The 115,343-nt window shown below is 59.7% G+C and carries 110 protein-coding genes, 2 pseudogenes and 2 CRISPR repeat arrays (2 of these 114 running past the window's edge); of the genes and pseudogenes, 72 read left to right on the top strand and 40 right to left on the bottom strand.

Going from position 1 to position 115,343, the window contains the following annotated elements; all coding sequences use genetic code 11:
* Positions 1-361: the start of a TM1812 family CRISPR-associated protein gene (locus CVV65_RS13530; protein WP_157935530.1), read on the bottom strand. It extends 935 nt beyond the left edge of the window; 361 of the gene's 1,296 nt are visible here — the first part of the coding sequence; it begins with the start codon at positions 359-361; its stop codon lies beyond the left edge, outside the window.
* A 283-nt stretch (positions 362-644) separates the two neighbouring features.
* Here CVV65_RS13530 and cas1 point away from each other — a divergent pair, with 283 nt between their 5' ends.
* From cas1 to CVV65_RS13475, 10 genes are all read left to right on the top strand, one after another.
* Positions 645-1,652: a CRISPR-associated endonuclease Cas1 gene (cas1, locus tag CVV65_RS13525; protein ID WP_100668578.1), complete on the top strand. Its 1,008-nt coding sequence runs from the start codon at positions 645-647 to the stop codon at positions 1,650-1,652.
* 41 nt (positions 1,653-1,693) lie between these two features.
* Complete coding sequence (gene cas2, locus CVV65_RS13520) at positions 1,694-1,999, top strand: CRISPR-associated endonuclease Cas2 (protein ID WP_100668577.1); 306 nt, start codon at positions 1,694-1,696, stop codon at positions 1,997-1,999.
* Positions 1,986-2,642 (top strand): CRISPR-associated protein Cas4, encoded by a 657-nt coding sequence (gene cas4 / locus CVV65_RS13515; RefSeq protein WP_157935529.1) that lies wholly within the window; start codon positions 1,986-1,988, stop codon positions 2,640-2,642. Before cas2 ends, cas4 begins: the two co-directional genes overlap by 14 nt.
* 5 nt (positions 2,643-2,647) lie before the next feature.
* A complete protein-coding gene (gene cas4a / locus CVV65_RS13510) occupies positions 2,648-3,790 on the top strand; it encodes a type I-A CRISPR-associated protein Cas4/Csa1 (RefSeq protein WP_100668575.1) in 1,143 nt (380 codons plus the stop codon).
* 1,459 nt (positions 3,791-5,249) lie between these two features.
* On the top strand, positions 5,250-7,727 hold the full coding sequence (gene cas3, locus CVV65_RS13500) for a CRISPR-associated helicase Cas3' (RefSeq protein WP_100668573.1): 2,478 nt from the start codon (positions 5,250-5,252) through the stop codon (positions 7,725-7,727).
* Between the two features lie 234 nt (positions 7,728-7,961).
* A complete protein-coding gene (locus CVV65_RS13495) occupies positions 7,962-9,641 on the top strand; it encodes a hypothetical protein (protein WP_133121308.1) in 1,680 nt (559 codons plus the stop codon).
* On the top strand, positions 9,638-10,597 hold the full coding sequence (locus CVV65_RS13490) for a DevR family CRISPR-associated autoregulator (RefSeq protein ID WP_100668571.1): 960 nt from the start codon (positions 9,638-9,640) through the stop codon (positions 10,595-10,597). Before CVV65_RS13495 ends, CVV65_RS13490 begins: the two co-directional genes overlap by 4 nt.
* A gap of 13 nt (positions 10,598-10,610) precedes the next feature.
* Positions 10,611-11,345 carry a hypothetical protein gene (locus CVV65_RS13485; protein WP_133121307.1) on the top strand — a complete coding sequence of 245 codons (735 nt, stop codon included), beginning with the start codon at positions 10,611-10,613 and terminating at the stop codon, positions 11,343-11,345.
* 489 nt (positions 11,346-11,834) lie between these two features.
* A CRISPR array of direct repeats spans positions 11,835-12,609; the repeat unit is 37 nt; unit sequence GTTGCAGTCGCAAAGACCCGAGGTAGGGGATTGAAAC.
* Positions 12,610-12,623: 14 nt separating this feature from the next.
* Positions 12,624-13,703 carry a CRISPR system precrRNA processing endoribonuclease RAMP protein Cas6 gene (cas6, locus tag CVV65_RS13480; protein WP_133121306.1) on the top strand — a complete coding sequence of 360 codons (1,080 nt, stop codon included), beginning with the start codon at positions 12,624-12,626 and terminating at the stop codon, positions 13,701-13,703.
* Between the two features lie 149 nt (positions 13,704-13,852).
* A complete protein-coding gene (locus tag CVV65_RS13475; RefSeq protein ID WP_100668569.1) occupies positions 13,853-15,127 on the top strand; it encodes a TIGR02710 family CRISPR-associated CARF protein in 1,275 nt (424 codons plus the stop codon).
* Positions 15,128-15,235: 108 nt separating this feature from the next.
* On the opposite strand, the gene CVV65_RS13470 is transcribed toward CVV65_RS13475, so the two are convergent.
* The 8 genes from CVV65_RS13470 to CVV65_RS13435 are packed head-to-tail and all read right to left on the bottom strand — an operon-like array spanning position 15,236 to position 23,403.
* Positions 15,236-15,823, bottom strand: coding sequence for a hypothetical protein (locus CVV65_RS13470; RefSeq protein ID WP_100668568.1), 588 nt, complete (start codon positions 15,821-15,823; stop codon positions 15,236-15,238).
* Complete coding sequence (locus tag CVV65_RS13465; RefSeq protein WP_100668567.1) at positions 15,811-16,806, bottom strand: RAMP superfamily CRISPR-associated protein; 996 nt, start codon at positions 16,804-16,806, stop codon at positions 15,811-15,813. The genes CVV65_RS13470 and CVV65_RS13465 overlap by 13 nt, the downstream gene beginning before the upstream one ends.
* Positions 16,807-16,811: 5 nt before the next feature.
* Positions 16,812-17,705: a type III CRISPR-associated RAMP protein Csx7 gene (gene csx7 / locus CVV65_RS13460; RefSeq protein WP_100668566.1), complete on the bottom strand. Its 894-nt coding sequence runs from the start codon at positions 17,703-17,705 to the stop codon at positions 16,812-16,814.
* Between the two features lie 5 nt (positions 17,706-17,710).
* The gene (locus tag CVV65_RS13455) at positions 17,711-18,625 is read right to left on the bottom strand and encodes an RAMP superfamily CRISPR-associated protein (protein WP_157935528.1); all 915 of its coding nucleotides are present in this window, start codon (positions 18,623-18,625) and stop codon (positions 17,711-17,713) included.
* Positions 18,622-19,116 carry a hypothetical protein gene (locus CVV65_RS13450; RefSeq protein WP_100668564.1) on the bottom strand — a complete coding sequence of 165 codons (495 nt, stop codon included), beginning with the start codon at positions 19,114-19,116 and terminating at the stop codon, positions 18,622-18,624. Before CVV65_RS13450 ends, CVV65_RS13455 begins: the two co-directional genes overlap by 4 nt.
* Positions 19,117-19,135: 19 nt before the next feature.
* Positions 19,136-20,437 (bottom strand): hypothetical protein, encoded by a 1,302-nt coding sequence (locus CVV65_RS13445; RefSeq protein WP_100668563.1) that lies wholly within the window; start codon positions 20,435-20,437, stop codon positions 19,136-19,138.
* A gap of 24 nt (positions 20,438-20,461) precedes the next feature.
* A complete protein-coding gene (locus CVV65_RS13440; RefSeq protein WP_100668562.1) occupies positions 20,462-21,172 on the bottom strand; it encodes an RAMP superfamily CRISPR-associated protein in 711 nt (236 codons plus the stop codon).
* Positions 21,169-23,403, bottom strand: coding sequence for a Cas10/Cmr2 second palm domain-containing protein (locus CVV65_RS13435; RefSeq protein ID WP_407928407.1), 2,235 nt, complete (start codon positions 23,401-23,403; stop codon positions 21,169-21,171). The genes CVV65_RS13440 and CVV65_RS13435 overlap by 4 nt, the downstream gene beginning before the upstream one ends.
* A 428-nt stretch (positions 23,404-23,831) precedes the next feature.
* Positions 23,832-24,749: direct repeats of the CRISPR family, unit length 37 nt; unit sequence GTAGCATCGACGTAGACCCGTGGTTGGGGATTGAAAC.
* A 186-nt stretch (positions 24,750-24,935) separates the two neighbouring features.
* Between CVV65_RS13435 and CVV65_RS13425 the strand changes: the two genes are divergently transcribed.
* From CVV65_RS13425 to CVV65_RS13415, 3 genes and pseudogenes are all read left to right on the top strand, one after another.
* Positions 24,936-25,754, top strand: coding sequence for a nuclease-related domain-containing protein (locus CVV65_RS13425; RefSeq protein WP_157935527.1), 819 nt, complete (start codon positions 24,936-24,938; stop codon positions 25,752-25,754).
* A 382-nt stretch (positions 25,755-26,136) separates the two neighbouring features.
* Positions 26,137-26,778, top strand: a pseudogene (locus tag CVV65_RS13420) (IS607 family transposase).
* Positions 26,741-28,132 carry an RNA-guided endonuclease InsQ/TnpB family protein gene (locus CVV65_RS13415; protein WP_100668558.1) on the top strand — a complete coding sequence of 464 codons (1,392 nt, stop codon included), beginning with the start codon at positions 26,741-26,743 and terminating at the stop codon, positions 28,130-28,132. Before CVV65_RS13420 ends, CVV65_RS13415 begins: the two are co-directional and overlap by 38 nt.
* Before the next feature lie 126 nt (positions 28,133-28,258).
* Here CVV65_RS13415 and CVV65_RS13410 read toward each other — a convergent pair whose 3' ends face one another.
* Complete coding sequence (locus CVV65_RS13410) at positions 28,259-29,653, bottom strand: transglutaminase-like domain-containing protein (protein ID WP_157935526.1); 1,395 nt, start codon at positions 29,651-29,653, stop codon at positions 28,259-28,261.
* 482 nt (positions 29,654-30,135) lie between these two features.
* On the opposite strand from CVV65_RS13410, the gene CVV65_RS13405 reads away from it, so the two are divergent.
* The 3 genes from CVV65_RS13405 to CVV65_RS13385 all read left to right on the top strand — a co-directional run bounded on the left by CVV65_RS13405 (position 30,136) and on the right by CVV65_RS13385 (position 33,059).
* Complete coding sequence (locus CVV65_RS13405; RefSeq protein WP_232796623.1) at positions 30,136-31,428, top strand: IS256 family transposase; 1,293 nt, start codon at positions 30,136-30,138, stop codon at positions 31,426-31,428.
* A gap of 284 nt (positions 31,429-31,712) precedes the next feature.
* Positions 31,713-31,970 carry a hypothetical protein gene (locus CVV65_RS16975; protein WP_198592212.1) on the top strand — a complete coding sequence of 86 codons (258 nt, stop codon included), beginning with the start codon at positions 31,713-31,715 and terminating at the stop codon, positions 31,968-31,970.
* Positions 31,971-32,642: 672 nt separating this feature from the next.
* Entirely contained in the window at positions 32,643-33,059 is a 417-nt protein-coding gene (locus CVV65_RS13385; protein ID WP_232796622.1) for an HIRAN domain-containing protein, read from the top strand.
* A 424-nt stretch (positions 33,060-33,483) separates the two neighbouring features.
* Here CVV65_RS13385 and CVV65_RS13375 read toward each other — a convergent pair whose 3' ends face one another.
* Together CVV65_RS13375 and CVV65_RS13365 are read right to left on the bottom strand one after the other, a co-directional pair.
* The gene (locus CVV65_RS13375; protein WP_100668553.1) at positions 33,484-33,864 is read right to left on the bottom strand and encodes a VOC family protein; all 381 of its coding nucleotides are present in this window, start codon (positions 33,862-33,864) and stop codon (positions 33,484-33,486) included.
* Between the two features lie 535 nt (positions 33,865-34,399).
* Complete coding sequence (locus CVV65_RS13365) at positions 34,400-34,534, bottom strand: transposase (RefSeq protein ID WP_407928361.1); 135 nt, start codon at positions 34,532-34,534, stop codon at positions 34,400-34,402.
* Positions 34,535-34,556: 22 nt separating this feature from the next.
* On the opposite strand from CVV65_RS13365, the gene CVV65_RS13360 reads away from it, so the two are divergent.
* The gene (locus tag CVV65_RS13360) at positions 34,557-35,756 is read left to right on the top strand and encodes an RNA-guided endonuclease InsQ/TnpB family protein (RefSeq protein WP_100668552.1); all 1,200 of its coding nucleotides are present in this window, start codon (positions 34,557-34,559) and stop codon (positions 35,754-35,756) included.
* On the opposite strand, the gene CVV65_RS13355 is transcribed toward CVV65_RS13360, so the two are convergent.
* Positions 35,715-36,374: an APC family permease gene (locus CVV65_RS13355; protein ID WP_198592031.1), complete on the bottom strand. Its 660-nt coding sequence runs from the start codon at positions 36,372-36,374 to the stop codon at positions 35,715-35,717. The genes CVV65_RS13360 and CVV65_RS13355 overlap by 42 nt on opposite strands.
* A 196-nt stretch (positions 36,375-36,570) precedes the next feature.
* Between CVV65_RS13355 and CVV65_RS13350 the strand changes: the two genes are divergently transcribed.
* Complete coding sequence (locus tag CVV65_RS13350) at positions 36,571-37,710, top strand: SPL family radical SAM protein (protein ID WP_232796621.1); 1,140 nt, start codon at positions 36,571-36,573, stop codon at positions 37,708-37,710.
* 177 nt (positions 37,711-37,887) lie between these two features.
* Positions 37,888-40,356 (top strand): heavy metal translocating P-type ATPase, encoded by a 2,469-nt coding sequence (locus tag CVV65_RS13345; protein ID WP_100668550.1) that lies wholly within the window; start codon positions 37,888-37,890, stop codon positions 40,354-40,356.
* A gap of 226 nt (positions 40,357-40,582) precedes the next feature.
* On the opposite strand, the gene CVV65_RS13340 is transcribed toward CVV65_RS13345, so the two are convergent.
* Positions 40,583-40,936 carry a hypothetical protein gene (locus CVV65_RS13340; protein WP_100668549.1) on the bottom strand — a complete coding sequence of 118 codons (354 nt, stop codon included), beginning with the start codon at positions 40,934-40,936 and terminating at the stop codon, positions 40,583-40,585.
* 157 nt (positions 40,937-41,093) lie between these two features.
* Here CVV65_RS13340 and CVV65_RS13335 point away from each other — a divergent pair, with 157 nt between their 5' ends.
* A complete protein-coding gene (locus tag CVV65_RS13335; RefSeq protein ID WP_157935525.1) occupies positions 41,094-42,101 on the top strand; it encodes a DNA-3-methyladenine glycosylase family protein in 1,008 nt (335 codons plus the stop codon).
* Positions 42,102-42,120: 19 nt separating this feature from the next.
* The gene (locus CVV65_RS16810) at positions 42,121-42,369 is read left to right on the top strand and encodes a YuzB family protein (RefSeq protein WP_157935524.1); all 249 of its coding nucleotides are present in this window, start codon (positions 42,121-42,123) and stop codon (positions 42,367-42,369) included.
* Positions 42,370-42,521: 152 nt separating this feature from the next.
* Here CVV65_RS16810 and CVV65_RS13325 read toward each other — a convergent pair whose 3' ends face one another.
* From CVV65_RS13325 to CVV65_RS13300, 6 genes are all read right to left on the bottom strand, one after another.
* Positions 42,522-42,995 (bottom strand): YbaK/EbsC family protein, encoded by a 474-nt coding sequence (locus tag CVV65_RS13325; RefSeq protein WP_197945624.1) that lies wholly within the window; start codon positions 42,993-42,995, stop codon positions 42,522-42,524.
* A 178-nt stretch (positions 42,996-43,173) separates the two neighbouring features.
* A complete protein-coding gene (locus tag CVV65_RS13320) occupies positions 43,174-44,508 on the bottom strand; it encodes a sensor histidine kinase (RefSeq protein ID WP_100668546.1) in 1,335 nt (444 codons plus the stop codon).
* Positions 44,505-45,203, bottom strand: a complete 699-nt coding sequence (locus CVV65_RS16580; protein WP_170086303.1) for a response regulator transcription factor — start codon at positions 45,201-45,203, stop codon at positions 44,505-44,507. Before CVV65_RS16580 ends, CVV65_RS13320 begins: the two co-directional genes overlap by 4 nt.
* Before the next feature lie 14 nt (positions 45,204-45,217).
* A complete protein-coding gene (locus tag CVV65_RS13310; protein WP_100668545.1) occupies positions 45,218-46,222 on the bottom strand; it encodes an FAD:protein FMN transferase in 1,005 nt (334 codons plus the stop codon).
* Between the two features lie 626 nt (positions 46,223-46,848).
* Positions 46,849-47,358, bottom strand: a complete 510-nt coding sequence (locus CVV65_RS13305; protein WP_100668544.1) for a RodZ family helix-turn-helix domain-containing protein — start codon at positions 47,356-47,358, stop codon at positions 46,849-46,851.
* Positions 47,355-48,029, bottom strand: coding sequence for a ferric reductase-like transmembrane domain-containing protein (locus CVV65_RS13300; RefSeq protein ID WP_100668543.1), 675 nt, complete (start codon positions 48,027-48,029; stop codon positions 47,355-47,357). The genes CVV65_RS13305 and CVV65_RS13300 overlap by 4 nt, the downstream gene beginning before the upstream one ends.
* Positions 48,030-48,167: 138 nt before the next feature.
* Between CVV65_RS13300 and CVV65_RS16575 the strand changes: the two are divergent.
* A pseudogene (locus CVV65_RS16575) lies at positions 48,168-48,254 on the top strand (SPFH domain-containing protein); the annotation flags it as partial.
* A gap of 208 nt (positions 48,255-48,462) precedes the next feature.
* On the opposite strand, the gene CVV65_RS13295 reads toward CVV65_RS16575, so the two are convergent.
* The 10 genes from CVV65_RS13295 to CVV65_RS13250 form a co-directional block, all read right to left on the bottom strand.
* Positions 48,463-49,029, bottom strand: a complete 567-nt coding sequence (locus CVV65_RS13295) for a TlpA family protein disulfide reductase (protein WP_100668542.1) — start codon at positions 49,027-49,029, stop codon at positions 48,463-48,465.
* Entirely contained in the window at positions 49,029-49,172 is a 144-nt protein-coding gene (locus CVV65_RS13290) for a CcmD family protein (protein ID WP_100668541.1), read from the bottom strand. Before CVV65_RS13290 ends, CVV65_RS13295 begins: the two co-directional genes overlap by 1 nt.
* Before the next feature lie 134 nt (positions 49,173-49,306).
* Positions 49,307-50,035: a cytochrome c biogenesis protein CcsA gene (gene ccsA, locus CVV65_RS13285; protein WP_100668540.1), complete on the bottom strand. Its 729-nt coding sequence runs from the start codon at positions 50,033-50,035 to the stop codon at positions 49,307-49,309.
* A 3-nt stretch (positions 50,036-50,038) separates the two neighbouring features.
* Entirely contained in the window at positions 50,039-50,701 is a 663-nt protein-coding gene (locus CVV65_RS13280; protein WP_157935523.1) for a heme exporter protein CcmB, read from the bottom strand.
* 127 nt (positions 50,702-50,828) lie between these two features.
* Entirely contained in the window at positions 50,829-51,488 is a 660-nt protein-coding gene (locus tag CVV65_RS13275; protein ID WP_100668538.1) for an ABC transporter ATP-binding protein, read from the bottom strand.
* Positions 51,481-52,458, bottom strand: coding sequence for a hypothetical protein (locus tag CVV65_RS13270; protein ID WP_133121303.1), 978 nt, complete (start codon positions 52,456-52,458; stop codon positions 51,481-51,483). The genes CVV65_RS13275 and CVV65_RS13270 overlap by 8 nt, the downstream gene beginning before the upstream one ends.
* Positions 52,403-52,828 (bottom strand): hypothetical protein, encoded by a 426-nt coding sequence (locus tag CVV65_RS13265; RefSeq protein ID WP_100668536.1) that lies wholly within the window; start codon positions 52,826-52,828, stop codon positions 52,403-52,405. The genes CVV65_RS13270 and CVV65_RS13265 overlap by 56 nt, the downstream gene beginning before the upstream one ends.
* A 4-nt stretch (positions 52,829-52,832) precedes the next feature.
* Entirely contained in the window at positions 52,833-53,231 is a 399-nt protein-coding gene (locus CVV65_RS13260) for a cytochrome c-type biogenesis protein (RefSeq protein ID WP_232796790.1), read from the bottom strand.
* 2 nt (positions 53,232-53,233) lie between these two features.
* Complete coding sequence (locus CVV65_RS13255) at positions 53,234-55,222, bottom strand: heme lyase CcmF/NrfE family subunit (protein ID WP_100668534.1); 1,989 nt, start codon at positions 55,220-55,222, stop codon at positions 53,234-53,236.
* Between the two features lie 15 nt (positions 55,223-55,237).
* Positions 55,238-55,699, bottom strand: a complete 462-nt coding sequence (locus CVV65_RS13250) for a cytochrome c maturation protein CcmE (protein ID WP_100668533.1) — start codon at positions 55,697-55,699, stop codon at positions 55,238-55,240.
* 213 nt (positions 55,700-55,912) lie between these two features.
* Between CVV65_RS13250 and tkt the strand changes: the two genes are divergently transcribed.
* The gene (gene tkt / locus CVV65_RS13245; RefSeq protein ID WP_100668532.1) at positions 55,913-57,937 is read left to right on the top strand and encodes a transketolase; all 2,025 of its coding nucleotides are present in this window, start codon (positions 55,913-55,915) and stop codon (positions 57,935-57,937) included.
* 135 nt (positions 57,938-58,072) lie between these two features.
* On the opposite strand, the gene CVV65_RS13240 is transcribed toward tkt, so the two are convergent.
* Together CVV65_RS13240 and CVV65_RS13235 are read right to left on the bottom strand one after the other, a co-directional pair.
* The gene (locus CVV65_RS13240) at positions 58,073-58,708 is read right to left on the bottom strand and encodes an RraA family protein (RefSeq protein ID WP_100669526.1); all 636 of its coding nucleotides are present in this window, start codon (positions 58,706-58,708) and stop codon (positions 58,073-58,075) included.
* A 52-nt stretch (positions 58,709-58,760) separates the two neighbouring features.
* The gene (locus CVV65_RS13235) at positions 58,761-59,432 is read right to left on the bottom strand and encodes an HAD family hydrolase (RefSeq protein WP_157935521.1); all 672 of its coding nucleotides are present in this window, start codon (positions 59,430-59,432) and stop codon (positions 58,761-58,763) included.
* A gap of 134 nt (positions 59,433-59,566) precedes the next feature.
* Between CVV65_RS13235 and CVV65_RS13230 the strand changes: the two genes are divergently transcribed.
* Positions 59,567-60,484 (top strand): AEC family transporter, encoded by a 918-nt coding sequence (locus tag CVV65_RS13230; RefSeq protein ID WP_100668530.1) that lies wholly within the window; start codon positions 59,567-59,569, stop codon positions 60,482-60,484.
* A gap of 38 nt (positions 60,485-60,522) precedes the next feature.
* Here CVV65_RS13230 and CVV65_RS13225 read toward each other — a convergent pair whose 3' ends face one another.
* On the bottom strand, positions 60,523-60,960 hold the full coding sequence (locus tag CVV65_RS13225; protein WP_100668529.1) for a globin domain-containing protein: 438 nt from the start codon (positions 60,958-60,960) through the stop codon (positions 60,523-60,525).
* Positions 60,961-61,203: 243 nt separating this feature from the next.
* On the opposite strand from CVV65_RS13225, the gene CVV65_RS13220 reads away from it, so the two are divergent.
* Positions 61,204-62,781 carry an acyl-CoA synthetase gene (locus CVV65_RS13220; protein WP_100668528.1) on the top strand — a complete coding sequence of 526 codons (1,578 nt, stop codon included), beginning with the start codon at positions 61,204-61,206 and terminating at the stop codon, positions 62,779-62,781.
* Positions 62,782-62,800: 19 nt separating this feature from the next.
* Here CVV65_RS13220 and iadA read toward each other — a convergent pair whose 3' ends face one another.
* Positions 62,801-64,090 (bottom strand): beta-aspartyl-peptidase, encoded by a 1,290-nt coding sequence (iadA, locus tag CVV65_RS13215; RefSeq protein ID WP_100668527.1) that lies wholly within the window; start codon positions 64,088-64,090, stop codon positions 62,801-62,803.
* Positions 64,091-64,187: 97 nt separating this feature from the next.
* Complete coding sequence (gene recJ, locus CVV65_RS13210; protein ID WP_100668526.1) at positions 64,188-65,894, bottom strand: single-stranded-DNA-specific exonuclease RecJ; 1,707 nt, start codon at positions 65,892-65,894, stop codon at positions 64,188-64,190.
* A gap of 66 nt (positions 65,895-65,960) precedes the next feature.
* Between recJ and sfsA the strand changes: the two genes are divergently transcribed.
* Positions 65,961-66,677, top strand: coding sequence for a DNA/RNA nuclease SfsA (sfsA, locus tag CVV65_RS13205; RefSeq protein WP_100668525.1), 717 nt, complete (start codon positions 65,961-65,963; stop codon positions 66,675-66,677).
* Positions 66,678-66,743: 66 nt separating this feature from the next.
* Here the strand turns inward: sfsA and CVV65_RS13200 are convergent, their stop codons facing one another.
* Positions 66,744-67,904 (bottom strand): MFS transporter, encoded by a 1,161-nt coding sequence (locus CVV65_RS13200; protein WP_100668524.1) that lies wholly within the window; start codon positions 67,902-67,904, stop codon positions 66,744-66,746.
* A gap of 189 nt (positions 67,905-68,093) precedes the next feature.
* Between CVV65_RS13200 and CVV65_RS13195 the strand changes: the two genes are divergently transcribed.
* Positions 68,094-69,848: a chloride channel protein gene (locus tag CVV65_RS13195; RefSeq protein ID WP_100668523.1), complete on the top strand. Its 1,755-nt coding sequence runs from the start codon at positions 68,094-68,096 to the stop codon at positions 69,846-69,848.
* 42 nt (positions 69,849-69,890) lie between these two features.
* The gene (locus CVV65_RS17300) at positions 69,891-70,025 is read left to right on the top strand and encodes a hypothetical protein (protein ID WP_269148822.1); all 135 of its coding nucleotides are present in this window, start codon (positions 69,891-69,893) and stop codon (positions 70,023-70,025) included.
* Positions 70,026-70,044: 19 nt separating this feature from the next.
* On the opposite strand, the gene CVV65_RS13190 is transcribed toward CVV65_RS17300, so the two are convergent.
* Entirely contained in the window at positions 70,045-70,881 is an 837-nt protein-coding gene (locus CVV65_RS13190; protein ID WP_100668522.1) for an arginase family protein, read from the bottom strand.
* 237 nt (positions 70,882-71,118) lie between these two features.
* On the opposite strand from CVV65_RS13190, the gene CVV65_RS13185 reads away from it, so the two are divergent.
* The 20 genes from CVV65_RS13185 to CVV65_RS13090 all read left to right on the top strand — a co-directional run bounded on the left by CVV65_RS13185 (position 71,119) and on the right by CVV65_RS13090 (position 93,044).
* Positions 71,119-71,565 carry an SRPBCC family protein gene (locus CVV65_RS13185; protein WP_100668521.1) on the top strand — a complete coding sequence of 149 codons (447 nt, stop codon included), beginning with the start codon at positions 71,119-71,121 and terminating at the stop codon, positions 71,563-71,565.
* Positions 71,566-71,594: 29 nt separating this feature from the next.
* Positions 71,595-72,074 carry a (2Fe-2S)-binding protein gene (locus CVV65_RS13180; protein WP_100668520.1) on the top strand — a complete coding sequence of 160 codons (480 nt, stop codon included), beginning with the start codon at positions 71,595-71,597 and terminating at the stop codon, positions 72,072-72,074.
* A gap of 15 nt (positions 72,075-72,089) precedes the next feature.
* Positions 72,090-74,432: a xanthine dehydrogenase family protein molybdopterin-binding subunit gene (locus tag CVV65_RS13175; protein WP_100668519.1), complete on the top strand. Its 2,343-nt coding sequence runs from the start codon at positions 72,090-72,092 to the stop codon at positions 74,430-74,432.
* Positions 74,432-75,286 (top strand): FAD binding domain-containing protein, encoded by an 855-nt coding sequence (locus tag CVV65_RS13170; protein WP_100668518.1) that lies wholly within the window; start codon positions 74,432-74,434, stop codon positions 75,284-75,286. Before CVV65_RS13175 ends, CVV65_RS13170 begins: the two co-directional genes overlap by 1 nt.
* A gap of 173 nt (positions 75,287-75,459) precedes the next feature.
* Complete coding sequence (locus CVV65_RS13165; RefSeq protein ID WP_100668517.1) at positions 75,460-76,386, top strand: AAA family ATPase; 927 nt, start codon at positions 75,460-75,462, stop codon at positions 76,384-76,386.
* Complete coding sequence (locus CVV65_RS13160) at positions 76,383-77,624, top strand: vWA domain-containing protein (protein ID WP_100668516.1); 1,242 nt, start codon at positions 76,383-76,385, stop codon at positions 77,622-77,624. The genes CVV65_RS13165 and CVV65_RS13160 overlap by 4 nt, the downstream gene beginning before the upstream one ends.
* Positions 77,599-78,735 (top strand): XdhC family protein, encoded by a 1,137-nt coding sequence (locus CVV65_RS13155; protein WP_100668515.1) that lies wholly within the window; start codon positions 77,599-77,601, stop codon positions 78,733-78,735. The genes CVV65_RS13160 and CVV65_RS13155 overlap by 26 nt, the downstream gene beginning before the upstream one ends.
* Positions 78,732-79,436 (top strand): nucleotidyltransferase family protein, encoded by a 705-nt coding sequence (locus tag CVV65_RS13150; protein WP_157935520.1) that lies wholly within the window; start codon positions 78,732-78,734, stop codon positions 79,434-79,436. Before CVV65_RS13155 ends, CVV65_RS13150 begins: the two co-directional genes overlap by 4 nt.
* Before the next feature lie 45 nt (positions 79,437-79,481).
* Entirely contained in the window at positions 79,482-80,516 is a 1,035-nt protein-coding gene (moaA, locus tag CVV65_RS13145) for a GTP 3',8-cyclase MoaA (RefSeq protein WP_100668513.1), read from the top strand.
* 150 nt (positions 80,517-80,666) lie between these two features.
* On the top strand, positions 80,667-80,879 hold the full coding sequence (locus tag CVV65_RS13140) for a hypothetical protein (protein ID WP_100668512.1): 213 nt from the start codon (positions 80,667-80,669) through the stop codon (positions 80,877-80,879).
* Positions 80,880-80,922: 43 nt separating this feature from the next.
* The gene (locus CVV65_RS13135; RefSeq protein ID WP_100668511.1) at positions 80,923-82,227 is read left to right on the top strand and encodes an MFS transporter; all 1,305 of its coding nucleotides are present in this window, start codon (positions 80,923-80,925) and stop codon (positions 82,225-82,227) included.
* Positions 82,228-82,382: 155 nt separating this feature from the next.
* Complete coding sequence (locus tag CVV65_RS13130) at positions 82,383-83,795, top strand: FAD-binding oxidoreductase (protein ID WP_198592030.1); 1,413 nt, start codon at positions 82,383-82,385, stop codon at positions 83,793-83,795.
* A 3-nt stretch (positions 83,796-83,798) separates the two neighbouring features.
* Positions 83,799-85,178: a (Fe-S)-binding protein gene (locus CVV65_RS13125; protein WP_232059732.1), complete on the top strand. Its 1,380-nt coding sequence runs from the start codon at positions 83,799-83,801 to the stop codon at positions 85,176-85,178.
* On the top strand, positions 85,175-86,611 hold the full coding sequence (locus tag CVV65_RS13120; RefSeq protein WP_100668509.1) for an FAD-binding oxidoreductase: 1,437 nt from the start codon (positions 85,175-85,177) through the stop codon (positions 86,609-86,611). The genes CVV65_RS13125 and CVV65_RS13120 overlap by 4 nt, the downstream gene beginning before the upstream one ends.
* Positions 86,612-86,720: 109 nt before the next feature.
* Complete coding sequence (locus tag CVV65_RS13115) at positions 86,721-88,370, top strand: L-lactate permease (protein ID WP_100668508.1); 1,650 nt, start codon at positions 86,721-86,723, stop codon at positions 88,368-88,370.
* 54 nt (positions 88,371-88,424) lie between these two features.
* On the top strand, positions 88,425-89,219 hold the full coding sequence (locus CVV65_RS13110) for an IclR family transcriptional regulator (protein WP_100668507.1): 795 nt from the start codon (positions 88,425-88,427) through the stop codon (positions 89,217-89,219).
* Between the two features lie 73 nt (positions 89,220-89,292).
* Positions 89,293-90,825 carry a fumarate hydratase gene (locus CVV65_RS13105; RefSeq protein WP_100668506.1) on the top strand — a complete coding sequence of 511 codons (1,533 nt, stop codon included), beginning with the start codon at positions 89,293-89,295 and terminating at the stop codon, positions 90,823-90,825.
* A gap of 69 nt (positions 90,826-90,894) precedes the next feature.
* Positions 90,895-91,758, top strand: a complete 864-nt coding sequence (gene thiD / locus CVV65_RS13100; RefSeq protein ID WP_100668505.1) for a bifunctional hydroxymethylpyrimidine kinase/phosphomethylpyrimidine kinase — start codon at positions 90,895-90,897, stop codon at positions 91,756-91,758.
* Between the two features lie 89 nt (positions 91,759-91,847).
* Entirely contained in the window at positions 91,848-92,102 is a 255-nt protein-coding gene (locus CVV65_RS13095; RefSeq protein ID WP_100669522.1) for a DUF6154 family protein, read from the top strand.
* 15 nt (positions 92,103-92,117) lie between these two features.
* Positions 92,118-93,044, top strand: coding sequence for a DMT family transporter (locus CVV65_RS13090; protein ID WP_100668504.1), 927 nt, complete (start codon positions 92,118-92,120; stop codon positions 93,042-93,044).
* Positions 93,045-93,046: 2 nt separating this feature from the next.
* Here the strand turns inward: CVV65_RS13090 and CVV65_RS13085 are convergent, their stop codons facing one another.
* Together CVV65_RS13085 and CVV65_RS13080 are read right to left on the bottom strand one after the other, a co-directional pair.
* Positions 93,047-93,274 carry a hypothetical protein gene (locus CVV65_RS13085; protein ID WP_100668503.1) on the bottom strand — a complete coding sequence of 76 codons (228 nt, stop codon included), beginning with the start codon at positions 93,272-93,274 and terminating at the stop codon, positions 93,047-93,049.
* 23 nt (positions 93,275-93,297) lie between these two features.
* Positions 93,298-93,921 (bottom strand): cob(I)yrinic acid a,c-diamide adenosyltransferase, encoded by a 624-nt coding sequence (locus tag CVV65_RS13080; protein ID WP_100668502.1) that lies wholly within the window; start codon positions 93,919-93,921, stop codon positions 93,298-93,300.
* 70 nt (positions 93,922-93,991) lie between these two features.
* On the opposite strand from CVV65_RS13080, the gene mutY reads away from it, so the two are divergent.
* Together mutY and CVV65_RS13070 are read left to right on the top strand one after the other, a co-directional pair.
* Positions 93,992-95,146 carry an A/G-specific adenine glycosylase gene (gene mutY / locus CVV65_RS13075; RefSeq protein WP_100668501.1) on the top strand — a complete coding sequence of 385 codons (1,155 nt, stop codon included), beginning with the start codon at positions 93,992-93,994 and terminating at the stop codon, positions 95,144-95,146.
* Entirely contained in the window at positions 95,140-95,568 is a 429-nt protein-coding gene (locus CVV65_RS13070; protein WP_100668500.1) for a hypothetical protein, read from the top strand. The genes mutY and CVV65_RS13070 overlap by 7 nt, the downstream gene beginning before the upstream one ends.
* Before the next feature lie 13 nt (positions 95,569-95,581).
* On the opposite strand, the gene CVV65_RS13065 is transcribed toward CVV65_RS13070, so the two are convergent.
* On the bottom strand, positions 95,582-96,616 hold the full coding sequence (locus CVV65_RS13065; RefSeq protein WP_157935519.1) for a glycosyltransferase: 1,035 nt from the start codon (positions 96,614-96,616) through the stop codon (positions 95,582-95,584).
* 120 nt (positions 96,617-96,736) lie between these two features.
* Here CVV65_RS13065 and CVV65_RS13060 point away from each other — a divergent pair, with 120 nt between their 5' ends.
* The 22 genes from CVV65_RS13060 to CVV65_RS12950 all read left to right on the top strand — a co-directional run.
* Positions 96,737-96,946 (top strand): DUF5325 family protein, encoded by a 210-nt coding sequence (locus CVV65_RS13060; protein WP_100668498.1) that lies wholly within the window; start codon positions 96,737-96,739, stop codon positions 96,944-96,946.
* Between the two features lie 57 nt (positions 96,947-97,003).
* On the top strand, positions 97,004-98,254 hold the full coding sequence (gene ytvI / locus CVV65_RS13055) for a sporulation integral membrane protein YtvI (RefSeq protein WP_157935518.1): 1,251 nt from the start codon (positions 97,004-97,006) through the stop codon (positions 98,252-98,254).
* Between the two features lie 45 nt (positions 98,255-98,299).
* On the top strand, positions 98,300-98,869 hold the full coding sequence (locus CVV65_RS13050) for a DUF402 domain-containing protein (RefSeq protein WP_100668496.1): 570 nt from the start codon (positions 98,300-98,302) through the stop codon (positions 98,867-98,869).
* 23 nt (positions 98,870-98,892) lie between these two features.
* A complete protein-coding gene (fabL, locus tag CVV65_RS13045; protein WP_100668495.1) occupies positions 98,893-99,657 on the top strand; it encodes an enoyl-[acyl-carrier-protein] reductase FabL in 765 nt (254 codons plus the stop codon).
* A gap of 232 nt (positions 99,658-99,889) precedes the next feature.
* Positions 99,890-100,663 carry a pirin family protein gene (locus tag CVV65_RS13040; protein ID WP_232796620.1) on the top strand — a complete coding sequence of 258 codons (774 nt, stop codon included), beginning with the start codon at positions 99,890-99,892 and terminating at the stop codon, positions 100,661-100,663.
* 692 nt (positions 100,664-101,355) lie between these two features.
* A complete protein-coding gene (eutS, locus tag CVV65_RS13030; RefSeq protein ID WP_100668492.1) occupies positions 101,356-101,697 on the top strand; it encodes an ethanolamine utilization microcompartment protein EutS in 342 nt (113 codons plus the stop codon).
* 9 nt (positions 101,698-101,706) lie between these two features.
* On the top strand, positions 101,707-102,129 hold the full coding sequence (locus CVV65_RS13025; protein WP_100668491.1) for a EutP/PduV family microcompartment system protein: 423 nt from the start codon (positions 101,707-101,709) through the stop codon (positions 102,127-102,129).
* Between the two features lie 154 nt (positions 102,130-102,283).
* Positions 102,284-103,729, top strand: coding sequence for a sensor histidine kinase (locus CVV65_RS13020; RefSeq protein ID WP_232796789.1), 1,446 nt, complete (start codon positions 102,284-102,286; stop codon positions 103,727-103,729).
* The gene (locus CVV65_RS13015; RefSeq protein ID WP_100668489.1) at positions 103,695-104,294 is read left to right on the top strand and encodes an ANTAR domain-containing response regulator; all 600 of its coding nucleotides are present in this window, start codon (positions 103,695-103,697) and stop codon (positions 104,292-104,294) included. The genes CVV65_RS13020 and CVV65_RS13015 overlap by 35 nt, the downstream gene beginning before the upstream one ends.
* 139 nt (positions 104,295-104,433) lie before the next feature.
* A complete protein-coding gene (locus tag CVV65_RS13010) occupies positions 104,434-105,933 on the top strand; it encodes an ethanolamine ammonia-lyase reactivating factor EutA (RefSeq protein ID WP_100668488.1) in 1,500 nt (499 codons plus the stop codon).
* The gene (locus CVV65_RS13005; protein WP_100668487.1) at positions 105,930-107,297 is read left to right on the top strand and encodes an ethanolamine ammonia-lyase subunit EutB; all 1,368 of its coding nucleotides are present in this window, start codon (positions 105,930-105,932) and stop codon (positions 107,295-107,297) included. Before CVV65_RS13010 ends, CVV65_RS13005 begins: the two co-directional genes overlap by 4 nt.
* An 11-nt stretch (positions 107,298-107,308) precedes the next feature.
* A complete protein-coding gene (eutC, locus tag CVV65_RS13000) occupies positions 107,309-108,355 on the top strand; it encodes an ethanolamine ammonia-lyase subunit EutC (protein ID WP_232796619.1) in 1,047 nt (348 codons plus the stop codon).
* 11 nt (positions 108,356-108,366) lie between these two features.
* Entirely contained in the window at positions 108,367-109,023 is a 657-nt protein-coding gene (gene eutL, locus CVV65_RS12995) for an ethanolamine utilization microcompartment protein EutL (protein ID WP_100669518.1), read from the top strand.
* A gap of 10 nt (positions 109,024-109,033) precedes the next feature.
* Complete coding sequence (locus CVV65_RS12990; RefSeq protein ID WP_100668486.1) at positions 109,034-109,546, top strand: BMC domain-containing protein; 513 nt, start codon at positions 109,034-109,036, stop codon at positions 109,544-109,546.
* Between the two features lie 4 nt (positions 109,547-109,550).
* The gene (locus tag CVV65_RS12985) at positions 109,551-111,065 is read left to right on the top strand and encodes an acetaldehyde dehydrogenase (acetylating) (RefSeq protein WP_232796618.1); all 1,515 of its coding nucleotides are present in this window, start codon (positions 109,551-109,553) and stop codon (positions 111,063-111,065) included.
* Positions 111,066-111,128: 63 nt separating this feature from the next.
* Positions 111,129-111,419: an ethanolamine utilization microcompartment protein EutM gene (gene eutM / locus CVV65_RS12980; protein ID WP_100668484.1), complete on the top strand. Its 291-nt coding sequence runs from the start codon at positions 111,129-111,131 to the stop codon at positions 111,417-111,419.
* 15 nt (positions 111,420-111,434) lie between these two features.
* Positions 111,435-112,187, top strand: coding sequence for a hypothetical protein (locus tag CVV65_RS12975; protein ID WP_100668483.1), 753 nt, complete (start codon positions 111,435-111,437; stop codon positions 112,185-112,187).
* On the top strand, positions 112,184-112,450 hold the full coding sequence (locus tag CVV65_RS12970) for a EutN/CcmL family microcompartment protein (protein WP_100668482.1): 267 nt from the start codon (positions 112,184-112,186) through the stop codon (positions 112,448-112,450). The genes CVV65_RS12975 and CVV65_RS12970 overlap by 4 nt, the downstream gene beginning before the upstream one ends.
* Before the next feature lie 7 nt (positions 112,451-112,457).
* Entirely contained in the window at positions 112,458-112,730 is a 273-nt protein-coding gene (locus CVV65_RS12965) for a BMC domain-containing protein (RefSeq protein ID WP_104216448.1), read from the top strand.
* 53 nt (positions 112,731-112,783) lie between these two features.
* Positions 112,784-114,361: an amino acid permease gene (locus CVV65_RS12960; RefSeq protein ID WP_100668481.1), complete on the top strand. Its 1,578-nt coding sequence runs from the start codon at positions 112,784-112,786 to the stop codon at positions 114,359-114,361.
* A gap of 21 nt (positions 114,362-114,382) precedes the next feature.
* Positions 114,383-115,339: a malate dehydrogenase gene (gene mdh / locus CVV65_RS12955; RefSeq protein WP_100668480.1), complete on the top strand. Its 957-nt coding sequence runs from the start codon at positions 114,383-114,385 to the stop codon at positions 115,337-115,339.
* A 2-nt stretch (positions 115,340-115,341) separates the two neighbouring features.
* On the top strand, positions 115,342-115,343 hold a 2-nt sliver of the coding sequence (locus CVV65_RS12950; protein WP_100668479.1) for a histidine kinase N-terminal domain-containing protein. Its footprint extends 973 nt past the window's final position; only 2 of the gene's 975 nt are visible here; only part of the start codon is in view: it crosses the right edge, with 2 bases visible at positions 115,342-115,343; its stop codon lies off the right edge, out of view.

The following is a 115,343-nucleotide window of genomic DNA, read 5'->3' as shown; positions in this document are numbered from 1 at the left end:
CGAAGACGACTCGGTCACCAGGTTGTAAGACGGAGAGCACAGCGTGAAACGACGTCCAAATGGCATCATCGTCCTGTTGGGACGGGATGGGAACCGTGTGAATTTCCAGGGGCTTTGTGCGTCGAAGATCAGAGAGTGCGAAGGAAAGACCTGGATAGCCACGCTTTGGAGTCGCGATCCAGTTGAACTCTTCAGCTTCCGGAGTCAAGAAGATGTACGCTTCGGTTGGCCGGGTTTCCTCCAACAGTTCGAGGATGGCGTGTTGGACAAACCGTGTCAGGGAAGAGCGGCGGGTACCCAGTTCGTAGCGACACTCTTTATAGTCACCCGTTCCAAGAAACGATAGGAATTTGACGGCCATCGTCGGTCCCCTTTCTCCTTGGTCTACATCCCAGCCCATTTTAAAATTTCGACGGCGTAGTGTCTAAGTCCTTCTTCAAGACCATTCAGGTCAAACAAGCGATGTTGATCTAGGATTGGTTGTGGTGAGCGGCGAATCTGTCTTTTTTCTTTTTTGGAATCGAACGGAGATTTGCTGACAGATATATGTCAGCGGTTGTTTGGTATAAAAGATTCAGATTCTGGATATAACGCATGGGGGACTGCTGTCGTTGTTGCAGTTTGCGAAGGGGGGAGGGCCCATCATGCACGTCATTGTTGAGGATTTTGGGGCGTTCATCGGAAAGACCAGTGAGCGATTGGTGATCCGCAGTGGCAAAGCGTCGACCCGGGAAATCCCTCTATTCGACGTAGAGGCAGTGTTGGTCGTGGGGCAAGGGGTGACCTTGTCTGCCGATGCGATTCGGGCATGTATGGAGCGCGGGGCTCCGATTGATTTTATCGATGGGCGGGGAGTGCCGTACGCTAAAATCATGAGTCCGCAACTGCAGGGTGCGGTCCAAACCCGAAGGGCCCAGTTGGAGGCGTACCGGGACGATCGGGCGGTCAGTCTGAGTCGCGCCTTCGTATATGGGAAATTACGCCAACAAGCGAACTTACTGAAATACTGGGCCAAACACCGGCAACGTGAGCAATCTCTCTATGAAAGACTGCGAGCCCGGGCGGCAGAAGTGGATGACTATGCCGCCCGGGTCGTTGAAGTTCCTGGAGAGAACATTGACGAGGTCCGCAGTGCCATCATGGCCGTGGAAGCGTCCGGGGCCAAAGTGTATTGGGACGGGGTCAAAGAGGTGCTTCCGGAGGATTTGATGTTCCCGGGACGCCGGCACCAAGAAGCAGAAGACCCTCTAAACCGGCTTTTGAACTACGGGTACGGCATTCTGCAATCCCATGCGGCTCGTTGTCTGTTGCTGGCGGGGCTGGATCTTCATGCGGGATATTTGCATGCCGATCGGTCGGGGCGACCGTCATTGGTGCTCGATTTTATGGAAGAATTCCGCGTTCCCGTTGTCGATCGGACGGTATTCAGCATGGTGAATAAAGGTTATCGACCGGATGTGCAGGAGGACGGGACGTTTACGTTGGAGGACCGGCGTCGTTTGGCGGGTGAGATCATGGAAAGATTGGCGAGCAAGGATCGGTATGCGGGCAAGAAATTTTCGCTGGGCACAATTATGCAGGAGCAGGCCCGCCATGTGGCAACCTTCGTCCGAGGGGAACGGCCCTACGAACCGTTTGTCTGGAGCTGGTGATCGGCAGTCGGAGTGAGCCACATCGCAGAGGGGGAAGTGGAATGCATGTGCTGGTGATTTATGATGTGGAGGACGACCGGATCCGTCATCGCATCAGTGAAGTGTGCAAAGATTATGGACTTGTGCGAACCCAGTACAGCGCTTTTCGGGGTGTGCTGTCGTCGACGCGGCGAAGTGAACTGGTCCTGCGCCTGCGTTGGACTCTTGGAGACAAGGACGGCAAAATCGAGGTGTATTCTCTTTGTGATCGGGATGTGCGTCTCGTTCAGGAAATCGTCGTCGGACAGGTGGGCCGACCGGATGTACGCCTCTCCCGGGGATGGGGGTATCGCGATGAGGACATGTGACGCCTGGTTCACCGTTGGTGACATCAAACAGTATGCCTACTGCCCCCGAATTCCGTATTTTCGCCATGTGATGAGGGTGCCGTTCCACCTGTCGTATTCGATGCAGGTCGGCAAGCAACGGCACGTTCAAGAAGAGCTTTTGGAGCGGCGAAGGGGCTTTCGGAAGTTTGGGGGTGGCAACGGTCGGAAACATTTTGAGGTGTATCTTCAGAGCGAACGGCTGAGGCTTACGGGAAAACTGGATTTGTTGATTGAACTTCACCACGGTTCCACCATACCCGGGGAAAATGCGAGCCGGCCGTCGACGGGTGTTAAGGCCGGGCGTGATGTTCGAGAGTGGATTCCCGTGGAGATCAAAGTGTCTGATCGGCAAACGTTTGGTAAGAACGCGGCGTATCAGTTGGTTGCGTACGGGTTATTGGTGGAAGAAAGTTATGGGGCGCCGGTACGTGAAGGCTGGTTATACAATGCGGATACCAAACGGATTCAGGTGGTCACGTTCACCGCAGGGGCGCGACAGTATGTCGGCCGCATCTTGTCGCGTCTGCATCAAATTGTGGCTGCAGAGATGTTCTTGCCGCCATGGAGTCGAAAACGGTGTGTTCATTGCGAATTTCGGGGCTATTGTAACGATCTCTCTTGAGGAGGATGGAAGGCGTGTATTTTCTCACCGAGGATGACCGAAAGAAGTTGCTGTACCATTGGCTTCCAGAATCGAGAGCGGCCGATGTCGTGGAGGATTTGCGTGGGTGGAATTGGTACCGCCCGCCTCTTGAGCCTCCGTTTGAGGGGGCGGACCGGGTGTGGCGACTCCGGATGGGGGAGGCTGCCGGAAAGGGGTGCCCAACCGGGAGGGATGTATATGTTCGCCGCATTCTGCAGGTCGAACCGGAAGTTTCGGAGCAGGCGGTGTTGGCCGGTTTTTATCATGAGGTGGTTCACCAGGTGGTGTATCGCGCGAAACGCGGCGTGTACACGTATGACACCGACTGGGGACGGATCATGGCCGAAATGACGGCCGCCGGCGACGAGTGGGAGTCATGGGTCCGCCGGTTGCCCATCGGCGTGCGGGACAAAGCCGCAACAACCGGTCGACGTCTGTGGGATTTTGAAGCGGAGCGCATATTTGTCCGATTGCCGGAGACGGTTTCTTGCCATCCGCACCTGTCCGCAGATGCCATGGTGGCAAGGGCACTCCCTGTCGTGACCGGGCAGCGGATCGACGGTTCGTACCTCGGGTTGAGTCGACATTTAAGGGTGGATGTGGGTACCTGGGCGGAACCCATGGTGGTGAACGTTAAGTTCGGGGTGCCGCGGCCAGAGGACAAGTTGGCAGGGGCGGGTTATGCACTGGCCATGGAAGCGGCCTTGGAGGTGCCGGTGAATCTGGGATGTGTCGTCTATGTTTCGATGGACGACCAGAGGATTGGGATTGAAAGAGAATTCTATTTGATCGACGATGCTCTGCGGCAGATGTTTGTCGAAGCACGCGATGAGCGGATGTATAACTTGATGTACCGGCGGGATCCTGGACAACCCCAAGAATGTCCGGTTTCGTGCGGATTTATTAACGTCTGTCACGGCGCTGCGACACAGAGCGGCTGTTTGCATCCGCCGGACGCCGCCGTGGTTTCGCAATCCACCGTCAATAAACCAAAAACTGTCGACGAGATAGAGTCTTCCGAAGTCTCAGCTACCGACCTCAGGCGCGAGGGTCGCGACGGGAAAGCGGGAGCGAAGAAAAAGGACAAGGCCCCTTCGTCAGTGGATTCTCCTGCCGAGACGGCCTGAGGTCCAACTCGTTACCAGTTGGTGTTCAGTTGAGGCCGCGCAGGTTCAGGGACTTGATCACTTTCCGGCCGGTTGTTTGCTGCGACCTTTCTGATGACTTTCCGGCGGGGTGGCGAAACATTGAGATGCGGCGACCCGAAAGGACGTTGGCAGGTCCGCAGATCTGTGGTATCCTGACGCCAGAACCTTGACATTCGCGAATCCTGCGGCGTCCACCACCACTCGGTGTCGACCGGTTTCGAGGATCGGCGGGGTTTTTGAGCAGACTGTCGATCCTCGAAAATCCGGCACATCCGCTCGACCCGCAAAGCGTGCAACCACGCCGATTTTTCCGCGCTTTCGACAACGGTTGCATCGACCAAGACCCGTGGTTGGGGATTGAAACACACTTTCCATGGGCCCGGTGTGTGGCTCATGCTCTCGTTGCATCGACCAAGACCCGTGGTTGGGGATTGAAACTCGATGGACTGTCCCTCATGTTTCGGCCCGCCTTTTGTTGCATCGACCAAGACCCGTGGTTGGGGATTGAAACCAGCCGTCCGGCGTTGGCGGCCCAGCGGGTCTCCGTGTTGCATCGACCAAGACCCGTGGTTGGGGATTGAAACGCCGCCTCCAGACTACCGATTGCGCGTCATCCCGATGTTGCATCGACCAAGACCCGTGGTTGGGGATTGAAACGTAATTCGGCCTCTGAAGCAGAGCCGGAGATATTTAGTTGCATCGACCAAGACCCGTGGTTGGGGATTGAAACTTGATAGGCTTGCGATGCCAGGCCGGACAGTGCGCGTTGCATCGACCAAGACCCGTGGTTGGGGATTGAAACTGGCCATCGTACAGCACCGCGGTGTCCCCATTGTTGTTCCGTTGCATCGACCAAGACCCGTGGTTGGGGATTGAAACGTGAGGCGTTTTTGATTCTCTTTAGGGGACAAAGATGTTCCACCAACGAAGACCCGTGGTTGGGGATTGAAACCGATGGGCATCCAACTGCTCCAGCCGCCGTTGTCGTTCCACCAACGAAGACCCGTGGTTGGGGATTGAAACCCCGCGACAGGGCCTGGAGCTGGCTCGCGCACCTCGTTCCACCAACGGAGACCCGTGGTTGGGGATTGAAACATCACCTGCATACTCGCCTTCGCCGCCGGTCCAGGCGTTCCATCGACCAAGACCCGTGGTTGGGGTGGGGACGTAAGACTGCTGATCTGTTGGCCGCTTTTGGGTCGGTTTGACCGTCTCCGGGACCATACACTCTAGAGATAGTCAATGGATGGGGAATTTCCGGATACATTCCCGGCACCCGCGATGGTGGGTCGCGTTTTTTTAAGCACTAACATCTGTTTGCTGTCATGTATGTTGTCAGTATGTTTGTGTTAATCTTCGTGTAGAAGTGAGCGGTTCTATCCGTGATGGATCGCTAACAGGATGCTGGGACGGATCGTCCACACAGGGGTGAAAATAGATGTTGGAAGAGGACCTTCTGCGTGAATGGGTCGGGGAACAGGCGGCGCTGTATCCTTATCAGAAAAAAGTGTGCCAGGTGTTGCGAGCCGGCAAACACGCGGTGGTGCATGCGCCTACCGGGGCGGGGAAGACGTGGGCCGTGTTGTTGCCCTTCGTGGCCGCCCATCGGCAGGGGAAGCGTTTCGCCGACCGTGTGCTCTATGCGCTCCCGATGCGGACGCTGGCCTATCAGTTGTGGAAGTCGACTGCGGAAATGTGTGAGAAAGTGGCTCCGGATCTGCGGGTGACGCTGCAAACAGGGGAGCACCGCGAAGACGTCTATTTTGAAGGAGACATTTGCTTCACCACGATTGACCAACTTCTCTCTTCCTATTTAATGATGCCCGTTTCCCTCTCGCCGGCTTTGGACAACATCAACGCGGGCGTTCTGTTGGGCGCTTTGGTCATTTTCGACGAGGTGCACCTGTTTGACCCCGAGCGAGCCTGGAAAACTGTGATTGAAATGACCGGCCGTCTCAAGAACGTTACCCAGTTTGTGCTGATGACCGCCACGCTGACCAAGGAGAGTTTGGAACGGCTCCACCGACACCTGGGCGGTGAGTGGATTGCGGTGTCACAAGAAGAGTTGGCGATGATGCCGAGTCATCGCGACAAGGAGCGCCGCTGGCGCTGGGTGAGTCGGCCGCTGACGGCGGATGACGTGTTGGCTCGGCACCGAGGCGGTCGGAGCCTGGTCATCTGCAATACTGTCACCCGGGCGCAGGAGCTGTACAAAGAGCTGGACTCCCGATTGAGCGAGGAAAAAGTGGGCAGCGGGGGGTATGGGCGTCCCGAATTGTTTCTGTTGCACAGCCGGTTTCTCCGGGAGGATCGCGCAGCGGTGGAGGCAAAGTTGCGGCCGTATTTCGGGCCCGATGCTGTGCAGAGCAATGCGATTCTAATCAGCACCCAGGTGGTGGAGGCCGGAGTGGATATCAGTGCCGATGTGGAACATACCGAGTTGGCGCCGGCCAACGCCCTGATTCAGCGTGGAGGGCGCAGTGCCCGATACAAGCCCCCGCGCCACCGAGGCGATGTATACGTGTACGAGTTGCCCGTGAATGAGCGGGGAGAATCGAAGGCAGGCCCGTACCGCACGAGAACGGAACTGCAATGGCTGGAGAGGACCCGGGCTTATCTGGAAGCCCGATCGGGAGAGATTTTCTCATTCATAGATGAAAATGCCTGGTTACAAGAGGTGCATCGGGAAGAGACGGAGGTTCTTCAGGCCCAGATCGAGCGGATTCTTGGTCTGACAAAGTCCGTTGGAGAGGTGATGACCGACGGAGAACGCAGTGCTTTGGCAAAACTGGTTCGGAATATTCATCATATTCAGGTGGCTATCACCGATCATCCCGAAGAGATCGACTTTGATCAGAGGCCGGAGTTGTTTTCCATTCCAGTGACGGCCCTGTTTGGATTGTTGGGTGATCGCTTCGGGGAAACGACGGGGACAGATTCAGAGCACTCGTACGTATGGGTTCCGCGGGAGGGGAAGGAAGAGGAATCCGGCATTCGTTTGGATTGGCAAAGGAGGCCGCTGACCAAAGAGGTCATCACACAAGCCTGGCTACTGGCATTGCCGCCTCACATGGCGCGGTACGACCGCCGGGTCGGCCTTGAGATCGGGGTTCAAGGCAATGAGATCCCGATCCACTATTTCGGAAAACGCACGGTGCCTCGGAGCTTGTATAAAGCTGAGACGTTCCGGGACCATGTGGATCGGGTGGTGTCCGAAGTGCGTGCTCACACGGCCCGACATCCTGTGGGGAGCCGAAAGCTCGCCGAGGTCATGGAAGCGGATTTAGGCGCGATGCCGTGGAGTGTGGAAGATCTGTGCGTGTGGGCGGCGGTGTTCCACGACGCGGGAAAATTATCGGCGGAATGGCAATCGGCGATGAGGGGGTGGATGGAGCGATTTTTTCCGGATGATCCGGCCCATAGAACAGGTCTTCCTTTGGCGCACGGTCGAACCGTGGAAGACCCGGCGATCATGGCTGAACAGCGCAACCCCTCGTTCAAACGTCCCCCCCACGCCGTCCAAGGGGCGGTTTGGTTCTTGCGATCGGCCGCGGTGTTGGCGGAGCGAGTGAACGCCGTAAGAATGGATGAGGAAGCCCTGAGGGGATTGTTGTTTGCTCTGGCCTCCGTTGTGGCTCGTCATCACCAGGCCCGGGCGGAAAAATGGTACCCGGTGCGGTGGGACCGGAAGGCGCGGGAAGAAATGGACCAGGTGTTACGTCTTCACGGCGTTCCCTTTCCGGCGGACATTGTCGACTACGCCGCGGATGAGGCGGAATACCTGACCGGTCTGTTCATCCGGCCAGACTCGCCGAATTGTACGCCCGGCATGTTGTTTTTGTATTGGTTTGCGGTGCGGGCATTAAGGTTGGCAGATCAGAAGGCGACCCGGGAGTGGGCGACGGAATGCATATAAAGTAACCATATTTATTTTTTTAATTATTAACTATCTCGTTCGGATGTTGCAAAATGAATGTGTATTTGAACATGAAAGGAGGGAGGCACAATAGAACGCCGAGAATGGACCGTGCCAAAGACCACGAATACTTATGCTGATGTTCTATGCGCCGTCGGTCTGGCTGATTTGGTCGCAGATTTCCCGTTGATTTCGGAAGACGGCTCTCCCCGCATCGATCGTCGGCGGACAGTCATGTTAGAGGATCGCGGGGATCATTTTGCCGTCGTGAGTCATCCGCCGCTTTCGGAACAAGAACTCAACGCTTGGCGCCCATCACCGGGTTATCCGTATTTAAAATTAAGGGAAAACGAGGATGTGCCGAGGTCGGTGCAACAGCTTTCACCGTCGCTTTTCGACTACGAGGCCGAACGCCGAAAAGAAGCGGCCTATCGGGAACGGGTGAAGGCTTTGGGGCGTCGGAGACGGACCGTGGAAAACGCGCTGGACGAGATGCCGGATCCGCCGGATTCTCTGCTTCCGCTCATGAAAACGTTCAACAGCATGCGCATGGGATCCAATGCGTACAACAACCTCTTGAAGGCGATTGCCGAAGCTGAGCCGGAGCGGATCCGCCGGATTGTGGCCGCTCGGCTGGGGTTTTCGGAAGCGGGGGAGGATGAAACCGCGTTCGCAAAGGCGGCCAGTACCTTGCAATTCTATAACCCCATTGCGGGTAAAGGAATTCACCGCCCGAAACCGGATAGCACCAGTCCCGCCGGTTATCCGGATGTGTTGACCGACTGGTTTGCCGAATGGATGAAATTCCGCGCTATGACCCTTGTCCTGTTCACCTTTGTGGTCGGCGACGATACGAAGATTCTAGGTCTGGCGCCGAAACAGGCTGAACCAGGAGCGATCCGGATGCTGGCCCGGGAGCTTCGTCGCGAGGAGGTGTGGGGGGGCAATGTCCGTCTGGATTGTTTGATGGCGCTGAAAACCGCCCAGTTGATCATCCGACACTCGGAGTTCGCCAAAAACGTCTCCCCCGATCACCCGGGGAGTCCCGTTTTTTCCCTGCTCCGCAAGCGGCCCTCGGATGTGATTGGGGGATTGTACCAAAGTTATTTCAAAAATCTTGGGACGGCGTCGGCGGTCATGAATGTGTCGTTTCTCTCGCTGCCCGGGTGGTTTCCCGTGGACAGCCGCGAGGATGCTGTGGCATGGAACGAGATTCTGAATGAACACCAGGATCGGCTCCGGGGTTTTCGGGAAGACCGTTCCGATCACATGGCGGTTTTGTTGAAATACCGCGATTTTCTCGTCACCGGGGACTTGCGCGATGCCCTGGAATTCTTCGTGTTGTACGCGGCGGTGTTGATGCAAGATTTGGCCTCGGGGAAGCGGGGGTTGCGGGCATTCAGCGAAGAGAACATGAGGAGGGTGCTCATGAGCTACGACGAGAATGACAAGGAAAAAGAAAAGAAACTGACAAAGGTCATTGATAACCCGGGGTTTCAGGCGGTGGCGCGAGCCATTCGCAACTCGACCATTCTTCCTCAGTACCGCAAGGCGATGAACACACCACTGCCGGTTTCTATTCATTACGGGCTTGCCCAATCTTGGCGGCGGAAGGCGGAATTCAAAGAGGATTTTGTAAAAGAGCTCTGTGATTTCGTCGCGAGTTATAACTACGAGCGAGCGAGGTTGGCGGAGCAGGGTCGGTCGGTTCGCCAAAACAAGGTGGCGACTGAAGATCTGGAGGAAGTGATTCGCCTGATTGATGAGTATGGGTCTTCGTTGGTCGGCATGCTGCTGGTGGCTTTCGGCCATACCACGGGCCGGCGAGATGCTGATGCCGGGACATCCGGAGACGGGAAGGGCGCGGCCGGACAAGAGGAACAAACACGTGATGAGGGGGAAAAGGAACTATGAGAGGTTCTTCCATCGGGATCTCTGGCTTGGTGACGTTGGACTTGCACTCGTTAAACAACGAGGGTGCGGAAGGGAATTATCTTCAGACCCGTTTGGTCCAGATCGTGGGTGAGGACCAACAGCTGTATACTGTGAATGCGGTGAGCGGGGACATGATGAAGCACATTCAGGCAGAACACCTGTATCACATCGCTTTGGAGCAGGAGTTGTCCTTGTGTGGACCGTGCAAAAGATTTGACGCCAATCGCATTGTAGCGGACGATGATTTTGCGGCGTCGTTTGGCGCCAAAGCCCTGGACTCGGAGGTGCTCAGCCGGGCTCTGGAATGGTGTGTGCTGGATGATCTGGAGGGAATTTTGATCACCCGGGAAATCGGCGGGACAAAGCGTTCCATCGGGCGCAAGTCTGCCGTGGAGTTTGGGTGGTTGGTCGGAAAGCCCGATACAACGCGGACCGATGAGTATTTTCATGTCAAATACGCCCCGGAAGGACGGGGAAAGGGATCCGGTGAGAGAACCGGGGCAGAAAATACCGGACAAAATATATTTCACCGGCCGGCGTCTTCCGGACGGTATGCGGCGGTCGTCAACCTCGACCTATTTCGGGTCGGACGCAACGACATCACGTTGGAGTACGTATTGCCGCCCGAGGAAAGGTTGAAACGGCAGAAAGCGTTGTTGGAAAGCGTGTTGTACACGTTTTTAAAGCCGTCTGGAGCGCATCGGAATACCCAGAATCCTCATATCGTAGGTTTCGAAGGATGCCTGTCGGTGTCCACCACGACCCAGCCCGCTCCCCTCACCAGTGCGCTCAACAGTCGTTTTATCGAAGAAATGTCTCGGATCGCGGATGTACTTAATAAGCGCAGACCCGGGAGTGTGCAGGTGATTCCTTTTGGTTCTCTCGGCGAATTCGCCGAACACATGAGTGAACTGATCGATCGGCTTGAGGTGTGACGGGGTGAAGGCGATGACCGGGACGCGTTGGATGGAGGCCCTGTATCGGCCGGTGTCGCTGTTCTCCCTCCGCACCGCCCAAGCCACTTCGAGTGGAGGGAAGACGCTGTTGGTTCCCACGCCTTATGCGGTGGGCATGGCTTTGGTGGACGCCGGCTATCGGATCGGCGGAGAAACCGCGGCGAAGGCGCTGTTCCGCATGGCGGCCACACAGAGGATTCTCCTGCGTCCTCCGGAAGAAGCCGTGGTGACGAATACGTTTGTAAAAATCCTGAAAGAAAGCCGGAAGGACGGTTTGTCTGATGCGCCCGACAAAGGGCCGTACGGATCGTCGATCGCTTTTCGGGAGTTCTGTTTCTTTCGGGGAGAACTCCGGGTGGCTTTGTCTGTTGGCGACCTGGCGCCGAAGGACGTAGCTCTGCTGGAAGATGCCCTGTGGCACGTTCAGTATTTTGGGAAGAGGGGGAGTTTCTTTCAACCGGTGGATGTTCGCGTGGTGGAGGAACTGCCGGAGGGCTACTGTGTCCCGGCCGATGAGTTGAGTGGGGACCCGAGTCTGTTCATGACCGTTCAGGTGTTGGACGAGATCGGGGAAGGGAAGAATCTCGACGATTTGTTCGATCGCCTGAACAGTTATTCGAAGTCCCGGGCGCAATTGGGGAAACATCGCAGGTTTCGGGAATACCGCCTGCCTTATCGGTTGGTGCAGTCGTCTCATCATTACAGCTGGTATCGGCGGCTCGTATAAACTTCGGAGATGCAGGAGACTCGGCACGGAACGGGAGGGTGGTCCCGCTCTGGAAGTCGGGAACCGGGGTGTCACCGGGCGTCGGGTCACCACGTCCGCGGAGGGCAGGAAGTTGGAATGAGAGGTTGTCTTCCGGTACGGTCACGGGTACACTGAGAATAGACCCGTTGCCGTGCCGGATCTGTGGAGAGCTTGGGATCACCCGGGTGGCGAAACCCGGCATCTTGAAGAATGGTGAGACTGGTGAAGAACAACAGGGATAGGGGATTGAAAGTATTTGGTTTTGTAATTGATGCTCACGTGGAGACCCGTTGGTAGGGGATAGGTGCCGTGCCTTGCTGGAGGCGGAAAAGCCGATTGTCGACTACGGCACCGGACTTTCGAGGATTGCCCGGGTTTTTGTGCAAAATGGTGATCCTCGACACAGCGCAAAAAATCTGTGGAGATGGGCCCTTGTCCCACAAAGGTTTTCGTGCTCTTTCGACAACGGTTGCAGTCGCAAAGACCCGAGGTAGGGGATTGAAACCTGTATTGGACGAGCTAGGAAACCCTGAGCCTCCGTTGCAGTCGCAAAGACCCGAGGTAGGGGATTGAAACATCAGATCGCCGACCAGTTCGAGGCGTCCTCCACTCGTTGCAGTCGCAAAGACCCGAGGTAGGGGATTGAAACACCCGTAACAGGATAGGCAGAGAGACATGGCGATAGTAGTTGCAGTCGCAAAGACCCGAGGTAGGGGATTGAAACAGTAGAAAACCTTAATGCCAGTCCTCCGCTGGCCCTTGTTGCAGTCGCAAAGACCCGAGGTAGGGGATTGAAACGGAAAACGAGGTTGCCTGGCACGCCGGACCGACGGCGAAGTTGCAGTCGCAAAGACCCGAGGTAGGGGATTGAAACCATCACACCAGTAGCAAGGGTGATAAGAATCTTGACAGGTTGCAGTCGCAAAGACCCGAGGTAGGGGATTGAAACGAACAAACGGGCGCAAAATAGCAATAGCCTCGTCGTGTTGCAGTCGCAAAGACCCGAGGTAGGGGATTGAAACTTCGTCCTTGGCTGGCCAGACGCTATGATTCCATGCGTCGTTGCAGTCGCAAAGACCCGAGGTAGGGGATTGAAACCCTTCCACGCCATCCGGAGGGCCAGAGCCATCCGAGTTGCAGTCGCAAAGACCCGAGGTAGGGGATTGAAACAGTTGTGCGTCGTTTGCCAGCCTCGCCGCTTCTGGCGTTGCAGTCGCAAAGACCCGAGGTAGGGGATTGAAATGGGAGGACATCGTGGTGAAAGAGATTGGGTTTGATGTGTTAAAGGGTTTGGCGTTTGGGCGGTATCGATTTTGGGTTCGGGCTGGGGAGGGGGGCATGGCTCTGCGGGAGTTTGCCGAAGCCACGCTTCGAGGCGGCTTCGGCACGGTGTTCCGCGAGCAACAATGTGTCGCTTTGGGATTTGGAGAGGGCTTATGCCGCTCCGGGTGCCGTTATTCGGATGCTTGTCCGGTGGCGGCTGTATTCGCACCGGGAGGTGGAGGTGAAGAGCTGGATTGGCAATCCGAGCCGAGTGATGCGGGCGATGACGCCTCGGCAGGCGCCGCGGAGCCGACGCGGCGTTCATCTCGCCATCCCAGGGATTTCGTTGCCCCTTACATTCTGTACATGCCGAAGCGCGGCAGTGTTCATTGGCGGCCGGGTGAACATTTCTCCTTTGATCTCACTTTGGTGGGAAGAGCCATGGGATATTTGCAGCATTTTATCGAAGCGTTTCAGGCGCTGTTTCAGCGGGGGGTCGGTGGCCGTCGCGACGTCGGAGTCTTGGAAAGCGTGGAGGCGTTGGGCACGGCAGGAAATTGGTTGGTGTACTCGAAAAAACAAGAGCGGTTCGGCACCGGTGTCCATCCGTATCACGTGCCGGTCACCGCGGCACATCTCGAAACCGAAACGGTTTTCTCGGGATTGGATCGACCTCCGGGCCGGGTGACCCTCGTTTTCGAAACGCCTTTTCGGACGAAATGGCAGGGCGCCTTGGTCAGCCGTCCGGATTTTCATGTTGTGCTGCGGGCCGCAGTCCGTCGCATATCCCGGCTGATGGAGCAGCACTGCGGAACACATCTCGACATCCCCTATACTTCTCTTTTCGATTTGGCCACCGAAGTTCGGTTGGTGGATTCTGATGTACAATGGAAAGAGTATTGGCGGTTTTCAACCCGACAGGGGCAAAATATGCAGTTCGGTGGGATTGTCGGTGCGGCGACGTACGAAGGGGATTTGGCGCCGTATGTTCCGTTTTTGACGGCGGGGCAATATCTGCACGCAGGAAAACAAGCGGTGTTCGGGTTCGGAAGATATCGGTGTTTATGGGGATGAACAAATTTGTCGGTTGAAGTGTCGGCTCAGAGGATTTTTACCCGGCATGGTTGAATTTCTTTATCGACGGTTGTATCTAAAATTTTAAATAAAAAACCGCGTTTCCGGTGCAGAGACGAGATGAAGGACAAGAGGGGAGGGAAGGGACGATGGTTTTATTGGTGACCGTCGGTGGCAACCATCAGCCGATTGTTCGCGCCATCGAAACGATCAAGCCGGAATTCGTCGTTTTTCTGTGTTCCCACGATCTCGGGACCACCAAGGGGTCCTATGAGCAGGTGGTTGGGAAGGGCAATGTGCTGCGAAGTTCACCCGGCAAGGCCCCGGATCTGCCGAACATTGTCGTGCTCACGGAACTGCCGGAGGGACACTACAAAGTCGTCACGATGCCTCCGGATGATTTTGAGCTCTGTTATGCAGCCATTCGGAAAGAAGTGGCTTTCGTCAAGAAAGAGTACCCAAGAGGGCGGATCTGTGCAGATTATACGGGCGGAACGAAAACGATGTCTGCGGCTCTGGTGACGGTCGCCGTGGATGATCCAGAGATTCAGTTGCTGGTGACGGTGGGGGATCGGCGGGATCTCGAAAAGGTGGCGGATCGAACGGAGCATACCACCGCCGCACCCACAGCCCGGGTTCGGACCCAGCGAATCCTCGACAGTGTGGATCAGCGGCTGACTGTGTACGACTATGACGGCGCGGAGGCCATTTTGCGGGAAGCGGTGGCCGGTTTGCAAACTGACAACGCGCAACGGGTGCGGGGAGCGATTCATTTTTGCCAAGGATTGAAGGAATGGGACAAGTTTCAATACGCACGGGCCTACGACAGTCTGAAGCCTTACGGGCGTTATCTCAAGCAGATCGCCGTCCTCGGATATCTTCAAAGTGAGCAAGGTTCCCGGTCTTATACCGCTGTAGAGGATCTCTTACATAACGCGGAACGCCGGTATTGCCAGGAAAGGTATGACGACGCCGTCGCCAGGGTGTATCGCTCGCTGGAGCTCTTGGTGCAGGTCTGGCTGCAAGAGAGGTACGGAATTCACACCTCGGATGTGGATGTGTCAAAGGTTCCAAGTGAAGCCCGGCCTTTTATGGAATTGCATCGGGAGGCCAGAGAGGACACGGTGAAGCTGGGACTGATGGCGGCGTGGGACTTGTTGCAATTCTTTCCGGACGATGCACTCGGGCGGTGGTATGAGGGGCGGCGCAACGTTTTTCTTGATTTCCTGCAACACAGAAATCTCTCGAAGTTAGCCCACGGCGACAGGCCGGTGGATAAAATGACCTATCTTCGTTCGGCCCGGCCGGTTATTGAGATGTGTCGCGAGGTCCTTGGGAAGATTCCGAGCTGGACCGGCAAAAGAGTCGGCCGATTGGAACAGCTCCCGAATCGGCTGCCTGATGAGTTGAAACAGTTGTGGTAAGCGTTGGTTCGGCTGCCCGGATTGGTGAGCAATAGCGGATTCCTCGATCATCAAGAGTGGGGGCGAGCGGGGCCGGCTCGCCCTCCATCATCTCGGAGCCGCCCGCCGCTACTGACTTCGATCCCGCGGCAACAAGCGGCGCAGCCATCCCAAAAAATACACCGCTTCGGCATGGGTGATCTGATTGGGGCGCCAGTGGCGTTCCACCAGTCGGCTCAGGTTTTCCCAGTTCTGCTTTTTGTCCACGCGGAAGAGAACGTCGAATGCGCTCTCCACTCGTTGTCGAAGTTCCCGGCCTTCGGCGTGGTCGCGGAGGTCGGGGATTTTTCGTACACCGGAGAGGGTGGCCCGGACGACGTAATTCATCCCTTTTTCGGTTTCCGAGGGGGTACGCCGGGATGCCAGGTCTTCCTCCATGACTTTCCACAGCTCCAGGATGCGTTGGACCATCGTCCCGGGGATGTTGACCGGGTTGAGGGCCGCCCCGGGTGCGTCCGGCTTGCCGGCAGAGGAATCCGGGCGGCGCTCCGGTGTCCGGGTGTTCTTCCGGTTTCCGTGGGGGCCGGACGGATTACCGGCCGCCGTCCGGCCCGGCGCCGGGACCGGGCCCGATTCGCCCCCCGGATCGGATGAATGGAACAGTTTGACCAAGAACTTGTCGATAGATTCTTTCTGAGAGCGTGTCAGGGTACCCATCCGTACACCCCATCCTCCAGGTTCCACCCAAGGTATTCATGATTCTGCGGTACGTGGTGTCTGGCTGCCTCAAACTGTTCGATGCGACTCACGTCCTCGATGCGGTGCCGGTTCCAGTCGTCTTGCTGAAGATATTGTTCCGCCCAGTTCCACAAGGTCTCTTTCGTGAAGCGTCGGCCTGAGGACAAGCTCTGGTCGGCGGGTTGGACGTCCGCAATGTCCAGTTGGACGCTGCCGAAGAATGCAGGCTTTGCATAACCAACTTTGAGCTGGAATTTCCAGGTCGGCACGGCTCCCATCGCCAGTACCAACAGGCCGACCTCCTCAGGGGTGCAATTCTCAAAATCGACGAATCCGCTGAATTTGACGCCGGCCGATACCGCCTGGTGCCAGTCGGGCCGGCAATTCTTCCACTTCGGGACGGCCTCCAGAATGTATTTGGGATCGCCGTGGTTGTACACTTTCCGGCAAGGTGTGCCGTTTTCTTCTCGTTTGAGCCGAGGACGGTACAATTGCGGAAGCCGAGCTTCTTCCTCTCTTGCAGCGGTGGTCGGGCGAAAGGAGCCCACTGAGATGAGACTCCTTAAAGCGATCTTATTGCCGATGATGCCGAACAGTTGACAGGCGGGGCAAACCGCTGAACTCGGCGCTCCGCGCCGGAACGTCGTCGAACAGGTCAAATTGGGATGGCTCCGCCCATCCACGAAGAGGATACAGGATTTCGACAGGAGTTCCACGTAACTGCGCAGCACCCCCTTGAGGGTTGAACCGGGGATCACCGGAATCCCGCCTTCCCGGTGAATGGCGCGAACGAAGCGATCGTTCCGGAGCTCGTAGCCCCCGGTGCCCACGATCAATGGTGTCAAAGTTTCCAACACAACATAAAGCCGGCCGTGCACCAAGTTGCGGTCCAGGGTATCCCGGGGTCTTGGCGGCTGACGACGAGGGTGAGGATCGACGGAATAAAAGTGAAATGGGCCCATGACAATCACCGCCTTTCGGAGCCGGCCGATTTTCGGGTGACCGTCTCTGGGGAGGGATCGAGAAGACTTTGGGAGAACTCTTCGACGGCCTCCATGCCTTCCAGCACCGCCCTGGAACGAAGCAGGTCGGCGGTCCACTCCAAGTCGTCCGTTGAGCTGCGGCCGAAGACGTCCCGGAGGGGACGGCGTCCGGGCTTGGGCCCATCGCGGTAGTCCAGGCAATTTAGCTGGAAGTGGTCCTGAACCACGCGCACCCGACCGAGTCCCCTCGAAGTGGACGCTCCCAGCCGGAGGCGGCCCTCATGAAGATCTTGCAACAGGGCAACCACAAGTTTGAGCTGCCAAAGTTCAAAGTTCTGAAGCACGATCCTGCCGGTGAACTCCCCGGACTCGACGACTTCATAGGTATACAGGGCTCTGGGCGCCGGCCCGCCGGTGAGGCGGTCGATCCCCACGCCCTCCCGCAAACCGAGCCGTACCGCTGAAGGATCCCGAGGGACAGCGTCTTCGAAAAAGATTCGGCTGCCCACGGCCAGAGATCCGAACAGTTTGCTGGCCGCACACTGCTGGTCATACAGGTCCCGGCCCCGGTCGTACGGCTGTTGTCCACTGTCCCTTCGCGTCTCGGTCGCCTTGTGGCTGTCATTCTTGTGGTTGAACACGTCGTCCACAGACAACCCGTTGCCTTTCAGAATCTGTTCCCCGCGACTGCGAAACACACCTTTAATCGATGATCCGGGGATCACCGGAACCCATTGCCCGGCTTTCCAGTATTTCACCACTTGGGCGTCCGGGCTGCCGGGATCGACGGGGTTGGCGCCGCCCCTGCGGATTGAAACAGGGGTTTCCGGGGTTATGGTATATTGGATGGTCGCCTCAATGTGTAAGGATCGAAACATGATTCTCACCTCCCGGCTGACATGTAGCGGCCCATGACCTGGTTGACCCACGGTTCATAGTCTTCTTCTTCATCCCGTCCCAGGTAGTGAAGAACGATATCCTCCGGACCGCGCGATTCCATACGGGAAATCCGCCAACTTCCGATTCCGCGCACGCTGCCCAAACCTCGCGATGTCTTTCCCCCAAGAAAAAGCTCTCCATTGCGGAGGGCCTCAAGCCCGAGCAGCAGCCAGGCCTGTTCATCGTCTTCGAGGTTCATGGCGCGGACGGTGAGCGGGAACACCACTCCAGGGTTCACGAGTTCAAAATCGTATTTCACACCATTTCGGGCCGTTCGGGTGTCCCGATCGATGCCCACGCCGTCCCGAACGTCGAACCACTCGGTGGGGTGACCCTGTTCGGGAACCAGATCGGGTATGGAAATCTTCCCCGCAAAGAGTTGGTTGCCGAAGAGTCGGCAGATGGGACACAGCGACCGGTAGATGGCCTCGGCCAGCTCCCGATCGATCTCGGCCTTCTCTTCTTCGGACAAATTGTCCCAGCTTCCCCGCGATCCGTCGTCTGGATCGGGATCTCCATTCGTTGGGATGGCCATTTGACGTCGGCGCCACTTGTCCCGGTCTTCTTTCTTGCGAAATTCCCGTCCGCAGGGGTTTTCGGTGATGATGCATACCGGCGGTCCTTCAGGGGACAGAAGGTTTCGCAAGCTTTCGTTCTGGCCGACCGTTTCCAGGAAGGAGCGCAGGACGCCCTTCAGGGAAGATCCGGGAATCACCGGCCGCCCGTCCGGCCATCTGACAACCTTGGCGTCCATCCCCATCGCCCCCCTTTCGCTGACCCCGATGTGCAAAGGGGACATGAGCTCCAGGGTCCCCCGGATGATCCAGGCGTTTTGAAGGGAATGATGCAACAAACTCATCGGGCGTTCCTCCTTTGTTGAGCCGGGGACGGATGGGTGCCCTCGGGGATTCGATGGACGAGGTACGTGTGTTGCCATTTCCAATACAGCAGGAACCGTTCCACCATTTCATGTTGGAGTTGTTGCCGACTGCGGGGTTCGGACACATCGTGTTCTCCCCGTCTCTGGATCTCGTCGAGAATCGCCAGGAATCGATCGCCGACCCGGGCCCATCCGTTTCGCTTGTCGTCGCGGCCGATCTGGTAACGAACGAAAAGTTTCAGTTCTTCCAGAGATGTGATGTGATTCATCGCCGCGAGCAGATTCTCGATTTGAGATTTGCCGAATTCTCCGGCCGGATCCTTACGGTTGTTCGGTTTATTGTTGGCCTGGCCGCCTTGTTGCGGGTTCGAGGTTTTCCGCAGGGCGTTTACCACATGGGTTCCGAACTCCTCCGCCTGTCGGACCAGCCAGTCCACGTGTTGGCTCAAGATCGCCGTTTCTTTTCTCATGATCCATCCTCCCTTCAGATCACTGCTTATCAGAGCGGTTCTCGGCCGACCACATCCGAACCGGCGTCCAGGTGGTCTCGACCCCGTTTACCACTGATTCCAGGCCTTCCCGACCGCCTTCCCGGATCCCTTCGACCGATACATCTGACCGCACCCCGTTCAGGATGATCGATGTTGCCCACTGGAACAATATCTCCTTCTCCGCCGGGTCCGCGACAGAGAAGACGAACAGACTGCCGCCCAACCAGTACCACAGCGGCTCTGCGGACCTGATCCCCGGCTGTCCGGCGAGAAACGGGTAGCGGGATTCGTATTGAATGGAGGCATACGACACCTTCAAAGAACGGGGAGCGGGGATTGGGGATGGTCTTTGTTTCCACCAGTCGGCATAACGGTTTAAATCTTCCTCGATGCTTGTCGGATGTTTTTGTCCGCTGCCCACCGCATACAGAGCTTCCGTCTGAAGAATCAGCGGTATAGTGGCCGTTTCCCCCGTTTCGGTCTCCCAATCCCGGAGGTCGGTCCATCTTTCCCGATCCCGGGAGTTCTCCGGAACCACTTCTATCCCCATGCGCCCCAAACCCGTTCCCAGATAGGCGCCCACCCGCAGTTCAGTGCCTTGTGGGAGGACAAGATCGACGCCCTCCGGAGCGCGAATCCAGCCTTCGAAGACGAGGGGCCGCACGTCGGCTTCCACCACGGCCGCGGGGATCCCCACGGCGAGGCTGAACAGGTGAGCGTCTCGGTGGGTTTGTCGCCAGTCGTCCAACTCCACCCGGGTGAAAACTCGTTTTTGCACATGAGCGACCGCACCCTTTCGCCCATGGACGGGGGGCAGCCTCCAGCCATCCTTCCAGCGTTCGAAACGGCTTCCACACTCGCAGCACTTGAGCGATCGGTCTTTTATGGCGCCGGGCAAGATTTCCGGGGACGCCATTTCACTTCGACTGCGAAATCGGTGGGGCAGATCATCGATGGGCGGATGGGACTTGTCCTTTTTACAGACCAGCAATGTGCTTGAGGCGCGACTGGCTCCAAAGGGAACGGCATCTGAAAACAGGATGTCGGAAAAGGATTTGACCCAATGGCGCCATTCCGGCCGACAGCGGGAGACGTCCAATTCCGGACCGACCCAGTACCGGACCGCCGAACCGTCTTCCGGCGTCCCGCCGTACGACTCGACGATGGCCCGGGCCACCGCGGCTTTCAGAATCCGGGCGGGGATGTAATCCAAGGTCTCGTAATCGTTATCTGTCATCCGCCTCCCGGCGATCAGGAACGGGGACCGGGGGGTGAGGAGAATCTTCCACCAACGATCCATGAACCTCTCTCCTTTGTGTTGGTGTCACCGCTGGAACCATGTCTGAAAAGTCCATTCCCGCAAGTCGGATAACGAGGTCGCCGGAGTCCACGGATCTCCATCCATAGTGACGGTCAGTCGGCTGGTTCCAGGCCCGTCATCGTTACTTAAATTCCAGGACAGGCGGCCCCTCCCGATGGATCGCCCGCTGCCGAGATGTTCAATCCCGAGTATCGCCAGGGTCAGAAGAGCGACCACATCCTCGCGGGTCGAATACAGGCTCATGCCTCCGACAAAGGACCATTCCGTCCCCACCAAGGCTTCCGACACCAAGAAACCGTCTTTCACCACGCCAAGCCGCCGATGGATGGCCGTGCGGTGGTGTGAGGCGAACTGAAGGTTGGAGGCGTCGACATCGTCGGGCATATAGCTGTCGTCGACGTACAGTCGACCGGGTTGGATGCCGGGAGCGCCGAAACAGTAACGTTCCATGTCACGCCAATCCTTCCGATGACCGGACAGGATGGTGTCAGGTTCCCCAGAGGTGTTTTGAAACGCATGCGCCAACCTGCTAAAGCTGTCTCGAATCTTTCCCCGCATCGTTGAGCCAGGCACATAAGGGCGGCCGCGCCAATCGAGAGCCGGACCGGAAACGGATGCCCCTTCCTGTCCGGGGCCTCGCACCGACCACGGCGTTTCAGGCCGAAGGATCCAGTGCCACTGAACCAGGGATTTTGGGCCACCGTTGCCGATCATTGTGCCACCTCCGTCGCCGTCGAGACCTCCGTTGTCTCCTGGGATGAGGCGGCCCCGAGAACATCCCACAGCTCCAACACATCGTGCCACAGGCTGTAGTGGTGTTCGCCTTCAGACCACCAGAGGATCTTGCCTCGCTGTTTCTTCCCCTGTATGAGATACAGGCTGTTCAATCGCCGGACGACTTCGGCCCGTTGTTCCCGAACCGAATCTCGGAAGGTCAGATATGCCGCGTACAGATCCCCTGCCGATATGCTCATGGTCTCGGCGGCTTGGCACAACTGACGAATCCAGGCCGATGACGTAAAACGCTTGATATCCCGAATGAAATCCAATAGTTTTTGAAAATCCGAGGCTGTGTAAGGACGGGCGTAGAGATGTTTAAAAATGGTTCCCCCTTCCCCCGGTTCTTGTGCGGATCGCTGCCGCAGCCGGTAATCGGTCAGCCGTCCGGCGTACGGTACAGAACTTTTGAGGTGTAGAAAATCCACCGTTCCCCCTTCGAAAGAGCCGTTCTTTTTGGCCGATTTCGCCGATTTCAGGAGTTCATCCGCCGTCATCTGCAGCCGTAAGAAAGCTTGGTCATTCGCCCCCACGGCGACTCCCACCGACAGGCTCATCGTTTCTTCGTGCTGAACGGAGGTCGTGCCGGGCCGGTATCGGCACAGGGCCCGTTCGAATCGTTCGATGATGGTCGGGACGGCGTCGAGCGCATTTCCGGCTGGCGCGACGAAGAACAAATCGTCCCCCGCCATGGCGATCATTTCGAAATTGAGGTCAGGAATCTGTTCGACCAAGGCGGTACAGGCCGCGGTCCGGGTGACATGGTCGACCAAATCCGAAAAATAGCGAAGTTTGGCCGGTGTGTTCATGTTTTGGACGTAATGGCCAAGATTGTTCGCGTCTCCGTAGACCACCGCTATACGATCGCCCAGGTCGACCAAGGACTCTGGAACTTTTGGGTTCGGGGCGCGATCCATCGCCAGCCCCAATAAAGGTGCGGCTTCGTTCCAAATCTGCAACTGGTGTTCCCGTTTGACCCTGGAGGATCCGGCCATCGCCCGGTGGTAGCACGAGCGGCAGGCGGGTTTATCCCCATCTGCCCGGGGGATCCGCCGTACAGCCGGTCGAAAATGACAAAAAGCACAGGACCCGCTTCGGGTTGGACCGCCGAACAGTTGGTACGGGGTCGGGTTGCAGTGATTGAGTGTGTGCGACAGATCGGGAGTATCATCCGGTTCGCCATAAAAAAACGGGGGCCGACTCATCTGGCGCTCGACAATCCGGGTTTCCAGATAACTCATCCATTCCGAGAAGTGCGGATCGGTCCAAGCCTCTGCCGGAGCCTGCTCAGCGATGAAGGCACATTCGGCGGTGATCGTGACCCGTCCGTATAAACTCTCGATGGCGAGCTCCGGAGGTTCACCGTCGATGCCCCGGGCGCCGACGGGAAGCGCCAACAGGGTGCGGCCGCCGCCGCTGTACACGACGCTTTCCGGAATCCAGCCGCGTTCCGGTCCCAGGTTCTCGATCCAGCGCAAGAGCCGGCTGCCATTCAGTTCGTCGAGTAGGCGGGAACCTCCGCGGATGATCTGGATGTCGGCTGTTTCGAGGTAATACTGTTTGATGCGCACCGCCCCACCTTTGACGAACAAAAAGCGACGTCCCCGCAGTTCGGCCGGCGCCTGACCTGTCAGCAACAACGCTTCTACGGCCGAGAGCCGCTCGGAGTCCTCCACGGCCAGAGGGGGATTCAGATCAGACCACAGAAGACGGCGCAGTTCCGGCCAGCGATCGTTGACCTCCGGTTGGAATAGTGCGAAAAACAGAGTCACGCGAAGGTGCAGAAAGTCGCCCAGCCGGGTGCGCAACAGTGGCCCTTGCATGGATGCCCCCGCTTCAGACGCGGCATGGAGCTGGTCAATGGCCTCTTGCGCCGTCATCGGTTGGGGATACGGCAGGGCGATGCCCACAAGAGCCTGAGCATCTCGCAAAATTGCCGGATCCGTAGTGCCGAAAGGAAACCGTCGGCTCAGGAGGAGCCCGGGGTCGTCATGGGTCTGCAACCAGTTCCGGACCGCCTTCAGGTATGTATCGTAAACATGGGATTCAATACCAAAGCAGGTTCCGGTCACAGGGTCCTGCCAGACCAAGTCCTCTGGACGGCACCGTCGAGCATTCGGTCGCTGAAAAGGATTTCTTAGCCACTCCAACCACGGTGTAACGTACACGTCCAATGTCTCGCCCCCCGCCTTTCTTTGACATCCCACTTCTTTCATTCGACTGGAAGGATGGTTTTTCCTTCCCGGTGGTGTCGTTTTTTTGTTGTTTTTGTGGAAGATTGGGTGTGGCGGCTCGGGATGGGCAAGGTGGTCGCGAAGGGCTGCCCCGGATGTTTATCGAAGCGCGTGATGAACGGATCTACAAACGTGGAGACGGAGGAGTCTGAAAAAGGCGTTGGCAGGTCTTCGAATCTGTGGTATTCTGACGCCAGAACGTTGACCGTCGAGAATCCAGGGGGTGGCTCCCATGCTCGTCACCGCCCCGTTTCGAGGATCGGCCAGGTTTTTCAGCAGAATGTCGATCCTCGAAAATCCAGCGTGTCGGCTTGACGGGCAAAGCGCATATCCACGCCGATTTTTCCGTTCATTCGACAACGGTAGCATCGACGTAGACCCGTGGTTGGGGATTGAAACACAACCGAAACCCGATCCCCTCCCGTATCTTTGGAAGGTAGCATCGACGTAGACCCGTGGTTGGGGATTGAAACAGACAGTAAGCGTCCACGGAGCCCATGATGTCGGAAGTAGCATCGACGTAGACCCGTGGTTGGGGATTGAAACATCGGTGCACTTCATCCCGCGCCGGTCCCGGCGGCAGGTAGCATCGACGTAGACCCGTGGTTGGGGATTGAAACAGTCGCCGCAAGATCTCCTCGTCCTCCAACTGTCCAACTGTAGCATCGACGTAGACCCGTGGTTGGGGATTGAAACGGAGTAACCAAGGCTTTCGCGGAACTCACGACTGGAGTAGCATCGACGTAGACCCGTGGTTGGGGATTGAAACTGCGGTTGCGTCGCAGGTGAATGCGTGATGGCACCGTAGCATCGACGTAGACCCGTGGTTGGGGATTGAAACAAACTTTGTCCGTCGCATCTGGTGGCCGGCTAAAAATGTAGCATCGACGAAGACCCGTGGTTGGGGATTGAAACTGTAAATTCCACGATTGCTAAGAAGAAGATAGAGTGTAGCATCGACGTAGACCCGTGGTTGGGGATTGAAACGATGCCGTGGCTTGGCCAGGGGACGGAACGGATCGAGTAGCATCGACGTAGACCCGTGGTTGGGGATTGAAACTGGAGGAATCTGGCAGGCCATGCCGCCGGGACCGGCGTAGCATCGACGTAGACCCGTGGTTGGGGATTGAAACCATGAACTAGCCAGCGTGTTTCTGCCTGTTCGGCAAGTAGCATCGACGTAGACCCGTGGTTGGGGATTGAAACGCGAAATACGCCTCTCGAATGAGTTGTGTCGGTGTTTGTAGCATCGACGTAGACCCGTGGTTGGGGATTGAAACCACAGCGACCAGACGCCCTGGTACATCCACGTGCCAGTTGGAGAACTTGTTGCAGATGCTGCCTTCCTCGCACAAGAAACGGCCGGTCATTGAACGCGAGTTGCGCATGCTGTTAAGCGGCCGGACCGGGGAGAAGAACGTGGCGTACCAACTGGAATTTGGTACAAGGACGCGGCGGACGTCGTCGTGGCGAACGATCTGCGAGTCGAGTACAATGGGCGATCGGTGCAGATTGACCATTTCGTTGCGCTGCCGGCGGGGTTTTTGGTCATCGAGAGCAAGTCATTGCCGGACCATATTTATATTGACGAAGCCGACAATTGGTTTCGGATGGCGCGAGGGAAGCGCGGGGTTGAGGACCGGGAGGGCATGTCGAATCCGATCGAGCAAAATAAACGCCACATTGCCGTCTTGCAGGAACTGTTCGGCTCTGTTGCTCACGGGGGTGTTCCACCCCTTGCCAATGTGATCGTGTTCCCGCATCCGAAAGTGGTGGTCCGGGGTTCAAAACCAGCGGGCGCGTATCTGTTGAGGGTCGACCAGTTGCACACATTTATTGAAAAGCTTCGTGGTTCCAAGCCGGCTCCGGAGACGGCCTCCACCTTTGATCTCATTAAGCTTGCGTTGACGTATCATCGACCGCTGGTGCTCGATCCTTATGAGCGTTATCACATCGACAAGAAGGACGTCTTACCCCTCAGTCGACGGATCGAGTTCGACGTCAAGCAAAAGGCGTACCTCTGCGTTTTCTGCGCGGCCAAGATGGCTCTTCAAAGGGACCGGAACGGACTGTTTTGGGGCTGTCCGAACAATCCGCAGTGCAAAAAACGCGTACCTGCTTCGGTCGCGGTGCAAGTTGGAACGGAAGCCGTTGAACGGAGCGAAAAAGACAAAGATTTTCTCACCTGGCTGTTTACCGACAAGCCGCGGCTGTGCCCCAATTGTGGTGACATTTTACAGCGGAAAAATCGCGCAATAAAGAGTACTGGGCGTGTCCGAATGTGACATTGTGTCGGTATCGGGGATCTTGACGTGCCCCGCGGTCTCGAACACGAAGGAGACGGGGTGGTGAAGACCGACGGCGTACAGCGCACCGGGCCGACTGGCCGAGCAACCGGGCGACGCAGGTCGCCTCGCCAAACCCGAGGGCGGCGACGGTGGTAAGCAGGGCGATCAGGTAGGAATCGACGAGCGGACCCGGGCCGCCGAAAAATGACCGGGTACAATCGTCGAGATCGGGAGTCATAATGATCGTGTTCGACCCGAGGGAATTCATTTTCCTGTTTGGCCATTGCATAGGTTTGCCTTTTCATGCGGGGGCTTGCAACTGCTCGCAAAAATCTCAATAAAGATTGATATTCTTAATCATTTTGTGTAGAATTATCCTATGAAGGTTTCCATTGGTAGAGCCGCCAAAGAGTTGGGAGTTGCCCCGGAGACCCTTCGCCGCTGGGAAGCGGAGGGGAAGATTCAGGTGGAGCGGACGCCCGGAGGTCACCGTCGGTATGACCTGGCCAGCCTTCGCGGGTGATCCAGCAGGGAGCCGGAACCGAAAGAGCGGATCACTCTCGCCTATGCCCGGGTCTCCAGTCACGACCAGAAGGGGGATTTGGAACGGCAAGTGGAGTTGCTGGAGACGTTCTGCGCCGCAAACGGGTGGCGGTTTGAGGTGGTCCGCGACTTGGGTTCCGGGCTCAACTACAACAAACGGGGCCTGCAGGAACTCATTCGCCGGATCTGTTCCGGCGAAGTGGGCCGGTTGGTGGTCACCCACAAGGACCGCCTGCTTCGTTTCGGGTCGGAGTTGGTCTTCTCCTTGTGCGAGCATTTTGGAACGGAGGTGGTCATCATCAATGCCTCGGAAGAGGCGACCTTCGAGGAAGAGCTGGTGCAGGACGTGCTGGAGATCATCACGGTGTTTTCGGCCCGGCTGTACGGGAGCCGGAGTCGGAAGAACCGGGACATCATGAAGCGACTGAAGGAGGCGGCCGATGCAATCTGCCTTGAAAATGCTTCTGGAAGTGGATGAACACACCGCGGCGGTGCTGGACGGCCAGTCGCGGATCGCCAACTGGCTGTACAATCACCTGCTCGAAGAGGCGAACACCTTGCGGGAGAAGTTCCGGAGCACCCAGGACCCGGAAGCGGCCAAGGTGCTGTACACCAAGCGGGGCCTGCGCAACCGGATTCCGATGCTGAAGAAGGAATATCCGTTCCTGCGGACGGTGTATTCGTCGGTGCTGAAAAACGCGGCCCTGCGGCTCAGCAGTGCGATCCAGGAATACCAGAAGGGCCGCCACGGCGGGCGGGCGAAACGGGTCAACTGGCCAAAGTTCCGGTCGTGGAAGCGAAAGTGGTTCTCATTGCAGTATGATGAGCCGTGGAAGGGGTTCCGGTTGGATGGTCGGACCTTGGTCCTGTCCCTGGGGATGGCGATGGACGAAGCGACGGGCAAACGGAAGCAAGTCCATGTGTCCACCCGGCTGGCGGAACCTTTGCCCGATTGGTTCGATTCGGACAAGGTCCGCCAGCTTCGGATCGTGAAAGAAGGGCGGTTGTTCTACGCCGTCTTCACGGTGGAGCGGCCCGTTCCTTCTCGGCGGCCGGTGGGGCGGGTCATCGCCCTCGACCCCAACCACAAAAACCTGGGCTACGGAGTGGGGACCGACGGGGTGGCGACGGAAATCCTGAACCCGTGGTTTCTCAAGATTCTGGACCGCAGGATCGACGAAGTGAAGTCCCTGCGGGACCGGTGTCAGAGGAAGTCGGTGCGTGCGGTGAGGGAAGACGGGACGGAGGCGTGGCTGCCGTCCCGGCGATGGCGGAAGCTGAACGTGCGGTTGGAGGAACTATGGCGGGTGCGCCGAGAGCAGACGAAGGTGTACCTGCGCACGGTGGCCAACCGTCTGTACCGGGAGTATGACGCGGTGTTCGTGGGAGATTACGCGCCGCACGGCGGGGGAATCAGCCGGGGGATGCGCCGGGCGATGAATAACCAGTCGCTCATTGGGCGGTTCAAGGAAACCCTGGCGTGGGTGGCGACCCGATCCGGGAAAGTGTACGGCGAGTGGGACGAAGACGGGTCGACCCGCACCTGCCATGCCTGCCACTACAAAGTGCCAGAGGGGATTCCGCCGGAGGTTCGGGAGTGGACCTGTCCGGAGTGCGGGTCGCGCCATCTCCGGGACGAGAACGCGGCGATGAACGGCCTGGCGCAAGTGCTGAAGAAAGTTGAGGTGCCCTGCTCGGGCCGTCTGGGAGGCCGGGTGGCCGTATGGACCAGGCGGGCTTGGCGGTTCGACGGTCTAGGTATCGCTGAGATGCCGGGGATCGTCGGCGGGCGGGTGGGGGATCACGCCGCCGGCCGCCAGGAAATCAAATGAGGGACATGACAGTCCCGAACCCAAATTCTGCGCAAAGTGAGATTTGTGCAGATTTGGGAGAGCGGTCCACACCATCATGCGGGTGGCCATACGGTCTTATGACGGTGGGAAGCCAGGAGGCGCGGCTCACTGGGCCGCGCCCAAGATTTTTGGAATATGAGTTTCTTTGTACGCCTGGGTTTCGGTGAGATATTCGCTGGAGACGGCAGTCGTGCTTCGATTTCCGAATTGATTCCACGTCGGATCGACAATGACCCAGCTCGAGCCGTCCCAGGCTCTCAGCCATTGGTGTGGACCTGCGTATGGGCCGACGGTTTCGCCGGACACGGTTTCGGCGGCGATACCGACCGAGCGAAGCATGGCTACCGTCAGATCGGCGAATTGTTGACAGACTCCGCTTCCGCTTTTCCAGGCATCGTCGGCACTTTTCCACACCGATCGCCCGGCGGAAAAGCTGTCCCAATCGTACCGCAGTTTGCCGGATACAAAATTGGCGACGGCGGCGATACCGCTGCGAATGGAGGGGGCGTTATCCATCAGGACGGTCGCCGTGGCTGCGAATGCAGGGTTTTGGTTGTAATCCACCCATGCGGACGCGAGGCGCGCCAGATCGGTTTCCGGCAGGGCTTCCGCGTCCGAGTGGACAGCATACCCGACATACTGTTGCAACCGGCCATCATTGGTTTGCAATTGCCGGAAGAAGTCGGGTGTGAGAAACACGACCAAGTCGCCCTGGAAAGGAACTCGCAGCTCGGCTCCGAAAACCCCGTTGGCGGTGATCGGCAGAGTGTAGTTCCAGGATTTTGACCAATCCCGGGCGGCGATGGTGACGGTGACGGATTTCACCCCGCCGGAAGCTTGTCCAATGACCGGGAGCCATCCGTCGACGGGCTGGTAGGGCCAACAGGTCAAATTCTCGGTCTTTCGCGGGATCGCGGGCGGAAGAGGGCCCTTCAACGGCCGGATGCCCGAATGTTCAGCGTCTGGAACCGGTACAGGGCTTTTTGTTTTCAGGTCATGAAGCCCGATGATGAGAACGAGCGGCACACTGTAGGTGTCTCGGGAGCGAGCCTGCACCGTATAGATGCCGGGTTTGGAAGCGGTGAAAGTGGCCCAGGCCGCCTTCCGGTTCTGCACGGTCCACCGGATGTCCCGGGATCCTGGGCGGACGGCGGCGTCAGGACTGTTCACAAACCAGTCGGTATCAGGCTCGACGTCCCGGGTGCTGGAGAATGCCCATAGAAAGAGTGTTTGGCCGGGGGCGGCCGACAGAATGGGCGGTCCCTGCCCGCGAAGTCCCGCGTCGGTGCTGGCGACAAGATACAGATCGTTCCCGGCCCGCAACCAGAACGAGGTATCGTCCGCCGCTGGCGGCACCGGCGGAATGGGCTGGGCAACGTACGGAATGGGCGGGGTCGCCGCGTAGGCCGGTAAAGTGAAGATCCTGGGAACGGCTGCGCCGGTCAACACCAACAACGCCGCGACAACGCGAAACGGAAACCAAAACATTCGCATGTTCATTGAGGAAACGCCCCCTTTCCTGTACAAGACGCGGACGGTGTCGTAGATAAACTGTGGCGAATATATGCACATCAATATTTCGTCCAGTAAGGGGAGGGTTTCCTGCATGCGTAAGCCTCCGGAGCATCGACTGCTGTCGAGCACCGGGCGGGGGTGCCGAGGGGTTGGCGGCCAACCGGGACCGGTACTGCGGATGCCCACCCCTGTTTGAAAGAAGCCCCTGGTCGCAGAGGAGCGGGGGCACTGAGCCATATGGACGAACATCAGGGCGTCATGACAATGTTCGGAGAATCTGATGATAAAGTGCCATAGCTGTTTTGGGCAGAGTGGATCTTCCATGTTCGGTTGTTTGGGTCTAGAGCATCGTATATGTCCAGTTGTTGGGGCGTTGTCCCAGGTTTCGTGGAAATTTGAAGGTGGCGGTCTCCTGAACCCGTTTGGTATAACGGGATTGGGCACAACAAGAAAGGAGAACGCCACCTATGAAATCAAGGGTACATCAAATTGTGAGAAATGACCAGAGCCTGTTTTCGACACTAGATCCTTCTCAGCAGTTCACCCTCCAACTGTCGCTACTGGACGTGATGGAGAGCGCGAAAGAGGGACTCATGGCCTTGGCGGTTCAAACCGGGCTTCGAGTGATTCAACTCATGATGCGAGAGGAAGTCGAAACTTTGGTGGGCCCCAAAGGGAAACACAATCCAAAGCGCAAGGCTGTGCGACACGGAAAGGAAAAGGGCTCCGTGATGCTTGGGGGCCGGAAGGTGGCTGTGGAAAAAGTTCGGGTACGCAGCGTCGACGGTCATGAAATCCCGCTGGAGACCTACCAGGCTTTTCAGGATCCAACGCTGCTGACCCAGGCCGCGTTGGAGCGGATGATTCATGGCTTGTCGACCCGAAACTATGCGTTTGGTCTTGAACCGGTCGGAAACGAGGTGGAAACCTCCGGCACGAGCAAGAGCGCCGTTAGCCGGCGTTTCATTGCCGCCACGAAGAAGCTGCTCGAAAAACTCATGCAGCGGCGCCTGGACGACCGCCGGTACGTGGCGCTAGTTATTGACGGGATCGTCATGGCGGACCACACCGTAGTGGCGGCATTAGGGATTGACGTAGGGGGACAGAAGCAGATCCTGGGCGTCTGGGAGGGAGCGACAGAGAATGCGACAGTGTGTAAAGGACTGCTGACGGACCGGGGACTGAAACCCGATGATGGGATCCTGGTCGTCATCGACGGGAGTAAGGCTTTGCGTGCCGCAGTACGGGACGTGTTTGGAGAGACGGCATTGGTTCAGCGGTGTCAGGTGCACAAGGAGCGCAATGTCCTGGAGCATCTGCCGGAGAAACAGCGAGATTGGGTCAAGAGGCAATTGCGGGAGGCCTGGCGCCAGGAGACCGAAAAAGAGGCACTGGCAGCCCTGCGGCGATTGGCGGCACAACTTGAGAAGGCGTATCCAGGAGCAGCAGCCAGTTTGCGCGAGGGGATGGAAGAGACCGTGACCGTGATCCGGCTGGGAGTTCCGGAACTGCTTCGGGGAACTCTGCGCTCGACGAATGCGATCGAATCAGCCAATGAGAAGGTGCGGATGGTGAGTCGGAACGTCAAGCGCTGGCAGAATGGGGAACAGGTGCTGCGCTGGGCGGCTGCAGGATTTTTGGAGGCGGAGAAAAAGTTCAGGACCGTCAAGGGATTTCGCCAAATCCCTCTGCTCCTTGATGCATTACACAAATGTGTACATCCGCAACCACAGCAGGAAAACAAATCCATCACCGCGTAAATTGAAGAAAAAGGCCGTCAGGAAAATCCACGACGACCGGGACAACCTCGTTGTTGGTCCATTCCCCCCTGTTGTTGAGAAGAATAAAATTCTGAGTCCGATTCCACGAACGTTCCCCAAGGTTCCGAACCTGCACCTTGGTCTGTTCTCCATCCAGGGGAGGGACAGGGCCGACCGCAGCTGTTGCACCGACGAAACCGGATTTGAACTCGACAGGGCCCGATTCTCCATCGACGATGAGCGTGGCTTTTGTGTTGCCAAGATCTCGGGATGAGATTGTCAGCATGTTGCGTGAGAAAGAGAATGTCACGGTGCTGTTGCGGTCCACCTGGGCCGTATGCGTGTCGGATACCGACCCGAACGGACTGTCGACCTTTGCCGTGATTTCTTATGAGCCCGGCAGTACAACATTGACGGACGCGGCCGGTTGGCCATCAATCTGGTATGCGGCGCCGGACGGTCCTTCGATACTGAGTTGTGCTGTCCGTACGGCGATTTTGTACCGTCTGAAGCCAATTGGGCTGTCCATCCGCCGTCGATGACGAGGAGACTGCCCGTCATATAGTTCGACTCCTCGGAAGCCAGATACACCGCGGCCGCCGCCACATCTTCAGGCTTTCCGACGAACCCCGTGGGAACGGGCCCGGCCGTTGCGCCGCCTTCGACCTTCTCCTTTCTCCGGTACAGGGCAAACACGGCCGGGAGCTGATCGGCACCGAGCTTCTCGGCGGGGCCGGATTGCGTCGAAATGTTCGATCAGGGTGCGCGAACCTGGAATGATGCCCAATTGGCGGGGGTATCGATCGTGTGATCATGATCACGCGGAACGGTCCGATCGTCGAGGTTGTGTGAGTCGTGAGGGGGCTCCTATGCGCCGTGTATGCCAGTGGTCTTCCGCTGTTCGAACAGTGAAAAAGGCCCCGGATTCAACCCGGGCCTTTCCTTTTAATGACCCTTGTCGCCGCTACCAGGGCGACCACCAGCTGCGACCGCCGGATCTGCAGCTCCCGCCGGTAGACCTCCCGTAAGACCATGGCACGGGCGAACGACGGGGCGGCGCCAGGGGACAAAGGTGCAGAGCCTTTTGTTCTCATGACCGGCTTCCCGGTGGCGCAGCGGCCCACACCCCGGCTTGTCGACGTGTATCTCTCCCCTTGATGGTGCGAGCCTTGTGCATCATGATAAGGGTACATCGGATACCGGGGGTGACGGATGTGGAAGAAAGGGTGTACATCGCTGTCACGGGCATTCAGCACTATTTCGGGCCGCAAGTTTTTCAACTCAACCAAATCATCGTTTTGACCAAGGAACCGGACAATGCCCACGATGCCGAAGCGATACGGGCGGAGATTCCATCCATCGGCAAGGTGGGGTACGTGGCCAACAGTCCTCACACCGTTCCGCGCGGATGCCGCAGCGCAGGACGGATCTACGATCTGTTTGAACAAAGCATAGCCGGGGTTGTGAGGTTTATTCTTAAGGACACGGTGATTGTGGAATTGTTGCCCGATGTCAAGGAGATCGTCATGATCCAAAAATTGTCAGAAAGCACAAGCAATGTGATCGTCGTGTGGGAACCACACGGATCCATCATGTCGGAAGACGTTGAGACACGGAATGGTCGACCTTGATCCACTGGCAGAGGCCCCCATTGCCCGTCGAAATCGCCGGCCACTTGTCGGCGGTGAGGGCCACCCAACCGGCAAATTCCGCGCCTCCTTCCACGTCGCCGGCGTTCGCGGCTGTCAGATGCCCGCCTCGTTTCCTCTGTATTCGGGGAAACGGGCGGCACCGGCCGCCGCAGCTCGCGAACGGACCCAAAACAGGCTGGTACCGAATCGCCGTCAACGGCAGCCTTCCGGGTCTTCGCCGCATCGAAGATCACCGGATTTGGTTGATCCGCAATTACGCCATGACCCTGGTCGCGATCTTGGCGAGAGCCGCGGTGCCCGTCCGTCTTCTCATCCTGGGTGTGAGAAGGTCAAGTGAAAAAACCGAACGCGAGATTGTTGAAGGTGCAAAACCACAACCCGGTCAAAGACGTTCACCCCCGCATTAATCCAATCGGTGAACCATTTCGTACTTGTTGCCGCACGGATCCTGAAAATAAACGGCGTAGTAAGTCGGGCTGATCGGGAACAGCCGGGGTCCGCTGATGATGGTTCCCCCGTATTGCTTCACAAGCTCCGCAATCCGGTCCACCTCCGCGCGGTCATGGGCCCAAAACCCGATCAAATTTTCGTTCGGTTTATGATCGGGATCTTCCGTGATGGCGAAATAAGGAACGCTCGGAAGATCTCCTTCCGCGGCGAATACTTTCCATTTTTCCGAATGAAAGGTGCGGGTAAACCCCAACGCATGGAGCAGATTCTCATAAAACGGGCGGACCTGCTCCCAAGAGTTTACTGTCAAGTCGATATGGCTGAATTTGTTCATCGCTACGCCTCCACACGATTCCTGATTTGCCTCAGCTTCTGGTCCCAGAAGCGTCTCATCAGTTCCCTGACATAAACGTGGTATCAACAGTTGCCGGAATATGTATCCAAACCTATCCGACGACCGCTGTCGGCCTGACCTTTGTCTCCTTCCTTCCGGAAGGGAGCCGCCCCTGGGGTGGGCGCGCTTCTCGGCGTGTGCTTCCTCCCGCGTCCGGCAAACCGGTCCCCAAAGAGAGAAGCTCAGGACCATCCCGTACCACACGGGCACTCGCGAAAGGCAGGAATCCCTGTCCCGTCCAGGCGGTTAGCCTCCCGCGAGGCCAGAGGGATATTTTTCCTTCAGGCAACCTCTGGCTTTGGGTCATCCCCTTTGCGGGGATACACGAATGTCTTCGTCCATTTCCTGTACAGGTTCATCATCCCCACAAAATCCGCGTCCGCGTTGTACCGGTGGTTCGGGTTCTTGCATGTGAACCGTGAGCCGTTGCGTTCCCCGAGCACCTTGCAGCGGCTGGACACGCCTTTCAGACTGTTCACCAGATCTCGCGCAGGTCTTCCAAAATCTCTTTGGTGAACACTCCGCGCCGATATTTAGTCACAAAGACCAAATGGACATGAAGATTATATACGCAATGTCGACCTGTACGGATCTCGTTTGACTTTGTCATAGACCAAGTATATCCTAAAAACATGAAAATTCTCAAGTCATTTCGATTCCGTTTGGAACCGACAACGGAACAATCCCAGTGCCTCACCCGTTACCGGGGATGTGCGCGGTTGGTCTGGAACAAGGCGCTGGCCTTGCAAAAGGGGCGACTGGAGGCCGGGTACCCTTTACTCTCGTATGAGGAGCTTGCCCGGCTCCTGACACTCTGGAGACACAGCGAGGAATACGGTTTTTTGGCCAACGCCCCTGTGCACCCTTTGCAATGGACGCTCAAGTTCCTGGATCGGGCAATCCGGGCGGCGTTTGACAAGTCCAACCCGGCGCGCTTCCCGACGTTCAAGAAAAAGAACCGGGACGAGGCGGGCCTGCGCTTTCCGGACCCGAAACAGATCAAGCTCGACCTGTCGACCAAGGATGCGGACGGGCGGTGTGTCTTGCCGAAGGTTTTCCTGCCCAAGATCGGGTGGGTGAAGTTCCGCAAGTCCCGGACCATCGACGGGACGATTCGGAATGCCACGGTAACATGGCAGGCCGGGCACTGGTACATCTCTTTCCAGACGGAGATCGACGTGCCGGAGCCGGTTCACCCGTCGGAGTCGGCTGTGGGGATCGACCGGGGAATTGTGCATTTTGCGGCGTTGTCGGACGGCACGTTTGTCGATGCGCCGGGATGGTTCCGTCGGCACGAAACGAAACTGGCTTGGGAAATGCGGAAGCTGTCGCGGAAGAAAAGGTTCTCGCGAAACTGGCAGAAACAGAAGGCCAGGCTTCAGCGTCTTCATGCGCATATTGCGAATGCCCGGCGGGATTTTCTGCACAAGACCTCCACGGCCATCAGCAAAACCCACGCGATGGTGTTTGTGGAGGATTTGCGGATCCAGAACATGAGCCGGTCAGCCAAGGGGACGAGGGAAAATCCGGGGAAGAACGTGCGGGCGAAGAGCGGGCTGAACAAAGCGATCCTGGACCAAGGGTGGTTCATGTTTCAAACGTTCTTGGGCTACAAGCTCCACTGGTTGGGGGGCTGGCTGGGGACCGTCCCGGCCCCGTACACGAGCCAGACTTGTCCGGTTCCGGAATGCGGACATGTGAGCCAAGCGAATCGGCCGAGGCAAACGACATTCCGGTGCGAGAGGTGCGGGTATGAGGGCAATGCCGACACAGTGGGAGCGATGAACATATTAAGGGCTGGACTGGCCCGGATCGCCTGTTCTCCGGTGTAGCGCCGGGGAGTCGGTTGTTCGACCGATCCAAGGGGTGCAACAAGGCCCCTGGTGGCAGGAAGGAATCCTCCGCCAAAAGGGGGAGGAGGTCAAGATTGCGATCAGTCTCACGCCAAGGATGTTGATGATCGTCTGCAGGATGACCATGCCCGCCGTCACCGCCACCAACACCCCGTGGCTGGAGGCGGGCAATCCCAGCAATTGGGCGACATACGGAGCGCCGCCGAAATCCACCGCCGCCACCGTGGCCAACAACGCGACAAGATAGATCCACCCGGCGATCCATCCATAGCCTTCCCCAACCAAATGTTTTCCCCACTGGTAAATCGACCCGGCAATGGGATAGTGGGAGGCCACCTCAGCCATGGCCAGGGCCACCAGCAACTGACCGGTGAACACGATGGGCCAACTCCAAATAAACGCAGGACCCCCGGTGGTCAGGCCATATCCGAAGAGGCTGAAGATGCCGGTGGTGGCCGAGATAAAGGAAAAGGCGATGGCGAAATTGGAGAAAAGAGACAAATTGCGGCTCAGTTCCTGGCGATACCCGAGTTGTTCGAGATCTTTGGCGTCTTCATCCGACAGACTTGACGTCTGCAAACGGGTTTGGTCATTCAATTTTCCGTCACCTCCGCAAAAGGCTGGGGTATTTTTGTCGGTCCCTTTCGCCCGCCACCCAGTGAACTTTAGCAAAAATCATACCGAAACCAGGCGTAGTTTTCGGAATTAAAATAGGCGCGATTTAGGCTCGGTGTTCAGACGTGGCCGGGAAGCGGCATGCATTCGTGCATACCCTCCTTTCTGGATGATTCATATGTGGATTAAAGCCGGGGGATCCGTACGGCACAGTCTTTTAAGACAAATTGTCTTGGATCTGGGCGGACAGCTCTTGCTTTTGAGTGGACATTATGGTAAAGTGAAAACGAACAAATGTTTGAGAGTTGGTGTGGCAATGGGGCGTCGGACCCTGGAGCGAGTTGTGACGAAGCAAACGTTAAACCGGGTGCGGTCGGCGTACATGCCATTTTCGTGGTCGATCAATCCGTATCGGGGATGTTCCCACGGCTGTTCCTATTGTTATGCCCGGGCCACTCATACGTATCTGGGGATGGACGCCGATGATACGTTCCAGAGCCACATTCTTGTGAAGGAGAATGCCGCGGAGGCCTTGGATAGGCAGTTGGCCGAGATGGTGCGGAAGGGCGGGGAGAGGGCGCTTCGCGGATTAGGCCTGGTGACCGTGGGGACGGCCACTGACCCCTATCAGCCCGCCGAGGCCAAGATGAAGATCACCCGGGGCTGCCTGGAGGTTTTGGCGAAGTATGGGGTGCCGTTCACGCTGACCACCCGGTCTCCGCTGATCCTTCGGGATCTCGATGTTTTGGTGAGGGCGAGGGTCCGGGCGATTCACATGAGCATCAACACCCTTGATCCGGTGTTGTGGCGCCGCTTGGAGCCGGAGAGCCCATCTCCCTTGAAGCGCCTGGAGGCGGTGGCAACTCTCGTGGGACAGGGAATCCGTGCGGGCATTTTCCTGGCACCGATCCTGCCGGGGCTCACCGATAGCGATGAAGTGATGGCATCGGTGTTGCGCGCGGCGAAAAAACATGACGCCCAGTTTGCAGTGGCCTCTATGTTGCGTTTGGCTCCAGATGTGAAACAATGGTATATGAGAACGATTCAGGCCCACTACCCGGAACTGGTTCCCTTATATGAGGAACTGTATCGGCGCACAAACCCGCCGGCAGCTTTTGCGGCGAAAACCTTGGCCCGGGCTCACGCCTGGATTCGCCGGATGGGGATCCCGTTTTACCGGGAGGCGGCGGAGAAAGACGGGATGAGATCTTCTCTGGCTGCGGATCAATCGGACGAGCCCGGGGGGTATGGCTCGGAAGGAATAGGAGAGGGCGGCGAAAAAACCACGGAATCGGTGCAACTTCAGCTCCACTTTTGAGAGTGACTCTCGATAGCGGGGCATCTCGGCGAATAGCGGCGGCATTCAGACGTAACCGGTGGGGAGCAGCTTGGCGTCGACAAAACGGGGCGTAGCGCCGGTTGACGGACATGGCCCGTTGGAGTACATATACGGTACGGGGGTACAGTTCTCACGTCGATAAGGAGGCGAGTGGCCGTGGCCACAGAGATAAAGGAACACGCGGCATCGGGCTCTGCGGAGAAGCGCCGGCCCGATCGGACGAAGGTTACTCTGGCCATTCAGGGGATGACCTGTGCGACCTGCGCCAATCGGATTGAAAAGGGGCTGAGTAAACTGCCGGGCATCGAGGAGGCATTTGTCAACCTCGCCCTGGAAAAGGCCACGGTGGAGTTCGATCCGCGGCAGGTGTCGGTGAAAGATATAGAGGACAAAGTCAGAAGCCTCGGTTACAAAGTGGCCAAACAGCGCTTGGAGCTGGATTTGTCCGGCATGACCTGTGCGGCCTGCGCCAATCGCATTGAAAAGGGCCTCAATAAACTGCCCGGTGTGGAGGCGACGGTGAATTTCGCCTTGGAAAGGGCAACGTTGACCTATTACCCGGGGGCCGTCGAAATCGACGATATCATAAAAAAGGTTCGGGACCTTGGTTACGATGCCAAGGTGCACGAGGAACAAGATGCAGCGGCCGACGATCTTCGCCGTAAGGAGGCGGTGGAGAAGCGCAATCGTCTTCTGATCTCCACCTTGCTATCGTTGCCCCTTCTCTACACGATGGTGGGGCATATCCCGGGGCTGCACGGCATTCCTGTGCCCGGGCTGCTCATGAACCCTTGGTTTCAATTTGCTTTGGCAACGCCGGTGCAATTTTTGATCGGATGGGTTTTTTATCGCGGAGCGTACAAGTCGTTGCGCAACGGAAGCGCCAATATGGACGTCCTCGTGGCCCTGGGCACATCGGCGGCATATTTTTACAGCCTGTGGGGGACGTTGCGCTGGGTGGCCGCGGGGGCGACGGGTCATTATCCCGCCCTGTACTATGAAACCAGCGCTATCCTGATCACGCTGATCCTCGTAGGCAAGTGGCTGGAGTCAGCGGCGAAAGGCCGGACATCGGAAGCGATCCGCCATTTGATGGGCATGCAGGCAAAGACGGCGACCCGGGTTCGGGATGGCCAGGAAGAACAGGTGCCGGTCGACGCGGTGGTTCCCGGTGATTGGCTGCGGGTGCGCCCCGGCGAAAAGATCCCGGTGGACGGACGGGTGCTGGAAGGACTGTCCACGGTAGATGAATCGATGCTGACCGGGGAGAGCGTACCGGTGGATAAGAAGCCGGGCGACGCGGTGATCGGGGCGACGGTCAACGGGAACGGCACGTTGTTGATCGAGGCCGTGAAGGTGGGGAAAGAAACCGCCCTCGCCCAGATCGTCCGGGCCGTGGAAGAGGCTCAAGGGACGAAGGCGCCAATCCAGCGGATCGCCGATACGATTTCGGGAGTTTTCGTACCCGTCGTGGTAGGCATTGCCGTGGTTGTCTTTCTTTTATGGTTCGGGCTGATTGATCCGGGCAACTTTACCCGGGCTTTGGAGAACGGGATTGCGGTGTTGGTGATTGCCTGCCCGTGCGCCCTGGGCCTCGCGACGCCCACGTCGATCATGGTCGGGACCGGGAAGGCGGCAGAGTTGGGGATCCTGTTCCGAGGTGGGGAACATTTGGAGCGGGCCCAGAAAATCAACGCTGTGATTCTCGATAAGACGGGGACACTGACCACCGGCAAGCCGGCTCTGACCGATATCGTGGTCAAGAACGGAGACGAAGCGGAGCTGCTGCGATTGGCGGCCTCCGCGGAGGGGCCGTCGGAACATCCCTTGGCCCAGGCGATTGTTCGGGGCGCGATGGAACGCGGCATGACCACTGAGTCGGCGGACTCCTTTGAGGCGATTCCGGGATACGGGGTTCGGGCGGTCGTTGCGGGGCATAAGGTCCTGGTCGGCACCCGGGCGCTTCTCCGCCAGGAAGGGATTGAGATCTCGGCGGTGGAAGGTGCCGCCCAGGAATTGGAGGGGCTTGGAAAAACGGCGATGTTCGTCGGTATCGACGGAAAAGTTGCCGGTGTGCTCGCCGTGGCGGATACTGTCAAGGAAAGGGCGGCCGAAGCGGTTCGCCGACTGAAAGATCTTGGCGTCCAGGTGGTCATGGCTACCGGGGACAACCGGCGGACGGCCGAAGCGGTGGCCCGGCAGGTGGGGATCGACGAAGTCTGGGCGGAAGTCCTCCCCCAAGGTAAAGCGGACCGGGTGAAGGCGCTGCGCAACCAGGGCAAGGTCGTTGCCATGGTGGGGGACGGGATCAATGATGCGCCTGCCCTGGCGGCGGCAGATCTCGGCATTGCCATGGGCACGGGGACCGATGTGGCCATCGAGACGGCGGACATTACCCTGGTAGGCGGCGATGTTACGGGTGTGGCCCGGGCCGTGGAATTGAGCCGGAAAACGATGCGCAACATCCGCCAAAACCTGTTCTGGGCCCTTGCCTACAATACTGTGGGCATCCCGGTAGCGGCGGCCGGACTTCTCGCGCCGTGGGTGGCCGGTGCCGCCATGGCTTTTAGTTCGGTATCCGTGGTGCTGAATGCCCTGAGGCTCAAAAGGGTGAAGGTGGCTTAATGGGGAGAGAAGCTGGTGCGGTAGATCGCGCGTTGCATTGTGAGGCCTAGGGTCAAGGCCAGTGGCGGTCCACGCCATGCGGGACTTGCCCGAGATCCAAAGGGCCTGGTTGTGAAATTCGGGACCGGGAGAGGAGGGCGCAAATGGCGGTTGCCTCTCCCGGTCTTTCATGCGTTCATGTACACTTTACAAATGCGGGGATCCCGAGCCGTGGAGGCCGATGGATTCATCGTGTTTTTGCTTCGGTCTGGGTCGAGCTGTTGCCGGGACTGGTCAACTCCGGGTCCGATCGGTAAAGAATGTTGAGATCGTTGATGCGACTGGCATAATCGGCAATCTCCCAGTACAGTTTACAGACCTGATCCCAGTCGTCCTCTACGGCTGCGCGCTCTTGGAGAGTGGCGATGACTTTCTCGAAACGGGCGATGACATCGGGGATCCCAGCCCGGATTCGCTCCCAGTGGACAATCACGGCCTCTTGCAGGTCGGAAGGGTATTCGTCCCAGTCCCGATCCAGAGATGGGACCTCGACCTCCAGGCGTGAATCATATTGAAAGAAACGCTCGGTGACACAGGTCATTGGACATCCTTCTATCCCATGGAATTTTGCTTGGGTGCGGCACCCGGCACAGTAAGGGTTGGCGCCGCATTGGCACGGCCTTCTTCATCATAGCGCGACAGGGCCCGGAATGCCAGGGGTGACGCGGGAAACGGGAGTGCGAGAGGTGGGTGAGAATGTGGAGAGATCAAGACAGGGGGAAGCGGGGCAGCCGACCTGGGTTCGCACGTCGCCGGAACACCGATTTGAGCTCCAGTTAGCATATTTGTCCACCCACCCCGGGGCCTTTGTGGAGCGGGTGGACGCGGGAGGTTGTGCCACGGCCGTTCGCTGGCGAGATCGCCCAACCTTTGTGGAGGTTCGCGTCGATGGCGAGGGTTCGGTTGGCGACGTTTCTGTGAAGTCTCCGAAGTCGGTAAAGGCCTCGTCGCCAGTAGAGCCGGCACCGCTCTCCGGTATCCGGGAATCGCAATCCCCGACCCGCGGGGTGTGGGTACGCGGCCCGGTGGAAGTGGCCGATCGGATGTTTCAATTGGAAGCGGACATTCGCGGCTTCGATAATGCGGTTGCCGGTTCACCGCTGGAACCTCTTCACCAGTTGTATCGAGGTTTCAAACCTGTATGCATGGCTGACCCATTTCAGGGCATGTGTTGGGTAATCGTTGGGCAACAGGTCAACGTCACCTTTGCCGCGAAGCTCAAACGGACGTTGGTAGAGAAATTTGGCGATACTCTCCAGGTCGGCGAAGCGGTGTACCGGGTGTTCCCCTCTCCGGAGCGAATTGCGGGCTTGGAGCCAGAAGATCTGCGACCTTTTCAATTCAGCAGGCAGAAGGCAAGCTATCTGATTTCTTTGGCCCGGCGGATCGTAAACGGTTGGGACACCTCCGTGTATGAAGGCATGGAGGCCGAAGAGGCCATTGCGCACCTGACTCAAGTAAAAGGAGTGGGGCGGTGGTCGGCGGAATGTTTTCTACTGTTTGTGTTCCGGCATCCCGATGTCTTGCCTGCCGCAGATATTGGGTTGCGGCGGGCACTGGGGAAACTGCTGGGCTTGGGTCGCAATGCCACCGAGGCGGAGTTGCGGGAGTTTGGCAGGATGTTTGCCGGGTGGCGAAGTTATGTGTCTCAGTATCTTTGGCTGGCCCTGCGGGAGGGGCGATGGGAAAAAGAAGCTGTGGACTGAAACAAAAGAGGGATGGGTCATGGTGGTGATCGTGGAGGTCTGTGACATCAATCCTGCGGCGACGTTGGATTGGGAGGAGTTGGAAAGAAAATATCCCGGCACTTCGGTCATTCTCCATTCGTGTCTCAGCCAGTGTGAACTCTGTGCTGAGTATCCCTATGCCTTTGTGGACGGCGACATTCTCGTGGCCGATTCCGCCGAGCAGCTGTACAAGGATGTTCTGGCCCGGGTGGAAGGGGTCTGGAAAGCTTGGCATCAGGCCGATTAAAGAGATGGGGCGATGGGGGTGCCGCGGCGGTGAAGCTCCTGGAAGGGCTGTTGATGCCGGAGTCGGGCGCAGGATGAACTGAACATGGCCCGGGTTGGCGGGCATCACGGTTCGGAGCTGTGGAGCCCCGTGTGCCCGACTCGGCCACGGCATCATGTCTCCTTGACCTTGGCCACCAATCCGTCCGTCCAGTTCACTAAAGATCCGGGATGGCAGGCAAAGATCGCCCGGGGACTACCCGCCGCCGCATAAACAATTTCGTGATGAAACAGGTCCTCGTCGATGATGGTGCGCAGGGGTGAACGGTGCCCCAAGGGTGGTACCCCGCCGATCTCAAACCCAGTGAGATCCAGGACCGTTGCCGGATCCGCCAATTTGACGGGCCGTCCCATGATGGCCGCGAGTTTTTCTGGGTCCACCCGGTGGTCGCCCGCGGCGATGACGAGGATCGGTTCCTCTCCTGCCAAAAAAACGATGCTTTTGGCAATTTGAGCTGTGGTTACGCCAAGGGCTTGGGCCGCATCCGCTGCGGTGCGGGTGCTCGCCTCCATTTCCACCACCCGGATTCCGGGGTCGATAGATTCCATGATTTTCTGAAACCGGGCTACTCCTTCATGCATATTCATCGCCTGCCTCTCGTACCCTTGCCATCCTTGCGCAGAGTCGGGGTGATCCCTCTGGCTCTTCGGCCCGGAATCCCCCGTCCCCACTGTCAAGCCATCAGTTGTGTACGGCATTGATTATACCGAAAATACACGCGGCCGGCACTGACAATGATTCGATGCCGTCTTCAGGCCCTGCAGGCTAAGAAGACTTCTTCTGCCCGGCGATCGGCAGGCTGACCGTGAAAGTCGTTCCCACTCCGACCTCGCTGTCGACATGGATCGTGCCCTCGTGGAGCTCGGCGATCTCTTTGGCAATGGAGAGGCCGAGGCCCGAACCTGGGATTCGTTCTTTTTGAACGACAGAGCCCCGATAGAACCGGTCAAAAATATGGGGCAACTCCTCCCGGGCGATACCGATGCCCGTATCCCGCACGGTGAAAACGGCCTCCGGACCATTCTGGCGGTAGGAAAAATACACATGTCCACCTTCCGGCGTATATTTTATCGCATTTTCCAATAGGACCGTTAAAAGTTGCCAAATGCGATGTTGGTCGCCGACCAGACGGTCTTCACCTACTTCGGGAGCGTGGAAGGTTACCCCTTTTTCCCTGGCCACGGGCTCGATATGGGCCGCCACTTCCTCCACCAAATCCCGGACCGAGAAGGGGCTGCGTTTCACCGCTCCCTCCTGGTAGTCCATCCTGGCCAGGGTGGCCAGGGATTCGACCGTGCGGGACATATGATGTGTTTCCGCCACGGCGGTCTCCAGCGCGTCCCGCCACTCCGCGGGATCGTCCGTCCCCAGGGCCAGTTCCGCGGTAGTCCGGATCACGGTCAACGGGGTACGCAACTGGTGGGAGGCGTCCGCCGTGAAAGACTGCTGTCGCTTGGCCATTTGGGCAATGGGGCGCAATGCCCGACCGGCCAGAATGTATCCACCGATCACAGCGGCGGCGGAAGCGAGAATGATAAAAGTTGTCAGCAGCATGTTAAAATGCCGCAGGACGTCCAATGGCAAGGTGGCGTCCATGGCCGATTGGCGTATCGAGGTCAGGGTGCCGTCGTGAAAGGTGGGCATGCTGTACACGTAAAAAGGGGTCCCGTCTGAAGCTGTGATCAGCTGTAATTCCGGATTCCCCGTCGCACTAACCCGGTCGGCCCCGGCTTGATAGGGGAGCACCCCACTTGTATAAGGCGTGTACCAGCGCTTGTCGGCGACCACGTAGTAGCCCACTTCGTAAGCCGGGCGGTCGTCTCCGATCGGTGGCATCGGTATTGTATTGTGTTTATGGTCGTGACCTTCGTTCCATTCGTGGTTTTCCTCTTTCGGCAGATGGTCTTGCAGGACATGTTCCACGTCCCGAACCACCTGATGGTGCAAAAGCACCCCGACAAAGAGGCCGATAATGAGTTCCACGACCAACAAAATCCCCACATAGCTGGCGGTCAGTCGCCAGCGGGTCGTTTTGAGATACGCTTGGATCCCGGTTTGTCGCAGTTTCCGCCGGGTTGGTTGGGGAGTGAAGCCCGTCATGACCGATCCGCCAGGCGATAGCCGACGCCCCGCACTGTTTGAATGACTACTCCGGGATGCATGCCGCGTTCCCGGTAAAACCCTTCAATTTTTTGGCGCAAGCGCCCAATGGTGACCTCCACCACGTTGGTGACCGCGTCCGGGGCAAATCCCCACACCTGCTCTAAAATCTGGATCTTGCTCAAGGTGTACCGAGGATATTGCATCAACAGTTCGAGCAACTGAAATTCTTTGCTGGTCAACTCCACCTCTTGACCGGCGATGGAAAAGGTGTGGGTTTTTGGATCAAGTTCCCATTCACCTACTTTTAGGCGTTCAGGCTGGAGGGGGCGATTGGCCCGTTTGAGCAACGCCCGAATGCGCGCCACCAGTTCGGCAAAAGCGAAAGGCTTGACCAAGTAATCGTCTCCGCCCCGGTCAAATCCCGTCAGTTTATCCGCCAGGCTGTCCCTGGCGGTCAAAAATAACACGGGTGCGTCGTATCCCCTTCGGCGGAGGATGTCGCACAAGGCAAAGCCGTCCGTAGAGCCGGGAAGCCCGACGTCGATGATGAACAAGTCGTACTGGTTCATCTCCACCATCAATTGTGCGGTTTGGGCGTCCGGCGCGTGATCGGTGGCCATGTGTTCCCGCTCAAGGCCTTTGACCACGAGTCCGGCGATTCGCGGATCGTCTTCCACCAGAAGAATCTTCAACGACTCTCTCTCCTTTACCGGCTCCAGGTGACCCACCGCTGTCCAGAGGGTGTGGCGAGAAGCCGGACATCCGTCGTCACCCACCAAATATAATCGGGCCAAGGCCAGATGCGCAAGGATTGCGCAGGCCGTATAAATAATACCTTTGTGATAATCTCTGCCGTGATGGGGTCCGGATACGCGCAGGTGACGCTCAAATAGGGCGACTCCGCCGGCTGCCCCGTGGCGGGGTCGATCAGATGGTGCACCGGGCGGCCGTCGTGAATCCAGCGGCGCCGGGCGATGGAGGACGTACAGACGGCTGTGGATAGAGGCAGATCCAGGGCCGCCAAAATGGTGGCGGGGGCGGTGGGATCTTCGATTCCCACCCGCCAATGATCCCCGTCCTCCCGGGTTCCCCACGCATAAAGATCGCCGCCGGCATTGACCAGAAATCCCTTCATCTGCCTGGCTGCGGGGTGGCTCAAAATACCTTCGCGCACCCGATCCACGGCCAGGCTTTTCCCGAGACCACCGAGGTCCAGGGGTGCTTCGATCCGGACCCGATCGCCGTCAAATTCCACCCAATGTGCGGGGTCTGCCCAAGGTTCCGGGAATTTTTCCCCGTCCGAATCAAAACTGGTGGGGACTCCCCGCACACTGTCCGTGCCGTCCCGCCTCCCACCGGTTGAGAGGGGGGCGACCGGCGCACCTGTGTATCCCAGCGCTTCCAGAGACCGCAAAATCCTGGGATCAAAGACCCCGCCCGTATATTCGTAGGCTTCCCAGGCCTTCTGCAAGGCTTCCCGAAGCAGGGGGGAGACGGCCACCCACTGCCCGGGACTTCGGTTGAGTCGGGAAAGTTCACTGGCCGGATCGAACCGGGACAGAGCTTTCACCACGGACGCAAACTCGCTTTTTGCCATGTCCCAAATTTCGGTTGCGGCCTCAGCGTACTCCCGTTGGTGATTTCCCGGGAAATCGAGGCGGATGCGGATGGGCGAGGCCATGGATTGAAATGCGTGTTCATAAATGGCCATCCTCGCTCCTCCATTCCTGCGATTAACTGGCGCCCGTGATACCGTCCACCGGAGGGCTCATTGCCGGTGGGCCGTACGCAGGTGGCCCATAAGACCCGGGGGGAGTCTGGGAGGGACCGTAATCGGGCACAAAACCGGGATTGCTTCCCTGACCGTTGTCACCGGGGGCGTTCCAGCTCCCGTCCCCACCGGAGCTCCCCGACACCGATGGATCGCCTGCTCCCCCAAAGCCTGGCGCGCTTCCGGATCCGTCCGGGCCGGGGGGAAGAGTCCCGGGGTCTATCCCGGTTCCGCCGGTACCGGGTGTAGGCGTGCCGGGGGTTGAGGGCGCTTCCCCCGGTCCGGATTGCCCGGGGGCCAAACCCGCGTGAACCGTTGCCGAGGACGGCGCCTGACCGGAGGCGTTCCAGTCAGTATTGGCCGCCACCGGTCCCGCTGCGACCATCCGGCCCAATAAGACGGTGAAAAAGGCCGTGGCTGCTGCGAAGCCGATGAACCCCGATCGGTCCCGGCGGTTCTTTCCCCCTCCGTCAGGGCGTGTGCCGCCTTTTCGCGGCTCAACTTGTCGGTTTGTCCCTTCCGGATTGGCCATACTCTTCTTGTCCAAGGTCGAAGGTCCGCGCCGATCAGTCATCGTTTTGCTCCGATTCATGGGAGCCGCCGTGTTCATAGGCGTCGTGGTCCTCCCCGTGTTCATGAGACTCGCCTCCCGATGCCCCTGTCACCCCTTGGGCGGCAGGTGGAGTCTGGACAGCGGCGTTATTGCCGGCGGTCCCGGCACTGGTGAAAGTTCCGGTTGTGATAACGTTGCGGGTTCTGTGTCCCGATGCCCCGGTGACGGTGTCCACCGCCGGTGCGGTGACCGGAGGCTGGGTGACGGCCGGCCCGGTGGCTCCACCGGGATTATACCCGCTCGAATCAACCACCCCGGGGGTGGAAGCCGAAACTCCTCCCGGTGCCGTGCTATCGAACTGGAGGGCGGGCCCGGCCGCTGACCCCGCTGCTGAAGGGGTTGCACTGGGCTGTCCGGCGTTTACCCGGGCATCGGCCATAGACTGGGCGGTGCGCAGGGCGTACCAACCGCCGCCGAGAAGCACCACACTGCTCAATACGGCAATGACATTGCGCGGGTTCACAATTCATTCCTCCTTTTCTGTCCGGCTGGAACGGGGTCGGCCACCGGCCAATAACGCAAGAACAAGAGGACGACGAGCACAAACCCGCTCACCTGGTACAATCCGCCGATGGTCGGTGTATCGGTGCCGGCGAGAATTCCGTGGAACCAGGCCGCCACCCAGGCGGCCGCGGCGATCCGATGGATCCGCAGCCAGCCGCCCTTTGGCAGAAGGCGCGGCATGTGGGCGGTGACCAGAGTGATGATCAACAGGTAGAAGGAGCCGATTCCAAAGGCTACGGCGATGGGCCGGTACCCCGAGGCCATCGGCACGAACAATTCGCGCCAACCGAACCCCGATTGGTGGTCGAGCAAAAGCATGGTCAAATGAGTGAGCAGAAAGCTCAGGGTGACCATGGCGAGTGAACGGTGCCACGGCATGAGCCGGGGGGTCAGACGCCACTGGGTTTTATTCCTCGGATTCGCCATGAGCAGTCCCATCCCCACCACGGCAGTCAGCAGGGCAAAGGCGGTGATGCCGCTGGCCCGGACGATCAGCCAGTCAATTTGCCCGGCCAACTGTGGATGTTTCAGGACCAGCCAGGCGCCGGCCAGAAAACTCCAGGCGGTGGCCGAGACCAGCACCAGGACGGCCGGCACGGTGCCGCGTCCGGATGACCGGTTTTTCTGCACGTCCGATCCCTCCTTTACTTTCTGCTACTCATTCTAGCCCGCTGTCCTGACAGAAGACTGACGAGAGCCTAACAAACGCATAACAAGTCCTGAAAAATGTTCTCAATAAGATCTTTCGGGTGGCGAAGGACTTCGGCAAAGGCGACGATGGTCAACAATCTCATGGTGGCCATCGTGTCCGAGCGCGCGGCCCAACCGGTGATCAACACCGGGAGTTTGTACTGAGAAGATGGGCGGCCATGGCGGGTCGTTCCGGGAAGAAACAGTTTCCGCTCCGATTGGATCCAGAACTGTAAAGCGGGGAGGCACCGTTGGTGCTGGGGATTGGGGCGTTGGAGGCGAGAGTCCCGGGGATGAACGGATGCCGGAAGCGCCCAGAGACAGCGAAGGGGACTGGGCGTGTGGGACCCGAAAGGGGCTCCGTGACCCCCATTCATTCCCATGGCGCCGTCATCTGCTCCAACCCTTTGGCGGTGGTGGGGCCAATGACGTGTTGTCGGATGATGCCTTGCCGATCGATAATAAAAGTTTCCGGTTGGCCGGTGACGCCAAAGGCTTGAGAGGCCCGGTTGTCCGGATCCATGACGACGTGGGCGTCGATGCCATATTTCTGGATGAAGCGGCGGACCGGGCCCTCGGCTTCTCCCCGATCCACCATGACCAGGACAGTGCCCGGGCTTGCCGATCGCGCGAACCGGGCGAGCTCCGGGGCTTCCTGCTGACATGGCGGGCACCAGGATGTGAAAAAATTCAATACGATCACCCGTCCCCGGTAGTTGGACAGGTGGAAGGTTTGCCCGTCCAAATCCGCCAGGGTTAACTCAGGTGCCGATTGTCCCACCGTCGCCTTGGGGCCATCGCCGCGGGCCAGATGCCACGCCGCGTAGGCCAGGGCGGCGCCGAGCAGGAGGACCGGGATGAGCAGTGCCCATTTAAATGCCTGCCGCGGGGGCGAGCCGGAGCCACCCGATGTCGATGATCTTTCCCCCGCTCTGTTCATCAGCTTTCATCCTCCAGACTCTTTTGCAGTTGCTCAATCATTCGCAGGGTGCGGTTTTGGCGCCGCATCAAGGAAAGGACATAAAGCAACGTTCCGATCCACACCACTGCCGTCCCCAGAAACAGAAATTGCATGTTGGACATGGACTGTTCCTCCTTTCCTCTAGCTCCTCACTCCGGGCTCACCGACGAAGTGTGGCGGTCAGGCAGAGCGGTTTGAATACCTTCGTCATCTCCGAGGCACCACGTCGCGACCATGGCGCCAAGACGGGACGAGCTCAAGAGATGTCCGCACCAGAACCCCCATGCCCTTCCACAGTTCTGTCGCTCGCCCGTTCATACACCCGGTGCTGCAGTCGGGCCACTTCCTCCCGGGCGGCCTCGAGCCGGGCCCGGAGCCATGTGAGAAGAACGTAGAGCAGGACGAAAGCGATGCCGTTCACCATGAGAGCCTGGGTCATCGCCGGGGCCATGTTGATGGTGCCACCCGTGATGACATTGGGATGGATCGAACGCCACCAAGTCACCGAAAAATGCACAATGGGGACGTCCAAAAAGCCGATGATGCCGAAAATGGACGCCACCACTCGACGCCTCGTGTCATCGGCGATACTGCTCCGGAGCAACAAATAAGCAATGTAGATAAACCATAGGATGAGGGTCGTGGTCAACCGCGGATCCCAGGTCCACCACGTGTTCCACACCGGCCTCGCCCAAATCGGCCCGGTGATGAGGACCAACGTGGTGAAAAACACTCCCACTTCCGCCGACGCCAAGGCCAATCGGTCAAAAGAAGGCCGCCGGGTGAAGAGATACCCGACGCCGTAGACGAATACCATAAAAAAAGCGAGCATCGCTGCCCAGGCGCTGCCGATATGAAAATACATCAATCGTTGCAAATCCCCCATGAAACGTTCCGGGGGCGCATAGATGAACGCGGCATAAATCGCCGCCAGCCCGGCGATGAAAACGACTCCCGTTAGAACAGTGAGCCCTTTATCCCGCACCCGTCACACCTCCACCAGGAGCTCGAATAACAACCAGGGTAAAAGCCCGAACAAAACCAAGTATCCCCCGGCGATCGCATACCACACGAACAAATCGCCGCCTCCGCCCCACGCCCCGGCGGTCAATCGAGTGACCGCTAAAAGGAGCGGGATGGTGAGCGGGATCATGGAGACCGGGAACAAGATCTCCCGTCCTTCGCTGGAGGATGTGAGGAAAAGCAAAAACGTCCCCACGGCCGCAAGACCCAGGGCACCCGCCACAAGCCCCGCCAGCAGCGGGACCCAGGAGTTTGGAGCTGGCACGCCCAAAATGAGCCAAAAGGATGGCGTCACCGCCAGCTCGACCAAAAAGAGAAACAAGATGTTTGCCACCAGCTTACCATAAAAGATGGCACTCCGGTCCACCGGTGCCATGAGAAGGGCGTACCAAGCCTTGCGCTCTTCCTCGAAGGAGCTCGTCCGCAGCAGGATGGTGACGCAGGAGAACAGGAGGACCATCCAAAGTGCTCCCGCCGCGGCGTCTGTGGGCAAGGGCTTGCCGTTATAGGCAATGCCCAGGACCACCACGAACAAAAATCCGAACAGAACCGCCGAGGCGAGCAGCCATCTTCGTCGGTATTCCAAAGTGACATCTTTTCTCACTATGGCCCAAATTGCGGTCCACAACGGTGTCCCGCCCCCTTCGATCCATTTCCCTGAGGCCGATCGGACAGACCCAAAAGAGTTCCCGGGTCGGCACGGTCGTCTGATCGCGCCCGGTGCGCCCATCTCAAGCACCGGTTGAGGGCCCGGATCACCGGGCTCGATCCCGCGAGGCCCTTGTCTCGGAGGAAACGACGGTCACCCGCCCCCGGTTGACAAGAATCTGCATATCCGCGTTCGGCATCAATTCCGGGTCATGGGTGACCACCACCACCGTGGTGCCTTCCGCCACCCGGAGGGCCAGTACGTCCTTGACCAGTCCCCGTACGCCCGGATCGAGGCCATCAAAAGGCTCGTCCAAAAGGAGCAGCCGGGGGTTGGGGAGAAGGGCCCGGGCCAGGGTCACCCGTTGGGTGTAGCCCTTTGATAAGACAGATACGGGATCGCCCAGTCGCCGTTCAAAATGGAGTTCCTTCGCCAATTGCCGGATGCGATCGTCAAGATCCCTCACCCGGTACAGCCCTCCGAAAAAACGGAGGTTCTCCTGGACGGTGAGCCTTCCGTAGAGCATCGATTCCTGCAGAACCAGGCCGATCTGTCCCCGGTGTTGGACCGAAGGACGCTGCCCGTCGAAAAGGATCTCCCCTTCACTGGGCCGCCACAGTCCCGCCATCAGCCGGAGGAGGGTCGTCTTGCCCGCGCCGTTTGGCCCCGTCACCATCGCCAGAACGCCGCATTCAAGGGTCAGGTTGACGGGATATAAAAGGATGCGGCCGTTTCGAATGATCGAAGCCCGGCGAAGTTCAATCACTGTGTCCCATACTCCGTTTCTGGCGCTCGACGGCCAACAGCCGACGCAAAAGATTGCCCCTCCTGCGCCGGTATTCCTCCTCGGGCACCGCCCCGCGTCTGCGGTCGATTTCCAGACTGGCCCATTGGTCCACCAGTTGTTTATGCATTTCCGAAAGGCGGCCGGCCAAGCGCTCCTGCCTTCGCCGCAGTCCGATCACCCCGAGAATGACGACAAACGCCACCAACAAAAGATTGATCAGTGCTTTAAATTCGGTGTACTTGTATCCGGCTCCGATCACCGGCAGCCCGGGCGGGACCGCAATACTGCCCGGAGCCACTTCCCCGGCCTGGGGGATGGCCTGGATGCTGGCGGTCCAAGGCACACCGGCAGGAAGATCCGGTTTTGTGAAGCGGCGAAACTTCATCCCCTGCAAATCCACCACCTGGGTGACGGGGTAAAGTCCCTGGGCGATAAGCGCCGCCCGACCCTGAGGAATGAGAAGCGACAGGTTATCCACGTTATAAGGCTGAGAAAATTCAATGTCCCCTTTACCGTTGTCAAAAGGCAGAGCATACGTGATCGCCAAGGACTGAACCCCCGGGGGCAGACCCCGGGGCCAAGAGACCCCTTCCGCGGTCTTGGTGTAAGACGTGGCCGTGTCCGTGGCGACCTGGACGTCGCTGTGCCCCCGGGGAAGGTGGAGGTTGACCGGGGTTCCGGCCGACGCATCGAGGGTAAAGGAATCGAACACTTTCAACTGGTTGCCCACAGGGACGGCCACCACTTCTTCGGCTCGGATGTGCACCGGGCTGTCGGCCGCTTGGACGGGGGGCTCGGCGATGATGATCTCTCCGAGGAACCCTGCTGCAGCGATCCACATTGTCGCCGCGCCGAGGAGCGGGCGTAATTGACGCCGTCGCCCGGACCGCTCGTCAGGGCGTCCTCGCGTGACGAGGCCTTGCAGTGGTGGAATCCATCGGTCGATCAACGTCGTTTCCCTCCTGTCCCCCGGACGTCCGGCTTGGCGATCGCCCTTCCCGGGCATCCAGCGCCTGTATTCGCTCCTGCAGCTCCTGCTCCAGCCGGCGGAGAAACCCCGTGTTCCCGTGATCTTCACCGAGTCTCCGAATATCCGCTTCCCACAGATCTGTCAACCGGCGGTATTCCTCGTAGGTCAATTTGCCCATCTGGTAGTCGTACTCCAAATCCAGACGTTCAGCGAGCAACATTTCCTCGCGTTCCAACGTTTCGTCGGCGCCAGGGCGACTGTCCCCTGCCTCCGGGGACTGCTTGCGGAAGGGTGATACGACGAGAGCCAGTGCAGCTGCAATCAGGATGACGGGAATGAGAATCGTCACATCATCACCCCCCGACGGGCGGTCGGCGCCCGCGTACAATCAGAATGAAAATGCCGAGGCCCAAGATGATCACAACGGCGGGCACTGCCCACACAAGGGCTCCCACTCCTTGGGCGGGCGGTGCGGCCAAAATGTCGTTTCCGTATTCGGATACGAGAATCTGCCGAATTTCGGCCGGGGTCTTTCCCTGCTCAAGAAGGCGGAAAATCTCGATACGGAGGTCATAAGCCTGCCTTTCTTGGCACGTGGCCCCGGTGAGGCTCGGGGGACAGCCTGGCGGATGGTACTGGGAGGCGATATCGAGCACGTCTTGCCATGTCACCGTCTGCCCCGCGGCCAAGACGGGGGTGACCAGCAACAGGGTCGAAAGCAAAGCTGTGATGGCGATCAGCCGCTGAAACATGGTCACGGCCGAACCTCCACTCCGGGCATCTCCACCCGCCCCACTTCCTGAAACGCAGACCTCGCCGGCCATAGACTGATCAGCGTTCCTGCGACCAGGAGATATCCCCCGTACCAGATCCAACTCAGCATGGGGTTGCGATGAATTTCAAAGAGCACCTTGCCCTGGGTGGCGTCCATCCCGGCCATGACCACGTACAGGTCATCGATGGGTGTACTGCGGATGGCCACCTGGGGCGCGGGCTGGGAGCCGTTTAGAAAATACCAGTCCTCGGGTTGCAGGATACCCAGGGATTGGTCGCTTTTTTGCACCAAGAGTTGACTGTAGACCACCGCCCGTCCCGGCTCGTCCCGGGTGGCCGATCCGAGGAGTGTGAGCTGGTACGGGCCGATGGTCACCATATCCCCGGGCTTCATGACCACCTGTTTCTGCTCACTGTAGGAGCCCGAAACCACGATGCCCAGCACGATCAGTAAAACCGCCAGGTGGACGAGATAGCCTCCATAACGCCGGCGCTGCTGCCCCACCAGGCGCACCAACGCCCTCGGGGCGCTTTCGCCGGTCAGCCTCATCCGCGCCGCGGTCCCGGAGGTGAACTCTCTGAGGGTAATGGCGCCGACAAATACGATACTCCCCAGAGCAGCGAGCACCGCGCCTTCTCGAATCCCCAGGGCGATGAAGACGGCCAGGGCGGGCAAGGTCAGGAAAAAAGGCGTCATCAGGCTCGCCGCCACCCGGCGCACCGTCGAATGGCGCCACGCCACCACGGTGCCGATGCCCATCAACAGCACCAGAGCCACCGCCAACGGGGCGGCCACGGTGTTGAAGAAGGGCGGCCCGACCACCATCTGCCGGCCGATCAACCCTTGGCTGATCACCGGGAAAACGGTGCCCCATAACACCGCGAAGGTCAGGGAGACAAACAGGACGTTATTCAACACAAAACTACTTTCCTTCGACACCGGAGCAATGGGCGCAGCTGTGGATTTTAGCAGTGGCCACCGCCAGGCCAACAGTCCAAAGGCCGCCACGAGTACAAAGGCGACGAAGGTGAGAAATACCGCGCCGAGCGGGCCGTTGGAGAAGGCGTGCACCGACCAGAAAATGCCGCTCCGGGTCAGGAACGTCCCGAAAATCGTCAACGTGAAGGTGAGGATCACCAGGGCGACGTTCCAGATTTTGAGCGTGCCTTTGCGCTCTTGAACGATGCTCGAGTGGATGAACGCCGTGGCCGTCAACCACGGGAGCAACGAGGCATTTTCCACCGGGTCCCAACTCCAATAGCCTCCCCAGCCGAGAACCTCGTAAGCCCACCGGGCCCCGTACAGAATTCCCATACTGAGGAACAGCCACGCCACCAAACTCCAGCGCCGCGTGACCCGCAGCCAAGCCGCGTCGGCCCGGCCGGTGAACACCGCGGCCATCCCGTAGGCGAAGGGCACCGAAAAGCCGATGTAGCCCAAGTACAGGGTGAGCGGGTGGATCGTCATGCCCGGGTTTTGCAACAAAGGATTGAGCCCGGCACCGTCGACGCTGGTGAAAGGCAGGAGTTGAAAGGGCTTGGCGACGGTGTTGAGCACCACGCTGAAAAAGAGGGACACGACGCCGAGAGTTGCCGTTACATAAGGCTGAAAATGCTCATGCCCTTCGGAACGGGCAAAAGTGACCACGACGGTGTAAAGGGTGAGCACCCAGAGCCACAACAAGAGCGACCCCTGATTCCCCCCCCAAAAGGCTGAAATCCGATACAGAATCCCCAGATCCCGGCTGGTGTAGTCGGCCACGTACTCGTAACGGAAGTCTCCGGTGACCAAAAGTCCGATGAGGGACAGGGAAGCGAGGCTGGCCAGTCCCGCTGCGGCCACGGCAGCCCGGCGGCCGCTCATGATCCAGCGTCGATTCCCCTTCCAGGCCCCATAGGCACTGGCTGCGATCATGTACAATAAGACGACGGCGGACAAAAGGAGTGACCAGCGACCGAGTTCACCCATTGAGGCAGCCGCCCTTCATTGCGCCGGGATGCCGGCCGGATGCTGCCCCGCGGATCCCGGAGGGGTGCTCCCCGGCTGTTCCGGCTGCTGCGCTTCATATTTGGACGGACATTTCACCAACAGTTGATCGGCGTGGAGGACTCCGTCAGAGCCCAGTTTGCCCTCGGCCACCACGGGCCAACCGTTGGAGAAATCCGAAGGCTTTACGCCGTGATACACAACGGGCATGGTATGGCTCGGATCTGTGCCTTGAATGCGGAACGCCAAGGTGAGGGTATCCGGATTCCACTGGACGCTGTCCGGTGCGATGTTGCCGCTCACTTTGAGAGAACGGCCGATCAGTGACTGACCTTTTGCCGCCGCTTCATCCACGGTCAGGTAGTAACTGGCCGCCCGGGTCACCCCGACCCAGATCAGGCCCCCGATGACCGCAAGAACCACGATCAATGCCGCCACGGCTTTGGTGCGGGTGGACATATCGCAAACCTCCTTGCCTTGGCCGGGAAGATGATTTTTAACGTAAGAATTACATTATACTCATCGTACCATGTCGGCGGGATATCTTCATCCCTCTTCACCGAATTGTCGGTTGTTGTCCACAGGCGCCACCGGGCCGCTTGGATCTGCGGGGTATCCCGGGCCGGGTCGTGGTACAATGCTTCAAGAGACGCTAAACGGGAGGGTCCGCCGGTGAACGCAAAAGGAAATGAAGGAAGCGCAAGTGGAATTGAGCAATTGGCTGTCAACACCATTCGCACCCTGGCCATCGACGCCGTGGAGCGGGCGAACTCCGGTCACCCCGGCATGCCCATGGGAGCTGCGCCGATGGCCTTTGTGCTGTGGACGCGTTTTCTGCGCCACAACCCGGACGATCCCCGGTGGCCCGACCGGGACCGATTCGTGCTTTCGGCCGGACATGGATCGATGCTATTATACAGCCTGTTGCATCTTTCGGGATATGATCTCACGTTGGAGGATCTGAAGCAGTTTCGACAATGGGGCAGTCGGACTCCCGGACACCCGGAGTACGGTGTGACTCCCGGGGTGGAGGTGACCACCGGCCCTTTGGGCCAGGGTCTGGCCACTGCGGTGGGCATGGCCATGGCCGAACGATTCTTGGCCGCGCGGTTCAACCGTCCCGAGCATCAGGTGGTGGACCACTACACCTATGTGTTGTGTGGGGACGGGGATCTCATGGAAGGGGTGTCGGCGGAGGCGGCCTCCTTGGCCGGACACCTCAAGCTCGGAAAATTGATCGTCCTGTACGACTCCAATGACATCTCACTGGACGGGGAGACGAGCTTCGCCTTCACCGAAGATGTGAGGGGACGCTTTGCGGCCTATGGGTGGCAGGTCCTTCGGGTGGAGGATGGGAATGATTTGGTGCAGGTGGCTCAGGCAATCGCGACCGCCCGGGAGGAGGACAGCCGTCCCAGTTTGATTGAGGTGAAGACCACCATCGGCTACGGCAGTCCGGAGAAGGCGGGCTCGGCCAAAGCCCACGGGTCGCCCTTGGGAGCCCAGGAGGCTGCAGGGGCAAAACGGGCCTACGGCTGGCCTGAGGACGCCCAATTCTGGGTGCCTGGGGAAGTCCGGGAGTATTTTTCCAGGGTGAAGGAGAAGGGTGCGGCGGCCCAGCGGCGGTGGCTGGAAAGACTGGATGGGTACCGCAAGGCGTATCCCGAACTGGCCCGGGAGTTCGAGAAGGCCCTGGCCGGGGATCTGCCCGAAGGTTGGGATCGGGATCTTCCGGTGTTTCGGCCAGAAGAGGGGCCGCTGGCGACCCGGCAGGCCTCGGGCAAGGCCATTCAAGCCTTGGCAGGCCAGATCCCCTTTTTCCTCGGAGGGTCTGCGGATCTTGCGTCGTCTAACGAAACGGCGATTCAGGGGGAAGGGGCTTTTCAACCCGGCCGGTACGACGGGCGGAATCTCTGGTTTGGGGTGCGGGAGCACGCCATGGGGGCAGCGCTCAACGGGATGGCCCTGCACGGAGGTCTTCGGGTATACGGGGGCACGTTCCTGGTGTTTTCGGATTACATGCGACCGGCGATCCGATTGGCGGCGCTGATGGAGCAACCGGTGGTCTACGTGTTCACCCATGATTCCATCGCCGTGGGAGAGGATGGGCCGACCCATCAGCCCATCGAACACATCCCAGCCCTCCGGCTGATTCCCGGACTGCGGGTGTACCGGCCGGCGGACGCCAACGAGACGGTGGCCGCGTGGCGGGATGTATTGGCCCGGCCCGAGGGGCCGGCGGCCCTGGTGCTGACCCGGCAGAAGTTGCCGGTGCTGCCCGAGACCGGGCGTCTAGCTCCCGAGGGGGTGGCCCGGGGCGGGTATGTTCTCGCCGATGCCGAGAGGCCTCAGGCGATCATTATCGCCACAGGGTCGGAGGTGAGTTTGGCGATGGATGCAAAAAAACGGCTCGATGCCGACGGGATCCCCGTCCGGGTGGTGAGCATGCCCTGCCGGGAGTTGTTCGAACGTCAGCCCGCTGGATACAGAGACACCGTCCTTCCGCCCTCGATCAAGGCTCGGGTTGCCGTGGAGATGGCCCATCCCATGGGCTGGGACCGATATGTCGGCGACCGGGGCCGGGCGATCGGGATCGATCACTTTGGCGCCAGCGCTCCGGGAGCGCGAGTGCAACAGGAGTTCGGCTTTACTGTTGACCGGGTCTGCGAAGTGGTGCGGGAAGTGCTCGAGGGATAGTTCGGCGGGTGGGAATTGCTCCACGATGAGCACGTCAAAGCGGCGTATCTCGGAGTGTAGAGGCTGGCCTGGGAGCGCCCGGCTTTAGGCCCTGGCGCTCCCGGGTGGCAACGGGCAGCGGGTGCCCGCGCCCGCTCAGCCCCTCCCCAATACCCGGTCGAGATAAGCCCGGGCGGCATCGGGGTTGCCGAGGACGCCCTCTTCCCTCTCGCGGTCTTTTTCAAGTTTCTCCCTGGCCTTGGCGAGAACCTCTTCCGCTTGATGGGCGGGGACGACCACCACGCCGTCCGCGTCTCCCACGACGATATCCCCCGGGTGCACCGTGACCCCGGCGCAGGAGATGGGTACCCCGGCCTCCCCCGCCCCCGATTTGCCGCCGGCCGCCACGGTGGTGCCCCGGCAGAAAACGGGAAAATCGAGCTCTTGAATACCCGAGACGTCTCGAACGGCGCCGTCCACCACAAACCCGGCGAGACCCAGGGTTTTCATGAGGCCGATGACAAAATCCCCGGCGACGGCGTTATACAGATACCCCTTGGCATCGGCGATGAGCACGTCGCCCGGCTGGGCGTCCCGGATGCCCTGCAGGAGCTTCAGGTTGTCTGCAGCCCGGAGTTTCACCGGATAGGCCCGGCCGCAGACCGTCCATTCTTTCTTCAACGGTTTGATGGCGGGGTCGAGGTTGGTCAGCCCTGCCAAAGCATCGGAGATGCAAGTCGTCGGCAATTCTGCGAATTGGGTGATGAGGGAATCAAGGTGAGATGAGCTCATGTACAGTCCGCCTGGCCCAAGGCCGGACGGGTTCGCCTCCTTTGCGTCGATTTCATCCAAAAAAGACCTGTTTCCACGGTGCTTCAAAACTGGGCAACAAGTGATCCGGCCGATGAGCCGCCAGCTGCTCCGCCGTGAAGGGGCCGGTGGCCACCGAAACGGTCTGCACGCCGAGGTGACGCCCGGCCTCAATGTCCCGGGGCGTGTCGCCGATGACGTAGATGTCGTCCGCAGGCAAGCTGCCCAGACCGTGGTGATCCCGGGCGCGGTCGATGGCCGCCTGGATGACCTTCCACCTGGGCACCGGCTCATCTCCGAACCCCCCGGTGCGAAAATATCCGTCCAGTCCGTGCCGCCTCAGTTTAATCCAGGCCCCGGCTTCGATATTGCCCGTGCCCAAGACTTGCACCACATCCTGGCGCCCCGAGAGGGTATCCAGCGCTTCGACGATTCCCGGCGTCGGCCCCCCGGGGTGGGGGGCGGCCAACATCCGGTCCAGCACCTGCACATAATGGGCAAAATACTCCCCTCTCCGCTCTTCGGGGAGCCCGTGGCGCTCAAAGGCCTGCCGGACGATCTCCACATCCAGTCCACCGGCCATGTCGATTCCCTCCAAGGCGTCCCGGATGCCAAATTTTTCTTCGAAAGCCACCTCCATGGCCCTGCGTCCCACCCCCGGGGTGTAGGTTAAGGTCCCATCGATATCCCAGATCAAAAGTTTCACAGCCAAACCTCCTCGGTTGACGCCGCGGCGATTTACCCGTATGGTCGAAGTTGGTTCCATTATTCTCATCATACCACGGTTTGCCTGCGGGAGGCGCGACGGACCGGGCAATGAAGGCGGAGGAGTTGGCTTGAATGTCAGGTTACCTCAATACCATGGCGGAGGTGTCGCTGCCGATTCTCTTGGCAGTACTGGGCGGGGCGTGGTTGGATCGACGCCGGCGTTTGGATACCCGGTCCTTGGCGGAAGTCAGTCTGTATCTTTTGGCACCGAGCCTGGTGTTGTTCGCCCTCCCGGAAGGGTCGGGGGGCGGCGGGGAGATCGGGGCGATCGCCGCTTTCACGTTCTTGAACACCGGGCTGATGTGGTTGGTGGGGGAGGGGGCGGGGCTGTGGCTCGGCCTGGGCCGGGCAGGGAGATCGGCGCTGTCGATGACGAGTGTTTTTGGGAATTCAAACAACTACGGGTTGCCGGTGGTGCTTCTCGCCTATGGGACGGCAGGGTTTTCCCGGGCGGCGGTTTATGTGGTGGGGCAGATTCTGCTCATGTACACCTTGGGGATTTATCTGGCCAGCCGGGCGACGGCCGGCGGGAAGGGGGCCTGGCAGGCGGTGTTCCGCATGCCGGTGTTGTACGCGGCGCTGGTGGGCGGCGCTGTAGCTTTTCTCGGCTTGGGGTGGCCCAAGGGTCTGAATGAAGCCCTTCACCTGCTCGGGAACGCCTACCCCGCCGTGGTGCTGTTGATTCTCGGGGTGCAATTGGGTCGGGCGAACTGGCGGGGGATCGGGGGGAAAGAGTTGTGGGCGGCGATTCTCATTCGCTTGCTCGGCGCCCCGGCGGTTGCTTTTTTTTGTTTGTGGATATTGCACATCCAAGGGCTGCTCGCGTCGGTGCTCTTCGTGGAGGCCAGCATGCCGGCGGCAGTGAACACCGCAGTTTTGGTGGAGCAGTTCGGGGGTGACCGGGAATTGGTGGCGAAGACGGTGGCCGTCACCACCGCCGCCAGCTTTGTATTACTCCCTCTTTTTGTGGTGATCGGCCGGGCCCTTTAAGCGGGCCCGGCCTGCTCGCAGCTGCTCCTTATGCCCCCTTATTCCCGCCCGGGGTCGATGGACTTCCTGGGGGCCGCCTCTTCATCATCCGGGGTGTTGATCATGTGGTGGGCGGTCATGGTGAGGCGCTCAAACAAAAAACCCCGTATGGGTTCCTCAATCCCCGCCTCTTCCAGGGCTTCGGACATGCAGGACAACCACGCCCTGGCCCGTTTTGGGGTGATGGGAAAGGGCATGTGACGGGCCCGGAGCATGGGGGGGCCGTATTCTTGAGAATACAAGGGGGGACCGCCGAAAAATTGCGTGAGGAATTTATACTGCCGCCTGGCCACGGGGGTGAGGTCTTCCGGGAAAATGGGCTTTAAGTCCGGGTGTTGTCCGACCCGTTTATAAAAAGCGTTCACCAGACGCTGAACGGTCTCGGCGCCGCCGATCAACTCATAGGGCGTTTGATCCGGGGCGAAGGGCTGTAACATCGTATATGCCTCCTCTCGAGGAATTGCCTGGGGATACCCGGTTTCGTACCGGGATGGATGATCCGATCTTCATTGTATCAAATTCCGGAGTAGATCCGGCATTTCCCGACCATTCCCACTGTTACTCTGTCGATGTTCAATTTTTTATGATTTCGAAACGGCGTTCCGTTTGGTATATTGGTAGTGCGAAACGAATGGTTGGTTGAAGTGCGATCATGAAGGCGTGAAGGAGCGTGAAGGACCGTGACAGAAACCTGGGTGCATCGGGCGAGAAGGCACACCATCGGAGATACCCTTCGCCGGAGCCGAATGCGCCATCCGGACAAACCGGCGCTCAAATGGAGAGACGAGGAGGTCACTTACAGGGAGTTGGACGAGCGGGCCAACCGGCTGGCCAACGGGCTTTTGGCCGCCGGGGTCAAAAAAGGCGACCGGATCGCCATGCTTTCGAAAAACTGTCTCGATTTTGCCGTGGTGTGGTTTGCCGTAGCCCGGGCCGGGGCGGTGTTTGTGCCCATCAATTTTATGCTGGGTGCCGCAGAAGTTCGATATATTCTCGAGCATAGCCAATCGGCGGGATTTTTTGTCGCTCCTGACCTGTTAGAAACTGCGGAAAAAGCGGTGGAAGGGCTGGATTTCGTCCGGTACCGGGGGCTGGTGGACACTCCGGAATCCCGGGGCCCGTGGCGGTCTGTGGCCGAGTGGTCTGCCGGCCAGCCGGAGACGGAGCCCGATGTGGATATCGACGACGGGGATGTGGTGAACATCCTGTATACCAGCGGCACCGAGTCCCGGCCCAAAGGGGCCATGCTCACCCACCGCAGCCTGATTGCCGAGTACGTGAGCGGCATAATTGACTGCGAGTTGACGGCGGAAGATCGGATCATCCACGCCCTGCCCCTTTTTCACAGCGCTCAATTTCACGTCCTGCTTGGCCCGCAGATTTATCTCGGCGCTTGGGGGGTGATCGTCGAGGGTCCGGCGCCGGAGTTGGTGATGGAAACGGTCAGCCGGGAACGAGTGACCCAGTTGTTTTGCCCGCCGACGGTCTGGATTTCTCTTTTGCGGCATCCGAAGTTCGACGAGTACGATCTGTCCTCTCTGCAAAAATGTTACTACGGCGCGGCGATTATGCCGGTGGAGGTCCTGAAGGAACTCACCCGCCGGCTGCCGGGTGCTCGGTTCTGGAACGCCTACGGTCAGACGGAGGTGGCGCCCCTGGCGATGATCCTGCGCCCGGAGGATCAGCTTCGTAAACCCGGGGCGGCGGGGAAGCCGTGCATCAACGTGGAGAGCAAGATCGTGGACGACGAGGGCCGGGAAGTGCCTCCGGGGACGGTGGGAGAGATCGTCCACCGGACGCCCCACGCCATGATCGGGTACTACAACGATCCGGAAAAGACGGCGGCGGCCTTTGAGAACGGGTGGTTCCACAGCGGCGACCTCGGCGTGATGGACGAAGAAGGGTATGTCACCGTGGTGGACCGCAAGAAGGACATGATCAAGACCGGCGGGGAGAACGTGGCGAGCCGGGAAGTGGAAGAAGTGATCTACCAACACCCGGGGGTGGCGGAGGTGGCGGTGATCGGGGTGCCCCATCCGTACTGGATCGAGGCGGTCACGGCCGTGGTGGTCCCGAAAGCCGGATCCCAGCTCACGGAAGAGGAGCTAATCACTTTCTGCCGGGAACGCCTGGCGGGATTCAAGGTGCCGAAATTCGTCGTCATCACCGACGCATTGCCTAAAAATCCCAGCGGGAAGATTTTGAAGCGGCAATTGCGGGATGTTTATCAACACCTCGGCGAGCGGCCGGTATCCTGATCCTGTGGCCACAGCAGGTTCAGGGCCGCCTGATCGGGCTCTCTCCGTGATGACGCCGGATATCCGGCTGGGCTTCGGGGGTTCCGTGGGGCGGCCCTTGCCCCGCCCGTTCGAAGGTCCCCCAGACGATGGGCTGGCCGTTCCGGACCATTTGGCGGCCCCGGGCAAAGACATGAGCGATGTTCAGGCCAGAATCCACGGCGATCAAATCCGCGTCGTACCCCGGGCGGATTCGCCCTTTGCCCTGAAGGCGGAGGACCCGGGCCACGTGGGCGGTGGACAGGGAGACGGCTTGCTCCGGAGCGAGGCCCTCTTTTTCGATCATGTCCCGAATTTCCTCCCACAAGGTGGTCGCCGAGCCGATGGACATGGCCACGAGGTGGCCCTTGTCGTCGAAAATCGGGGAGCTGCCGTTGCTGTCTGAACTCATGGTGATCTGCTCGATGCGTACCCCCTCCCCCAGGAGTTCCGCCACGGCTTTACTCGGTTTGACCGAAACTTTGTCGTGGGCTTCGGGGCGGATCCCCGACGTGATGTCCACCACTCCGCCCCGGGATGCGAACTCGACCGCGTCGTTCAAAAGCTCCGGCCGGCGATTGAGGTGGGTGGGGGTAAACTGGGTGGGCGGAAGGTAAGATTGATCCAAAGCTTCGAACAGAGGTTTCAGGCCGCTTGGGTCGTCGCCGATATGCAGGTGGACCACCCCGGCTTTTCCGGCCAGCATGCCGCCGACCCGGGCTTCACTGGCGAGATAAATCAAATCGTGTACCGTGGGGTGGGTGGACCGCTGGTCGGAGATGGCGATTTCCCCCACTCCGATCACTTTGTCGATGAGGACGATGTCCGAGCGGGGGTTGTCGGTGATGGTCCGGGTGGGAACCTGGTAGGCGCCGCTATAAATATATGTGGAGATGCCCTCCGCCTCCAAAGCCCGGGCTTTGGCCAAAAGCCCGGAGACCGTGCGGGTGGTGCCGTCGGTGCCGAGGACGCCCACCACCGTGGTGACTCCGGCGGTGGTCAGGTGGCTGAGGGCCACCTCCGGCGTGCGGTTTTGGAAACCCCCTTCTCCTCCACCGCCGGCGATGTGGACGTGCTGGTCGATTAACCCGGGAAACAAAATCAATCCCGACAGGTCCACCACCGCCGTCGGTAAACTGGAGGGCGGCTCGATGTGCTCGGCGATGTGGGCCACGGATTTGCCAAAAAGAAGCACGTCCCGGCGGCCGAGGGGTTCCGGGGCGTACACCTCGGCCCCCGTCAACAGAGTGAAGTGTGGATGTTTTTTGGAAGATGCTTCGGAAGTGCTCACGGGATCTCCCCCCCTGCCTCGTCAAGGCCGGCTAGGCCGGGCGGCCAGGGAAGCCGTCCATTCTCCGCCACCTGATCCAAATTCTGTCGACCATGGATTAGCGTTGGGAGACGCTGGGGATTTTATGCGCCGGGCGCCAGTCGTCCAATTCCAGTTGCACCGTTTTCGCGCCGTTCCATTCGTTGATCTGCACCCGGCCCACCAGGTGGACAGCCCGGACGCCCTGGGCCAAACAGCGAATATCGTCCCCCCTACGCCAGGCCAAGGCCGTCAGGGGGTGTTCGGGGCTGCCGATCCGGAGTCTCAGATGGGCCGCCGAGGCTCCCAGGGTTCGGGACTCGAGGAGGGGGGCGGACCGGACAAATAGTTTGGGCGCCGGATTGCCGAGGCCGTGGGGCTCCAGGGCGGCCATGGACTCGGCCAGGCGGAGATCGATCTGGTCCAGGCGGATCTCTGCGTCGCACACAATCCGGGGGCGAAGGTCTTCGGGGGTGAGCCGGGAGGCGGCCACTTCGGCAAACCGGCGGCGCAAATCTTCCACCCGCCCGGCGGGCAGGGAGAATCCGGCGGCCATGGTGTGGCCCCCAAAGCGATCAAAAAGGTCGGCGATTTCTTTCAGACCGCTGTAGAGATCGAACCCCGGAATGCTTCGGGCGGATCCTTTGGCCGTATCCCCGTCCAGGGCGATGACGAGCGTAGGGCGATAGTGTTGTTCCACCATTCTCGAAGCCACGATCCCGATGACGCCGGGGTTCCAGCCTTCGCCGGCCAGGACCAGGGAAGGCTGTGTCTGCCATTCCGGGTGCCGGTCGATTTCCTCCGAGGCGGCGGCGGCGATCTCGTCGCAAAGCTGCTGCCGTGCCCGATTAAGCGTTTCCAACTGCTCGGCCCACTTCCGGGCTTCTTCGGGGTCGGCGGTGGTGAGAAGCCGGAACGCGGCGTTCGCCGTCTCCAGGCGCCCGGCTGCGTTTAACCGGGGGCCGAGTTGAAAGCCGAGGTGGCCGGAGGTCAGAGGACGCCCGTCAAGTCCCGCGGATTTTATCAGAGCAGCTACCCCCGGTCGGCGGGGATTTTGTAACTGTTTGAGGCCAAAGTGAACGAGGATGCGATTTTCCCCCATGAGTGGAACCAGGTCCGCCACCGTGGCGATGGCTGCGAGGTCCAGGAACTCCTCGGGAACCCGTCCGAGGAGACCATGAACCATTTTAAACGCGATCCCCGCTCCGCAAAGGTTTTTGTCGGGGTACGGACACCCGGGTTGCTTCGGGTTGACCACCGCCAGGGCCCTGGGGAGTTCCGGCGGCGGTTGGTGATGGTCGGTGATGATCAGGTCCATCCCGAGGCTGCGGGCGGTCTCCGCCTGGCGGAGGGCCGTGATTCCCGTGTCCACGGTGATGATGAGCCGCACTCCCCGGGCGTACAGCTCCCGTATGGCTTCTTCATGAAGGCCGTATCCTTCTTGAAATCGGTCGGGTATGTAGGCCTGTACCCGGGCGCCGAGATCTCGGAGTGCCAGGTACAGAATGGAAGTCGCACAGACCCCGTCGCAATCATAATCCCCGTACACGGCGATGGACTCCCGGTTCTCGAGGGCCTTTCGGATGCGGGCCAGGGCCGGGACCATTCCTTTCATCATCACCGGGTCTTCGAGGTCTTCGAGGCGCGGGTTCAGGAACCGCTTGGCTTCCTCCCCGGTTCGGATGTTGCGCGCGGCGAGGATTCGCGCCATAAATGAAGAGAAGCCCTCCCGCTCTAAGGTGGCGACAGCGCCGGGGTCGGCGGGGGCCGCGATCCATCGTTTCAATGTCAACCCCTTCTCTCTGCGAGCCTATCGAGATTCCAAACCTACGGTAAAGGATTTGAGCACATCATGCAAGGGACGGGCATTGAATTTCCCCCGCTGGTGGAGGGGGTATTTTTACGTCGATTAAATCGCTTTGAAGCGGAAGCCGAGGTGGAGGGGGAGACGGTCCGGGTGCACGTGCCGAGCCCCGGCCGGTTGACCACCGCGGTTGACCCGGGAATGCCGTGTTTTCTGGCGCCGACGCCCGGCGCCGGGCGAAAGCTGCCTTATCGCCTGTTCATGACCCGGCCGGGGGGGCACTGGGTGGTCATCGACTCCCTGGTGGCCAATCGGATGATCAAGCAAATGCTGGACCGGGAGGGACTGCCCGGGCTGCCGGCCGGTCGAATCCGAGAGTGGCATTCTGAACCTCGATGGGGGCATGGACGGTTTGATTTTGAGGTGATCGATGAGGAAGGCATCCAGCATTTGATTGAAGTGAAGTCGGTGAATGACGCCGAGGATGGGGTGGCGCGGTTTCCGGATGCCCCCACGGTCCGGGGAGCCCGGCACCTTCGCGAACTGGCGGAGTTTCAACGCTGCGGGGATGGGCGGGGGTGGGTGTTGTTTGTGGTGTTGCGGGAGGATGCGGCCGTTTTTGCCCCTCATCGGGCGATCGATCCCGATTTTGCCGAGGCGCTGGGGGACGCCGCGAGGGCCGGGGTGGAGGTGTGGGCGATCTGGAGCGACATCGGGCCCAAGGGGATGTGGTTGAAAGGTTGGACGCCCTGGCGGCCCGGGTAGGGAGGGGGGCTGGGGTTCGAAACGGTGCTGCGTTCCGGAGGGCCCCGTCCCCGGGGATCGCAACGGTCAGTGTGCGGCTGTCCGCCGGGTGAAGTTCCGGAGCACCGCCGCGGCAGCCAGGAGCAGGACGAGGCTGTAGGCGATCATCACGGCCAGCAATCCCAGGTTGTCCGCCAAGGCGGTGGCCGCGGGCGGGCCCACGGCCAGGCCCAGGGAGTAGGCGGTGTTCACGATGCCGAAGGCCACCCCGTATCCGCCGGAGCCAAAAGTGCGGTCGGCCGCGGCGGTCATCATGGGCATGCAGGGGATCATCAGGATGCCCCCGGCGATGCTGAAGATGGTGAGTGCGGCCACAGTGGCGGATACCGTGGGGGCGAGGGCGACGGTGGGAGCGAGAACGGCGGCAAACAGGGCGCCGGTCAGGATCATGGCCCGGTGGTTCCGGCGGTCGGCCAGCCACCCCAGGACGGGTTGTACAGCGGTGTACACGGCGCTCATGATCCCGAAGACGATTCCCACCCCGGCCATGTCGAGCCCGAAACGGGCGTGGAGATCCCCGGGCAACAGCGGTTCCAGAATGCCGTAACCGAAGGCGGCCACGGTGATGATAACGGCTCCCAGGCGGATTTCGGGAACACTCAGGACCACCCGGGTGGGCGGCGCCTCTTCCCGGGCGATCCCTTTACCCTTTGGCAGGGCGAAGACGGCGAAAAAGAGGACGGCCGCCGCGGCGGCAATGACGTAAAAAGGGGCGGAACGGCCAAACCAGCCGGCCACGGTGCCCCCGAAGACCGGGCCGACGATGGTGCCGAGGTTCGTCCCCATCATGGCGAGGGAGAGGTACCGCCCCCGCCACTCCGGGGGTGCCACATCGGTCACCAGAGCCGGGCCCGCGCTCCAGATCGCCGCCGCAGCCAGTCCTTGAAGGAGGCGGCTGAGGATCAGCGGCCACACCGAGGCGCTCCAGGCGAAGGCCAGGGTGGTGACCACGAGTCCGGCGAGGCCGAGGAGGAGCACCGGGCGCCGCCCCCAACGGTCGGCGAGAAGGCCGAAGGGCACTCCGCCGGCCAGCAGCCCGGCGGAATAGGTGGCGAACACAGCCCCCAGAGCCCAACCCGGGGCGCCGATTTCGGCCAGGTACAGGGGCACGATGGGGACGATGGCCCCGTAGACCACAGTGTCAAGGAACACGGAAGCCGCCACAATCAACAGGGCGGTCCATTTCATGGTATGACCTCCAAAAGTGCAGAATTGGCGACTGGTGAACTGCGAAACCCGTTGGGGAGCCCCTGCGGCGGGGTGGGCCGCGCGGCCGTGCTCAAAAGGCCAGCACGATCATAATGGAGAAACGAGGCTTTTTGCAACGGCGGCGAATTGGCGGGAGAGGATAAGGGCTTGAAGTGGGGGGAATAGGTTATGGAGAAGGAGAGGAGTTCAGGTGTTGTCATAAGTTCGTGGGGGAATCTGCGCCATCGAGCAGGAAGCTTTCATCCGTGGCTGATTCAGGTCCTGCCGGAGCCTATCGTTTTGCTCTTGTACGCAGTGATCATCGGCACCGTTGGAGGGTATGGAGCGGTCGGTTTTCGGATGCTGATCGATGGGTTTACTCGACTGTTTTTTGAAGATGGCCGTCGTTGGCTCGCATGGCTAGGGGGCCCGGAGGTTTTCTTCTTTCCCGTTATCGGACTGGTGTTTGTGAGCGCGATCGTGAAATTTTTTGCACCCGAGGCCAAAGGACACGGCGTTCCGGAAGTCATGGCGGCCATCGCGGAACGGGGAGGCAAAATTCGACCCCGGGTGGTTCTTGTCAAAGCCGTGGCATCGGCGCTGTGCATTGGGTCCGGGGGCTCGGTGGGCCGGGAGGGGCCGATTGTCCAAATCGGCTCGGCCTTCGGTTCGACCTTTGGCCAACTTCTCGGCCTGCCCGAGCGGTATCTGCGGCTCCTGGTGGCCTGCGGCGCGGGCGCCGGCATTGCGGCGACGTTCAATGCCCCCGTTGGCGGGGTTATGTTCGCCACCGAGGTCATATTGGGCAGTTTTGCCCTCCAAAATTTTGCCGCCATCGTCATCGCCAGCGTGGTGAGCGCCGCCATTGGGCGCACGTATCTCGGGGATCATCCCTCCTTTCCCATGCCCCTCTATCAAGTTGGGCATTTTTCCGTATATTGGGTTTACGTGATCATCGGCCTACTCGCCGGGTTTTGGGGGTATGCGTATATCCGGGTGTTGTATCGGATCGAGGATTGGTTTGATGACCGTTCGTGGCCGTTCTGGGGGAAAGCGCTTGTGGGCGGTGCGTTGATCGGGGCCATCGGAATCCGGTTTCCACAAATTTTTGGTGTCGGCTATGAATGGGTGAATCTCGCGCTCACGGATCAGTTGCCTTTGCACCTCTTGTTGATCCTGTTGATCCTTAAGCTCTTGGCGACATCGATCACCATCGCCGCCGGAGGTTCCGGCGGGGTGTTTTCCCCCGGTTTGTACCAGGGAGCAATGCTGGGCGGTGCCGCGGGGGTTCTTTTTTCCGCCCTCTTTCCGAATAGTGGGATTAGTCCTGGTGCATTGGCGGCGATGGCCATGGCCGGGGTATTCGCTGGCAGCGCCCGGGCTCCGGTCACGGCGATTATGATGTTGTTTGAAATGACGGGTGATTACAATTTGATCCTCCCCCTGATGATCTCCTCGGTGCTGGCTGCCACCATCACCGGCCTGTTGTCCAGGGAGTCCATCTATACCTTGAAGCTGGTGCGCCGAGGGTTGGACATCATGCGCCTGCGGCACCCGGATCGGTTGAAAGCTGTGTGTGTGGGGGAAGCGCTGCCGCAAAACCACCTCACACTTCCCGGCGATCTCACCATCGCCGAGGCGTGGGAACAGTTTGCGGGATCTCGGGAATGGTTCGCGTGGGTGCGGGACGCGTCCGGGAGTCTTATCGGATCCGTGGCCCGGGCTCAGGTATTGGAAGCGCTCAATCAGCGGCGGTTTCTTGAACCTGTGGTCGTCCTGTTGCCAAAAACGGTGCACCGAATCGATGAACAGGAAACCCTCGCAGCGGCTGCCACCAAAATGAAAGCCCTCGGAGTCACTTATCTGCTCGTATGTCGTCGCGATGAGCCGGTGGGCGTGATCGGCAGTTCTGACATTGTTCGCGCCTACAGGAGCCTTGACTAAAGAGGGCCGGGAGAGGCCGACCGCGGCTCGAGGGGGTTGTTCATGAGCGATACCATCCGGGCGTTTCTCCTCATCTTGTCGGGATCTTTTTTCTTCAGCGCGGTGGTGAGTCGCATTCCAGCGCACAATCCTCCCCGTCAATGCGGCGAGCGCCGGGGTCTGGGAGGGAGGTCTTAAACGACCGGCCGATCGCATATCATAAACCGGCGCCGGGGAGAAAACGGCGAGGTGAAGGGGACCCCGCCGGGCGCGGTAACGCCGGGCGGACGGTGATGCGGCGCCACACATTGAGGAGGGCGAGGTTGACCGACTCGTTTTTTTGCGCGGCCTCCTCCTCTTGTCGGGTGGGGAGGCCGGGGAGGGCCGGGGACAACTCGCCGCACACATCGGCCCCTATGACGGAGCGCCGGAGGGCAACAGTTTCAAACAGGTGAATCAGCGATTGGGCGTCCAGCCCACCTTGGTCCCAATTGGTATGGGCCGCCCCGGTGTCGAGGACATCTTTATCGATGCTGACATACACGCCTGCAGTTGGGATCTGGGCCAGAAGGGGGGCTGGGTTGCCGGTGAGGGGGTGGGACAGTGGTATCTTTGTCCACAGGAACCTCTTTGGACTGGGTTCTGCGATCGACAGGCCTGCGCCGTCGATGTAGACGATCCGCTTCAAGGACCGGTGCCGTTCGGTGAAGCGGACCCAGTTTCCACAGGTCAGCCACTCGTTTGTCGCGTCGGCGGCGTCATCGTGGTGATCGATCAAAACTAATGTGAAGGGCCGGGAAATTTGACGGAGGAAAAAGTTCGTCAGGTAGTGGTAATCGCCACTCCCGATGAAGGTCAGTCTCCCGGGGGGTAGATGGGACAGATTTCGTTCCAGCGCCCGCCCGCGGTCGGGTGGGCACAGCCATTTCGGCGGCGAGGGCAAGGGGACCACCTGATCCACCGCCTGGCGCAGCCGGGGTTGAATTTCGAAAGCCGCATCGAAATCGAGCAAAATCGCGGGGCGCCGAGGTGATGCGGTTGGTCCTGGGGACATCCGCGGTCACATCCTAGCCGTGAGATTTTACAAAAATTTTACCATGGTACCCGGGGCAAGTCCAATGGCGGGAAAAAGGACGACGTCCGGGGTGACCTCGTCGGCGTCCGATTGAGGTTGTTCTAATGTGCAATATTACTTGTCTACTTGAATTAGATCTCGAAATCTGGTAATTTGATTATGTAGTAATGTCTGGCATCTTGAGTTCGATCAATCCGGCAAAGGGGGAGCGGGCTCTTGCGCGTCGAATACCGGTATACATACGAAACAACGCCGGAGGAGTTGTGGCCGATTCTGAACGATCCAGATGTGCTGAAGCGTCGGCTCCCAGGATGCAAACGCCTGGAGGAAGTGGGAGAGGGGAAGTACACCTCGGAGTTGGGGCTCGACGTGGGGCCTGTCAAAGGCACGTTCACCGGAGAGGTGGAGGTCCTGGATCCCGATCCGCCGAAAGAGTACAAGCTGCATCTCAAAGGGAGCGGGAAGCCGGGGGAAATCGATGCCGTGGCCCAGATCCGCCTGGAGGAACAGGAGGGGAAAACCGTCCTGACGTGCTCCGCCGATGCCCATGTGACCGGAATCATGGCCTCGGTGGGCCAGCGCATCATGGGTGGGGTGGCCAAGTTGTTGCTGGGGCAATTTTTTAAAGGTGTCGAACAGGAGATGAAGCGGGCAAAGTCGTAGAATCATCAACGATGTGAGGAGGGGCCGGGATGGCGGCGACGAAAACGGTGGTGACTGTCAAGGTCAATGGCGTGGAACGGACGGCGGAAGTGGAGCCCCGGTTGTTGTTGGTGCATCTTCTCCGGGATGTGTTGGGGCTGACGGGAACTCACATCGGATGCGATACCAGCCAATGCGGGGCGTGCACGGTGCTGATGGATGGCCGAGCGGTCAAGTCCTGCACGGTGCTGGCAGTCCAGGCGGATGGGCACGAGATCACGACGGTGGAAGGCTTGGCCCAGAACGGTCAGCTTCACCCGGTGCAGGAAGGGTTTTGGGAAAAGCACGGTCTCCAGTGCGGGTATTGCACGCCCGGGGCCATGATGACGGCGGTGGAGATCCTGAGGCAAAACCCCAACCCCACCGATGAGGAGATTCGCGAAGGTCTGGAAGGGGTCATCTGTCGGTGCACGGGGTACGAGAACATCGTCCGCGCGGTCAAATATGCCGCTGAGCGGATGCGGGGTTAAGGAGGGGAAGAGCCTATGGCAAGCGTGTTCGGCACGGCCATCAAACGGCGGGAAGATCCCAGGCTCATTACCGGCAACGGCCGGTACACGGATGACGTACAGTTGCCCGGTATGTTGTATGCGGCGATCTTGCGCAGCCCCCATGCCCATGCGAGGATTCGCCGGTTGGATGTGGAGAAGGCCAAAAGGGCTCCCGGGGTGGTGGCGGTGTTCACCGGCCAGGATGTGGCCGGGAAAGTGGCGCCGATTCCCACGGCGTGGCTCCCCCCGGGTTCGGACATCAAGACCACGGCCCATCCGGCCCTGGCGGTGGAAAAGGTGCGTTATGTCGGGGACGGCGTGGCGATGGTGGTGGCGGAGAGCCGCTACGCGGCCCGGGATGCTCTGGAGTTGATCGAGGTCGACTATGAGGTTTTACCGGCGGTGGTGGATGCGGAGAAGGCGATGGAAGAAGGGGCGCCAGTGTTGCACGACGACGCGCCTGGGAACGTGGCGTTCCACTGGCAGGCCGGGGAAGATCCGGCGGCGGAATTCGAGGGGGCCGATGTGGTGGTGCGCCATCGGTTTCGCCAACAACGGCTGATTCCGAACGCTATGGAGCCGCGTTCGGCGGTGGCTCAATACAACGCCGGAAGCGGTGAGATGACCATGTGGCTCACTTCCCAAAACCCGCACATTCACCGTTTTCTTTTGTCGAATATTCTAGGGATTCCGGAACATAAACTCCGGGTTGTCGCGGTGGATGTAGGGGGGGGATTCGGCAGTAAGATTGCCTGTTATGCCGATGAGGCTTTAGTGGGTTTTGCCGCGCGGGAATTGGGGCGGCCGGTGAAATGGACCGAAGATCGCCGGGAGAATTTTCTCGTTACGACCCATGGCCGGGATGAGGTAATCTACGCCGAGTTGGCCGGCAAGCGGGATGGAACCATGGTGGGACTTCGGATTCGCATGGTGGCCAACATGGGGGCTTACCTGTCCACGGCAGCGCCGGGGGTGCCGACGATCCTCTTCGGGTTGATCACGGTGGGACCATACCGGATCCCCAAGGCGCATGTCGACGTGTTCGGGGTCTTTACGAACACCACGCCGACGGATGCGTACCGTGGGGCAGGGCGACCGGAGGCGACGTATGTAATCGAGCGGATGGCCGATCTGTTCGCCAAAGAGATCGGAAAAGATCCCGTGGAGATTCGGGAGAAGAATTTCATTCCGTCGGATGCGTTTCCCTACACGACGCCCCTGGGGCTGCAATATGACAGCGGGAACTACGAGGGAACCCTGCGAAAAGCCATGGATATGCTGAATTACGAAGAGTTCCGGAAGGAGCAAGAGAGGCTCCGCGCCCAGGGCCGGTACGTCGGCATCGGGTGGTCGACCTATGTCGAGATTTGCGGACTCGGGCCCTCACAGGTGGCCGGTGCTGTGGGATTCCAGGGCGGCCTGTGGGAGAGCGCCACGGTGCGGGTGCACCCAGGCGGCAAAGTGACGGTGTTCACCGGCGCCTCGCCCCACGGTCAAGGGGAAGAGACCACCTTCGCCCAGATTGTGGCAGATCGGTTCGGGATTCCGGTGGAAGATGTGGAGGTGGTTCACGGCGACACCGATCGGATCTCCATGGGGTGGGGAACCTACGGATCCCGGACAACGCCGGTGGGTGGCAGTGCCATTGCCATGGCGGCCGATCGGGTGCTGGAAAAGGCCAGGAAGATCGCTGCCCATATGCTCGAGGTGTCCGAAGAGGATGTTGAATTCGCCGACGGAACTTTTCAGGTCAAAGGGGTGCCCAGCCGTCAGGCGAAATTCCAGGATGTGGTTCTTCAGGCCCACTTGGCGTGGAACCTCCCGCCCGGAGTGGAGCCGGGCCTTGAGGCCCAAGCGTTTTATGATCCGGTGAATTTCTGCTATCCCTTTGGCGCCCACGCCTGTGTAGTGGAAGTGGACCCGGAAACGGGGAAGATCGAGATTCTCCGCTACGTGGCGGTGGATGATTGCGGGCCGGTGATCAATCCGATGATCGTCGAAGGCCAGGTGCATGGCGGGATCGTGCAGGGAGTGGGCCAGGCACTGTGGGAAGGGGCGGTGTACGACGAGCAGGGGCAGCTGGTGACGGGCTCTTTCATGGACTACGCAATGCCTAAAGCGAAATTCTTCCCGGCCTTTGAGACCGCCCACACCGTCACGCCCGCTCCGCACAATCCCCTCGGGGTCAAAGGGATCGGAGAAACGGGTACCATCGCCGCAACGCCTGCCGTGGTCAACGCGGTGGTCGATGCTCTGGCGCCTTTCGGAGTCACCGACCTCGAGATGCCGTTGACGCCGGAGAAGATCTGGAAGGTCATCCATGGGAGGGAAGCCTGATGATTCCAGCAGCTTTTGCGTACGAACGGGCGCGATCGGTTCAGGAGGCGGTGCAATTGCTCGAAGCCCATCAAGGGGAGGCTAAGGTCCTCTCCGGGGGGCACAGCCTGATTCCGCTGTTGAAACTGCGGCTCACCTCTCCCGGGGTGCTGGTCGATATCGGCGGTATCTCTGAGCTTCGGGGCATATCGGTGGAAGGGGATCGGGTGGTGGTCGGCGCCCTGACCACCCACGGCGAAGTGGCATCGAGCGATCTCGTTCGCGACAAGTTGCCAGTGCTGGCCGAAGCAGCGAAGCAGGTGGGAGATCTGCAGGTGCGCAACCGGGGCACAGTGGGGGGCAACATCGCCCATGCCGATCCGGCCTCGGATCTGCCTGCGGTGGCATTGGCCCTGGATGCGGTGGTGGCGGTGGAGGGGCCTAGCGGGCCAAGTGAGGTGCCGGTGGCGGACTTTATTCTCGGCCCCCTGCTCACGTCTCTCGGGGCAAGCGACGTGGTGGTGTCCGTGGCTTTCCCAATCCCACAAGGTTCTTGGAAGGGTGCGTATGAAAAATATCCTCACCCGGCCTCTGGCTACGCGGTGGCGGGGGTGGCAGCGGTTCTCGGAGTGGAGAACGGTATAATCCGCGATGCACGGGTAGGGATAACCGGAGTGGCGGATACTCCGTACCGGGCCCGGGAGGTGGAAGCAGCCTTGATCGGCCAGCCCGCCGGGGAGGAGGCGGTGCGCCGTGCCTCAGAACGGGCTGATGCCGAGGGCAGTTTTTCCGGAGATCTCTTTGCATCGGAGGATTACCGCCGGCATCTGAGCCGGGTCTACACCCGAAAGGCTTTGCTGCGGTGCCTCCCGTGATGTTGACTCTTGAAAATCTCGCAAGAGGCCATTTCACGGGCGGGATAAACGTAGTATAATAGATCAAACTGTTCAATAAGTCGGTGGAAACAGAAGTGCGTGCGGGAAGGGAGGGATCCTGGTTACGTCTCAACTTGTAACCAGGGGATGATCTGCGCAGTCCATTTACCGATTTGGAGGCCGTCCGGTCGGCTCTTCGCCGGGAAGGGTATATTGCCGATCATTCCCTTGCCGTCGCGGTGTTTTTGACCTTGCGGTTAGAACGGCCTCTTTTTCTCGAGGGAGAACCGGGGGTGGGCAAGACGGAGGTGGCGAAGGTGATCGCCGCAGCCGTCGGCCGCCCCCTTGTCCGCCTTCAGTGCTACGAAGGAATCGACCGGGAGAGCGCCCTGTACGAGTGGGATTTTCCCCGCCAGATGCTGCACATCCGTCTGGCGGAGGCGGCTGGGATGCCCGGCGGTGGGCAGGGGGAAACGGAGAAAGTTTGGAGAGAACGACTCGAAGGGGAGCTGTTTTCCCGCCGCTTCTTGTTGCGGCGGCCGTTGCTCGCGGCCGTGGATCCCCAAGGGCCCGCACCGGTTTTGTTGATCGATGAGGTGGACCGGAGCGATGAGGAATTTGAGGCGTTTCTTTTGGAACTGCTCGGAGAGTTTCAAGTGACTATTCCGGAGATTGGCACTCTGAGGGCCGAGGAGAAGCCCGTGGTCATTCTCACGTCCAACCGAACCCGGGAAATTCACGATGCGTTGAAGCGTCGTTGCTTGTATCATTGGATCGACTATCCGGATTTTTCGAAGGAGTTGGAGATCCTGCGTCTCAAGGTGCCCGGGGTTCCCCGGGAGTTGGCGATACGGATCTGTCAATTCGTCCAGCGCCTGCGCCGGGAACCCCTTTATAAAAGGCCCGGGGTGGCGGAGACGATCCATTGGGCCGAGGCGCTCTCCGCCCTTGGAGCCCGGTCATTGGATCCCGATCTGGTGGAGGAAACCCTCGGGTGCTTGGTCAAGTACCGGGATGACGTGGAAGTTCTCACGGCGGTGCGGGAAGATCGGCCCTACTTTGCAGATCTGCTTGGCGAGATCGAGGCGATGCCGGGATGAGCACGGACAGGGGGGATCATCTGCTCTCGGAGCGGGCGCTTCTTGAGAGCGGGAATCGGATCCTGGCCAACTGCGCGGTGTTTTTTCGGGGGCTGCGGCGAATGGGGATCCCCGTGAGCGCAGAACAAGAGGCGCTTGCCCTTGAGGTCTTGGCCTGTCTCCCGCCGGGGGACGAAACGGCGATTCGGGAGGGCTGGCGGGCGATCTTGGCCCACAATCCAACGGAGCGGCAATGGTTTGACACCGCGTGGCGGCAGTTTGTCCTGATGCTGATCGGGGTCCGGGAACCCCTTGTTGCCACCCAGACGCTCATGGCGAGTGTCGCGAGGCTCCGGGCGTCTTGGCGGAATCCGCCGCAGGTGATCTGGCTGGGGGCCGGTCGCGACGACTCCGAACAATCACAGGCCGAGGCGCAGGTGCCCCTCGTGGTGCGGGGCGGCCGGAGTGTCGAGGAAACGCTGCGCGATCGGGATGCCGCCCGGCTGACGCCTGAGGAACTCCGGCAATTGGAAAAGGTGGATGTGGCTCCTCTGTGGCGCTCCAGCCGAAGGGAGCGAACTGGGCGAAAGGGGCGGCACTGGGACCCGTCGGCTACCCTCCGGAGTGCCGCCCGGTGCGGGGAGTGTTTGGAACTCAAACGCCGCCGGCGGGTGGTGCGCAAGCGAAGAGCTGTCTGGGTCTGTGATGTCAGTGGCTCGATGGAGCCCTATAGCCGGATGGTGCTGCGGTTCGTGTACGCGGTGGCCAGGGCGGGAAACCCGGTGGAACTCTTTGTCTGCAGCACCCGCTTGACTCGGTTGACTCCGGCTTTAGCGTTGCGGGACGCGGATCGAGCCTTGGCGGAAATGATCGGCGGGGCGCCGGATTGGTCGGGAGGCACCCGGCTGGCGGCCGGCTTGCGGCGATTGCGCTTGGAATGGGGCCGGCGGCTCTTGCCGGGGTCCGCTCTGATTTTGGTCACCGATGGTCTTGAGGCGGAAGATCCGGAGGCGCTTGGCGCGGAGGTGCAGAGACTACGGGGGCTCGCAAGCCGCACTATATGGCTCAACCCGGCCAGATCGGATCCCGCCTATGAGCCTACAGCCCGAGGTGGGGTGAGGTTGGCGGGGGCGGTGGATCACCACTGGCCGGGCTACAGTTGGCGTAATTTTGAAGAGGCATGGGACCGCCTGGGCGACCTGGAGAAACCATCTACTGCGGGAGGAAAACGCGATGCGGGATCTCGAAGATATCTTTGAGGCCGGGTTGGCGGAATCTGAAGCCGGACGCCCGGTGGCCATGGCGTTGGTGGCCGGGGTGGAAGGGTCCGCCTATCGCCATGCCGGGGCGAGGATGTTGGTGCGATCCGGGGGTGCGGCCGAGGGGGCGGTGAGCGGAGGGTGTCTGGAAAATGAGTTAGTGCGGGCGGGTGCCGGTGTGGCGGCGACCGGAGAAGCCCAGTTGATGACCTACGATATGCGGACGGACGAAGATGCGTTCTGGGGATCGGGCAGCGGATGTGCTGGATTGGTGCGGGTGTTGGTGCATCGGCCGGAGCCGGAGATTCTGCGGGGCGTGCTCGATGAGTTGCGGGCGGGGCGCACGGTGTGCCTCGCGACGGTGGTGGATCCAGGGAAATCAGGGATTCCGGCGGGCAGCCAGGCGTTCGGGACGCCATCCGGTGGCGGGGAAGAGGGTCCTATGGGCGAAAAGGCCGCCGGATACCCCGCCCTGGCCGACCTGTGGAACGTGTTGCCCTGGCCCGAGGACGGGCGCAGGGCCGTGTATGGGCGCGTCGAAACCCCTTCCGGGGACATGGCGGTGCTGGTGGAGCGGTTGACTCCGGCCCCCGTGATCCTAATTCTCGGTGCCGGCCACGACGCGCCAGCGATGGCCGATCTCGCTCGAACGGCGGGTTTTCGGGTGCTCGTGGCGGACCACCGGCCGGGCTACGCGGCCGCTTCTCGGTTTCCTTCTGCGGACCATGTCTTTGCCGTGGCCCCGGAGAAGGCCCCGGACTCATTGTTCACTCCCAACACCTATGTGGTGGTGATGACTCACCAACTCGAATGGGATGCACGATGGTTAAAGCGTCTCCTGGTGGCCGACGTTCCCTACATCGGACTCTTGGGGCCCCGCGATCGAGCTCGGAGGCTATTGGCGCAGTTTTCCGATTGGACGGGTTCTCCACTTCCCCCTGCAGAAAAGTGGGAACACCGGCTGTACAACCCCGTGGGATTAGATCTGGGGGGTGAGGGACCCGGCCCGGTGGCGTTGTCCGCGGTGGCCCAAATCGCGGCGGTGGCCAACGGCCGGGACCCTCAACATTTGTCCGCCCGATGGGGGGCACTTCAGGTGGGGGCCCCATGATCGGGCCGGGGGATTTAGAACGCCGGGTGGGCGCCGTGATCTTAGCGGCCGGGCTGTCCACCCGCATGGGGCGGCCGAAGTGTTGGCTGCCGGTGGGAGGAAGGCCGCTTTTTTTGTACAGCGTGGAAGCCGCGGTTCGGGCGCGTCTTCACCCGGTGATTCTCGTTGGGAGCGAAGACCCGCGGCCGTTCCGCGATGTGGTGAAAGATTGGGCTGTGGAGGTGGTGCCCAACCCGGAACGCCATCGAGGGATGTCTACGTCATTGATCCGAGGTCTGGCGAAGCTGCAGGGACGTGTGCAGGCCGTCATGATCCTACTCGCTGACCAACCGTTGGTGACGGAATCACTGATTTTGGTGTTGCTTCAGGAATACCGAATGGGTTATAAGGCTGGGGTGCGCATTGTTCGCCCGACCTTTGAGGGATTGCCCGGTCACCCGGTTCTGATCGATGAAGAACTGTTTTCCGAGATGATGGCGGTCACCGGGGACGAAGGCGGCCGGTCGGTTCTCGCTCGTCACCGCGACCGCATGAAGATGGTACCTTGGGGGGATGAACGGGTGGGTTTGGATATTGATACGCCCCATGCCTATCAGCAACTGCTGAAAATGTTGCCGCTGGTCCAACAAGGTCGCGGCGTCCATTCCCGCTTGGAAGGAGAACGGGGCGGCCCCGAAGCGCCCTCGACCGGGGCCCTATAGATTGACTCCGGCGGTTTATCATAGAAAGAAAGTGGGGGAACACCCATGGAACCCTTGATTTGTCTGGATGATTCGGTAGGCACCGGCCGACTGGTGGACCGGTTCGGACGGGTTCACGATTATCTGCGCATTTCCGTGACCGACCGCTGCAATCTTCGCTGCCTGTACTGTATGCCGGCGCATGGGGTTCAATTCATGGACTCCCGGCGGTTGATGACCTATGACGAGATCGTCACCGTGGTTCGGGTGGCGGCCCGCCTCGGGGTCAAGCGCCTGCGGATCACCGGGGGGGAACCCTTAGTTCGGCCAGACATCGACAGCTTGATTGAAGCCCTCGGGGCGATCCCGGGGATTGAAGATATGGCCATGACCACCAATGCTCTTCTCTTGGCTGGCCGTGCCGAACGGCTGTTCCGGGCGGGCCTTCGGCGGATCAACATCAGCATCGATTCATTAAAACCGGATCGCTTTGCCAAAATTACCCGGGGTGGAGATCTCGCCAGGGTGTTGCGGGGGCTGGAGGAGGCGGAGCGGGTTGGCATGTCTCCCATCAAGATCAACGTGGTTCTGATGAAGGGGCTCAATGAGGAGGAGATCGACGATTTCCTGCGCCTTTCGGTGGAAAAACCGTATGTGGTGCGGTTTATCGAATATATGCCCATCGGGCACGAGGATGAGACGTGGAAACAAGCGTACCTGCCCTTGAACCGGGTGTTGGAACGGGCTGCGGAGCTGGGGTATGAGATCGAACCGACGGCGGTGCCAGGCAACGGCCCCGCGGAAAATTGGCGCATTCGGGGCGGGGAGGGGGCCTTTGGACTCATCCATCCAGTGAGTGCACATTTTTGCTCAGCCTGCAACCGACTACGCCTGACCGCGGACGGCTATCTAAAACCGTGCCTCTATTGGCAGGAAGAACTGAACGTCCGACGCTGTAATGGCGACGAAGCAGCCTTAGAAGCCATGTTTTACCGAGCTCTGGAGATTAAGCCAGAGCGTCACGAGATGGCGGAAGCCTTGGAAGGGAAAGAGCGGAGCCACCTGCCCACGATTCGCCGAATGTCTCAAATCGGCGGGTAACGACGGGGTGATTTTGTTGCGGGGTCCGGGACTCAATGCGTCGGCGCCCCGGCGGTTATAGTTTTCCATACATGAGCGGTCTGATGACGGGCGATCCTATGTGGTGCGCGGTTGGTTAAGACTTGACCCATCACAAGGGAGGGACCCGGCATGCAGGACCCACTGAGCACCGGCCGCCGATCGGATGCCGTGCGGTCGGATGTTCCGGTCCAACGCGAATCCGATCCAGCGAAAGAAGACATTGAGGAAGGCATGGACCGGATGATGAATGAGGGCGGGGGCGTGGTCGACCATTACCATGAACATGTGCCCGTCCTTCGCAACGACCTGGTAAACGTTGATGAGAACCCCGGTGCCGAATAATGCCGGGGTTTTATCTAAATTCTTCCTACAAGGGGGTCATTCGATGAGCTCATCGGCAACGCTTTCGATCGAACAACGGACTTCCAACAAAGTCCGCATTCGTATCCTCCCGTTCATGTTTGTGCTGTACATCATTTCGTTTCTCGACCGAGTGAACTTGGGGTACGCGGCTTTGGACATGAATAAAGCCTTAGCCATTACCAGCGAGCAATTCGGTTTGATTGCCGGAATCTTCTTTTTTGGATATTTTATTTTCGAAATTCCCAGCAATGTTTTGATGCATCGGATTGGCGCTCGGATCTGGATTGCGCGAATTCTGCTTAGCTGGGGTTCGGTGGCGATGTTGACCGCCGTAGCCCAAAACGCCGTGCATCTGTATATCCTTCGGTTTCTTCTCGGCGTGACGGAAGCGGGTTTTTTCCCCGGCATGATTCTTTATCTGACGTACTGGTTTCGGGGTCGGGAATTGGCCCACGTCGTGGCCCTGTTCATGACGGCGGTGGCGGTATCTAACATTATCGGAGCCCCGGTTTCCGGGGTTATCCTTGACTATGTGGATTGGTTTGGGCTTCCCGGATGGCGGTGGCTCTTCATCCTGGAAGGAGCGCCGGCGGTGATTTTTGGTATTCTGACGTTCTTCGTTTTGCCGAACCGTCCCCGGGATGCGGCCTGGCTGACCGAAGAGGAGAAATCCTGGCTTCAGGGGGAGTTGGACCGGGAAGCGGCTCAAAAATTGCATCAGGAAAAAATGAGCTTGGGGCGGGTGTTCGCCAGTGGCCGGGTGTGGTTGCTCGCCTTGATTTATTTTGCCGACGTTGTCGGTTTATACGGGATTGGGTTCTGGATGCCCCAGATCATCAAAGGGTTGTCCCAGTATCTTTCCAACACGGCGGTGGGGCTGTTGGCGATGATCCCCTATCTGGTGGGCGTCGTGGCCATGGTATGGAGCGGCCGGGACTCGGACCGCAAAGGGGAGCGCCGATGGCACGTGGCGGTGCCTTTACTTATTGCCGGGGCGGGGATGGCGGTACTCGGTCCCGTGAGCAATCCATTTTGGGCGATCGTCTTGCTCAGCATCACCACCGCGGCGATTTACAGTGTCGTGGGGCCGTTTTGGGCACTGCCCAATCTGTTTCTCGCTGAATCGACGGCGGCGGTGGGGATTGCCATCATTAATTCCGTCGGTAACTTGGGTGGGTTTGTGGGGCCGTATATCATTGGCGCGCTCAAAGCCTCCACAGGTTCGGTGGCGAGTGGACTCTATTTTCTTGCCGCCTGTCTCTTGGCGGGAATGATCCTCGTCCTGCTTTTGCCCCTTCGCCGGTCTGTTTCCAGCCGTTCGGAATGAACGGGTTGGCCAAAGACGCGGGGCCGCCGGTTGCCTATGACCCTTTATAAAGCGATTGACAATTTTCTTGGGAAATTTGTATGATGAGAAGTGAAGTATGTATCGGAACAATGTTCCGTATTATAGAACACCGTCGGGCACGGACGGGAAGGGGGATGGCGGTGGACCAAAGTGGAAAGCAAGCGGCGACGGTCGACGCCCGGCGGGAGGAACTGCGGACCGCCTTCGGCCGGGACGCCGTGACGGTCAGAGCCTTTGCGGGAACACCCGACGGGCCGTCGGCGGATCTGGATGAATTGCGGCCCCGGGATGAACGGGAGGCGGCGGAGATCGTTCGGTGGGCGGCGGACAGAGGGGTGCAACTCTTGCCCCTTGGGGCGGGGACCCAGTGGATTCCGAGTCTGCAGGAGGGCGCGGAGCCGCTGGTCGTGTCTGCGACTGCCCTGTCCGGTGTTGTGGAGTACGATCCCGGAGACTTGGTCATGGTCGTCCGGTCCGGAACACCGCTGGCTGAAATAGAGCGGGTCGCCGGTGAACACGGGCAATGGCTGCCCGTCGATCCCCTGGTGAGCGAAAGGGCCACCTTGGGGGGCGTCATCGGTACCGCGGCGGCGGGGCCGCATCGCCTCGGTTACGGACCTCTGCGGGACTGGGTCATCGGGCTCCGAGCGGTGACCGCAGACGGACCGATCCGGGCAGGCGGCAAAGTAGTGAAGAATGTGGCCGGGTATGACGTGACGAAGCTTTTTATCGGATCCCAGGGCAGCCTCGGCCTGGTGACCGAGGTGGCGATCAAACTCCGCCCCCTTCCGCCGGAGCGGCGGCTTCTCGCTTTCAAGGCCCCGGATGTCGAACCACTGCAATCTTTTGCCCGGGAGCTGATGGACCGCTCCTGGAGTCTATCGGCGGCGGAGTGGATCAACCCGGCCCTGGCGGAGGCTTGCGGTCTGCCCAAGGAGTGGATCGCCCTTCTTGGCACGGATGAGTTACCCAAGGCGGCCCAGGGCGCGGTGGAGGGGTGGCGCCGGCTGGCGAGGGAACACGGTTTGGAGGAGATTGGGGCATGGGCGGGCCGGGACGCGGACGACCTTTGGAGTCGCTATGGTAACGCTTTGGGCGGCACCCCGGCTTTGCGGTTGCGATGGGTGATGTGGCCAAGCCAGGTTCCCGGAACGGCGTTGCACCTTCACGCCGGACGCGCTGGGGGAAAGGTGAAGGATGGCCCCGGAACGGCCGGCGAACTCGCGAGTTCTTTGCGCGAAGAATCGACCGATCGTTTGTTCGTGTCCGGAGGACTGGGCACCGGAGAGGTCCGGGCGGCCTGGATCTTGGGGGACGCTGTCCCTGAGGAGGCCGGCCATCACATCCTTTGCCGGATCGCGGCGGTGACTGAGGCGGTGCGATCAGACATGGGGCGGGTGCGGGTGGAACGCGTGCCTTTTGCGTGGAGAAAATCGCTCCTCGGGACCCTCGGATCCGCCGCGGAGTCCCCACTTAGCCGCCGGGTGAAGGAAGTCCTGGATCCTGGAAACGTCTTTGTCTCCGCAGATTTTGTGGGAGGTGTATGATCGATGCCGTCGGTAGGGGCAGAGTCGGCCCGGGAGGATTACTCCCCAGGGCCTGCGGCCGGGCAGCCCGGCTCCTTGGAGGGGACCACGGTTTTTCGATGGGACGATCCGCCGGACCCTGATAAATATTCCGTGTGCGTTCATTGTGGACTTTGTTTGGAAGCATGTCCAACGTATCAAGAGCTGGGCATTGAGAACCAATCTCCCCGGGGGCGGGTGTACCTCATCCGGGCGGCCTCTGAAGGGCGGCTTCCCTTGGACGAGGCATTGATCGACCCGGTTTTCCGGTGCCTCGACTGCCGGGCTTGCGAATCGGTCTGCCCATCGGGGGTTCAGGTCGGGACGCTGATCGAACAAGCCCGGGGACAGGTGTTCGCCGCCCGGCCGGCCCGGGGCTGGCAAGGTTTTGTTCAACGCTTGTTTTTGCAGCGGATTTTTCCGCGCCCAAAGCGCCTGCGCAGGTTGGCCCGGATTGGCCGATTTTATCAGCGAAGCGGCCTGGCCCGCCTCGCCCGGAGCACCGGGGTTCTGAATCTTTTTCCGTCCCACTTGAGGGAGATGGAGGCGGCCCTTCCGCAGATTCCCGCCACCAGCTCCAGAGAGCTGCTCCCGGCCCAGGTGCCCGCGCAGCGGCAACGCCGGGGGCGAGTTGCCCTGGTCACCGGCTGTGTGATGGACGTCCTGTTCACCGACACCAACTTGGCCACGGCCCGGGTGCTGGCCCGAAACGGCTACGAGGTGAGGGTGCCCGAGGGGCAGGTTTGCTGCGGCGCCCTGCAGGTGCACGCCGGGGATCGGGAGACGGCCAAAGCCATGGCCAGGCAGAACATCGATGCGTTTCTGGCCGAAGACGTCGATGCGGTGATCATCAATGCGGCGGGCTGCGGTGCGGCGATGAAAGAATACGGGGAACTTTTGCGGAACGACCCGGCCTACCGCGAGAAGGCGGAGCGGTTCAGCCGCAAAGTCAAAGATGTCGCGGAGTTTCTCGCCGAAGTGGGATTCGATCCTCCCAAGGGCAGGGTGGAAATGACGGTGACCTATCATGATGCATGCCATCTGAGCCACGCCCAGGGGGTTCGCCAGCAGCCCCGGGAAATTCTCGCCTCGATTCCGGGTCTGCGCGTAGTGGAGATGCCCGATTCGGACCGCTGCTGCGGGAGCGCGGGAATCTACAATCTCACCCACCCGGAGATCGCCAGCCCCTTGCTCGATCGGAAAATGGCCGACGTCCCCGAAGAGGCCGAGGCGATTGTCATGGGCAATCCCGGGTGCATGATGCAAATCCGGGCAGGCGTCCAGCGAACCGGGGCCACGCGCAAGGTGCTGCATACCGTGGATATCCTGGATGCGGCCTACCAGGCGGAGGAGGAAAATCGATGAGCGCGGCGCGGGAGAAGTTGGTGGAGGAACTGGCGCGGATCGTCGGCCCCAGGAATGTGATCTCAGACAGGCACCAGCTCATGGCTTATGAGTGCGATGGCTACACCATCCAGCGGGGCGTCCCCGCCGCCGTGGTATTCCCGGCGGACACCGATCAGGTGGCGGCGGTGGTGAAATATCTCCATCGGGAGAAGATCCCCTTTGTTCCGAGGGGGGCGGGCACCGGGCTCAGTGGCGGGGCTATCCCGCTGCATGGTGAGGTGGTGGTGAATCTGGTGCGGATGAATCGGATTCTTCACATCGATTATGAGAACCGCTACGCCGTGGTTCAGCCCGGGGTGGTGAACCGCCGGTTGTCCCAGGTGGTGGCGGGCCGGGGCTACTACTATGCCCCGGACCCGTCGAGCCAGCAGGCCTGTACTTTGGGAGGGAATGTCGGCGAAAACGCCGGGGGGCCCCATTGTCTCAAATACGGGGTGACGACCAACCATGTCCTTGCCCTGGAATGGGTGCTTCCGGACGGGCAGGTGGTGATGGTCGGCGGCCCGAATGGTGACGATGTCGGCTACGATCTTCGGGGGTTGTTCATCGGGACGGAGGGGACCCTCGGAATCGTGACCCGGATTTGGGTGAGGCTACTAAAAAAACAGATCGGGGTCAAGACGATCCTGGCGCTGTTTGACCGGGTGGAAGACGCAAGCCGGGCAGTCTCCGGAATCATCGCGAAAGGGATCCTGCCCGGGGCTTTGGAAATGATGGACCGGCTGGCCATGCGGGCGGTGGAGGCCGGAGCGTATCCGGTGGGGTATCCCGAGGACATCGAAGCCGTTTTGCTCCTCGAGTTGGACGGCTCGGCTGAAGGTCTGGAGGATCAGGCCGAAGATGCCGTGAAGGTGTGCAAAGAACACGGGGTGCGGGACGTCCGGGTGGCGGCCAGTGAACCCGAGCGAACCCTTTGGTGGAACAATCGGAAAACAGCTTTTGGGGCGATGGGGAACATCTCCCCGGATTATCTCGTGCAGGATGGAGTGATTCCCAGATCCACCCTTCCCGAGGTCCTCACCCGAATCGCCGAGATCAGTAAAGATTCTGGCCTGCGTATCGCCAACGTGTTTCACGCCGGGGACGGCAATCTGCATCCATTGGTGCTCTTTGACTCCGGGGTGCCGGGGGAAACCCAACGGGCGGTGGAGACGGGCTCCCGGGTCCTTCAGGTCTGCGCCGACGTGGGAGGGTCGATCACCGGCGAGCACGGGGTGGGGCTCGAAAAAATGTACGACATGGAGAAGATTTTCAGCCCTGCGGACATCGATTACCAACTCAAGATCCGGGGAATCTGGAATGCGGAAGAACTGTGTAACCCGGGGAAACTCTTTCCGCGGCCCGCCAAATGTATCGATGCCAAGGCCATGGCTGCGGCCGGGAGGGGGTGAGGCAGGCACGGAGATCGGATTGACGGGGCCGGGCCGGCCCCGACTGCCCGCCTGCGGCTATTGCGGTGCGTGAAAGAGAGAGGAAACTGCTTAATAAGGAGGGGTCTGGTTGAGTCCCTGGCATCAAGTGTATTATCCCGTAGGGGGAAGCCTTTGGTTGTCCGCCCTGGTGGCGGTCATCCCCATCGCCTTCTTCTTCTGGGCGCTGGCCGTGCGCCGGATGAAAGGCCATGTGGCGGGGCTGTTGACTCTTTTGCTCGCCGTGATTCTCGCCATCATTGTCAATGGCATGCCAATTCCCATGGCCGTCTCCACGGCGATCTACGGGATGTTGAGTGGACTGTGGCCGATCGGTTGGATCGTGTTTACTGCCGTATTTTTGTATAACATTACAGAAGAATCCGGTTATTTTCGCGTCATTCGCGACTCGATCACCGGGCTCACCGGAGACCGGCGGATGCAGGCCTTGTTGATCGCGTTCTCGTTCAGTGCATTCATGGAAGGTTCGGCGGGGTTTGGGACGCCGGTGGCTATCGCCGCCGCCATCCTGGCAGGTCTTGGGTTTAACCCGTTGTACGCTGCGGGGATATGCTTGGTCGCGAACAGTGCGCCAGTGGCCTTTGGCGCCATCGGGATTCCCATTACCACCGCCGCCCAGGTCACCGGGATGGATGCCCACACGATCAGCCAGGTGGTGGGGCGTCAGCTTCCGATTCTTTCCCTGTTTCTACCTTTTTGGCTGGTGCTCATTATGAGCGGGTGGAAACGGACCATCGAGGTGTTGCCGGCGATTCTCATCTCCGGGGGTTCCTTTGCCATCACGCAATTTTTGGTCTCCAATTTTGTGGGACCGGAGCTACCGGACATCGCTTCTGCTTTTGTCAGCTTGATCGCTCTGGCCCTGTTCCTCCGGGTGTGGCGCCCGAAGGAAGAATTTCATTTTGCCGATGAAAAGGCAGATGCGATTCTCAACCAAGCGGCGGCGGCCCGGCAGCAGCACAGTTCCGGGGACATGGTTCGGGCCTGGGCGCCCTGGGTGATTCTCACCGTGATGATTATTATCTGGTCCCTGCCCGCCTTTAAATCGGCCGTCGCCGGGACCACGATTGCGGTGAATTGGCCCTGGCTGAACAAACTGGTAGTCTCGGTTCCTCCTGTAGCTGCAAAAAACACCCCCATGGCTGCGGTGTGGAAGTTCGACTGGCTGGGAGCCACGGGGACGTCTATTCTGATCGCCTCGATTCTGTCGATGTTTGTGGTGGGCATGTCGGTGGGGACTTGGTTCAAGGTGCTCGTCCGCACCTTCCGGCAGTTGTTGTGGCCGTTGGTCACCATTGCCGCGGTGCTGGGGTTCGGCCACGTGACGAACTACTCCTCCATGAGCGCCACCATCGCTTTGGCCCTGGCCGGAACCGGCGTACTGTTTCCGCTTTTCTCGCCGGTTCTCGGTTGGCTGGGCGTCTTTCTCACCGGTAGTGACACGTCGTCGAATGTGTTGTTTGGCAACCTGCAGAAAATTACCGCGCAGCAGTTGGGGCTCAATCCGTACCTGATGGTGGGGGCGAACAGTTCCGGGGGTGTGACCGGCAAAATGATCTCTCCCCAGTCCATCGCCGTGGGGGCTTCGGCGACGGGGTTGGCCGGCCGGGAAGGTGAGATTTATCGATTCACCCTTAAACATAGTATACTGTTTGTATTAATCGTTTCGGTGATTACCATGATTGAGGCTTATGTGTTCCCGGGATTGATCCCTAAGTAGGGCGCGTCTCGGCACCCGGGGGACATCCGGGCATTAGTCTAGCGAGGTATGGTGATGGAGATGGCCTCTTCGGGCGAGGATACGGTAAAATCGGTGGATCGGGCATTGGTGATCCTGGAGCGGGTGAGTCGATACAAAGAAGGGGTCGGCATTACCGAGTTGGCCGCCGAGGTGTCGATGTACAAAAGTACTGTGCACAGGTTGTTGACGACCCTAGCTCGTCGGGGATACGTGGAGCAGGATCCGGAGACCGGGAGGTACAAACTCGGGTATGCAATTCTGGATATGGCCTCCCGGTTGTTGGGCAGCCTTGATTTGCGCCGCGAAGCCCGGCCGTATCTCGAGGAGTTGGCCGATTACTCCCACGAAGTGGTCCATCTCGTGGTGCTCGACCATGGGGAAGTGGTCTATATTGAGAAGGTGGAGGGCGACGAAACGATCCGCATGCACTCCCGGGTTGGCGCCCGGGCGCCGGTGCATTGTACGGGTGTGGGGAAGGCCATTCTCGCGTATCTGCCAGAGGAGGACGTAAAGTCCATCGTCGAGCGGCACGGGCTTCCGGCCCATACGCCCCACACGATCACCCGGTGGCTGGACCTGCGGGACGAGCTGCAGCGGGTGAAAGAACGGGGTGTGGCGATGGACCTCGAAGAAAACGAGCTCGGCATCATCTGTGTGGCTGCCCCGATCTGGGATCATACAGGCCGGGTGTGTGCTTCCCTGAGCATCTCCGCTCCGAAGATGCGCATGCCTGAGGAGAGAATCAAAGATTTGGCGGATCGGGTGCGCCGGGCGGGGCTCGCCATCTCCGCTCGGCTGGGTTTTCCCTCGGCGGTGGCGTCGCGATAATCTAGCGGATCCTCTATAATAGACGGTGGAATGCCGCGGGGCGCTCACTTATGAGGAAGAAGGGAATTCGAGGATGGATCGATTCACAGAAAGTATTTATACCTTGATTGTCGAGACGTCCACCAATCTGCCCGATGATGTGCGCCGGGCTATTGCCCGGGCCAAGCTGACGGAGGAGATGGGGACCCGGGCGTCTCTCGCTTTGTCCACCATCGGGGAGAACATCATCATGGCCCAGGATGACCAGGCGCCGATCTGCCAAGATACCGGGATGCCGACATTTTTCGTCCGCTGCCCGGTGGGAGCCAACCAGATCGAGATGGCTCGACAGATCCGGGAGGCGGTGGTGGCGGCCACGCGAGAGGGCAAACTTCGCCCGAATTCCGTGGACTCGGTCACGGGCAAGAATAGCGGGAACAACCTAGGCCCCGGGACTCCGGTGATTCATTTTGAGCAGTGGGAAAAGGATGAGATCGAGGTCAAACTGCTCCTGAAAGGCGGCGGCTGCGAAAACAAGAACATTCAATACAGCTTGCCGACGGAGTTGGAGGGCCTTGGCCGGGCGGGCCGAGATTTGGACGGGGTGCGAAAATGCATCCTCCATGCGGTGTACCAAGCCCAGGGGCAAGGGTGCAGCGCCGGGTTCCTCGGGGTGGCCATCGGCGGCGACCGCACCACGGGGTACGAGGCGGCAAAAGAGCAGCTCCTGCGCCGAGTGGATGACGTGAATCCCGACCCCCGCCTCGCTGAATTGGAAGCGTATATCATGGAGAATGCCAACCGTTTGGACATCGGCACCATGGGCTTCGGTGGTCGGGTGACGCTGCTCGGGTGCAAAATCGGCGCGATCAACCGTCTTCCGGCGAGCTTTTTCGTGTCTGTCGCCTACAACTGTTGGGCGTTCCGGCGCCTCGGGGTGATCATCGACCCGGTTACCGGCGGGATCACCCAGTGGCTGTACAGGGACGGAGGGGAGCTGCCGGAACTCGGGGCTGCGGAAGGAATCGCGGGCTCCGAAGGCAGTCGTCGGGTGGTTTTGCAGGCGCCGGTCAGTGAAGAACAGATTCGGGAGCTGAAGGTCGGCGATGTGGTGATTATTGACGGACTTATCCACACTGGCCGGGACGCCCTGCATAAATACCTGATGGACCACGACAGCCCGGTGGACCTGCGAGGCGGAATTCTTTACCACTGCGGCCCGGTGATGCTCCAGGATGACAAGGGCGAATGGCATGTAAAAGCCGCCGGGCCCACCACAAGCAGCCGGGAAGAGCCGTACCAGGCGGACATCATCAAGAAGTTTGGGATCCGGGCGGTGATCGGCAAAGGGGGCATGGGGCCGAAAACCCTTGCCGGTTTGAAGGAATTCGGGGCGGTGTACCTGAATGCCATCGGTGGGGCGGCCCAATACTATGCGAGATGCGTCAAAAAGGTCGAGGGGGTCGATTTCTTGGAATTCGGCATTCCCGAAGCGATGTGGCACCTCCAGGTGGAGGGATTCGCGGCCATCGTGACCATGGACGCCCACGGCAACAGCCTCCACGCCGAGGTGCAGCAACGGTCCCTGGCGAAGCTGGCGGAATTTGCCGATCCGGTATTCGTATGATGGAGGCCGGCGAGAGGCGATTTTCAGGGTCCGGACGGGTGCCGGGCCCTTTTTTGTGGGGGGACGAGGATGAGGGTGGCCAGGGCTTTGACCATCGCCGGTTCGGATAGCGGCGGCGGAGCGGGGATTCAAGCGGATCTAAAAACCTTTCAGATGCTCGGGGTATACGGGATGACGGCCATCACCGCGATCACGGTACAAAACACAAAAGGGGTGTTTGGATCCCATCTTGTGCCGCCTGAGTTGGTGGCCGCCCAGATCGATGCTGTGGTGCGGGACATCGGCACGGATGCGGCAAAGACCGGGATGTTGGCCACGGCGGAGATTATCGAGGCGGTGGCGGCCAAGATCCGGGAATTGGGCATCACTCCCCTGGTGGTGGACCCGGTCATGGTGGCCAAAGGTGGGGCGCCACTTTTGGAAGAGGACGCCCGTTCGACGTTAATTCGCGAACTGTTCCCTTTGGCGGCGGTGGTGACCCCGAATATCTCCGAAGCCGAGGCGTTGACCGGGATGACAATTCGCACCCGGGATGAGATGGTGGAGGCGGCGAAGCGGATTGCGGCACTAGGTCCCGGGGCGGTGGTGGTCAAAGGCGGGCATTTAGCGGGAGATCCGCTGGACATTCTGTACGATGGGCAGGCTGTCGTGGAGTTTCCGGGAGTCCGGGTCCGCACCCCGCACACCCATGGGACGGGATGCACCTTTTCGGCGGCAATTACCGCCGAGTTGGCGAAAGGGGCCTCTCTGCTTGACGCCCTGGGGACGGCCAAAGCTTTCATCTCGGCGGGCATTCGGGAAGCGCCGGGGCTGGGGGAGGGTCACGGGCCTACGAATCATTGGGCTTACAGCCGCCAGCATGCGGGTTCCGATCAACCCCGGGATGCCGCCCAGGCGTCCGAGGATGCGGAGGGGGGCCGGGAAGCACGGTAAACGCGTTCGTGCCCGGTTGACTATCGTACACGGCCAGAAACCTGGTATACTGAAAAGGAATCACTCCTCAGGGAAAGGCGGTGGGCGGGGTGAGATTCGTCGACGATCTTTACGCACTGTACAAAGACCAGTTGACCGGAGACGAGGACGACGCGGTGATCATCGTGTCCGGCGTTCTCCAGGAGCTGTCCCGCGCCGAACTGTTGGAGTTGGTCTCTCAATTGGATCGAGACGAACTGTTTCAGATGGTCGGCCGATACCTCATCGACCGGCTTCGGGAGAAGATTGATCGCGAAGGCACGGGCTCTCCCACGATTCCCGAATACGGCGGAGAGGTTCATTAAGGAGGTTTTTCCAAGATGATGGGGCAGCCGAGGGGCTGGCGACCTACCCGGGTACAGGCCCTTTGGATGATTGGGCTGGGGGCGTCCTGTTACGGGCTCATCTCTCCGGTCATGAAAACTGCATTCGCCCAGGGTTATACCATGGAAGGGGTAACGGCAGCTCAGTACTTCGTTGCCCTTCTTTTCTGGGCTGTGGCGGGTCTTGCGGTGCGAACCGGGAATCGGCCTAAGGGGCGAGAAGTGATCCAGCTTTTCATTTTGGGTCTCATCGGTTCGGGGGGAACCACAGTTCTTTATTACCGATCTCTTATCCATCTTCCGGCTTCCCTTGCGATCGTACTTTTGTTTCAATTCACGTGGATTACGATTTTACTGGAAGTTGCGTTGGAGAGAAAACCTTTGACTGCCCGGCGGTGGCAGGCGCTGTTGATGATCCTTTTGGGGACCGGACTTGCGGTGGGGTTGTTGCACGACCAGTGGGAAGGCGGAATTTCGTGGGTTGCTGCGGCCATGGCCCTGGGAGGCGCGGTGACGTATTCCATCCTTTTGTACGGGACAGGTCGGATTGCCGTACAAACGTCCCCTGTGAGACGAAGCCTGTTTATGTCCTTGGGGTCAGGAGTTCCCATTCTTCTGACCACTCCGCTGACGGCTTATTATACAGCGCCATCGATGGCCGGGTTGTATGGCTGGGGTGTTCTTGTGGCGCTTCTCGCCCAGATTACGCCGCCACTTTTGTTTGCTGTGGCGATCCCGGCGGTGGGCGGGGGAGCTGCTGCGGTGCTGGGATCGATGGAGCTGCCCGTGGCTGTCGTGGCGGCTGCACTAATCTTGAAAGAGCCGGTGGGGTGGGATCGATGGCTTGGGGTGGCCCTGATCCTGGCGGGGGTCATCTGGTCTGAACGGGTAAACCGCAGAGGGCGAGAAAGCCCCGGAACATAGCGTCAAGAAGAATGTCCGGAGCTTTCTTGTTCGGCGCCCTCCGGCGCAACAGCGTGCAACACTTGATCGGCCAGCCGATCCAACTCCGCCCCGTCCCGGTCCACGGGTTTTTCCCCGGATTTCCGCATCCATTCCCATAGGGCGATGCCGACTCCGGCGCCCACTAGAGCGGCGGTCCAGGTATTGCGGTTTGAACGGCGGGGCCTGAGGTTGGTCCAGAGTCGAACCACGTCGCCCACCTCCCCGCTATAGTCTACGCATTTCCACCTGGATCATCCGGGGGATTCAGCTTGGGGTTGGACGGATTGTGACCTCCGGAATTGCGAAACACGATGGGGCTTCGTACATATTCAATATCTCCAGTGCCTGTTCGCGCATTGATCGCCCGGGCGGCGGCAAAGAAAAAATCGGACAACCGGTTGAGATATCGCAGGACTTCGGGGTTGATCTCCTCCCGGTGGCTGAGTGTCACCACCCGGCGTTCGGCCCGGCGGACCAGCACCCTGCACACATGAAGGGCGGCGGCGGCCGGGTGCCCCCCGGGGATGATGAATCGCTGGACAGGGAGGGCTTCCGCGAGATAGGAATCAATGAGCGGTTCCAGCCGGTCGGTCATTTCAGCGTGCACCTTGTAGGGGCGTTTGCCCGGCAGGGCCGCGAGATCTGCCCCACAGTCGAACAATTCCTGCTGGATCTCCAGAAGGTGCGCGGCGAGGTCGCGGTCTCGGATGGGATCCAGGCGACTGATGGCGTCGCCGACAAAAGCGTTTGCCTCGTCCAAGGTGCCGTAGGCTTCGATGCGAATATCATCCTTGTCCCGGACACCTCCGACGAGGCGGGTGCGGCCTCGGTCGCCACCACGGGTGTAAATGGACATGGGCAAACCTCCTTTCCCATGTTGTATCATTGGGGATGAACTCCTGTAAATCTTTCCGGGGGCCGATGGGATGGAACGAGAACGCGAGTTGGCGGTGCGAGTGGGCCAGATCTTGGTGGAGTGGTACGAAAGGCAGCACAGGGACCTCCCCTGGAGAAAGACCCGGGATCCCTATCGAATTTGGGTCTCTGAGACGATGCTTCAGCAAACCCGGGTGGAGACGGTGATCCCTTATTACGAGAGATTTCTTGAGGAATTTCCCTCGGTGCGTGATCTGGCCCAGGCGGCCGAGGAGGAGGTCCTGAAACAGTGGGAGGGGCTGGGCTATTATTCTCGGGCGCAAAATCTCCTTCGGGGCGCCCAGGTGGTGATGGAGCGCTTTGGCGGCCGGGTACCCGACGATCCCGAGGTGATTCGAGAAATTCCCGGAGTGGGGCCGTACACCGCCGGGGCGATCCTGAGCATCGCTTACGGACGTGATGTACCAGCTGTTGACGGCAACGGATTGCGTGTGTTCGCGCGGATTTTTCTCGTGGACGAACCTGTGGACAAGCCGGCGGGGCGCCGAAAGATTTCCTCGTTGATGCAGGCGGCCATTCCGCCGGGCCACGGGGGTGCTCTCAATCAAGCGGTGATGGATCTCGGATCCGGTGTCTGCCTGCCGAGGGCTCCAAGATGTCGCGACTGCCCTGTGCTTCGATGGTGTCGGGCGGCGGAGGAAGGCGTCTGGGCAGAATATCCGGTTAAAACGAAGAAAAAACCGCCTAGACCCACCCGGGTCGCGGCAGGCCTGGCGAGCTGGCAGGGGTATCTATTTGTCCGCCGACGTCCAGATCAAGGGCTTCTGGCAGGTCTCTGGGAATTTCCTTCTGTAGAGGTGCGCTCCGGGGAATCCTGGGAGGAGGCGGCCTCCCGGGCGATGGCGGAGGCTGGGCTGGATGTTGAGGCGGCGGAGCCCCTGGCCCGGGCGGAACATGTCTTTAGCCATCTCAAATGGGATTTTCGGGTGTATCGGTGCACCGCTCGGCCGGAGCAAATGTCGCGGGATGTCTTGCAAGTGTTGTCGGTGGCGGAGAGGACTTCCGGGGGTGTCGGCAAAGATCAGGTGCCTTGGCCCGGCGATTCGGCTGCCGCCTGGGTGTCGGCACAGGCACTGGGGCACCTGCCTTTCCCGGCGGTCTACCGCAAAATTTGGCCCTTGCTGAAGGAGAAAGGGGTTTGGTGATGTGGAAGGTGTACATCGAATACCGGGTGGCCGATGATCGGGAACGCGCCTTTCGGGCGGCTCTTCCATCCCTCAAGAAAGAGATGAAAGAGTTGCCCGGCGGCGCGGTCTCCAGCTGGAGTCTCTGGGAAGGGTGGGACCAACCGAATCTGTTTGTCGAAGAGGTCTTGTGTGGTTCTTTACAGGCGGCCCAGGGTGTGGCGGCCACCGTCGATTCGCCGGCCCCGACCGGCGAAAGGGTTGAAATCGTGAGCCCCGCCGAGGGGCGCGGGGCGATGGCTGAAGGTGATGCTCATCACGAGGAGGGTGACAAAGAAAGGTTTTTGTTGCCACCGCAACTCAACCTGCTCCGGCAGTGGGCCGCCCGCCGAGCAGATCTGGGGGCTCACCGATTTCACGTGTGGATCTTTGAGGAGCGGTGACTGTTATCTCGGCTTACGGAGCCACCTGACCCGATGCGCAAGGTGAAAGGACCAGGCGGCGGTAGAGCTGCGCGTAGCGGTCCCGCTCGACAACCGGCGAGAACTCCCGGGCTACTCGTGTGGCGGCCCGCTGCCCGAGAGATTCCCGCCACTCGGGATCCAGGGCCAACTGCCGGGCCGATGCCAGAAATTCCTCCGCATCTTCATACAGCAGGCCGTCTTCTCCGTGGCGGATCAAATCGCGGTTTCCCGGTACCCGGGAGGCCATCACCGCTCTCCCCGCAGCCATCGCTTCAAGGAGCGCGTGGGAGAGACCTTCCGAGGTGGAGGTGTTGAGGACCACATCGGCGCATCGATAGAGGTCCCCCACCTCCCGGTGGGGCACGGCGCCCAGCCACTGAAACCACGGCCTCATCTCCGCTTCTGTTTCCACCTGCCTTAACAGATCGAGGTCAAACACCGCCCCCGCCAAGCAAAGGCGAACGGGTAAGCCTTCCCGGTAAAGCCGGGCTAAAGGCTTCAAGGCGTATAAGGGCCTCTTGACCGGCCGCAGTCCAGCCGGGAGAAAAAACACCACTTCTTCTTCCCGCCATCCCCACCTAGACCTGTCGTACCCCCGGCCGGGCGGCACGTCGATCCCCAGGGGGATATGCACACAATGGTTCTTTAGTTCCGGGCATTGTATACAAAACCCTTGCAGGGCGTCGGCGGTGAGAAAAATGAGCTGCCGAGCCCGGCAGGCGACCTCTACAATCTTTCTGCGCTCCCGGGGTCGTTTCATCTCTTCATTGACATCCGTTCCGGTGAAAGTGATGACCATCGGTTTCTCCGGAACGCCGAACTTTTCGACAAACGGAACGGCGGTGCGGGATGCGTTGAAAATATGGACGATATCGCACTGCTCGATATCTTCGGTTGTCACCGAATCCAGGGTGGTCACGCGAACATGGAGGTTCACCTCGGCCAAATGCCGGCGCAGGCGATCGGAGAATACCCAGTTTCCGCCGGCCGGTGGAGACGGTACGGGCAGTACGATCAGAATACTCATTCTATCATGAAACTCCTTCCAACGTTCATGTTGTTCGAGGCTCCGCCGGGCGCCCTTTGAACCGGCGCCAGACTCTGCTATCATGGACGAGAAGCCAACCTTTGAGAGGAGACGGACGTCTTGACCCAGCCTTCGAATCACTCGTCTGACGGGGTCCCGCGGAAGTACCGGCCGATCTTCTTCGTCATGGCCTTGGTTGCAATCTTTTGCTTTGCCCTGGTGGGGCAAAGTTTGTCGGACGGCAACGTCCCAAGGGCCATGGCGGCCCTCATTGCAGCCGTGGTCATTGTCGGGGCCGGTTTTATCTGGAGAGGTCGGTTACTCCGATAAGGCCAGTCGCACTTATTGTCCGGGATGTACTTACTTTTGTCAAGTGAGGGGATCCCATTGAGCCGATGGCGCCCGGGTTCTATGTGGCCGCCAGAGTTGCTGCGGTATTTTCGCAAATTGGCCGAAACGGCCCTGTTGGTTCTGTTCATGATCGTCGTATCCTGGGCGTTCTTGCAGACGCTCCCCTACACGATGCCCTTTGTGATCGGCCTGGTCATCGCCGTCCTCCTGCAGCCGATCGTCCGCCTGCTGGAGAGGTGGCGGGTATCCCGAACTGCCGCGATCCTGACGGCCATGGTCGTGATACTGGGGGTGATCTCCCTCGGACTGGTTTATGTGATTGTCCAAATCGCCCAGGAAGTCGCGGTGTTATCGGGTCAGTTGCCGCAAATTTACGCGTCGGTGCGGGATTGGATCAGCTATCAGTTTCAACACGGCCGGGAGATCGTACCTCCGTCCATGAGCGCTGAGATGGAAGCGATGCTCCAACATTTTACGCAACTTGGTTCGACGGAGGTCTCCCGGCTCTTGGACTACGTCCTCAGCTGGCTCCACGGATTGACGGGGCTTCCTGAGTGGATTACGGTTTTGGTGCTCGCCATCATCAGCACGTATTTTTTTCTTAGAGACCGGGAGCGGATTGCCCGTGGGCTGGTTTCCGTGTTGCCGCCCAGCTGGGATCTGAAATTAACCGCGGTGTTTCGGGATGTGGCCCATGCGATGACCGGGATGGTGCGGGCCCAGCTGATCCTGACGCTGATAACCATGGTCATGTCGATCATCGGCCTGTTGGTTTTTCGCGTGGAATATGCGATCACCATCGGAACGCTGATCGGTTTGACGGGACTCGTGCCCATCGTGGGATCCTTGATTGTGACAATCCCGTGGGCCGGGTGGTGTCTGATCACCGGGCAATACACCCTGGGGCTGGAGATTCTGGCGCTGCAGGGGGTAATCTCCTTGGTGCGCCACATTATCGAACCAAAGATCCTCGCGGACAACATGGGGCTGGATACCTTTTCCGCGTTGATTGCCGTGTACGTGGGCTGGAAGATCCTTGGTGTGCTTGGGCTATTTGTAGGCCCCATCCTGTGGGTGGGGATCGAATCTTTGGTACGGGCGCAAATTTTCCAGGATTTTATTCCCCATTCCCCAAGTGTACCCCCGGACGGTGGTGCAGGGGCGGAATCCTCGGGATCGGGCCCTCCGGAATCTGGGCCACCCCCATCCGGCACAGGGGAAGGACGCCCGGATTCTCAGGAACGGGGCCGACGACCCGAGGGGCCGGGGGATGAATCCGGTTTATGATGCGGCGGTCATGGGCAGAGTACGCGGGTCCGAGGGGGGCGAAGGATGGGGTTGTGGGGGGATGTTCCGGAAGTCGCTCCTTATGGGCGGGTGTGTTTGGAGAGTGTGAAGCGCGGGGATTCCCCGGGGACATGGAAAGCACACCGGCGGTGGCCCGAAGCGCAGTGGCTCCAAGGCCGATCTCCAGTGTTGTGGTTTGCTCCCGGGACTCCAGTGGTGGAAGGGAATGGCCGGAGGTGGAGCAGTCCTTACCCGGTGATCTGTTGGCTGTGGGAGGACAAGTGGTTTCACGTGATGGCCCTGTGTCGCGAAGACGGGACGGGTTATTATTGCAATATAGCCAGTCCGCCCGTATGGTTGCCGGAACGAAAGACCCTGCGGGTGATGGATCTGGAGCTCGACGTGCGCATAGAACCCCGAGGTCGGCCTAAGGTGGTGGATCGGGATGAATTCGAGATGGCGGTGAGGCGCGGCCGGATCACCCGGATAGAGGCGGCAGCAGCGGAGCGGGCCGTGGAAGAGCTGCTCGGGTGGATCAAGGACCGGAGTGGACCGTTTGATCCCGCGGAAGTCATCCGTTGGCGGCGGGTCGGCGAAGGGCAGGTTCCTGAGTAAGCTTTCGAGGAGGCGCAGTAGTCATGGGCGATCGACCGTTGATGGGAAAAGTGGCCCTGGTGACCGGAGGTTCCCGGGGCTTGGGGAAAGCCGTATCCCGGCGGTTGGCCGAGGCCGGGGCGGATGTGGCGGTGAATTATTTCCGCAACCGTGAGGCGGCGGAACACACCTGCGCGGAGATTCGGGAGCTCGGCGTCAAAGCGGAGCCGGTCAAGGCCAATGTGGCGGATCCGCAGAAACTGCACTTGTTATTTGATGAAATCGCAGAGAAATTCGGAGGGTTGGATATTCTCATTGCCAATGCGGCCTCCGGGGTCATTCGACCGGCCATGGAGCTGGAGGTTAAGCATTGGGATTGGACCTTGAACGTCAATGCCCGGTCCCTGCTGCTGATGGCCCAGCTCGCCTTGCCCTTGATGCAAAAGCGGGGTGGCGGACGAATTGTGTCGATCTCCAGCCTCGGGTCGCATCGGGTCCTGGACAACTATACGGCGGTGGGGGTTTCCAAAGCGGCCCTGGAGGCGCTCACCCGGTACTTGGCGGTGGAGTTAGCGCCACACGACGTCGTGGTCAACGCCGTTTCTGCTGGGGCTATGGACACCGACGCCCTGCGTTTTTTTCCGAATCGCGAGGATATCCTCCAAACGGCCGAGCGCCGCAACCCGGCGGGACGGCTGGTCACGGTGGGGGATGTGGCCGAGGTGGTGGCTTTTCTCTGCAGTGACGCGTCCTGGATGATTCGCGGCCAGACCGTTGTGGTGGACGGCGGGCAGTCACTGCTGATTTGACCCGGGACGGCAATCAGTGGGATACTGCCCAGCACTGAGGTGGTGACATGATCCCCGGGTGATCCGTGGAGAAAAAGGGCACGCTATTGTCCAAGATTTGACACAGGCAGTGTCTACCTGTATCTTTTATGTGGAAACTCACTTATAGATAGTATCGACCAAGCTGGCGGGTACCGGAATGGCTCTTGTAGACCCATTGTCGATCAAACGGGTTCAAAAGGGGTTGATCAGGTTGATCCAAAAACTCGAACCGACCGCCACCACCGACGGAATGGGCGCTTCGGTAAAGCGGCTGATGCCCACCCGGGCGCTGTTCACGGTCGACCCATTCTTGCTGATGGATCACTTTGCCGTAAAGCCACCGGCTGGCTTTCCTCCCCATCCGCATCGCGGGTTTGAAATCATCACGTACATGCTGACCGGCGCTTTTCGCCATGAGGATGACGCCGGGAATCGAGGAATCATTCCCGCTGGAGGATTGCAGCGAATTACGGCCGGGGCGGGGATTGTCCACTCCGAGATGCCGGCCACGGAAGATGTGAACGAAGGGATTCAGCTCTGGATCAATTTGCCGCGAAGCGACAAAGGTGTGGTGCCGAGCTATCAGGATGTCGCCGGAGATCAATTGCCGACAAAACGCATCGACGGTGCCATCGTGAAAACGATTGTGGGAGACGGTTCACCGGTTGACATCCGCCGGCCGATGAGATATGAAGATGTCACAGTTTTTCCGGGCATACAGTTCCAACTTTCGGGAATTGAAGGCTTTCAAGGATTGGTCTACGTGTTGGAGGGCAGAGGCCGGTTTGTTTTCGACACCGATTCTTCAGGCCAGGCGCCGGTAGAAGCGGGCGCCGGGGAAGCGCTGGTGTTTTCTCAGGAAACCATCCGGTCGATCCGCATTGTTGCCCACGAAGACTCGGCATCATCCGCTCTGCGCCTGATTTGGTTTGCCGGAGAACCCATCGGCGAACGACCGATCTTCCGCGGCAGTTTTGTCGACTGAAGGTGGGTTAAGCGCTGAGTCCACTGCGGACTTCCACCACCGGATGATCCGAACTTACGTGGAAAGATTCGGAGATATACACAATATCCGGAGAGGATTATTTTTAGCGTGACGTTTAAGAAATTCTGGGATTGGTCGGTCCGGGCCAGTGGGACCGGTTTGCCCGGGGAATCGAGGAAGCGCTGTCGGCCTTGGCCGCGGCCTGAGCTGATTTCGGTGTCATCGCGGCGAATACACCGCATATCGTTTTCGATGAAGTGCAGGTTCGAACCTGCCTCGAAAAACACGGGATAGAGTGCATTGTGCCCGATAGAGGCGCTCAAGAAACAATCCAGCACATTCTCGAGTCGGAGCTTTTGTGGGCATTCGGACGAAGAGATCGCAGCAGCACATGATCGACATCGTGAAATCTTTGCAATCCAAAGGGGCGCAGGCGGTAATTCTTGGTTGCACTGAGCCCCCGATGTTGTTAAACGGCGACAACAGCCCCCTGCCGCTGTTGGATTCCGAGGAGTTGCTTATCCAAGCGGCATTGGAGACCGCATTATAGGCCCATTGACGGAGTGTCTCCAATCGCATATAATTTTCCAAAAAGGCGATGTTTACTGCGGCGATGAAGCCGGAACCGCATCGGGAGATGGTCATTCCCGGGTGCTCCGGCTTTTTGCGTTTCCAAGGGGAGGGGCGGAAGGATGTCTGAAGAGAAGAAGCGGTTTATTCAAGAGTTTGTGCCGGGTAAGCAAGTGACGTTGTCTCACCTCATCGCCAATCCCAATGCGGATCTGCACACGAAACTCGGACTGGCCGAGCGCGGTGCCCTCGGCATCATGACGCTGACCCCCAGTGAGACGGTGATCATCGCCGGCGATCTTGCCGCGAAGGCAGCAAATGTGACCATTGGATTTCTCGACCGGTTTACAGGAAGTTTGGTATTGGTCGGAGCCGTGTCTGAAGTGGAGATGGCCATGGAAGCGATCAACCGTTTCTTGCGGGATCAACTCGGTTTTACTCCGGCAGCCATCACCCGTTCTTAGGTGGTGCGTATGGGGAAGGTCATGATCATCGGGGCGGTCGGCAGCGGGAAATCGACTCTGGTGGATGCTCTGCTGGGCGGCGGGACTCAGGTGATGAAAACCCAGGCCATACAGTATCGCGACTGGATTGTCGACACACCGGGTGAATATATGGAGAACCCCTTGTATTACCGTGCCCTGATGGCCACTGCCCTGGAGGTGACGGACGTATTGCTCATTCAAGACGCCACCCGGGATCGGACCGTTTTCCCTCCGGGTTTTGCCACAGGACTTCCAAAACGGGCCATCGGGGTGGTAACCAAAGCGGATCATCCCCAGGCCGATACAGATCGGGCAAAAGCATTGTTGCGCTTGGCCATGCCATTTGGGCCCATTGTTGTGACATCGGCCGTTACCGGGGAGGGTCTCAAAGAGTTGCTGGAATTATTGTAGCTGAAAGTCCTATCAAAATTATAGCTTGACGTTGAGCACCCGACGTACTAAAATTTAAAACAAACAGGAGAGCCCGGGGCAACGGCGCCCGACAACAGTTGCATCGGCTGTTGCCATGGGCGCCTTTTCGTTTAGGGAGGCCCAGGTGAACGGAATGGATGCACTTGACCAAGTTTGTCGTTTGCGCACCGATCTCAGCGACGACGATGTCGCCCGAATCCGGGATGTTGCTCGTCATTTGCAATTAATTGCAGACCTGACGCAAGCGAATGTGTTCGTGGACTGCCCTCTGCCCAGTGGAGACGACGCAGTTGTGGTTGCCGAAGCGAGCCCGGTTTCGGGCCATTCGCTGTATAGTGAATCTGTGGTTGGCAAGATAGCTTTCGCCGCGTACGAACCCGCGGTGGCTCGTACACACCGAACCGGCGAAGTGACCACTTACAATCGAGCGATTACCCAAGAAGGAAAACACGTGAAACAAAGTGTGGTTCCGATCAAGAACGACAAGGGGGAAACGATCGGGTCATTGATATTGGAACAGGACATCAGTGAGTGGATTGATAATGCTGCTCGGGTTCGGGTTCTTAGTGAAGCCGTCGAACAACTCAGTCACGTATTTTTCGATATTCCCGGTCGTTCTCCATTATCGGATGTTATTCAGGATGCGCTATTCCTGACAGATGACCAAGGCCGGATCACCTATGTGAACGCCTGTGGAATTACATTGATTACCGAATTTCAACCCTCTACCCACTTGATCGGGGAACGACTTGATAAAGTCCTCCCTTTTATCCGGGGTCTGCAATTTTTAGAAGGTGAAGCAGTGCGTTACGAAACCGAGGTGGGCAAGCGCGTTTTCCAGGTGCACGCGGTGGGGTTGTGGGATCCATCGGGGACTCGCTCCGGCTTGGTCATGATTCGCGAGGTGAGCGAGCTGCGGGAAAAGGAGCGGCAACTTCAGATTCAATCCGCCATGATCAAGGAAATCCACCACCGGGTCAAGAACAACCTTCAAGCGGTGGCAAGTCTTTTGCGGCTGCAAATGCGGCGGTGTCCCGAAGACCAGCAGGCGCATTACCGGCAGACCCTCAATCGAATCATGAGCATCGCCGCAGTTCACGAGGTTCTGTCCGGATCCCGGGTGGAGATGGTGGATTTTCATGATGTGGTTCGTAAGATCGGTTGGATGCAGATTCACAGTATGACGGCGGATCCGCCCAGGATCCGATACGAGGTGCGGGGCGCGCGGTTGGTTCTGCCGTCCGGAAGGGCGGTTTCCTTGGCCCTGGTGGCCAATGAACTGATACAAAACAGTTTGGAACATGCGTATCGCGATCGAACGGAAGGGTTGCTCGCTGTAGAGATTGGCGATCAGGAGTCCTGGGCCTTGTTGCAGGTGGTGGACGATGGTTGTGGTTTTCAGGAAGGGCAGGTCCGCGAGAGTTTAGGATTGCAGATTGTCCGGACTCTGACAGAGTGCGACCTCGGCGGGGTTTTTCACATCCAGGTTCGACCGGAAGGCGGCACCGTGGCGACCGTGATGTTTCCGAAAGGGGAGACCAGTGATGAGCAGGGCCCGAATTATGATCGTGGACGATGAGTCGATCCTGAGGATGGACATCCGGGAGATATTGCAAGAGCACGGTTACGAGGTGGTGGCCGAGGCGGGGAACGGAGAATCGGCGGTCGAACTCGCCCATCGTCACCGTCCAGATCTCGTTCTCATGGATGTGAAGATGCCAAAGATTAACGGGGTCAAAGCCGGCCGAATCATTCACCAAAAACTCGGGATCCCCATTGTTCTGTTGACTGCGTACAGCGATGGGGCATTGATCGAAGAGGCCAAGAACTCCGGCGTGCTCGGTTATCTCGTGAAACCGGTCGGCGAGTCCGACCTCATCCCCGCCGTCGAGATCGCCTTGGCCCAAGGAGACCGTCTTCACCGACTCTCGTGCAATGTTCATCGGCTTGAGAAACAACTGGAAATCCGAAAGTTGGTCGAGCGGGCCAAGGGGATCCTGATGCAAGAACACGGACTATCGGAACAGAGTGCGTATCAAATGTTGCGATCGGAAAGCATGAATCAGCGGGTTTCCCTGGAGCGCATGGCCCAGGATGTGATCGCGGGACGACTGCGGTTCGACAGACGGTCGGCAAATCCCTGAACACCCGGATTTCTCGTTGGGCGGCGGTGAAGGGAAAGAACGGCAATACCAGGTGGATATTCGTTTGGGCAATGGCGCCCCGGAAGGTTCATCCGAACCGCTTGGGGCGCTTTTTGCTGTGTTGAGGAAGGGACGGCTTATGAAACGGAAAGATGCGATGACCACGGTGGGGATTGATTTGGGGACCAGCACGACGAAATTGGTCGTGAGCCGCCTGCGTCTCGCCAATACCGCCGGCCACTCCCGCATCCCTCGAATCGAAATTGTCGACCGGCAGGTTGTATACCGCAGCCCTTTATACCGAACGCCTTTATTAAATGATTCCCTGATTGACATGGCAGGGGTGGGGGAGATCCTGAACGCGGAATATCGCCGGGCCGGCATCACTTTCGCGGACATCGACACCGGGGCGGTGATCATCACCGGAGAAACGGCTACCCGGGACAATGCCCGGGAAGTGGTCATGTCCCTGGCCGATCGGGCCGGAGATTTTGTGGTGGCCACCGCGGGGCCGGATCTCGAAGGGATTCTTGCCGGAAAGGGTTCCGGAGCCCTGGAATGGTCCAAACGAATGAACCGAACGGTCGCCAATGTTGATATCGGCGGCGGCACCGCGAACATCGCTTTGTTCTCCCGGGGAGAGGTGCGGGGGACCTGTACCCTGGCGATCGGCGGTCGAGTGATTGAATTTGAACGAGGAGTCGTGCGGAGGGTGTCGCCTGTGCTGAAAAAGTGGATGCAGGTAACGGACATGCGGCTTGAACCCGGGTGGAGGGTGGATCACTCGGTTGAAATGTTGTGCCGGATCTCAGACCGACTGGCCGGGTGTCTGGCGGGTGTGCTGCACCAGCGCGTTGGTCCGCCGGAGCGTGAACTTTTGGTGGGCCATCCGCCCAACTGGGTCGAACTGCCGGATGCCTGGATGGTTTCCGGCGGCGTCGGAGGGATGATAGCCGCGCTTCTCGACGGATCCCGGTCGGCATCGAGTTGTAAGGAATTGGTGATTGAACGTGCCTGGGCGGAGGACGGTTTTGCCGATATGGGGTTGCCCTTGGCGTACAGCCTTCTGCACGAACAGAGCTTTGCCGACTTGGAGCGGATTCCGGCCCGGGAAACGATGCGGGCCACGGTGATTGGGGCGGGAACGCAATCAATGGAGATCAGCGGAGCGACGGTTCATGTCGAGGCCGGACGGCTGCCCCTGCGCAATGTGCCGGTGATGGCGTTTACCTATGACCCGGAAGGTGTACCCGAAGAGGATTTGCGTCAAGTGCTTGCTCGGGGAAAACGGATCTATGATCCCGGCGGGGAAAATCCGCCGCTGGCGCTGGCGGTGCGGGGGTTATCCGGAAGACATTTTTCGGATCTCCAGGAGGCGGCGCAGGTTTTTTCCCGGGTGCTTGGGGAAGGTCTGTCGGGCGGGGAACCGGCCGTCCTCATCATGGACGGCGATGTGGGAAAAGCCTTTGGGCAGTGTCTGTCGGCGGCGGGGCTGAAGTCCTTGGTCTGTATTGATCAGATTCAGGCCGGCGACGGCGATTACGTCGACATCGGCGAACCCGTGATGGAGAGCGGTGCGGTGCCGGTGGCGGTCAAGACCCTGGTTCTCGATGGGCCGAGGGAGGTGAAAAAACGGTGAAACTGACAGCACAAGTACAGGGGCAAAGTTACGGATTCAGGGATCTTAAAGAAGTATTCGCCAAGGCCAATGAAGAACGATCCGGCGATCGCCTGGCGGGAATCGGGGCCGAATCCGCCCAAGAACGGATCGCGGCGAAGCGCGTTCTGGCGGAAACCACGCTCGAACAGATCCGCAACAATCCGCTCATCCCGCCGGAGGACGACGAGGTGTCCAGAATCATCGACGAGGGGGTCAATGAGCGAATTTACCGGGAAGTCCGCGGTTGGACCGTGGCGGAGCTTCGGGAATACATTCTGTCCGACGGCGCGTCGGGGACCGATCTTCTCCGCTTGTCCCGGGGATTGACCAGTGAAATGATTGCAGCGGCGGCAAAGTTGATGTCGAACCTGGATTTGATCTATGCGGCGAAAAAAATTGAAGTGATCACCCGCTGCAACGGGTCCATCGGCCATCGTGGGACGCTTTCTTCCCGACTGCAGCCGAACCATCCCACCGACAGTGCGGACGGTGTGGTCGCGTCCATTCGCGAGGGGTTGTCCTACGGGGTCGGGGATGCGGTAATCGGCATCAACCCGGTGGACGACTCCGTGGAGAGTGTGAAGCGCCTCATGCATGCTTCGCACGATTGTATCCGGGCCTGGGGCATTCCAACCCAGAATTGCGTTTTGGCGCATGTGACCACCCAGATGAAGGCGGTGGAGCAGGGAGCTCCGGTTGACCTGATCTTCCAGAGTATCGCCGGCACCGAAGAAGCGAATCGTTCTTTCGGCATCAGCGCGGCGCTCTTAGATGAAGCCCACGAGTTGATCCGGCGGGAGGGTGCCAGCCCGGGGCCCAATCTGATGTATTTCGAAACCGGCCAAGGAACCGAGTTGTCGGCGGACGCACACCACGGAGTGGACCAAGTGACCCTTGAAGCCCGGAAATACGGCTTTGCCCGGCGTTGGAATCCGTTCATTTTGAATACCGTGGTGGGGTTTATCGGGCCGGAGTATCTGTACGATGCGAAACAAGTGATCCGGGCGGGGCTTGAAGATCATTTCATGGGCAAGATGCACGGTATTCCCATGGGGGTCGACGTGTGTTACACGAATCACACCAGGGCGGACCAGAATGACATCGAAGGACTGGGAGTGCTCTTGGCGGCGGCCGGGGTGAATTTTGTGATTGCCGTGCCCATGGGCGACGACTGTATGTTGAATTACCAATCTCTCAGTTATCACGATATTCCCGCCCTGCGGCAGACCTTCGGACTTCGCCCGGCTCCGGAATTCGAAGCGTGGCTGGAGCAGCGGGGGATCTTACGGCACGGCGCCTTGACGGAGCGGGCCGGCGATCCGACGCTTTTCGTGTTCGATTAGGAGGGTGGCGTATGTCCCGGAACGTTCAGGATGAGGTGCAGGAGATCGTACGACGAGTTCTCCATCGGCTTCAAGACGGATCCACGGACGGGGCAATCTCCCGGAGGCCGTATCCCGAAAGAACTGAGGCGGCTTCCGCTTCAAAGGAGGCGCAGGTCTTGCGGGCGAGGTTGGTGCCTTATGAGACGGGCCGTGTGGATGGTGGGTCTTCCGAGGTGTGCGGGATGGAAAACGAGGGCGGGAGTCGCATCCGGCTGAATACAGGAGAAGTCGCTGCTCTGTCCGAAGAAGATGTCGATCCCGCCTTTCAGGGGCAAATCAAAGGATGTACAGTGTCCGGGGTTGCAATCAGGGATCAAAGACTCCTCCGAGACCTGCTGCGCACCACTCCGGCTCGGATCGGTGTGGGGCGGTCGGGACCAAGGCCGTGCACCGAAACTCTGCTCACCTTTCGGGAAGACCACGCGGCTGCGGTGGATGCCGTCTACGGGGAAGTGGATGAAGCGGTACTGGAGGAGTTTGGGTTGTTTGTGGTCGACACCATGGCCGCCGACAAGGACACCTATATTCGACGTCCGGATCTTGGAAGGAAGTTGACGCCGCAGAGTGTTCATTTGATCCAGCACAAATGCGTCAGGCGTCCGCAGGTGCAGGTTGTGGTGTCGGACGGCCTCAGTTCCCAGGCGGTGATGACGAACCTGAAGGATGTCTATCCGGCCCTTTGCCAATCGTTAAAACAATATGGGCTTTCGATGGGAACGCCGTTTTACGTTCGCCGAGGGCGCGTGGCCATTATGGACGAGATCGGGGAACTGCTTCAGCCCGAGGCTTTCGTCCTGCTCATCGGCGAGCGGCCGGGGTTGGCCGCCGCCGATTCGATGAGTGCGTACCTGTGTTATCGACCGCGACGAGGCACCATAGAAGCGGATCGGATGGTGGTATCCAACATTCACGACGCCGGTACGCCTCCTGTTGAAGCGGGCGCCCATCTGGGCGCCGTGGTCAAGACCATGATCGAAAAGAAGGCCAGTGGAGTGAAACTGATGTCTGTGGAGTGAAAGAGGGGACGATGGTGCTAGAACCTGTACGCGCCCAAGTCTTGGCGACCAGGATTATTGCAAACGTCGACGGGGCTCTGGCCAGACAGTTCCGGCTCTCGCCCCGACACCGGTCGATCGGCATGCTGACGGTGACCATTGACGATGTCGGCTATACCGCCGTAGATGAAGCCACAAAGAGGGCGGAGGTGGATGTGGTGTATGCCAAATCGTTTTATGCCGGAGCGGCCCATTCGTCCGGCCCGCTGTCGGGAGAGTTCATCGGTGTGCTGGCCGGACCGACCCCGGATGAAGTCCGGAGCGGTTTGGAGGCGGCCGCCCAAGTGGTTGATCGGGGCGCCTGCTTTTACGCGTTGGATGCCAAGGGAGAGCATACGGTCTATCCTCACGTGATTTCCCGAACAGGCCGCTATCTTTCCAAGGTGGCCGGAATTGCCGAAGGGGAGCCGCTCGCGTACTTGATCGCTCCGCCTCTTGAAGCGATGTTTGGCCTTGATGCCGCACTGAAGGCGGCCACCGTACGGTTGGCCAAATTTTACGGACCGCCGACGGAAACCAATTTTGCCGGGGGATTGTTGACCGGCAGTCAGTCCGCCTGTACGGCCGCGGCCGCGGCGTTTCTCGAGGCCGTGATTGCGGTTGCCGAGAGTCCGCTTGCGGTGAGGTAGACGCGAGACAGTGGGCAACGTGGCGATCGGACTCATCGAAACCCAGGGACTGGCCGCTGTCATTGCGGCTGCCGATGCGGCGGTCAAAGGGGCCGATGTCGTGGTGGTGGGTTGCGAACCGATCCATCACGGCATAGTGACGCTGACGGTGGCCGGCGAGGCGGCTGCGGTGGCTGAGGCGGTGGAATCGGCGGTGCGGGCCGCGTCGGCAATCGGGCGGGTACTTCGGTTTTCTGTACTGCCCGGTCCTTGGGAGGAGGTCGTGGAAATGGTAACAGGAAGTCCGCTCCGAGCGCGCTTCCCGGAGGGGCCGGAAATCGTCGAGAACCGCTGTGACGAGGTCGTCGGTTCCGCGGAGTCCGACGGGGGTGACCCATGGTCAGGCTATACGGTGGTGGAGTTGCGGCGCCTGGTCAGGGCTTTGAAGGCCTCGGGTCTGTCCGGACGGGAGATTTCAAAAGCCAATCGGCGGACGCTGGTGGAGATCCTGCGCCGGCATGGAGAGGAGAGAGAGGAGGAATGAGCGGGTGATTGCCCGGATCGATCAGGATTTGGTGGCTCTTCAGTTGCTTCGGGACGCGGTGGCGTCCGCCAAAGCGGCGCAAGAGGAATTCGCCCGGTTCAATCAAGAACAGGTCGATCGGGTGGTTCAAGCGGCGGCGGAGGCTGCGGAGGCCGAGGCTGAAACACTGGCCCGGGAGGCCGTGGAAGAAACGGGGTTCGGAGTGGTTGAACACAAGACGATGAAGAATCTGTTTGCGGCTCGAGACGTTTATGACTCGATCCGCGATGTGAAAACGGTCGGGATCATCCGGGAAGATCCCCGCCGCAAGGTCGTTGAGGCCGCCGATCCTTACGGTGTCATCGCCGCCGTCATTCCTTCCACGAACCCGACGTCCACAGCTATTTTCAAGTGTCTGATTGCATTGAAAACCCGCAATGCGATTGTGATCAGCCCCCATCCGTCGGCCTCCCGTTGTACGATCCGGGCGGCGGAAATCTGTGCCAAGGCGGCCTACGGAGCGGGCGCACCCAGGGGACTGATCGGTTGGGTGGAGAAACCCACGGTGGAGTTGACCGAAGCATTGATGAAACATCCCGATATACAACTGATCCTGGCCACGGGCGGAGCCGGATTGGTGCGCGCCGCCTACAGTTCCGGGAAACCGGCCTATGGAGTCGGACCGGGTAACGTTCCCGCGTACATCGAAGAAAGTGCGGATGTTCCCCGGGCGGTGCAGGACATCTTCACCAGCAAAACGTTCGACAACGGCACGATCTGCGCTTCGGAGCAGGCGGTGGTTGTCGACCGTCGGGTTCGCGAAGAGGTCATACGCGAGTTCAGAAGGCATGGGGCCTATATGCTGTCGCCCGAGGAAAAAGAGGCGGTGGCCAAGGTTCTTTTCCCGTCGCCCAGAAAACTGAACAGCGGCATTGTCGGGAAATCCGCTGTGTACATCGCGTCTCAGGCCGGGATCACAGTGCCGCCCGGAACGAAGCTGCTCATCGGCGAGGAAACGCGGGTCGCCGCGGATGTGCCGTTTGCTCTGGAAAAGCTGTCCCCGGTTCTGGCTTTTTACACGGTGGAGAATTGGGAGGAGGGCTGCCGGTGCTGCATTGATCTGTTGGCATTGGGGGGGCGCGGACATTCGTTGGTGATTCACTCCGGGAATGAAGAGATCATTCGTGAGTTCCTTCTTCAGAAGCCGGTTTCCAGGGTGTTGGTCAATACTCCGGCTGCTTTGGGAGCGATCGGCGCGACAACCGGGCTGCGACCGTCCATGACGCTGGGATGCGGGTCCTTCGGCGGCAATATCACATCGGACAACATTACCGTCGAGCACCTGATGAACATCAAACGCCTGGCTTATGGCACGAAGGAGGTGATCATCGGGGGATCGGCGGCAGCGTCCTCGGAGGAAGAATTGGTCAAGGCGGTGGTTCAAGAGGTGGGACCACTTGTCCCCCATGTGAATGAACAAGAAATCAGTGAGGTGGTTCGGGAGGTGATGGGGCGGATGAAAGCGGGATACAGGACCTGAGCCGGCGGAATGAAGTCTGGGATTCATGATCAGGACAAATCGATCCAAAAGGAGTGTTGAACGATGGCCGGAGAGTTGACGGCACTCGGCATGATCGAAACCCGGGGATTGGTGGCGTCCGTGGAAGCGGCGGACGCGATGGTGAAAGCGGCGGACGTGCGCCTGATCGGAAAGGTGCATGTCGGCGGCGGTTTGGTTACGGTGATGGTTCGCGGAGACGTGGGAGCGGTCAAGGCGGCCACCGAAGCGGGCGCCGAAGCGGCCCGCAGAGTCGGGGAGTTGGTTTCGGTTCATGTGATTCCTCGGCCGCACGGGGAGCTGGAGGCGATTTTGCCCAAAGTGACTCAGACCTGATTGAAGTGATCACATATGGTTGATCGCCGCGATTTGATCAACCTCGTAATCGAGGCGTTGCAACGTCGAGGCTTCCCCGGGGATTCAGCAGACGGGAGTTTACAGATTGTTTGGTTGCCGGGACAGGCGCCAAGCCCGGAAGAGCAGGAGTTGTCGGCTGAAATCAAGTCTGTGCTTCAGAAGTCCGGGGAAGCGGTCATCGTCGACGGTCGGGATCCCGACGCGGAATCCTTGCTGAAACAAGCCGAATGTCTGGTCGTCGGCCCGTGCGATCAATCGATTCTGGTCCGCGGAGCGTTGGGATTGACGACGGATCGCGCCGGCGCACTGTTGGCGAAAGCACTTCTGGCCTCCATGCCGGTCAGCATGGTTCTGAATCCGCAGCTGTCGGTCATCTTTCGGCCCGAGGCTTCCGTCCGTCCCTACCTGAAATTGTTGCGGGATTACGCTGAAGCGTTGCAGCACTACGGTGTGGACGTGGTTTGCTGGGAGGAGTTCGTTACGGGCTGGCGTCCCCCAGCCGACCGGTTCGGACGCATGAACATATCTGACCTCTCCGCCGAATCCCGAAGTATCGAATCTGTTCAATATCGGGTGAGCCGGGCGACATATTGGACGGTCAAGGACTTGGCCAGGAGGCGGTTGCAGCCGGGGGACGAACTGGTGCTCCCGCAAGGTGTGAGGCTGACTCCGGGTGCACGGGAATGGCTACGGGATCAGAGTGTGGCACTGAAGATTATGGAAGGTGGAGAGAGGGCGGATCGATGATTATCGGGCGTGTGGTCGGAAACGTATGGGCGACCCGGAAGGAAGAAGTTCTCGTGGGGATCAAGTTCCTCGTGGTACAGCCCCACGGGCCCGATGGACAAGGACGGGGGGAACCCGTGGTGGCGGCCGACCGGGTGGGGGCAGGGTTGGGCGACATGGTGATCGTGACTCAGGGAAGCTCCGCCCGGCTTGTGTACGGGGAACAGTGGCCCATTGACGCCGCTGTCATCGGGATCGTGGATTCGGTGGAAAAAGGGGGCTGAATGTGCCGTGGTGGCGTTGGGGCTGGTGGAAACACGGGGATTCGTGGGGGCGGTGGAGGCGGCGGACGCCATGGCAAAAGCGGCGGATGTACGGCTGATCGGCCGGGAACAGGTGGATGCGGCATTGGTGACGGTGATGGTGGAGGGGGATGTGGGTGCGGTGAAGGCCGCGGTGCAAGCCGGAGCGGCCGCGGCGGCTCGGGTCGGGCACTTGGTGGCCGCCCACGTCATTCCCCGTCCCCATGAGGAAGTGGCCACGGTGTATCCACGACGAGGGTAAATCGCGGGGAACGGTCGAGTTCCGGGGGATTTCAAAAAAGGAAGGGATGAGTGATGGTCCTTGGTGTGTTGTTGGTGGTGATTGCCCTGGTCGTTATGCTGGGTATCGGTTATAGGGCCAATCGAAGTGTACAGGAATCCCGCCGTTCGGGAAACGGTGACGGGGAGCTGGCTTCCTTTGGATATAAACAGGAACTTCTGAGGGATATGGGTGGTTTTTCCAACTTCGCCATTTCATTCTCCATCATCTCGATTCTGACCGGGGCGGTGACTTTGTACGGGTATGGTTTTAACCAGGGCGGCCCAGCCGTCATGGGCATCGGCTGGCCCTTGGTGACGATTTTCGTCCTCATGGTGGCCGCTTCGATGGCGGAGTTGGCGTCCGCCATTCCCACCTCGGGTGCCATTTATCATTGGGCCTCCATTTTGGGTGGTCCCGGGTGGGGGTGGTATGCGGCCTGGTTCAACATGGTGGGTCAAGTGACCATTGTGGCGGGGATTGATTTCGGGTGCGCGACTTTCGCGTCGACGCTTCTGTTTGGCGAGCCGACCAAGGCACAGATGCTGGCGGTGTATGCGGTGATTCTGCTCAGTCACGCCGTTTTGAATCATGTGGGGATTCGGGTGGTGGCCAAACTGAATGACGTGTCGGCTTTGTACCACATGATCGGCGTCGGGGCGTTGATTGCGGCCTTGGTGTATTTTGGACCCGATCGAAATGTCTCGTATATGTTTGAAACGGGATTCTCGACCGCAACAGGTCCTGGGGTGCCTTACTGGCTCGCCTTTCTATTCGGCCTTCTCCAGGCTCAATGGACCTACACCGGATACGATGCGTCGGCCCATACCAGTGAAGAGACGGTGGAGTCCCGGGTCAAATCCCCTTGGGGCGTGTACCTGTCGGTGGCCGTGTCCAGTATATTCGGCTATCTGATGTTGGTTTTGGTCACTCTTTCGATCAAAGATCCGAATGCCGTGGCGGCCGCCGGCGGAAACGGATTCATGACGGTCATCGAACAGGCCATGGGCGGCGCTTTCGGGAAGGCTGTGCTTTGGATGGTCACCCTCGCCATGTGGTTCTGCGGCCTTTCTTCGGTGACGTCGATTTCAAGAATGATGTATGCCTTCTCCCGAGACAACGGGATGCCGTTTGCCTATCTGTGGTCGCGGGTCAGTCCGAAGTTTCGCACACCGGCTGCGGCCATCTGGCTGAGCGTGGTCCTGGCGTTCTGTTGCGCTCTGGCCGACAATGTGTATGCTGTGGTGACATCGATCAGCACGATCGGCTTGTACGGCTCCTACGCCATTCCTCTGTTGCTCAAATTGCGGGCCCAGTGGAGAGGTGCGTGGAGCATGGAAGACAATGGCCCCTGGCATCTCGGACGCTGGAGTCCCATTGTGAATACCCTGGCCGTTCTTTGGGTCGCTTTTATCACGGTGCTTTTCGTGATCGCTCCCAGCGATGTACAATTAACGGATAATTTTACACTGCATTACGCGACCGGAACGACTTTTGCGACGGTGTTCGCCCTGTTGACGATTTGGTACGTGGTGAGTATCAGGAAGCAATTTGCAGGCCCGCATCTCGGTACTTATGCGAAAGTGCGCGAACGCATTCGCCAGTCGGCTTAGCCCGCTGAGGGGGGTGGGCCAATGAGACGGAGGAAAATCACAGTAATTGGTGCCGGGAATGTGGGGGCCGCGGTGGCTCACGGCCTGTTGGTCAAAGGGCTGGGAAATGTGGTTCTGATGGATGTCGTGGAAGGTCTTGCGGCGGGGAAGGCTCTTGATCTTCTTCAGTCGGGCCCGGTGGAAGGATGGGCGTATGACGTAAAAGGCACCGCCCACTACAGAGATACGGCCGATTCCGATGTGGTGGTGATCACGGCGGGCGTGGCCCGCAGGCCCGGCATGAGCCGAGAGGATCTCACGGCAACCAACGCTCGGATTGTCTGGGAGGCGGCAAAACAGGCAGCCGCTTATTCTCCGCGGGCTCACATTGTCGTGGTGAGCAACCCTCTGGATGTCATGTGTTACATAGCTCTTCGGGCGTCGGGTTTTCCCCCTAACCGAGTCTACGGCCAGTCCGGGGTGTTGGATTCGTCCCGGTTTCGTACTTTCATTGCCCAGGAGCTGGGAGTTGCCGGGGAAGACGTTCACGCGTACGTACTGGGTGGTCACGGGGACGAAATGGTTCCTTTGGTTCGATACGCCTATGTCGGCTGTGTCCCGGTGGATCACCTGATTCCGCAGACTCGGCTGAGGGAGATTGTGGAACGCACCAAGCGGGGCGGGGCGGAGATCGTCTCCCTCTTGAAACAAGGGAGCGCTTATTATGCTCCGGCCGCTTCCACCGTTCAAATGGTTCAATCGGTGCTTGAGGACCGCAAGCGCATCTTGCCCATGTCCGTTTACCTCAACGGGCAATATGGACTGTCCGATATCTACTTCGGCGTTCCCGCGGTGCTTGGCGGCGACGGAGTCGAGCGGATGATCGAACTGAATCTGGATGACGGGGAGCTTGCGGCCTTGAACCGATCGGCGGAGACCATTCGCAGGGCCGTGGCCGCGGCCCGGGATCATCTCAAAAGTGAAGGAGTTTGGTGTTAAGCAT

The organism is Kyrpidia spormannii, from assembly GCF_002804065.1.
GTDB classification, from domain to species: Bacteria; Bacillota; Bacilli; order Kyrpidiales; family Kyrpidiaceae; genus Kyrpidia; species Kyrpidia spormannii.
Note: the sequence above shows the minus strand (reverse complement) of the source record. Positions and strands in the feature narration are given on the sequence as shown.

Excerpts from the sequence above, each read along its gene's own strand:
- CVV65_RS13010 (WP_100668488.1), top strand. The coding sequence starts at position 104,434 with ATGAAACGGAAAGATGCGATGACCACGGTGGGGATTGATTTGGGGACC.
- CVV65_RS13415 (WP_100668558.1), top strand. The coding sequence starts at position 26,741 with ATGCAATCTGCCTTGAAAATGCTTCTGGAAGTGGATGAACACACCGCG.
- CVV65_RS13450 (WP_100668564.1), bottom strand. The coding sequence starts at position 19,116 with ATGAGAAAAGAAACGGCGATCTTGAGCCAACACGTGGACTGGCTGGTC.
- cas4 (WP_157935529.1), top strand. The coding sequence starts at position 1,986 with ATGAGGACATGTGACGCCTGGTTCACCGTTGGTGACATCAAACAGTAT.
- CVV65_RS13050 (WP_100668496.1), top strand. The coding sequence starts at position 98,300 with ATGGGGTTGTGGGGGGATGTTCCGGAAGTCGCTCCTTATGGGCGGGTG.
- cas2 (WP_100668577.1), top strand. The coding sequence starts at position 1,694 with ATGCATGTGCTGGTGATTTATGATGTGGAGGACGACCGGATCCGTCAT.
- cas3 (WP_100668573.1), top strand. The coding sequence starts at position 5,250 with ATGTTGGAAGAGGACCTTCTGCGTGAATGGGTCGGGGAACAGGCGGCG.
- CVV65_RS16975 (WP_198592212.1), top strand. The coding sequence starts at position 31,713 with ATGTTGCGTGAGAAAGAGAATGTCACGGTGCTGTTGCGGTCCACCTGG.
- CVV65_RS13360 (WP_100668552.1), top strand. The coding sequence starts at position 34,557 with ATGAAAATTCTCAAGTCATTTCGATTCCGTTTGGAACCGACAACGGAA.
- CVV65_RS13490 (WP_100668571.1), top strand. The coding sequence starts at position 9,638 with ATGAGAGGTTCTTCCATCGGGATCTCTGGCTTGGTGACGTTGGACTTG.
- CVV65_RS13295 (WP_100668542.1), bottom strand. The coding sequence starts at position 49,029 with ATGAACAGAGCGGGGGAAAGATCATCGACATCGGGTGGCTCCGGCTCG.
- CVV65_RS13080 (WP_100668502.1), bottom strand. The coding sequence starts at position 93,921 with ATGTCCATTTACACCCGTGGTGGCGACCGAGGCCGCACCCGCCTCGTC.
- CVV65_RS12970 (WP_100668482.1), top strand. The coding sequence starts at position 112,184 with ATGATTATCGGGCGTGTGGTCGGAAACGTATGGGCGACCCGGAAGGAA.
- sfsA (WP_100668525.1), top strand. The coding sequence starts at position 65,961 with ATGCAAGGGACGGGCATTGAATTTCCCCCGCTGGTGGAGGGGGTATTT.
- CVV65_RS13405 (WP_232796623.1), top strand. The coding sequence starts at position 30,136 with ATGAAATCAAGGGTACATCAAATTGTGAGAAATGACCAGAGCCTGTTT.
- CVV65_RS13190 (WP_100668522.1), bottom strand. The coding sequence starts at position 70,881 with ATGTCCCCAGGACCAACCGCATCACCTCGGCGCCCCGCGATTTTGCTC.
- CVV65_RS13090 (WP_100668504.1), top strand. The coding sequence starts at position 92,118 with ATGATGGGGCAGCCGAGGGGCTGGCGACCTACCCGGGTACAGGCCCTT.
- CVV65_RS13465 (WP_100668567.1), bottom strand. The coding sequence starts at position 16,806 with ATGGGCCCATTTCACTTTTATTCCGTCGATCCTCACCCTCGTCGTCAG.
- csx7 (WP_100668566.1), bottom strand. The coding sequence starts at position 17,705 with ATGTTTCGATCCTTACACATTGAGGCGACCATCCAATATACCATAACC.
- CVV65_RS12960 (WP_100668481.1), top strand. The coding sequence starts at position 112,784 with ATGGTCCTTGGTGTGTTGTTGGTGGTGATTGCCCTGGTCGTTATGCTG.
- CVV65_RS13230 (WP_100668530.1), top strand. The coding sequence starts at position 59,567 with ATGTCAGGTTACCTCAATACCATGGCGGAGGTGTCGCTGCCGATTCTC.
- CVV65_RS13375 (WP_100668553.1), bottom strand. The coding sequence starts at position 33,864 with ATGAACAAATTCAGCCATATCGACTTGACAGTAAACTCTTGGGAGCAG.
- CVV65_RS13475 (WP_100668569.1), top strand. The coding sequence starts at position 13,853 with ATGGTTTTATTGGTGACCGTCGGTGGCAACCATCAGCCGATTGTTCGC.
- CVV65_RS13440 (WP_100668562.1), bottom strand. The coding sequence starts at position 21,172 with ATGATCGGCAACGGTGGCCCAAAATCCCTGGTTCAGTGGCACTGGATC.
- CVV65_RS12975 (WP_100668483.1), top strand. The coding sequence starts at position 111,435 with ATGGTTGATCGCCGCGATTTGATCAACCTCGTAATCGAGGCGTTGCAA.
- eutL (WP_100669518.1), top strand. The coding sequence starts at position 108,367 with ATGGTGCTAGAACCTGTACGCGCCCAAGTCTTGGCGACCAGGATTATT.
- eutS (WP_100668492.1), top strand. The coding sequence starts at position 101,356 with ATGTCTGAAGAGAAGAAGCGGTTTATTCAAGAGTTTGTGCCGGGTAAG.
- CVV65_RS13470 (WP_100668568.1), bottom strand. The coding sequence starts at position 15,823 with ATGGGTACCCTGACACGCTCTCAGAAAGAATCTATCGACAAGTTCTTG.
- CVV65_RS13195 (WP_100668523.1), top strand. The coding sequence starts at position 68,094 with ATGGAGAAGGAGAGGAGTTCAGGTGTTGTCATAAGTTCGTGGGGGAAT.
- CVV65_RS13140 (WP_100668512.1), top strand. The coding sequence starts at position 80,667 with ATGCAGGACCCACTGAGCACCGGCCGCCGATCGGATGCCGTGCGGTCG.
- fabL (WP_100668495.1), top strand. The coding sequence starts at position 98,893 with ATGGGCGATCGACCGTTGATGGGAAAAGTGGCCCTGGTGACCGGAGGT.
- CVV65_RS13290 (WP_100668541.1), bottom strand. The coding sequence starts at position 49,172 with ATGTCCAACATGCAATTTCTGTTTCTGGGGACGGCAGTGGTGTGGATC.
- CVV65_RS13150 (WP_157935520.1), top strand. The coding sequence starts at position 78,732 with ATGATCGGGCCGGGGGATTTAGAACGCCGGGTGGGCGCCGTGATCTTA.
- CVV65_RS13410 (WP_157935526.1), bottom strand. The coding sequence starts at position 29,653 with ATGAACATGCGAATGTTTTGGTTTCCGTTTCGCGTTGTCGCGGCGTTG.
- CVV65_RS13155 (WP_100668515.1), top strand. The coding sequence starts at position 77,599 with ATGCGGGATCTCGAAGATATCTTTGAGGCCGGGTTGGCGGAATCTGAA.
- thiD (WP_100668505.1), top strand. The coding sequence starts at position 90,895 with ATGAGGGTGGCCAGGGCTTTGACCATCGCCGGTTCGGATAGCGGCGGC.
- CVV65_RS16810 (WP_157935524.1), top strand. The coding sequence starts at position 42,121 with ATGGTGGTGATCGTGGAGGTCTGTGACATCAATCCTGCGGCGACGTTG.
- moaA (WP_100668513.1), top strand. The coding sequence starts at position 79,482 with ATGGAACCCTTGATTTGTCTGGATGATTCGGTAGGCACCGGCCGACTG.
- CVV65_RS13310 (WP_100668545.1), bottom strand. The coding sequence starts at position 46,222 with ATGGCCATTTATGAACACGCATTTCAATCCATGGCCTCGCCCATCCGC.
- CVV65_RS13135 (WP_100668511.1), top strand. The coding sequence starts at position 80,923 with ATGAGCTCATCGGCAACGCTTTCGATCGAACAACGGACTTCCAACAAA.
- CVV65_RS13255 (WP_100668534.1), bottom strand. The coding sequence starts at position 55,222 with ATGGGTGAACTCGGTCGCTGGTCACTCCTTTTGTCCGCCGTCGTCTTA.
- CVV65_RS13225 (WP_100668529.1), bottom strand. The coding sequence starts at position 60,960 with ATGTTACAGCCCTTCGCCCCGGATCAAACGCCCTATGAGTTGATCGGC.
- CVV65_RS13365 (WP_407928361.1), bottom strand. The coding sequence starts at position 34,534 with ATGACAAAGTCAAACGAGATCCGTACAGGTCGACATTGCGTATATAAT.
- CVV65_RS13200 (WP_100668524.1), bottom strand. The coding sequence starts at position 67,904 with ATGAAATGGACCGCCCTGTTGATTGTGGCGGCTTCCGTGTTCCTTGAC.
- CVV65_RS13020 (WP_232796789.1), top strand. The coding sequence starts at position 102,284 with ATGGATGCACTTGACCAAGTTTGTCGTTTGCGCACCGATCTCAGCGAC.
- CVV65_RS13495 (WP_133121308.1), top strand. The coding sequence starts at position 7,962 with ATGTTAGAGGATCGCGGGGATCATTTTGCCGTCGTGAGTCATCCGCCG.
- CVV65_RS13320 (WP_100668546.1), bottom strand. The coding sequence starts at position 44,508 with ATGACGGGCTTCACTCCCCAACCAACCCGGCGGAAACTGCGACAAACC.
- CVV65_RS13325 (WP_197945624.1), bottom strand. The coding sequence starts at position 42,995 with ATGAATATGCATGAAGGAGTAGCCCGGTTTCAGAAAATCATGGAATCT.
- CVV65_RS13015 (WP_100668489.1), top strand. The coding sequence starts at position 103,695 with ATGAGCAGGGCCCGAATTATGATCGTGGACGATGAGTCGATCCTGAGG.
- CVV65_RS13445 (WP_100668563.1), bottom strand. The coding sequence starts at position 20,437 with ATGGATCGTTGGTGGAAGATTCTCCTCACCCCCCGGTCCCCGTTCCTG.
- CVV65_RS13105 (WP_100668506.1), top strand. The coding sequence starts at position 89,293 with ATGGATCGATTCACAGAAAGTATTTATACCTTGATTGTCGAGACGTCC.
- mutY (WP_100668501.1), top strand. The coding sequence starts at position 93,992 with ATGGAACGAGAACGCGAGTTGGCGGTGCGAGTGGGCCAGATCTTGGTG.
- CVV65_RS13455 (WP_157935528.1), bottom strand. The coding sequence starts at position 18,625 with ATGAGTTTGTTGCATCATTCCCTTCAAAACGCCTGGATCATCCGGGGG.
- CVV65_RS13170 (WP_100668518.1), top strand. The coding sequence starts at position 74,432 with ATGATTCCAGCAGCTTTTGCGTACGAACGGGCGCGATCGGTTCAGGAG.
- CVV65_RS13180 (WP_100668520.1), top strand. The coding sequence starts at position 71,595 with ATGGCGGCGACGAAAACGGTGGTGACTGTCAAGGTCAATGGCGTGGAA.
- eutC (WP_232796619.1), top strand. The coding sequence starts at position 107,309 with ATGTCCCGGAACGTTCAGGATGAGGTGCAGGAGATCGTACGACGAGTT.
- CVV65_RS13250 (WP_100668533.1), bottom strand. The coding sequence starts at position 55,699 with ATGTCCACCCGCACCAAAGCCGTGGCGGCATTGATCGTGGTTCTTGCG.
- CVV65_RS13340 (WP_100668549.1), bottom strand. The coding sequence starts at position 40,936 with ATGACCTGTGTCACCGAGCGTTTCTTTCAATATGATTCACGCCTGGAG.
- CVV65_RS13065 (WP_157935519.1), bottom strand. The coding sequence starts at position 96,616 with ATGAGTATTCTGATCGTACTGCCCGTACCGTCTCCACCGGCCGGCGGA.
- cas4a (WP_100668575.1), top strand. The coding sequence starts at position 2,648 with ATGGAAGGCGTGTATTTTCTCACCGAGGATGACCGAAAGAAGTTGCTG.
- CVV65_RS13160 (WP_100668516.1), top strand. The coding sequence starts at position 76,383 with ATGAGCACGGACAGGGGGGATCATCTGCTCTCGGAGCGGGCGCTTCTT.
- CVV65_RS13120 (WP_100668509.1), top strand. The coding sequence starts at position 85,175 with ATGAGCGCGGCGCGGGAGAAGTTGGTGGAGGAACTGGCGCGGATCGTC.
- CVV65_RS13350 (WP_232796621.1), top strand. The coding sequence starts at position 36,571 with ATGTGGATTAAAGCCGGGGGATCCGTACGGCACAGTCTTTTAAGACAA.
- CVV65_RS17300 (WP_269148822.1), top strand. The coding sequence starts at position 69,891 with ATGAGCGATACCATCCGGGCGTTTCTCCTCATCTTGTCGGGATCTTTT.
- cas1 (WP_100668578.1), top strand. The coding sequence starts at position 645 with ATGCACGTCATTGTTGAGGATTTTGGGGCGTTCATCGGAAAGACCAGT.
- CVV65_RS13175 (WP_100668519.1), top strand. The coding sequence starts at position 72,090 with ATGGCAAGCGTGTTCGGCACGGCCATCAAACGGCGGGAAGATCCCAGG.
- mdh (WP_100668480.1), top strand. The coding sequence starts at position 114,383 with ATGAGACGGAGGAAAATCACAGTAATTGGTGCCGGGAATGTGGGGGCC.
- CVV65_RS13485 (WP_133121307.1), top strand. The coding sequence starts at position 10,611 with ATGACCGGGACGCGTTGGATGGAGGCCCTGTATCGGCCGGTGTCGCTG.
- CVV65_RS13125 (WP_232059732.1), top strand. The coding sequence starts at position 83,799 with ATGCCGTCGGTAGGGGCAGAGTCGGCCCGGGAGGATTACTCCCCAGGG.
- CVV65_RS13110 (WP_100668507.1), top strand. The coding sequence starts at position 88,425 with ATGGAGATGGCCTCTTCGGGCGAGGATACGGTAAAATCGGTGGATCGG.
- CVV65_RS13260 (WP_232796790.1), bottom strand. The coding sequence starts at position 53,231 with ATGTTTCAGCGGCTGATCGCCATCACAGCTTTGCTTTCGACCCTGTTG.
- CVV65_RS13130 (WP_198592030.1), top strand. The coding sequence starts at position 82,383 with ATGGCGGTGGACCAAAGTGGAAAGCAAGCGGCGACGGTCGACGCCCGG.
- CVV65_RS13025 (WP_100668491.1), top strand. The coding sequence starts at position 101,707 with ATGGGGAAGGTCATGATCATCGGGGCGGTCGGCAGCGGGAAATCGACT.
- eutM (WP_100668484.1), top strand. The coding sequence starts at position 111,129 with ATGGCCGGAGAGTTGACGGCACTCGGCATGATCGAAACCCGGGGATTG.
- CVV65_RS13240 (WP_100669526.1), bottom strand. The coding sequence starts at position 58,708 with ATGAGCTCATCTCACCTTGATTCCCTCATCACCCAATTCGCAGAATTG.